Source organism: Andreesenia angusta (genome assembly GCF_001855385.1).
In the GTDB taxonomy this organism is placed as follows: domain Bacteria; phylum Bacillota; class Clostridia; order Tissierellales; family Gottschalkiaceae; genus Andreesenia; species Andreesenia angusta.
This window is the reverse complement of record NZ_MKIE01000003.1, coordinates 57672-173014: the sequence shown is the minus strand read 5'-3', so window position 1 is coordinate 173014 and position 115343 is coordinate 57672. Positions and strand designations below refer to the sequence as shown.

The 115343-nt window shown below is 42.9% G+C and carries 127 protein-coding genes, 3 tRNA genes, 1 other RNA gene and 1 other annotated feature (2 of these 132 cut by a window edge); of the genes, 9 read left to right on the top strand and 122 right to left on the bottom strand.

Features of this window, described 5'->3' with window-relative positions:
- Together EUAN_RS05385 and EUAN_RS05380 are read right to left on the bottom strand one after the other, a co-directional pair.
- On the bottom strand, positions 1–394 hold the 5' portion of the coding sequence (locus EUAN_RS05385) for a Crp/Fnr family transcriptional regulator (protein WP_071062494.1). It extends 290 nt beyond the left edge of the window; 394 of the gene's 684 nt are visible here — the first part of the coding sequence; the start codon lies at positions 392–394; its stop codon lies beyond the left edge, outside the window.
- On the bottom strand, positions 384–713 hold the full coding sequence (locus EUAN_RS05380; protein WP_071062491.1) for a nucleoside triphosphate pyrophosphohydrolase family protein: 330 nt from the start codon (positions 711–713) through the stop codon (positions 384–386). The genes EUAN_RS05385 and EUAN_RS05380 overlap by 11 nt, the downstream gene beginning before the upstream one ends.
- 128 nt (positions 714–841) lie before the next feature.
- Between EUAN_RS05380 and EUAN_RS05375 the strand changes: the two genes are divergently transcribed.
- Positions 842–1303 (top strand): phosphatidylglycerophosphatase A family protein, encoded by a 462-nt coding sequence (locus EUAN_RS05375; RefSeq protein WP_071062489.1) that lies wholly within the window; start codon positions 842–844, stop codon positions 1301–1303.
- Between the two features lie 45 nt (positions 1304–1348).
- Here EUAN_RS05375 and EUAN_RS05370 read toward each other — a convergent pair whose 3' ends face one another.
- From EUAN_RS05370 to EUAN_RS05290, 17 genes are all read right to left on the bottom strand, one after another.
- Positions 1349–2542 (bottom strand): acetylornithine transaminase, encoded by a 1194-nt coding sequence (locus EUAN_RS05370; RefSeq protein WP_071062487.1) that lies wholly within the window; start codon positions 2540–2542, stop codon positions 1349–1351.
- Positions 2543–2554: 12 nt separating this feature from the next.
- Complete coding sequence (gene argB, locus EUAN_RS05365) at positions 2555–3412, bottom strand: acetylglutamate kinase (RefSeq protein WP_071062486.1); 858 nt, start codon at positions 3410–3412, stop codon at positions 2555–2557.
- Between the two features lie 16 nt (positions 3413–3428).
- Positions 3429–4649, bottom strand: coding sequence for a bifunctional glutamate N-acetyltransferase/amino-acid acetyltransferase ArgJ (gene argJ, locus EUAN_RS05360; protein ID WP_071062483.1), 1221 nt, complete (start codon positions 4647–4649; stop codon positions 3429–3431).
- A gap of 24 nt (positions 4650–4673) precedes the next feature.
- Positions 4674–5717 carry an N-acetyl-gamma-glutamyl-phosphate reductase gene (argC, locus tag EUAN_RS05355; RefSeq protein ID WP_071062481.1) on the bottom strand — a complete coding sequence of 348 codons (1044 nt, stop codon included), beginning with the start codon at positions 5715–5717 and terminating at the stop codon, positions 4674–4676.
- Between the two features lie 247 nt (positions 5718–5964).
- Positions 5965–7617, bottom strand: a complete 1653-nt coding sequence (locus EUAN_RS05350) for a glutamine--tRNA ligase/YqeY domain fusion protein (RefSeq protein ID WP_071062479.1) — start codon at positions 7615–7617, stop codon at positions 5965–5967.
- Between the two features lie 57 nt (positions 7618–7674).
- Entirely contained in the window at positions 7675–11235 is a 3561-nt protein-coding gene (gene addA, locus EUAN_RS05345; protein WP_071062477.1) for a helicase-exonuclease AddAB subunit AddA, read from the bottom strand.
- Positions 11235–14591: a helicase-exonuclease AddAB subunit AddB gene (gene addB, locus EUAN_RS05340; RefSeq protein WP_071062475.1), complete on the bottom strand. Its 3357-nt coding sequence runs from the start codon at positions 14589–14591 to the stop codon at positions 11235–11237. Before addB ends, addA begins: the two co-directional genes overlap by 1 nt.
- A 52-nt stretch (positions 14592–14643) precedes the next feature.
- Complete coding sequence (locus EUAN_RS05335) at positions 14644–15030, bottom strand: adenine nucleotide alpha hydrolase family protein (RefSeq protein ID WP_071062474.1); 387 nt, start codon at positions 15028–15030, stop codon at positions 14644–14646.
- 131 nt (positions 15031–15161) lie between these two features.
- On the bottom strand, positions 15162–15353 hold the full coding sequence (locus tag EUAN_RS05330; protein ID WP_071062472.1) for a YwbE family protein: 192 nt from the start codon (positions 15351–15353) through the stop codon (positions 15162–15164).
- A gap of 79 nt (positions 15354–15432) precedes the next feature.
- A complete protein-coding gene (locus EUAN_RS05325) occupies positions 15433–15630 on the bottom strand; it encodes a cold-shock protein (protein WP_071062470.1) in 198 nt (65 codons plus the stop codon).
- 228 nt (positions 15631–15858) lie between these two features.
- Positions 15859–15955: transfer RNA gene (locus EUAN_RS05320), tRNA-Sec, on the bottom strand.
- An 89-nt stretch (positions 15956–16044) separates the two neighbouring features.
- Entirely contained in the window at positions 16045–17439 is a 1395-nt protein-coding gene (locus tag EUAN_RS05315) for a sensor histidine kinase (RefSeq protein WP_084655742.1), read from the bottom strand.
- A gap of 13 nt (positions 17440–17452) precedes the next feature.
- Entirely contained in the window at positions 17453–18148 is a 696-nt protein-coding gene (locus EUAN_RS05310; RefSeq protein WP_071062468.1) for a response regulator transcription factor, read from the bottom strand.
- Between the two features lie 16 nt (positions 18149–18164).
- Positions 18165–20078 carry a selenocysteine-specific translation elongation factor gene (gene selB / locus EUAN_RS05305; protein ID WP_071062466.1) on the bottom strand — a complete coding sequence of 638 codons (1914 nt, stop codon included), beginning with the start codon at positions 20076–20078 and terminating at the stop codon, positions 18165–18167.
- A 9-nt stretch (positions 20079–20087) separates the two neighbouring features.
- Complete coding sequence (selA, locus tag EUAN_RS05300; RefSeq protein ID WP_071062464.1) at positions 20088–21491, bottom strand: L-seryl-tRNA(Sec) selenium transferase; 1404 nt, start codon at positions 21489–21491, stop codon at positions 20088–20090.
- Between the two features lie 20 nt (positions 21492–21511).
- Positions 21512–22552, bottom strand: coding sequence for a selenide, water dikinase SelD (selD, locus tag EUAN_RS05295; protein WP_084655740.1), 1041 nt, complete (start codon positions 22550–22552; stop codon positions 21512–21514).
- A gap of 12 nt (positions 22553–22564) precedes the next feature.
- A complete protein-coding gene (locus EUAN_RS05290) occupies positions 22565–23209 on the bottom strand; it encodes a helix-hairpin-helix domain-containing protein (protein ID WP_071062460.1) in 645 nt (214 codons plus the stop codon).
- 151 nt (positions 23210–23360) lie between these two features.
- On the opposite strand from EUAN_RS05290, the gene EUAN_RS05285 reads away from it, so the two are divergent.
- The gene (locus EUAN_RS05285; protein WP_071062458.1) at positions 23361–24617 is read left to right on the top strand and encodes a D-alanyl-D-alanine carboxypeptidase family protein; all 1257 of its coding nucleotides are present in this window, start codon (positions 23361–23363) and stop codon (positions 24615–24617) included.
- Between the two features lie 29 nt (positions 24618–24646).
- Here the strand turns inward: EUAN_RS05285 and EUAN_RS05280 are convergent, their stop codons facing one another.
- From EUAN_RS05280 to EUAN_RS05105, 36 genes are all read right to left on the bottom strand, one after another.
- Complete coding sequence (locus EUAN_RS05280) at positions 24647–25024, bottom strand: RidA family protein (RefSeq protein ID WP_071062456.1); 378 nt, start codon at positions 25022–25024, stop codon at positions 24647–24649.
- A gap of 13 nt (positions 25025–25037) precedes the next feature.
- Positions 25038–25388 carry a ribosome silencing factor gene (gene rsfS, locus EUAN_RS05275; RefSeq protein WP_071062454.1) on the bottom strand — a complete coding sequence of 117 codons (351 nt, stop codon included), beginning with the start codon at positions 25386–25388 and terminating at the stop codon, positions 25038–25040.
- On the bottom strand, positions 25388–26344 hold the full coding sequence (locus tag EUAN_RS05270; RefSeq protein WP_071062451.1) for an LCP family protein: 957 nt from the start codon (positions 26342–26344) through the stop codon (positions 25388–25390). Before EUAN_RS05270 ends, rsfS begins: the two co-directional genes overlap by 1 nt.
- Positions 26341–26922: a bis(5'-nucleosyl)-tetraphosphatase (symmetrical) YqeK gene (gene yqeK / locus EUAN_RS05265; RefSeq protein ID WP_071062450.1), complete on the bottom strand. Its 582-nt coding sequence runs from the start codon at positions 26920–26922 to the stop codon at positions 26341–26343. Before yqeK ends, EUAN_RS05270 begins: the two co-directional genes overlap by 4 nt.
- On the bottom strand, positions 26919–27512 hold the full coding sequence (nadD, locus tag EUAN_RS05260) for a nicotinate-nucleotide adenylyltransferase (protein WP_071062448.1): 594 nt from the start codon (positions 27510–27512) through the stop codon (positions 26919–26921). The genes yqeK and nadD overlap by 4 nt, the downstream gene beginning before the upstream one ends.
- A 73-nt stretch (positions 27513–27585) precedes the next feature.
- A complete protein-coding gene (gene yhbY / locus EUAN_RS05255; protein WP_071062446.1) occupies positions 27586–27879 on the bottom strand; it encodes a ribosome assembly RNA-binding protein YhbY in 294 nt (97 codons plus the stop codon).
- Positions 27880–27893: 14 nt separating this feature from the next.
- Positions 27894–29174, bottom strand: coding sequence for a GTPase ObgE (obgE, locus tag EUAN_RS05250; RefSeq protein ID WP_071062444.1), 1281 nt, complete (start codon positions 29172–29174; stop codon positions 27894–27896).
- A gap of 82 nt (positions 29175–29256) precedes the next feature.
- Entirely contained in the window at positions 29257–29547 is a 291-nt protein-coding gene (gene rpmA, locus EUAN_RS05245; RefSeq protein ID WP_071062442.1) for a 50S ribosomal protein L27, read from the bottom strand.
- 1 nt (position 29548) lies between these two features.
- Positions 29549–29893 (bottom strand): ribosomal-processing cysteine protease Prp, encoded by a 345-nt coding sequence (locus EUAN_RS05240; RefSeq protein ID WP_071062440.1) that lies wholly within the window; start codon positions 29891–29893, stop codon positions 29549–29551.
- Between the two features lie 3 nt (positions 29894–29896).
- Positions 29897–30208: a 50S ribosomal protein L21 gene (gene rplU / locus EUAN_RS05235; RefSeq protein WP_071062438.1), complete on the bottom strand. Its 312-nt coding sequence runs from the start codon at positions 30206–30208 to the stop codon at positions 29897–29899.
- Positions 30209–30321: 113 nt separating this feature from the next.
- A complete protein-coding gene (locus tag EUAN_RS05230) occupies positions 30322–31836 on the bottom strand; it encodes an Rne/Rng family ribonuclease (RefSeq protein WP_071062436.1) in 1515 nt (504 codons plus the stop codon).
- Between the two features lie 12 nt (positions 31837–31848).
- On the bottom strand, positions 31849–32550 hold the full coding sequence (locus EUAN_RS05225) for a TIGR03936 family radical SAM-associated protein (protein ID WP_071062434.1): 702 nt from the start codon (positions 32548–32550) through the stop codon (positions 31849–31851).
- Entirely contained in the window at positions 32550–34388 is a 1839-nt protein-coding gene (locus EUAN_RS05220; RefSeq protein ID WP_071062432.1) for a TIGR03960 family B12-binding radical SAM protein, read from the bottom strand. The genes EUAN_RS05225 and EUAN_RS05220 overlap by 1 nt, the downstream gene beginning before the upstream one ends.
- Before the next feature lie 105 nt (positions 34389–34493).
- The gene (gene minE / locus EUAN_RS05215; RefSeq protein WP_071062430.1) at positions 34494–34775 is read right to left on the bottom strand and encodes a cell division topological specificity factor MinE; all 282 of its coding nucleotides are present in this window, start codon (positions 34773–34775) and stop codon (positions 34494–34496) included.
- Positions 34776–34788: 13 nt separating this feature from the next.
- Positions 34789–35586 carry a septum site-determining protein MinD gene (gene minD, locus EUAN_RS05210; RefSeq protein ID WP_071062428.1) on the bottom strand — a complete coding sequence of 266 codons (798 nt, stop codon included), beginning with the start codon at positions 35584–35586 and terminating at the stop codon, positions 34789–34791.
- Positions 35587–35598: 12 nt separating this feature from the next.
- Entirely contained in the window at positions 35599–36285 is a 687-nt protein-coding gene (gene minC, locus EUAN_RS05205) for a septum site-determining protein MinC (RefSeq protein ID WP_071062426.1), read from the bottom strand.
- A gap of 39 nt (positions 36286–36324) precedes the next feature.
- Positions 36325–39684, bottom strand: coding sequence for a penicillin-binding transpeptidase domain-containing protein (locus EUAN_RS05200; RefSeq protein WP_071062424.1), 3360 nt, complete (start codon positions 39682–39684; stop codon positions 36325–36327).
- Between the two features lie 15 nt (positions 39685–39699).
- Positions 39700–40203 carry a rod shape-determining protein MreD gene (gene mreD / locus EUAN_RS05195; protein ID WP_071062422.1) on the bottom strand — a complete coding sequence of 168 codons (504 nt, stop codon included), beginning with the start codon at positions 40201–40203 and terminating at the stop codon, positions 39700–39702.
- Between the two features lie 11 nt (positions 40204–40214).
- Positions 40215–41060 carry a rod shape-determining protein MreC gene (mreC, locus tag EUAN_RS05190; RefSeq protein WP_071062420.1) on the bottom strand — a complete coding sequence of 282 codons (846 nt, stop codon included), beginning with the start codon at positions 41058–41060 and terminating at the stop codon, positions 40215–40217.
- A gap of 21 nt (positions 41061–41081) precedes the next feature.
- Positions 41082–42113, bottom strand: a complete 1032-nt coding sequence (locus tag EUAN_RS05185; RefSeq protein ID WP_211266285.1) for a rod shape-determining protein — start codon at positions 42111–42113, stop codon at positions 41082–41084.
- Between the two features lie 25 nt (positions 42114–42138).
- On the bottom strand, positions 42139–42831 hold the full coding sequence (radC, locus tag EUAN_RS05180; protein WP_245674443.1) for a RadC family protein: 693 nt from the start codon (positions 42829–42831) through the stop codon (positions 42139–42141).
- A 22-nt stretch (positions 42832–42853) separates the two neighbouring features.
- Entirely contained in the window at positions 42854–43435 is a 582-nt protein-coding gene (locus EUAN_RS05175; RefSeq protein WP_245674453.1) for a Maf family protein, read from the bottom strand.
- 11 nt (positions 43436–43446) lie between these two features.
- Positions 43447–43962, bottom strand: coding sequence for a Gx transporter family protein (locus tag EUAN_RS05170; RefSeq protein WP_071062415.1), 516 nt, complete (start codon positions 43960–43962; stop codon positions 43447–43449).
- An 11-nt stretch (positions 43963–43973) separates the two neighbouring features.
- On the bottom strand, positions 43974–44351 hold the full coding sequence (locus EUAN_RS05165; RefSeq protein WP_071062414.1) for a NusG domain II-containing protein: 378 nt from the start codon (positions 44349–44351) through the stop codon (positions 43974–43976).
- Positions 44352–44488: 137 nt separating this feature from the next.
- On the bottom strand, positions 44489–45484 hold the full coding sequence (rnfB, locus tag EUAN_RS05160) for an RnfABCDGE type electron transport complex subunit B (protein ID WP_071062412.1): 996 nt from the start codon (positions 45482–45484) through the stop codon (positions 44489–44491).
- Positions 45485–45496: 12 nt separating this feature from the next.
- Positions 45497–46069 carry an electron transport complex subunit RsxA gene (gene rsxA / locus EUAN_RS05155; protein WP_071062410.1) on the bottom strand — a complete coding sequence of 191 codons (573 nt, stop codon included), beginning with the start codon at positions 46067–46069 and terminating at the stop codon, positions 45497–45499.
- 23 nt (positions 46070–46092) lie between these two features.
- On the bottom strand, positions 46093–46692 hold the full coding sequence (gene rsxE, locus EUAN_RS05150; protein ID WP_425388413.1) for an electron transport complex subunit RsxE: 600 nt from the start codon (positions 46690–46692) through the stop codon (positions 46093–46095).
- Positions 46693–46708: 16 nt separating this feature from the next.
- Complete coding sequence (locus tag EUAN_RS05145) at positions 46709–47284, bottom strand: RnfABCDGE type electron transport complex subunit G (protein ID WP_071062408.1); 576 nt, start codon at positions 47282–47284, stop codon at positions 46709–46711.
- A gap of 1 nt (position 47285) precedes the next feature.
- Positions 47286–48227, bottom strand: a complete 942-nt coding sequence (locus tag EUAN_RS05140; RefSeq protein ID WP_071062406.1) for an RnfABCDGE type electron transport complex subunit D — start codon at positions 48225–48227, stop codon at positions 47286–47288.
- An 11-nt stretch (positions 48228–48238) separates the two neighbouring features.
- Entirely contained in the window at positions 48239–49573 is a 1335-nt protein-coding gene (rsxC, locus tag EUAN_RS05135; protein WP_071062404.1) for an electron transport complex subunit RsxC, read from the bottom strand.
- A gap of 231 nt (positions 49574–49804) precedes the next feature.
- Positions 49805–49888, bottom strand: a tRNA-Leu gene (locus tag EUAN_RS05130).
- Between the two features lie 47 nt (positions 49889–49935).
- Complete coding sequence (locus EUAN_RS05125; RefSeq protein ID WP_071062402.1) at positions 49936–51648, bottom strand: ABC transporter substrate-binding protein; 1713 nt, start codon at positions 51646–51648, stop codon at positions 49936–49938.
- 9 nt (positions 51649–51657) lie between these two features.
- Positions 51658–52221, bottom strand: coding sequence for a lytic transglycosylase domain-containing protein (locus tag EUAN_RS05120; protein WP_211266283.1), 564 nt, complete (start codon positions 52219–52221; stop codon positions 51658–51660).
- Positions 52222–52235: 14 nt separating this feature from the next.
- Positions 52236–52841 (bottom strand): dephospho-CoA kinase, encoded by a 606-nt coding sequence (gene coaE, locus EUAN_RS05115; protein ID WP_071062400.1) that lies wholly within the window; start codon positions 52839–52841, stop codon positions 52236–52238.
- Positions 52828–55506 (bottom strand): DNA polymerase I, encoded by a 2679-nt coding sequence (gene polA, locus EUAN_RS05110; RefSeq protein WP_071062398.1) that lies wholly within the window; start codon positions 55504–55506, stop codon positions 52828–52830. The genes coaE and polA overlap by 14 nt, the downstream gene beginning before the upstream one ends.
- Positions 55507–55590: 84 nt before the next feature.
- Positions 55591–56541, bottom strand: coding sequence for a metal-dependent hydrolase (locus EUAN_RS05105; protein ID WP_071062396.1), 951 nt, complete (start codon positions 56539–56541; stop codon positions 55591–55593).
- A 180-nt stretch (positions 56542–56721) separates the two neighbouring features.
- Between EUAN_RS05105 and EUAN_RS05100 the strand changes: the two genes are divergently transcribed.
- A tRNA-Leu gene (locus EUAN_RS05100) sits at positions 56722–56803 on the top strand.
- Positions 56804–56975: 172 nt separating this feature from the next.
- Complete coding sequence (locus tag EUAN_RS05095; RefSeq protein ID WP_071062394.1) at positions 56976–57893, top strand: selenium metabolism-associated LysR family transcriptional regulator; 918 nt, start codon at positions 56976–56978, stop codon at positions 57891–57893.
- A gap of 40 nt (positions 57894–57933) precedes the next feature.
- On the opposite strand, the gene EUAN_RS05090 is transcribed toward EUAN_RS05095, so the two are convergent.
- From EUAN_RS05090 to lpdA, 8 genes are all read right to left on the bottom strand, one after another.
- Positions 57934–59331: an aminopeptidase gene (locus EUAN_RS05090; RefSeq protein WP_071062392.1), complete on the bottom strand. Its 1398-nt coding sequence runs from the start codon at positions 59329–59331 to the stop codon at positions 57934–57936.
- A 17-nt stretch (positions 59332–59348) separates the two neighbouring features.
- On the bottom strand, positions 59349–59996 hold the full coding sequence (locus tag EUAN_RS05085; protein WP_084655736.1) for a response regulator: 648 nt from the start codon (positions 59994–59996) through the stop codon (positions 59349–59351).
- Positions 59993–61168, bottom strand: coding sequence for a sensor histidine kinase (locus EUAN_RS05080; protein ID WP_071062390.1), 1176 nt, complete (start codon positions 61166–61168; stop codon positions 59993–59995). Before EUAN_RS05080 ends, EUAN_RS05085 begins: the two co-directional genes overlap by 4 nt.
- Before the next feature lie 37 nt (positions 61169–61205).
- Positions 61206–61661: a chemotaxis protein CheW gene (locus EUAN_RS05075; protein WP_071062388.1), complete on the bottom strand. Its 456-nt coding sequence runs from the start codon at positions 61659–61661 to the stop codon at positions 61206–61208.
- A 24-nt stretch (positions 61662–61685) separates the two neighbouring features.
- Complete coding sequence (locus EUAN_RS12180; RefSeq protein WP_084655734.1) at positions 61686–61856, bottom strand: DUF896 domain-containing protein; 171 nt, start codon at positions 61854–61856, stop codon at positions 61686–61688.
- A gap of 11 nt (positions 61857–61867) precedes the next feature.
- Positions 61868–62866, bottom strand: coding sequence for a LacI family DNA-binding transcriptional regulator (locus EUAN_RS05070; protein WP_071062387.1), 999 nt, complete (start codon positions 62864–62866; stop codon positions 61868–61870).
- Positions 62867–62888: 22 nt separating this feature from the next.
- Positions 62889–63782 carry a diacylglycerol/lipid kinase family protein gene (locus EUAN_RS05065; protein WP_071062385.1) on the bottom strand — a complete coding sequence of 298 codons (894 nt, stop codon included), beginning with the start codon at positions 63780–63782 and terminating at the stop codon, positions 62889–62891.
- Positions 63783–63930: 148 nt separating this feature from the next.
- A complete protein-coding gene (gene lpdA, locus EUAN_RS05060; RefSeq protein WP_071062383.1) occupies positions 63931–65307 on the bottom strand; it encodes a dihydrolipoyl dehydrogenase in 1377 nt (458 codons plus the stop codon).
- A gap of 217 nt (positions 65308–65524) precedes the next feature.
- Here lpdA and EUAN_RS05055 point away from each other — a divergent pair, with 217 nt between their 5' ends.
- On the top strand, positions 65525–66337 hold the full coding sequence (locus EUAN_RS05055) for a histidinol-phosphatase HisJ family protein (protein ID WP_071062381.1): 813 nt from the start codon (positions 65525–65527) through the stop codon (positions 66335–66337).
- 23 nt (positions 66338–66360) lie between these two features.
- Here the strand turns inward: EUAN_RS05055 and EUAN_RS05050 are convergent, their stop codons facing one another.
- Together EUAN_RS05050 and ssrS are read right to left on the bottom strand one after the other, a co-directional pair.
- Positions 66361–66693, bottom strand: a complete 333-nt coding sequence (locus EUAN_RS05050) for a hypothetical protein (protein ID WP_071062379.1) — start codon at positions 66691–66693, stop codon at positions 66361–66363.
- A gap of 93 nt (positions 66694–66786) precedes the next feature.
- A non-coding RNA gene (gene ssrS, locus EUAN_RS05045) (6S RNA) lies at positions 66787–66961 on the bottom strand.
- Positions 66962–67183: 222 nt separating this feature from the next.
- On the opposite strand from ssrS, the gene EUAN_RS12645 reads away from it, so the two are divergent.
- On the top strand, positions 67184–67405 hold the full coding sequence (locus tag EUAN_RS12645) for a hypothetical protein (protein ID WP_071062377.1): 222 nt from the start codon (positions 67184–67186) through the stop codon (positions 67403–67405).
- Positions 67406–68662, top strand: a complete 1257-nt coding sequence (gene uvsE / locus EUAN_RS05035) for a UV DNA damage repair endonuclease UvsE (protein WP_071062375.1) — start codon at positions 67406–67408, stop codon at positions 68660–68662.
- Positions 68663–68672: 10 nt separating this feature from the next.
- Here the strand turns inward: uvsE and corA are convergent, their stop codons facing one another.
- Together corA and leuS are read right to left on the bottom strand one after the other, a co-directional pair.
- Positions 68673–69728, bottom strand: coding sequence for a magnesium/cobalt transporter CorA (gene corA, locus EUAN_RS05030; protein ID WP_071062373.1), 1056 nt, complete (start codon positions 69726–69728; stop codon positions 68673–68675).
- Positions 69729–69784: 56 nt separating this feature from the next.
- On the bottom strand, positions 69785–72196 hold the full coding sequence (gene leuS / locus EUAN_RS05025) for a leucine--tRNA ligase (RefSeq protein ID WP_071062371.1): 2412 nt from the start codon (positions 72194–72196) through the stop codon (positions 69785–69787).
- A 48-nt stretch (positions 72197–72244) separates the two neighbouring features.
- Positions 72245–72453, bottom strand: a binding site (T-box leader).
- A gap of 162 nt (positions 72454–72615) precedes the next feature.
- Here leuS and EUAN_RS05020 point away from each other — a divergent pair.
- Positions 72616–73662, top strand: a complete 1047-nt coding sequence (locus tag EUAN_RS05020) for an FAD:protein FMN transferase (RefSeq protein ID WP_071062369.1) — start codon at positions 72616–72618, stop codon at positions 73660–73662.
- Positions 73663–74061: 399 nt separating this feature from the next.
- Here EUAN_RS05020 and EUAN_RS05015 read toward each other — a convergent pair whose 3' ends face one another.
- The 9 genes from EUAN_RS05015 to EUAN_RS04975 all read right to left on the bottom strand — a co-directional run bounded on the left by EUAN_RS05015 (position 74062) and on the right by EUAN_RS04975 (position 84053).
- Positions 74062–74571 carry a ferritin gene (locus EUAN_RS05015; RefSeq protein WP_071062367.1) on the bottom strand — a complete coding sequence of 170 codons (510 nt, stop codon included), beginning with the start codon at positions 74569–74571 and terminating at the stop codon, positions 74062–74064.
- Positions 74572–75000: 429 nt separating this feature from the next.
- The gene (locus EUAN_RS05010; protein ID WP_071062365.1) at positions 75001–77337 is read right to left on the bottom strand and encodes a xanthine dehydrogenase family protein molybdopterin-binding subunit; all 2337 of its coding nucleotides are present in this window, start codon (positions 77335–77337) and stop codon (positions 75001–75003) included.
- Between the two features lies 1 nt (position 77338).
- The gene (locus tag EUAN_RS05005) at positions 77339–77788 is read right to left on the bottom strand and encodes a (2Fe-2S)-binding protein (protein WP_071062363.1); all 450 of its coding nucleotides are present in this window, start codon (positions 77786–77788) and stop codon (positions 77339–77341) included.
- Entirely contained in the window at positions 77779–78585 is an 807-nt protein-coding gene (locus EUAN_RS05000) for an FAD binding domain-containing protein (protein WP_071062361.1), read from the bottom strand. The genes EUAN_RS05005 and EUAN_RS05000 overlap by 10 nt, the downstream gene beginning before the upstream one ends.
- Positions 78586–78884: 299 nt before the next feature.
- Positions 78885–79667, bottom strand: a complete 783-nt coding sequence (locus EUAN_RS04995) for a Na-translocating system protein MpsC family protein (protein WP_071062359.1) — start codon at positions 79665–79667, stop codon at positions 78885–78887.
- Entirely contained in the window at positions 79660–82116 is a 2457-nt protein-coding gene (locus EUAN_RS04990) for an ABC transporter substrate-binding protein (protein ID WP_071062357.1), read from the bottom strand. Before EUAN_RS04990 ends, EUAN_RS04995 begins: the two co-directional genes overlap by 8 nt.
- Positions 82117–82219: 103 nt before the next feature.
- The gene (locus EUAN_RS04985; protein ID WP_143000707.1) at positions 82220–82759 is read right to left on the bottom strand and encodes a hypothetical protein; all 540 of its coding nucleotides are present in this window, start codon (positions 82757–82759) and stop codon (positions 82220–82222) included.
- The gene (locus tag EUAN_RS04980; RefSeq protein WP_071062354.1) at positions 82689–83213 is read right to left on the bottom strand and encodes a rhodanese-like domain-containing protein; all 525 of its coding nucleotides are present in this window, start codon (positions 83211–83213) and stop codon (positions 82689–82691) included. The genes EUAN_RS04985 and EUAN_RS04980 overlap by 71 nt, the downstream gene beginning before the upstream one ends.
- 117 nt (positions 83214–83330) lie before the next feature.
- On the bottom strand, positions 83331–84053 hold the full coding sequence (locus EUAN_RS04975) for a TrmH family RNA methyltransferase (protein ID WP_084655730.1): 723 nt from the start codon (positions 84051–84053) through the stop codon (positions 83331–83333).
- A gap of 93 nt (positions 84054–84146) precedes the next feature.
- On the opposite strand from EUAN_RS04975, the gene EUAN_RS04970 reads away from it, so the two are divergent.
- Positions 84147–85244 (top strand): AI-2E family transporter, encoded by a 1098-nt coding sequence (locus EUAN_RS04970; RefSeq protein WP_071062352.1) that lies wholly within the window; start codon positions 84147–84149, stop codon positions 85242–85244.
- Positions 85245–85253: 9 nt separating this feature from the next.
- Here the strand turns inward: EUAN_RS04970 and EUAN_RS04965 are convergent, their stop codons facing one another.
- From EUAN_RS04965 to rpoB, 46 genes are all read right to left on the bottom strand, one after another.
- A complete protein-coding gene (locus EUAN_RS04965) occupies positions 85254–85871 on the bottom strand; it encodes a phosphatase PAP2 family protein (protein WP_071062349.1) in 618 nt (205 codons plus the stop codon).
- A gap of 61 nt (positions 85872–85932) precedes the next feature.
- Positions 85933–86325 (bottom strand): 30S ribosomal protein S9, encoded by a 393-nt coding sequence (rpsI, locus tag EUAN_RS04960; protein ID WP_071062347.1) that lies wholly within the window; start codon positions 86323–86325, stop codon positions 85933–85935.
- A gap of 21 nt (positions 86326–86346) precedes the next feature.
- Positions 86347–86775 carry a 50S ribosomal protein L13 gene (rplM, locus tag EUAN_RS04955; RefSeq protein WP_071062345.1) on the bottom strand — a complete coding sequence of 143 codons (429 nt, stop codon included), beginning with the start codon at positions 86773–86775 and terminating at the stop codon, positions 86347–86349.
- Between the two features lie 180 nt (positions 86776–86955).
- Positions 86956–87690 (bottom strand): tRNA pseudouridine(38-40) synthase TruA, encoded by a 735-nt coding sequence (gene truA, locus EUAN_RS04950; protein WP_071062343.1) that lies wholly within the window; start codon positions 87688–87690, stop codon positions 86956–86958.
- Positions 87687–88487, bottom strand: coding sequence for an energy-coupling factor transporter transmembrane component T family protein (locus EUAN_RS04945; protein ID WP_071062341.1), 801 nt, complete (start codon positions 88485–88487; stop codon positions 87687–87689). Before EUAN_RS04945 ends, truA begins: the two co-directional genes overlap by 4 nt.
- On the bottom strand, positions 88480–89346 hold the full coding sequence (locus EUAN_RS04940; RefSeq protein ID WP_071062339.1) for an energy-coupling factor transporter ATPase: 867 nt from the start codon (positions 89344–89346) through the stop codon (positions 88480–88482). The genes EUAN_RS04945 and EUAN_RS04940 overlap by 8 nt, the downstream gene beginning before the upstream one ends.
- Entirely contained in the window at positions 89343–90155 is an 813-nt protein-coding gene (locus EUAN_RS04935) for an energy-coupling factor transporter ATPase (RefSeq protein WP_084655768.1), read from the bottom strand. Before EUAN_RS04935 ends, EUAN_RS04940 begins: the two co-directional genes overlap by 4 nt.
- Before the next feature lie 79 nt (positions 90156–90234).
- Positions 90235–90576, bottom strand: a complete 342-nt coding sequence (gene rplQ, locus EUAN_RS04930; RefSeq protein WP_071062335.1) for a 50S ribosomal protein L17 — start codon at positions 90574–90576, stop codon at positions 90235–90237.
- A gap of 29 nt (positions 90577–90605) precedes the next feature.
- Positions 90606–91553, bottom strand: a complete 948-nt coding sequence (locus EUAN_RS04925) for a DNA-directed RNA polymerase subunit alpha (protein WP_071062333.1) — start codon at positions 91551–91553, stop codon at positions 90606–90608.
- A gap of 66 nt (positions 91554–91619) precedes the next feature.
- Positions 91620–92252, bottom strand: a complete 633-nt coding sequence (rpsD, locus tag EUAN_RS04920; protein WP_071062330.1) for a 30S ribosomal protein S4 — start codon at positions 92250–92252, stop codon at positions 91620–91622.
- Positions 92253–92279: 27 nt separating this feature from the next.
- Positions 92280–92675 carry a 30S ribosomal protein S11 gene (gene rpsK / locus EUAN_RS04915; protein ID WP_071062328.1) on the bottom strand — a complete coding sequence of 132 codons (396 nt, stop codon included), beginning with the start codon at positions 92673–92675 and terminating at the stop codon, positions 92280–92282.
- 21 nt (positions 92676–92696) lie between these two features.
- Positions 92697–93065 (bottom strand): 30S ribosomal protein S13, encoded by a 369-nt coding sequence (rpsM, locus tag EUAN_RS04910; protein WP_071062326.1) that lies wholly within the window; start codon positions 93063–93065, stop codon positions 92697–92699.
- Positions 93066–93134: 69 nt separating this feature from the next.
- Positions 93135–93248, bottom strand: coding sequence for a 50S ribosomal protein L36 (gene rpmJ, locus EUAN_RS04905; RefSeq protein WP_071062323.1), 114 nt, complete (start codon positions 93246–93248; stop codon positions 93135–93137).
- A gap of 19 nt (positions 93249–93267) precedes the next feature.
- On the bottom strand, positions 93268–93486 hold the full coding sequence (infA, locus tag EUAN_RS04900) for a translation initiation factor IF-1 (protein ID WP_071062321.1): 219 nt from the start codon (positions 93484–93486) through the stop codon (positions 93268–93270).
- A 34-nt stretch (positions 93487–93520) separates the two neighbouring features.
- Positions 93521–93790: a KOW domain-containing RNA-binding protein gene (locus EUAN_RS04895; RefSeq protein ID WP_071062319.1), complete on the bottom strand. Its 270-nt coding sequence runs from the start codon at positions 93788–93790 to the stop codon at positions 93521–93523.
- A gap of 18 nt (positions 93791–93808) precedes the next feature.
- Positions 93809–94555, bottom strand: a complete 747-nt coding sequence (gene map / locus EUAN_RS04890; protein WP_071062317.1) for a type I methionyl aminopeptidase — start codon at positions 94553–94555, stop codon at positions 93809–93811.
- Positions 94555–95205, bottom strand: a complete 651-nt coding sequence (locus EUAN_RS04885) for an adenylate kinase (protein WP_071062315.1) — start codon at positions 95203–95205, stop codon at positions 94555–94557. The genes map and EUAN_RS04885 overlap by 1 nt, the downstream gene beginning before the upstream one ends.
- Before the next feature lie 22 nt (positions 95206–95227).
- Positions 95228–96505 (bottom strand): preprotein translocase subunit SecY, encoded by a 1278-nt coding sequence (gene secY / locus EUAN_RS04880; RefSeq protein ID WP_071062313.1) that lies wholly within the window; start codon positions 96503–96505, stop codon positions 95228–95230.
- Between the two features lies 1 nt (position 96506).
- Positions 96507–96953 carry a 50S ribosomal protein L15 gene (gene rplO, locus EUAN_RS04875; RefSeq protein ID WP_071062311.1) on the bottom strand — a complete coding sequence of 149 codons (447 nt, stop codon included), beginning with the start codon at positions 96951–96953 and terminating at the stop codon, positions 96507–96509.
- 29 nt (positions 96954–96982) lie between these two features.
- Positions 96983–97159: a 50S ribosomal protein L30 gene (gene rpmD / locus EUAN_RS04870; RefSeq protein WP_071062309.1), complete on the bottom strand. Its 177-nt coding sequence runs from the start codon at positions 97157–97159 to the stop codon at positions 96983–96985.
- Between the two features lie 14 nt (positions 97160–97173).
- Positions 97174–97680 (bottom strand): 30S ribosomal protein S5, encoded by a 507-nt coding sequence (rpsE, locus tag EUAN_RS04865; RefSeq protein WP_071062307.1) that lies wholly within the window; start codon positions 97678–97680, stop codon positions 97174–97176.
- An 18-nt stretch (positions 97681–97698) separates the two neighbouring features.
- On the bottom strand, positions 97699–98061 hold the full coding sequence (rplR, locus tag EUAN_RS04860; RefSeq protein ID WP_071062305.1) for a 50S ribosomal protein L18: 363 nt from the start codon (positions 98059–98061) through the stop codon (positions 97699–97701).
- Positions 98062–98093: 32 nt separating this feature from the next.
- Positions 98094–98633, bottom strand: a complete 540-nt coding sequence (rplF, locus tag EUAN_RS04855) for a 50S ribosomal protein L6 (RefSeq protein ID WP_071062303.1) — start codon at positions 98631–98633, stop codon at positions 98094–98096.
- Positions 98634–98664: 31 nt separating this feature from the next.
- Positions 98665–99063: a 30S ribosomal protein S8 gene (gene rpsH / locus EUAN_RS04850; RefSeq protein ID WP_071062301.1), complete on the bottom strand. Its 399-nt coding sequence runs from the start codon at positions 99061–99063 to the stop codon at positions 98665–98667.
- 35 nt (positions 99064–99098) lie between these two features.
- Positions 99099–99284: a type Z 30S ribosomal protein S14 gene (locus tag EUAN_RS04845; protein ID WP_071062299.1), complete on the bottom strand. Its 186-nt coding sequence runs from the start codon at positions 99282–99284 to the stop codon at positions 99099–99101.
- A gap of 20 nt (positions 99285–99304) precedes the next feature.
- Complete coding sequence (rplE, locus tag EUAN_RS04840) at positions 99305–99847, bottom strand: 50S ribosomal protein L5 (RefSeq protein WP_071062297.1); 543 nt, start codon at positions 99845–99847, stop codon at positions 99305–99307.
- Positions 99848–99876: 29 nt separating this feature from the next.
- Positions 99877–100185 carry a 50S ribosomal protein L24 gene (gene rplX, locus EUAN_RS04835; RefSeq protein WP_071062295.1) on the bottom strand — a complete coding sequence of 103 codons (309 nt, stop codon included), beginning with the start codon at positions 100183–100185 and terminating at the stop codon, positions 99877–99879.
- Positions 100186–100200: 15 nt separating this feature from the next.
- Complete coding sequence (gene rplN / locus EUAN_RS04830; protein ID WP_071062293.1) at positions 100201–100569, bottom strand: 50S ribosomal protein L14; 369 nt, start codon at positions 100567–100569, stop codon at positions 100201–100203.
- Between the two features lie 29 nt (positions 100570–100598).
- Positions 100599–100853 carry a 30S ribosomal protein S17 gene (gene rpsQ / locus EUAN_RS04825; protein ID WP_071062291.1) on the bottom strand — a complete coding sequence of 85 codons (255 nt, stop codon included), beginning with the start codon at positions 100851–100853 and terminating at the stop codon, positions 100599–100601.
- Positions 100854–100880: 27 nt separating this feature from the next.
- Positions 100881–101084, bottom strand: coding sequence for a 50S ribosomal protein L29 (rpmC, locus tag EUAN_RS04820; RefSeq protein WP_071062289.1), 204 nt, complete (start codon positions 101082–101084; stop codon positions 100881–100883).
- Entirely contained in the window at positions 101074–101514 is a 441-nt protein-coding gene (gene rplP / locus EUAN_RS04815) for a 50S ribosomal protein L16 (RefSeq protein WP_071062287.1), read from the bottom strand. The genes rpmC and rplP overlap by 11 nt, the downstream gene beginning before the upstream one ends.
- A gap of 30 nt (positions 101515–101544) precedes the next feature.
- Positions 101545–102213 (bottom strand): 30S ribosomal protein S3, encoded by a 669-nt coding sequence (gene rpsC, locus EUAN_RS04810; RefSeq protein ID WP_071062285.1) that lies wholly within the window; start codon positions 102211–102213, stop codon positions 101545–101547.
- A gap of 19 nt (positions 102214–102232) precedes the next feature.
- Positions 102233–102565, bottom strand: coding sequence for a 50S ribosomal protein L22 (gene rplV / locus EUAN_RS04805; RefSeq protein WP_084655726.1), 333 nt, complete (start codon positions 102563–102565; stop codon positions 102233–102235).
- A gap of 18 nt (positions 102566–102583) precedes the next feature.
- Positions 102584–102868: a 30S ribosomal protein S19 gene (rpsS, locus tag EUAN_RS04800; RefSeq protein WP_071062281.1), complete on the bottom strand. Its 285-nt coding sequence runs from the start codon at positions 102866–102868 to the stop codon at positions 102584–102586.
- A 43-nt stretch (positions 102869–102911) separates the two neighbouring features.
- On the bottom strand, positions 102912–103742 hold the full coding sequence (rplB, locus tag EUAN_RS04795; protein WP_071062279.1) for a 50S ribosomal protein L2: 831 nt from the start codon (positions 103740–103742) through the stop codon (positions 102912–102914).
- 31 nt (positions 103743–103773) lie between these two features.
- Positions 103774–104064 (bottom strand): 50S ribosomal protein L23, encoded by a 291-nt coding sequence (rplW, locus tag EUAN_RS04790; protein ID WP_071062277.1) that lies wholly within the window; start codon positions 104062–104064, stop codon positions 103774–103776.
- Positions 104064–104687, bottom strand: a complete 624-nt coding sequence (rplD, locus tag EUAN_RS04785) for a 50S ribosomal protein L4 (RefSeq protein ID WP_071062275.1) — start codon at positions 104685–104687, stop codon at positions 104064–104066. Before rplD ends, rplW begins: the two co-directional genes overlap by 1 nt.
- 27 nt (positions 104688–104714) lie before the next feature.
- Entirely contained in the window at positions 104715–105344 is a 630-nt protein-coding gene (rplC, locus tag EUAN_RS04780) for a 50S ribosomal protein L3 (protein ID WP_071062273.1), read from the bottom strand.
- Between the two features lie 75 nt (positions 105345–105419).
- Positions 105420–105731 carry a 30S ribosomal protein S10 gene (gene rpsJ / locus EUAN_RS04775; protein WP_071062271.1) on the bottom strand — a complete coding sequence of 104 codons (312 nt, stop codon included), beginning with the start codon at positions 105729–105731 and terminating at the stop codon, positions 105420–105422.
- A 328-nt stretch (positions 105732–106059) separates the two neighbouring features.
- Positions 106060–107253: an elongation factor Tu gene (gene tuf, locus EUAN_RS04770; RefSeq protein ID WP_071062269.1), complete on the bottom strand. Its 1194-nt coding sequence runs from the start codon at positions 107251–107253 to the stop codon at positions 106060–106062.
- A gap of 73 nt (positions 107254–107326) precedes the next feature.
- Positions 107327–109393: an elongation factor G gene (gene fusA / locus EUAN_RS04765; protein WP_071062267.1), complete on the bottom strand. Its 2067-nt coding sequence runs from the start codon at positions 109391–109393 to the stop codon at positions 107327–107329.
- Positions 109394–109455: 62 nt separating this feature from the next.
- Positions 109456–109926: a 30S ribosomal protein S7 gene (gene rpsG, locus EUAN_RS04760; RefSeq protein ID WP_071062265.1), complete on the bottom strand. Its 471-nt coding sequence runs from the start codon at positions 109924–109926 to the stop codon at positions 109456–109458.
- A 146-nt stretch (positions 109927–110072) separates the two neighbouring features.
- Positions 110073–110489 (bottom strand): 30S ribosomal protein S12, encoded by a 417-nt coding sequence (gene rpsL / locus EUAN_RS04755; RefSeq protein ID WP_071062263.1) that lies wholly within the window; start codon positions 110487–110489, stop codon positions 110073–110075.
- A 25-nt stretch (positions 110490–110514) separates the two neighbouring features.
- Positions 110515–110757 carry a ribosomal L7Ae/L30e/S12e/Gadd45 family protein gene (locus EUAN_RS04750; protein WP_071062261.1) on the bottom strand — a complete coding sequence of 81 codons (243 nt, stop codon included), beginning with the start codon at positions 110755–110757 and terminating at the stop codon, positions 110515–110517.
- Positions 110758–110859: 102 nt separating this feature from the next.
- A complete protein-coding gene (gene rpoC, locus EUAN_RS04745) occupies positions 110860–114405 on the bottom strand; it encodes a DNA-directed RNA polymerase subunit beta' (RefSeq protein WP_071062259.1) in 3546 nt (1181 codons plus the stop codon).
- A 47-nt stretch (positions 114406–114452) separates the two neighbouring features.
- On the bottom strand, positions 114453–115343 hold the final stretch of the coding sequence (rpoB, locus tag EUAN_RS04740; protein WP_071062257.1) for a DNA-directed RNA polymerase subunit beta. It continues 2829 nt past the right edge of the window; the window shows 891 of its 3720 coding nt (coding positions 2830–3720); the start codon falls outside the window, past its right edge; its stop codon occupies positions 114453–114455.

Below are 115343 nucleotides of genomic sequence, written 5' to 3'. Positions count from 1 at the left end.
CACTCAGAACTTTTATTATCCCTAGTGCAAGCTTGGGGCTCTTCTCAACCACTTTCTCAAGCTCCACATTCTCGAGTATTATTATCTCTGAGTCCTCTATCGTCTTTACCGTCGCCGGGTAACTTATATCTGTAAAAAGCGTCACTTCCCCGAACATCTTGTTCTCGCCTTTGATGTCCAGGATTATCTCTTTTCCACTTACATCGGTCTTGTATATCTTCACTTTTCCAGACTTGACTACGAACATGGAGTCGCCGTGATTCCCCTCAGAGATCACAATACTGTTTTTCTTGTAAACTCTCTCTTTAAGTATGGATTCCACAGCTTCCAGTTCGCCTTCGTCAAGCGACTGGAATATCGGGATTCCCTTTATATAGTCGATTCTACTTCTCAACTCTCTCTTTGCTCCTCTCTTCGCTGAAGCCCTCCGGATACCTCTTTTTGAGCTTTTCTATATTGTGAGAGGCTATCTCCTCAAGCTCTATGCCTCTTACAGCGGCCAAATTGGCTATATACCATAGCACGTCCCCCAGTTCGTCTTTTAGCTTCTGATTGTCCATCTCGTGGCCGTGAAACACCACTTTCTTCACATAGTCGGTGACCTCTCCCGCTTCTCCTGAAAGCCCCATAGAGTAGTTTGCAAGCTTGTATCTCTCTTCGTTGTTGTCGTTGGCCGTCCTCTTTGCCAAGTTCTGATATTCTTTGAATTCCATCTCGTACCTCCACATCTCTTTTTCTTGTATTATACCATATTGTATTTTCCCTAATTCAGAATTTCTTATACACTTTATTCAGTTTTATTATATACTTAATACTATATGACAATTGAAAGGGTGATCTTTTGAGAGATTTAGTAATCCAGAAACTCAACGACAGAGGTGTCCGTCTAGAGGATATAGCCGAGATAGTGCACGACATTCAGAGAAACTATATAGAGCTGAGCGTAGAGGACTGCATAGACAGCATTATGGAAGTTCTAGACAAGAGAGAGGTGCAGTACGCCATACTCACCGGAATCCAGATAGATGAGCTTGCAGAAAAAGACTTGCTTGATGAGCCACTGCTCTCCATAATTAAGAGCGATGAGTCCCTCTACGGTATAGACGAGGTGCTGGCGGTGAGCATAGCCCATATCTACGGCTCTATAGGCTTTACCAACTTTGGATATCTGGACAAGACAAAGCCTGGTATAATAGCCACTGTGGACAGCCTTGACGGGACTGTGGGAACTTTCCTAGACGACATCATCTGCGCACTGGCCGCTGCGGCAGCCGCAAAACTGGCCCATAACGGCACAAAATAAAACATCGGACAGCTGAGAAATTCTCGGCCATCCGATGTTTTGCTTTTACTTGGAGTTTTCTGCTATCGCCTTTTCCATTATCTCAAGCGCCTTGTCTATTTCAGCTTCTCCTACCACTAGTGGCGGAACGAATCTTATCACGTTAGCTCCAGCTCCAACTAGCAGCAGTCCGTTCTCTATAGCTGAGGCAACTATGCCTTTTACCAGCTCAGGCTTTACAGCTATCCCCTGCATAAGCCCCATTCCTCTTACATCTTCCACTACACTGTACTTCTCTTTCAACGCCTCTAGGCCTTTTTTAAGCCTCTCTCCCAGCACCTTTACGTTCTCCATAAGCCCGTTCTCCAGCAGCTCATCAAGCACTGTAAGCGCAGCAGAGCAAGCAAGCGGATTTCCTCCGAAAGTCGAAGCGTGGTTTCCTGGCTCGAAAGCTGAGGCAATTCTATCTTTGGCCATCATAGCCCCCATAGGGATTCCTCCCGCAAGCCCTTTAGCCATGCAGATTATATCAGGCTCTACACCGTACATCTCGTATGCGAACAACTTTCCCGTTCTGCCTATTCCAGTCTGGACTTCGTCGAACACAAGCACTATGTCCTTCTCGTCGCAGATATCTCTTATGTTCTCAAGGAACTCCTGCTCAGCCGGGCATACTCCGCCCTCTCCCTGTATCGCCTCTACCACTATGGCGCAGGTCTTGTCTGTCACAGCACGCTTAAGGTCTTCTATACTGTTGTACTTTACATGGCTCACTCCTGGAAGAAGCGGTCCGAATCCCTTCTGGTACTTTGTCTGTCCTGTAGCCGTTACAGATCCGAAAGTCCTTCCATGGAAAGAGTTCTCCATAGTTATTATCTCGTATCTCTCCTCGCCGTGCTTCATATTCCCATACTTTCTGCTGAGCTTAAGCCCCGCCTCTATAGCCTCTGTTCCAGAGTTACAGAAGAACACCTTGTCGAAAGCACTGTTCTGCGTAAGCTTCTCGGCAAGAGCTATCGTAGGCTCTGTCCAGTAGAGGTTAGAGCAGTGGTGCAGCTTTCTAAACTGGGCCACTATATTCTCCTCCAGCTTCTTGTTGTTGTACCCTAGAGTGTTTACAGCTATTCCAGCTACAAAGTCCAGATACTCTTTTCCATCTGTATCGTATACGTAGCAGCCTTCCCCTCTGTCTAAAACTATCGGGAAAGATGCGTAAGTGTTCATTATCACGTTTTTGCCGCTTTCTATTATCTCTTTCATCTAAAAGGCCTCCTATTTAAACATAGTTCCTATTCCGTCTTGAGTGAAAATCTCTAGAAGCATGCTGTGCTCGACTCTTCCGTCTATTATATGGACAGTCTCAACTCCGCTCTCAACTGCATCTATGCAGCATTCCACTTTGGGTATCATGCCGCCTGAAATAATACCCTCTTCTATCTTGTCTTTGGCCTGCGCTACGCTCATAAGGCTTATAAGCGAGTCAGGGTTCTCCACATCTTCCATTACGCCTCGCACGTCTGTCACAAAGACCAGCTTCTGGGCCTTAAGCGCCGCCGCTATAGAGACAGCCGCATAGTCTGCGTTTATGTTGTACGTGTTTCCTTCAGAATCCCTTCCCACAGGTGCAACTACAGGTATCTGCCCTGAGTCTAGAAGCGAGTCTATAAGGCCGGTGTCCACATCCACTATACTTCCCACATAGCCCAGGTCAAGGCCATTTTTCATAAGCTTTTCGGCCCTAAGCGTCATTCCGTCTTTTCCACTTATACCTGTAGCTTTTAGCCCTAACTTCTGTATGTCGTTTACTATCTCTTTGTTTATCTTGCCTGAAAGCACCATCTCCACAACTTCCATCGTGTCTGAATCTGTGACTCTCAGCCCCTCTATAAATTTAGGCTCTATGCTCATCCTGTCGAGCATCTTGTTTATAAAAGGCCCTCCGCCGTGCACAAGCACTATATTCACCCCTATCAGCTTGAAAAGGGCTATGTCCTGCATCATCATCTCTTTTATTTTGCTGTCCACCATGGCGCTTCCGCCGTACTTCACCACTACTGTCTTTCCCCTGAAAGACTGGATATAAGGTATGGCCTCTATGAGCACCTTGGCTTTGTTTATATGCTGTTCCATCTCTGTCCTCCGTATCCTAAGTTCTGTAGTCTGCGTTTATCTTGACGTAGTCGTAGCTCAGGTCGCATCCCCATGCTGTCGCCTCTTCAGACCCCTCGCCAAGAGTTATCATCACGTCTATCTCGTGGGCCTTCAACACCTCTTTCGCCTCTTCTTCAGAGAACTCTATAGGCACTCCGTTCTTCATAAGGTCCACTCTTCCTCCGTCGCTCTTGAAGTAGATTGAGGTCTTGTTCATGTCGAACTCTATCTCTGTGTAGCCCATAGCAGCAACTATTCTGCCCCAGTTGGCGTCCTCTCCGAAGAAAGCTGTCTTCACAAGACTTGAGTTTATTATGGACTTGGCGAACACTCTGGCGTCGTCTTTTTTAGCTGTTCCCGATACAGTCACAGCCAAGAACTTGCCTGCGCCTTCTCCGTCTTTCACTATCTGCTTTGCAAGGTTCAGATTCACAAAGTGAAGCGCCTCTTTGAAAGCCACATAGTCCTCGTTTTCAGACTCTATCTTTTCGTTCTCAGCCATTCCGTTGGCCATCACTATCACAGTGTCGTTTGTGCTTGTGTCTCCGTCTACAGATATCATATTGTAAGAGTCAATTGTACTCTCTTTAAGCGCTTTTTTAAGCAGCTCCCCCGATATATTCACGTCTGTAGTTATATATCCAAGCATAGTCCCCATATTAGGGTGGATCATTCCAGACCCCTTGGCTATTCCGCCTATGCTGACAGTCTTTCCGTCTATAACTACCTCTACAGCCACCCATTTTGAGAAAGTGTCTGTAGTCATTATGGCCTCGGCAGCCAGAAGGCTGTCATCTTTTGTATCGCCTATATTCATGTGGTTTTCCTCTATCCCCTTGACTATCTTCTCCACTGGAAGAGGAACTCCTATCACGCCTGTCGAAGAGACTATTACTTCTCTCTTCTCTATTCCGTATGCATTCGCCACAGCTTCAGCCATAGCCTCGGCGTCTTTCATCCCTTGCTCTCCTGTGCATGCGTTGGCGTTTCCGCTATTTACAACTACAGCCTTCACTTTTCCTCCGCCAGCGACTATGTCCATGTCCCAAAGCACTGGAGCCGCTTTTACCGTGCTCTTAGTGAACACTCCCGCCACTTCGGCTGGAACTTCCGAGTATATCAAAGCCACGTCATTTCTCTTTTTTCTGACCCCTGCAAAAAAGCCAGTTGCCTTGAAGCCCTTTGCATTTGTAATTCCACCTGCCACTACGTTCATCTCTATCACCTTCTCTTATTTATTTTAACCTGGGAATATAGACACGTCTTCTAGCCCAGATTTCTCGTCTAATCCAAACATTATATTCATGTTCTGAACAGCCTGTCCAGCCGCTCCCTTTATCATATTGTCTATGGCACCTACTACTATGACTCTGTTTGTTCTCTCGTCCACCTTTATGCCTATGTCGCAGAAGTTAGATCCCTTGACCCACTTTGTCTCAGGGAATATACCCTCTTTTGTAAGCCTTACAAAGTGCTCGTCGCCGTAGTGCTTTTCGTATACGGCTTTTATCTCTTCGTAGCTCTTAGGGCTCTTCAGCTTTGCATATGCAGTCACAAGTATTCCCCTGTTCATAGGCACTAGATGCGGAGTGAAGTTAAGCACTATGTCTGAACCTGAAACCTCGCTAAGCTGCTCCTCTATCTCAGGAGTATGTCTGTGAGACGCTATTCCGTAAGCCTTGAAAGACTCGTTGCACTCTGTGTAGTGAGTCCCTATGTTTAGAGACCTTCCTGCGCCTGTAACGCCAGACTTTGCATCTATTATGATCGAGTCCTCCTCTACAAGCCCTTCCTTCAGAATCGGCGAAAGCGACAGTATGCTGCAAGTAGGATAGCATCCCGGGTTTGCAACTATTCTGGTCTTCTTGACTTCCTCTCTTTTAAGCTCGCATAGCCCGTATACAGCCTCTTTCAGAAGCTCAGGCGATCCGTGTTCAGTGTTGTACCAAGACTCGTACACTTCCTGGTCGCTTATCCTGTAGTCGGCTCCTATGTCTATGACTTTCGCTTTTTCAAGTATCTTCTCGTCTATCTCTTTGCTGGCTATTCCATGCGGAAGCGCCATAAATATCACATCCACCTCGTCGGCTATCTTCTCTATGTCCTGCTCGTGGCACTCCATGTCGAATACACCTCTGTAGTTTTCGTATATCTCGTCGTAGGATTTCCCCACATAGGATTTAGACGTTATATACTTGAGCTCCACGTCGCTGTGCTTTTCAAGTAGTCTTATCAGCTCAGTTCCCACGTATCCTGTAGCTCCAATAACTCCTGCCTTTATCATATCTATTCCTCCTGTCTATTCCCAATCCACTTCGTATATTTATACCCGTTTAAACCGGCTGTAAAATACTTTTGCATATTCAGATGTTAATTAATATTTATGCATTTTATGTAGTTCCAGCTCTGTATTGCCGGTATTTTATCTGTTTAAAGAAGAGTATATAGCAGTTTATGCATAATGTCAACATCACTTTGAATATTAATTCTATCAAAAAAGACATATACGAGATGTATATGCCTTTTAAAATCTATTTACTTATTTTAAACTTGCTCTTTATTGAAACTATTCTGTTAAAGACAGGCTTCTCTGAGTTTTCACTCTTAGGGTCTGTATTGAAATACCCATGTCTGAAGAACTGGAACTTGTCCTGGGGCTTCGCCCCCGCGACTTCCCCTTCTATATATCCGTTCATGATCTCAAGTGAATTCTCATTTATGTTCTCGAGGAAGTCTCCCTCCGCTTCGCTTTCATCTATAAGCGGCTCGTAAAGCCTGAACTCAGCTTCTGCTGCCGTGCTTGCGTCCACCCAGTGTATTGTGCTCTTGACTTTTCTTGCTGTAAACCCGCTTCCACTCTTGGTCTCCGGGTCGTATGTGCAGTGTATCTCTGTGACGTTTCCGTCTTCGTCTTTTACGAAGCTCTCACATTTCACAAAGTATGCATTCTTGAGCCTAACTTCATTTCCAGGGTAAAGCCTGTGGTACTTAGGCACAGGTTCCTCCATAAAGTCGTCTCTCTCTATATAAATCTCTCTTGAGAAAGGTATCTTTCTAGATCCAAGCGACTCGTTGTCCGAGTTGTTCTCAGCCTCTAGATACTCCACTTCTCCTTCAGGGTAGTTGGTTATGACTAGCTTAAGCGGATCCAGCACAGCCATCACCCTAGGAGCCTTTACTTTCAAATCTTCTCTTATGAAATGCTGCAACATCTGCTCGTCCACAAGGCTGTTGCTCTTTGAAACCCCTATCTCCCTACAGAAGCTCTTTATAGCGTCCGGAGTGTATCCCCTTCTTCTAAGCCCCGAGATAGTCGGAAGCCTAGGGTCGTCCCATCCGTCCACTATTCCGTTGTCCACAAGCTGCTTCAGCTTTCTCTTGCTCATAACAGTGTTGGTCACGTTCAGCCTTGCAAACTCTATCTGCCTAGGCACACTCTCCATCTCGCACTCTTTTACAAACCAGTCGTACACAGGTCTGTGGTCTTCAAACTCCAGTGTGCAAAGCGAGTGAGTTATGCCTTCTATGGCATCTTCTAGAGGGTGCGCATAGTCGTACATAGGGTAGATGCACCAAGCGTCGCCCGTATTGTGGTGATTTTGATGAAGTATCCTGTATATTACAGGATCCCTCATATTTATATTAGAAGAGCTCATATCTATCTTGGCTCTAAGCACTTTCTCCCCATCTTGGAATTCCCCGTTTCTCATTCTCTCAAATAGGTCCAAATTCTCCTCTACGCTTCTGTCCCTATATGGGCTGTTCTTGCCTGGCTCCTTAAGCGTGCCTCTGTACTCTCTTATCTCCTCGGCTGAAAGGTCGCATACAAAGGCCTTGCCCTTCTCTATGAGTAGCACAGCTCTCTTGTACATCTCTTCAAAGTAGTTTGAAGCGAAAAAGAGATTGTCCCACTCGTAGCCAAGCCACGCTACATCCTCTTTTATGGAGTTTACATACTCGTCTTCCTCTTTAGACGGGTTGGTGTCGTCAAACCTCAGGTTTGTAGTGCCTCCGAACTCGTCCGCCAGCTCAAAGTTCAAGACTATAGACTTGGCATGGCCTATGTGAAGGTATCCGTTTGGCTCAGGCGGAAACCTGGTTATTATTTCGCTGTGCTTCTTGCTCTCTAAATCCTCTATGACTATGTTTTTTATAAAATTTGATGGAACTTTTACTTCGCTCATTTACATTAACCTCCTACTCTTCTTCATCCCTATATTATATTACAATACAGGGCATTTTTAAACTTCTATCTCTTTTCCGAGGTGAAGGGAGTATATATAGCTGACTTTTACTCTTTTCTTGCTTATGGACTCCAGCGCCTCTCTGTAGAGGCCAAGCTGTCCCGAGTACCTCTTCGCAAGCTGCGATTCGCTTTCCACCTTGTCCGTCTTGTAGTCCACGATCACGTATTCCCCATCTTCTTCAAAGTAGCAGTCTATTATACCCTGTATATACAGCTCTCTCTCTTCCGTATTGGCGTATACGAAAGGCTGCTCCCTCTTGACGCTCTCTGACTTCAGAATCCTACTGTATATATCGGAACTCAAGAAGAGCTCCAGTCCGGCGATGTCCAAATTTTCAAGCTCTTCCTCTGTAAACTCGCCGTTTTCCGTTGACTCTTTCAGGTATTGCTCCAGCTCCTCACTGCTCCAGCTTCTGTCAAAAGGGATCTTTTCAAGCACTCTGTGGTTCAAAGTACCTCTGTCTGCGGCGCTAAGAGTCTTTTCCTCCGCCATAAAGCTTGGATACTCCACAAGCTCTGGTATTTTAAGCTCATATGATTTTCCAATCTCCAGATTCTTCAGATATGTCACGCTTACCTTGGAAGGTGTCTCTGTGGCCTCCTCGAAAGGGTAGCTCCAGCTGAACCTTCGCTCCACCTCTCGCCTCACATCCCCATCTCTGTCTCCTCTATAGCTCTCCAGCACTTTTTTCTTTTCCTTTTTTTCAAGGGCTTCCTGGCTCTGAATATTCAGTATCTCGGCTTTCTCTAGAAAGTTCACGGTCCATTCAGACTCGTCTTCAAGCAGAGGGATGCCCTCGGCTGAACAGCCTCCACGTGCGAGTATGTCCTTTCCGTCTGGATGCTTTGAAAGCGCCATGCAGACCCAGTCCAGAAGACAGCTGGCCTTCAGCAGAGTGTGGGTGTTTGTTCCCCTGGACCACTTTTCGCAGCTTTTTTCCAATCCGTTTACGGTTCCGTACATAAAGAGCTTGTCTTTGGCCCTTGTAAAGGCCACGTACAGTATTCTGAGCTCTTCAGAGAGGTTTTCAACTGAGAGCTTCTTTTTTATGGCCAGCTCTGGAAGCGAACTTCCGTACCTTCTGCTTTCAAGGTCCACGTACTTGGCCCCTATCCCCAAGTCCTTGTGGAGCAGCAGCTCGTCTCTTGTATCCGACTTGTTGAACTGTTTTCCAAGCCCTCCGCAGAACACCACCGGAAACTCAAGCCCCTTGCTCTTGTGTATGCTCATTATCCTGACTACATTTTCATTTTCGCCTATAGTCTTCGCCGTACCCATATCCCCGTTTATGTCTTTTAGCTTGTCGGAGAACCTTATAAAGTTGAACAGCCCGTTTATCGAAGCTTTCTCGAACTCGTCGGCCCTGTCCACCAGCATTCTAAGGTTGGCCTGTCTCTGGTCTCCGTTCACCATTCCCCCCACGTAGTTGTAGTAGCTTGTCTCGACTAGGAGTTTCCAGATGAATTCGTCCAGCTTGTAGTATCTGCTCTCTCTCTTCCACCTGTCCACTTTTGACTTGAAGTCCAGGAGCTTTTCCGAAAGTTCGTCGTCCACCTCTTCTATATACTTCTCCAAGGCCCTGTGGTAACTAGATGTCCTGTCGTGAAGCCTTATGGCTACAAGCTCCTCCACTTTGAACTTGCCTATGGGCGACCTCATAACGCTGAGCAACGGAAGGTCCTGCGCCCTGTTGTCTACAATCGAGAGCAAATTCAAGAACACCTTGACCTCCATAGCTTCGAAGTAGCCCGAGCTATCGTCTGTGTATATCGGTATCCCCTCTTTTACAAACACCTCTTCGTACACTCCGGCCCAGTTTTTCATGGTCCTCAGGAGTATGACCATGTCCTTGTAGTCTATATCTCTGTACTCACCTTTTTTAGCGTCGTAAGTCTTTTCTCCTGCTAGCGACTTTATCTTGTCTGCGATAAAATGGGCCTCCACTTCCGCTGTCTGCATGTCTTCAAGCTCCATATCAGTCTCGCTCAGTGCTCCGCCTTCTTCCGGCGCTTTTATCTTCTTGTCCACTATGTTAAGCTCTATGCTGTTGTCATATATATCCCCGTACTCGGCTCCCGTATAGAGGTACGCATCTTCCCCGTAGTCTATCTCCCCAAGCCTTTCCGACATAAGCTGCTTGAACAGAAAGTTGACCCCGTCTATGATCTGCTTTCTGCTTCTGAAGTTCCTGGAGAGGTCTACCCTACTGCTCTTGCTGTTCCCCTCTTTATCATACTCAAAGTACTTCTCTATAAAGAGAGTCGGGTCGGCCAGCCTAAACCTATATATACTCTGCTTGACGTCACCCACCAGAAAAAGGTTGTTTTCTCTACAAATCTTCTTGACTATGGTCTCCTGCACTATATTGCTGTCCTGGTACTCGTCCACGAATATATATTCATACTTGTCTCTTAAAGAGCTGCTGACCTCTTCCCTCTCCAGCAGTTCAAGTGTCATATGCTCTAGATCGTTGAAGTCGAGTATCCCTCGCTCTGATTTTTTCTCTCCGTACCTCTGAGTGAACTTTTCAACCAGCTTGGCCAAGCTGGATATGGCTGGGTACATTTCGATCATATCTCTTCTGTAGTCCTCTAAGTCTTTTTTGAGTATGCCATCTTTAAGCTTCCCGACTATGGCCTTGTACTCGTCTCTAAGCGCCTTCACCTCCTGCTTAAGCGATTCCTCGACCTCGTCTTTTTTCAGAGTTTTAAGCCTCGAGTGCGACAGCAGCATGATCTCCCTCTGAAGCGTTTCGAATCCGCCTTCCTCTAGCGCCCTCTTCAGAGACTTAAGCGATGCTATGTCCTCTATGACGGTCTGGCCGTATTTCTCAAACAGTATTTCGTCCTCTTCCGCAAGCATCTTGGCCTTTTCCAGTATCTTTGCGCACTCCTCCAGTTCCTCGCCTATCTCCTGCATAGAAGACTCCAGCCACTGGCTTTTCAGAAGCTCTTCTTTCGAGACGTTCAAGTTCTCGACTTTCTCGAAAAGCCATTTCAGCGGATACGGCTGACTCTGGATAAAGTAGTAGACTTTAAGTATAAGGCTCTCCAACTTGAGGTCACCCTTGTCCTCTGAGTAGGACTCCACGAGCTTTACAAAGTCCGGCTCTTCCTGGCCGTACTCGTCCTCTAGCAGCTCTTCTAGCGCTTCCTGCACTAGTATCTTAGTCTCTGTGGCGTCCGCTATCCTGAAATTAGGGTCCAAGTCCAGAAAGTGAAAGTTTTTTCTGAGCACATTTATACAAAAGGAGTGCACCGTAGTTATAGAGGCCCTGTTTAGAAGGGATATCTGCCTTCTTATATTCTCAGACTCCCCCTCTATCTCCAGCTTATCTACAAGCGCCCCCATTATACGCTCTCTCATCTCTCCGGCGGCGGCATTGGTGAAGGTGACTATCATAAGCCTGTCTATGTCGACGCCGTCTTCCACCACCATCCTTATTATCCTCTCCACCAGCACCGCCGTCTTTCCGGAGCCTGCTGCGGCCGAGACAAGCAAATTTTGCCCCCTGCTTTCTATGGCCTCTAGTTGATCATCTGTCCAGTTAGCCATTATTTCTCCCCCTTTACAGCTCTTATCTTTTCCATTACCCCGTCTTTGTCGAGCTTCCTTATTATCCTGTATTCGTTGTCGTCGTTCGAAGTGTCAAACTGGCATATGGAGTCGAATTCGCAGTATTTGCACGACACCATATCCCCGTTTTTGCAGGGCTCTATCTTGACCTTGCCTTTTATTATCTCTTCCCCCATCTTGGCTATAAGCTTGTGCATATGGCCTATTATCTCCGAAAACTCGTCTCTGTCAAATAGGGATGAGCTTTTGTAGAAGTCCCCGTCTTTTTTAAGCTTTACAGAGACTATGTCTGATTTAGAGCTTGACTCCACCTCTCTGTCCATAAGCTTTATCACGTCTATGTCCTTTATTATCATGCCGCTCATCTTGAGCTCCTTGGATATGGCTTCCTGTATTTCCTCTGAGTTTCCGCTCTCCGAGCCTACCATAGGGTCTTTTATCTTGAAGTAGAAAGCCCCTGCCGGATATAGCTCTTGCTTCACTAGATTCTGCCTGCTCTGAAGCACTGCGTCTAAGTAGACTACAAGCTGTATCTGAAGCCCATAAAACGCATCCGATATGTCGAATTTCCTCTCTCCCGACTTGTAGTCTATTACCTTTACGTAGGCGCAGTCACCGTCTTCAGCTATGTCCACCCTGTCTATCCTTCCTTCCAGTATTATCTGCTCTCCGCCTGGAAGCTCTATGACTATAGGCGGCACTTTGCCGTGCTCTCCAAAGGAGACCTCGTAGTTAAGAGGTTTGAACTCTCCGCTCTTCAGATGCTCTGTGGCTATCTTCACAGCTTTCTTGCTGACCCTCTTAAGCTTTTTCAGCAGATATCTGTACCTGTTCGAGGTGGTGAAGATTCCGTTTTGAAACTGCTCTGCCATTCCCTCTATTATGCTGTCTACTATATTCTCGGAGACTTCGTCGCTGACGTCTTTCCAGTCCAGCTTCTTCTCCTCTAGCACCTTTGAGTAGCTTTCTATAGACTGGTGGAACAGATTTCCGATATCAGGCGTTCTGACTTCGCATTTCCTTCTCTCAGACGGGGAGAGCCCGTAGTTCACAAAGTGGGAGAACGGGCATTTTATGAAGTTCTCTATCCTGGATATGCTTGTCTTCAGGGGAAGCGGGTATATCTCTCTGGCCCTTCCATGCTCCAGATAGTCCTGCTGATTGCTGTAGAACAGCGACTCCAGTATCTGCCCGGCCATCTCGCTGTACTCCTCGCTATCCCTGTACCAGGAGTAGATTTCAAGCCAGTTCTCGGAGATTTCAGCTCCGTCCACAAATTTCCTAAGCTCGTTCACCAAGTGTTTGACTGTGGAGACTGGCGTGGACACAATCTCCATCTCCTCTTTTCCGCCTCTGTCTAGCTCGCTCTCCACTTCAAGCTTTGGAAATACATTCTTCATCCTGTCCACCAGCGTCGAAGGCCTTAGCGCCTTGCCCTCGTTGTCTGAAAGGGCGTAGGTCATATAGAGTTTTTCTTTGGGCTTTGTCAGGCAGGAGTATATCAGGAATTTCTCGTCTTGCATCTTCTTTTCGCTGTCCAGCTTTATGTCCAGCCCAAGCTCCACTACTCCCAGTCGCTCGTCTTCGCTCAGAACCCCTGAGTCCGAGATTATGGAGGGAAGTATTCCGTCGTTCACCCCTATTACGAATATGGCCTTTATGTCCCTGCTCCTTGACCTCTCCAGATTTCCTATCATGACCTGGTCTAGTGAAGGAGGTATTATCCCCAACTCGTAGTTCATAAGCCCTGCTTCCAGGTTTTGCAGATAGTTTTTTGCAGTGGACTTCTTGCTACCCAGTATACTGTTCATCTGCTCCAGCACGTCCACAAGTATATTCCATATCTGCGCCGACTCGTTGGCCATATCCAGCCTGCCGTTCTCTTTCTGCTCCTCTATAAGAGCGTCCACCTTCCCTTTTGCACCTACTCCGATCAGATGGCTAAAGATAGCCCTGTTTATCTCCTCTATGCTTGTCTTTCTGTAGATGCTTTCCCTTAGATTCTCTACGCTCTCGATATATTTTCTCCTTATAAGCTCTATCCTCTCTATGTTCTCCACTGGTTTTTCAAAAGCTTTAAACCAGCGCTCGCTCTTTATGCCGAACTCCAGCACGTAGTTCTCCAGCAGCTCCACCTCTTCGCTGTCAAGGCATCCGAAACCTGTCTTGAGGGCCTTGAATACCTCGTCGTACCTGAAGTTCTTGACTATGGCGCTCAAAGTCGAGGTGACATACCTTATAAGCCCATGTCCTGTTATATCCCTTGTCTCGTCTAGAAAATACGGTATTTCGTACTCGGCAAAAACCCTCTTCAGTATGGACTGGTATATGTTCATATTGCTCGAAACCACCAGCATGTCCCGCCACCTCATACCATAGTCCCTCGCAAGTGAGCGTATCTCTCTGGCAATATTCTCTATCTCGCTATTTCTGTTTAGACCGGTCATTATCCTTATGTTTTCTACATCTTTGTTCCAAGCGCTGTAGGGATAGGAGTAGAGCTCTCTCTCTATATGCTCAAGCTCTGGTGCCTTCTCAACCACCTTCTCTAGCCAAATCGTATCGCTTTCAGCTCCCGACTCCAGTTCTATCTTCTTCAAAAAAGCGAGGGTACCTTCCACAGGGGCGAAGAGGTCGTAATCCCTTCCTCTTTTCGAGCCTGCAAGCGCCACAGTCAAAGCTGGCACTTTTTTAAGTATCTCCGATATCATGCTGTACTCCTGACCCGAGAAAGAGTTAAACCCGTCTATATATATTCTGGCTCCATCCAAAAATGAACTTTTCGATATCTCCTCTATAGCTATATTCAGTATGTCTCTGTCGTCTACATATACGCCCTCCATCTCTTTTGAAAAAGACTCGTATATAAGGGATAGATCCTCTAGCTTGCTCTTGAAGAGAGATTCCTCCAAAGCATCTAGCCTAGTCGCTATATCATCCGAGTATATGTTGTTTTGCTTGAAGTGGTTTAAAAGAGAGAGTATCTCGCTTAATACACCTTTCTTCCCGCCTTCTTTAAACACCTTTAGCTCCTGCGACTTGGAGTCTATGACCTTGTTCAAAAGCATGTACTTCCCTATTTCATCTATATGGTTCTGACTCGAATTGGATATAAGCCTGTAGGCAAGTCTCTTGAAGCTCAGGACTTCAGCCTTTATAAGCCCACTCAGCTTCATCTTGTTTATAAGCTCGTACTCGGCGTGAAGCGTGTACTGCTCAGGCACCAAGAGTATCACCTTTTCCACGCTTTCATCACCTATGTCGGAAGCTATTCGACTCATCAGCTCGTGGCTCTTTCCGGTAGAAGCTCTTCCCAGTATGTAGTTTATCTTCACAGCTATTCCCCTTTCTATACATAAAAAAGATAATGCATACGCATTATCCTCTCTATACTATAATATATTCTACATCTTTTAAATATTTTTTCAGCTTTTTTGCTATAGGGTGCGTATCCTCGTCTCCAGACTGAGGCGAAGCCCCAAGCACTATATGGGTAACTTTCTCGTCTTTAGCGAAGTCGGCCATGGCCTTTATCACATCTTCCGCCCTTATGACCATCAGGTCCGCTCCCGCTCTCTTAGACACCTGAAATAGATATTCAAGCGCATCTGCTTCATCCACTTTGTCTAAGAAGTTCTGATTTTCGTTTACAACGTTTATCACATGGAGCTGTCCGTCTTTCCCCTTTTTCGTATAGCCGCTCATTATAAGTCTTTCACAGGTTTTCTGCTGAGTGACACATACCATTACGTTTTTTTCTTTGCCTTTATCCATTTAGAACTCCCCTCGCAAAACATTCATTGCATATTTTCAAATACATTAAGTCTATACCCAAACTTGAGTCTAATATTTATAATATTATATTAAATTATGCAACAAAAATATATTTTGAAGAGCGGCATCCCCTAAATTACCTCTTTAACTCTGCCTACAATTCCGCTTTCCAGCATGACTTTTATGCCGTGAGGATGGTTTGGGGATTTTGTAAGCAGCTTTGACACTACTCCCTCTGTCAGCTTCCCCGACCTCTGGTCCTGCTTTTGGACTACTCTCACTTTCGAGCCCACTTTTATATTGCTTCTGCTTTTCCCTTCCAACAACACTTCCCCCTTGATCAAAAATCAAAAAACCCTTTAAAGATTTCTCTTTAAAGGGTTGATTTCTATCGAATATTTACTATAATACTTCGATGCTCTCAGCTTGAGGACCTTTAGCTCCTTGAACTAGGTCAAAGCTAACTGCTTGTCCTTCTTCTAGAGTTTTGAATCCGTCTTTGTTTATTTGTGAAAAGTGAGCGAATACATCTACTCCGTCTTCTCCTGTTATAAATCCAAATCCTTTTTCTGAGTTAAACCATTTTACTGTACCATTCATGTTGTAGTACCTCCAAAATTTTATTTTTGTAATTCTTTAAAAAATGTTAGTCATAAAATTTCTGAAGATACAAATAGTCTAAATCAGAAACTACTGAAATATGAAGTAATATTTTCCATTGAATTAACCTTGTATCTCATTATAACACAGCTTTCATTTAATTGCACCATTTATTTAAAGTTTTTTATTTAAATAAAAAAAGCGACCCTCTAAGTCGCTATTTCACTATGGCGGGAGTATGTGAGAATCGAACTCACCTAAGACGCTCTTAACGCCTCACGCTGGTTTTGAAGACCAGAGAGCCCACCAGGACTCATCTACCCCCAAACTATATATGTTCTACGAGAACAAATATAATTTTAACACATCTATAGAATTTGTCAATACTTGAAGCGAAATTTAGACCGGCTGTCTCTAAACCACATATGGAAGCCTTATCTTTATAGTCGTACCTTCGCCCAGCTTGCTCTCAACTTCTATCTTTCCACCGTGGAGGCTGACTATCTGGTTGGCTATCGAAAGCCCAAGCCCCGATCCTCCAGTAGCTCTTGCCCTGGCCTTGTCCACCCTGTAGAACCTGTCGAATATATGAGGCAAGCTCTCCTCCGGAATTCCTATTCCGTTGTCTGATATCTCTACAACTACACTGTCGTACTCGCTGTAGAGCTTAAGCTCCACCGTGCCGCCTCTGTCTGTGTACTTTATGGCGTTTGATATTATATTTATCAAAGTCTGCTTTATCCTGTCTGGATCAAACTTAAACTCCAGCTCCTCTGCAACGCTTAACCTGAAGTCTATGTCTTTCTCTGCCGCAAGGTGAGTCATATTGGAATGCACTTTCTCGGCTATGGCCTTTAAGTTGGCCATCTCAAAGTCTATCTTCATCTCTGTTATCTCAAGCTCCATAAGCGTAAGCAAGTCGTTAACTATATTGGTGAGTCTGTCCGACTCTGAGGATATGTCCTCCATAAACTCCTTGCATATGTCTATATTCATATTTTCGTCATGAACCATGGTCTCCGAGAGAAGCTTTATTGTACTCAAAGGAGTCTTGAGTTCATGAGAGACATAGGCTATAAAGTCCTTTCTATGCGAGTCCGCTTCCTTGAGCTTATGCGTCATGGAGTTGAATGTCTCGGCCAGGTCGTTGAACTCGTCGTTTGTATTTATCTCTATCTTGTAGTCTAGATCGCCTTCCGATATCCTGAGTATCGCCTCTGAAAAGCTGTCCAGCGGCCGCAAGACATATCCGGTAAATCCAAACTTGACTATGGCCATTATAGCTATTCCAACTAGAGAGACTATCACAAGCCCCTTGTCCAGGTAATTTATGCTGTCGTATATATCCCCTATAGAAGACACCACGTATACAACTCCTATCACATCCCTAGCCGACATTATAGGGTAGGCTATATTCATTATCTCCTGGTCCAAGGTGTTTATCTCAAATTCACTTTCCCCCAGAAAGGCCCTTTTGACTATATAGTCGTCTTTTGTATTCCCTATGGACATGCCATTTGAACTTCCCACTATTATGTTGTCCCTATCCAGCAAAAATATATCTGAATCTGAGTCCCTTCCATAGAGTGTGAGTATGCTGTTTATCTGGTCTCTGTACTTGTCGATTTCGCCCGTGGCCATGTAGTACCTAAGGCTTCCGGCGATAGACTCAAGTCTCAGGTCGAAAGTTTCTCTTCTCTCTTTTATATAGTTCTCTCTGACTATCCCACTTATAGCTATATTCATAAAAATCAAGAGTATAACCAGCATGGATAGGTACATCGTTATGAGCTTCCACCTCACGCTCATAAATGATTTCTGCTTACTCGTGTTGTACGCCCTTAAAATAATAGCCAACACCCCACTTCGTCAGTATATACTCGGCCTGACTGGAGTTTTTCTCTATCTTCTCCCTAAGCCTTCTTATGTGGACATCTACAGTCCTCAGATCCCCAAAGTACTCATACCCCCATATCACCTCTAGGAGCTCTTCTCTCGTAAAGACCTTGCCTGGATTCGAAGCCAATAGCAGCAGCAGGTCGAACTCCTTGGCTGTCAGGTTGACTTCTTTGCCTGAAACTGTGACCTTCCTTCCAAGTGTATTTATCGTAAAGTCCTCAACCTTTATCTCTTGGTTTATTATATTCGTGTCTTTCTTGGTCATCCTTCTCAGTATGGCCTTTATCCTGACCTTCAGCTCGAGTATGTTGAACGGCTTTGTCATGTAGTCGTCTGCACCGTGCTCAAGCCCGAGTATCTTGTCTATGTCTTCGTTTTTAGCCGTAAGCATTATTATAGGCACTTCCGACCTCTCCCTTATCCTCTGGCAGACTTCAAGGCCGTCTATCTCTGGCAGCATTATGTCCAGTATGACTAGGTCGTACTCCTTCTCGGCCTCTTTCTCAAGCGCGTCTATCCCATCGTAAGCCACTTCCACTTCGTAGCCGTCCTGCTCTAAGCTGTACTTAAGTCCCTTGACTAAAATCGGTTCATCATCTACTATCAGAATCTTCTGCATAGGAACACCTCTCTCATTAAACTAAAACTCTCTTGTCTCCTTCTCGCTTTGTAACCTTTAAATCGTCTAGCGTCTCTACCACCGAGAGTGCAACCTTTCTATTGGTGTCTAGAAGATCTCTTATCTCTCCTACAGCCACTTCCCCGTTCTGCTTTAAGTAGTCGACTATTTTAGTCTTGGCTTCTTCAAAGCAAGCTGTGTCGAGTATCACCTCGTCTTTTAGCTTCCTCAGAATATCGTTTTCAAAGAGCGACTCAAAAACCTGATCCACTATCAGCTTTTTATGCTTTTTCAGCAGTTCTTTTGTCACATCTTCTCTCTTCAGGTTTCCAAACCTATTCTGGGCATAAGCACTCTCTATATATTCCTTTATATCCTTGTATTCGCCGCTGTAATCAACTTCGAACTCTAAAAGTGAAACTTTGTCATTCAGATCTCTGAGTACCTGCTCGTCTACAAGCTTGGCTATAAAGAGATCGCCCACTCTCTGCTTAGCTCCCTTCAAGTACTTACTCCTGACCTCTTCTTTGGAAATCCCAGCCCTGAGTGGGTATTTCTTGTGGTATGCATCTATATCCTTTGCTATTCTGTCTCTCATCTCGTCAAAGTAAGACCTGCTTACGACATGCCTTTCTTTGGATAGGTCAAATGCCACCACGCTGCCTTTCTCCACTAGCTCTTCCACCATCTTCTCCAGCTTGTCCTCTGGACTTGTAGTAGCTGTAGAGAGCTCTTTTATGCTCGGGAACTCTGAGCTCTTAGACCTTATTATATCTCCGAATATCTCCAGCGGATCACCCTTCTCCTTTAGCTTAAGCTCCTCTATAGTGCTGTCTTCAAATCGCTTCTTCTTGCTTGGATTGGGGTCTAGCACGATTCCTCCGCCTATTGTCATCATAGGAGAGTAGAATCTCAGTATAAACCTGTCTCCACGCTTCGCCACTATTGGCTCTTCAAGCCTAAGCTGGGCGTAGCACTCGTCTCCCGGAGTCAAGTTCTCCACATCTAGAAGTACCACTCTGCACAGCACTTCACTTGAGCCGATGTAAAGCCTCACTCTTGTTCTATTCTCTATTATCCTCTGTGCATCAGCCAGAAGCCTCAGCTTTACGTCGAGCATCATGCTAGGCTCCATAGATCCCTTTGGCGCTATTACATCTCCTCTGTCTATCTCGCTCTTCTTTGGTCCGACCACGTTTATAGCCACCCTCTGTCCAGCATATGCCTCTTCTTCACTCTCCCCGTGAACCTGTATAGACCTTATCCTGCCCGGGAGCTCCTTTGGGAACACCTCTACTTCGTCTCCGACCTTGAACTTTCCGGCTATAAGCGTGCCTGTTACTACTGTCCCGAATCCCGATATAGTAAACACCCTGTCCACCGGAAGCCTAGGAGTGTCGTATATGTCCCTGTCTTCAACAGTTTCAGTTATCTCGTCTATCTTTGAAACCAGCTCTGATATTCCTGTCTTCTCTGTCGAGGAAACCGGTATCATCTCGGCGTCTTCCAGGAAGGTGTCCTGCACTCCTTCTCTTATGTCTTCCATCACAAGCTCGAGCCACTCTTCGTCCACAGAGTCCATCTTGGTCACGGCTATTATCCCCTTCTTGATTCCAAGCAGGTTCAGTATGTCAAGATGCTCCTTTGTCTGAGGCATTATTCCCTCGTCTGCGGCAACTACGAGCACTACAATGTCTATGCCTGTTATACCTGCAAGCATGTTCTTTATGAACTTTTCATGCCCTGGAACATCTACTATCCCAGCTCTTCTTCCGCTTGGAAGGTCGAAGTAGGTAAATCCCAGCTCTATGGATATACCTCTCTCCACTTCCTCTTTCAGCCTATCTGTGGCCCTTCCTGTTATGGCCTTTATAAGTGTGCTCTTCCCGTGGTCTATATGACCAGCCGTTCCAACTATTATATTCTTCATGCTTTCCTCCTACAGTCTCTCTATGGCCTTCTCTAGACCCCTGGATATCAGATCTACTTCATCGTCTCTTACAGTTCTCATATCCATGTAAATGCTGTCTTTGTACAGCCTTGTGATTATAGGCGTTTCCAACTGTCTAAGCCCCTTCTCAAGTTTACCTATGTTCAATGACTCCGAATTCAGCTTCAGGGCCTTGGTAGGTATCCTCTCGAGCGGCATGGAGCCTCCTCCAACTTGAGAGTATTCGTCTACAATCTCCACTTTTACACCGTGTGCATCTATACCGTCGACTTTCTCCATAAGCGCCTTGGCTCTAGACTCTATCTCTCCTATGTCCTGAGTAAGCAACTTTAGTGTCGGGATATTTGACACAGCTCTTTCCTCTGAAAGATACATCTTCATAGTCCCCTCAAGCGCCGCTATAGTGAACTTGTCTATCCTGAAAGCTCTGTTCAGGGGATGCTTCTTCATTATCTTTATATACTCGGACTTGCCCACTATTATGCCTGCCTGAGGGCCTCCTAGCAGTTTGTCTCCGCTGAATGTGATCACGTCTACCCCTGCGTCTACAGAGTCCTGCACAGTTGGCTCATACTCAAGGCCGTACTTGCTGAAGTCTATAAGCACTCCGCTTCCCAAATCCTCTATTACAGGTATGGAAGCTTCGTTTCCTAGAGCCACTATCTCTTCTAGCGAAAGGCTTTCGGTGAATCCAACTATCCTGTAGTTGCTGGTGTGGACTTTCAGAAGCGCCCCTGTATTTTCAGTCACAGCGCGTCTGTAGTCCTCTATATGAGTCTTGTTGGTGGCTCCAACGTCTACAAGAGTAGCCCCGCTCTGCTCCATAACCTCGGGAATTCTGAAAGACCCGCCTATCTCTACCAGCTCTCCTCTAGAGGTTATGACTTCCTTGCCCTTTGCCATAGCCGAAAGAACCAGTACTACAGCTGCGGCATTGTTGTTTACGACTAGCGCATCTTCCGCACCTGTTATCCTCTTTATCATGTCCACTAGATGGCTGTATCTAGATCCTCGCTCTCCTGTCTCTAAGTCAAATTCCAAGTTAGAGTAGTTAGTCGCAAGGTCATAGACATTGTCCATGACCTCTTTGCTTATAAGCGACCTTCCTAGATTGGTGTGTATGACAACTCCTGTTGCGTTCACAGTCCTCTTGAACTTGTTCTCGAACTTGCCCTCAGTCCTTGAGACTATGGAGTCCGATAGTGCAGCTATTCGTCTCTCTAGAGACTCCATGTCTGTAGTCTTGGATATGCTCTTTCTTATCCCGTCCAGTTCCTCTCTTATAGACTCCATTACAAGGTTTCTAGAAGTCTTCTCTATAAGCTTCTTTATATCCTCTATTTCAAGCACAGCGTCCACTTTAGGTATCTTGCTGTAGATATTCTCTCCCATCAAATCAGCTCCTCAAGATATTATTCAACTATGATGACCTTTTCCGACTTCTCTACGACTTCTCCCACAACTGCATAGGCCGTCTCGCTGCCCTCTAGCTCTGCAAGTAGCGACTCCACCTTGTCTCTGTCTAGAGATATAAGCAGTCCTCCTGAAGTCTGAGGGTCGAAGAGTATGTCCTTTGTATGTCTCTCTATATCAGCTTTAAACTCCACCTTGTCTCCTATAAACCTCTCGTTTGCGTAAGTTCCCTCCGGTACAAGCCCCATCTTGGCAAACTCTTCTGCTCCACGAAGTATCGGTATACTTCCCGCATTCAGCTTTATTGTGACTCCGCTTCCCTCTGCCATCTCAAGCGAATGGCCTAAGAGCCCGAATCCAGTCACATCTGTACATGAATTGGCTCCTACTTTCATCATGGCGTCTTTGGCAAACTTGTTCAGCGTCACCATATTCTTTACCGCCTCGTTGTATACGTCCTCTTCCGCAAACTGGGCTTTTATGGCAGTATTCACTATCCCCACTCCTACTGGCTTTGTGATCACAAGCACGTCGCCTACTTTTGCAGTGCTGTTCGGAAGCACGTCTTTAGGGTGCACAAAGCCTGTGGCGCAAAGCCCGTACTTAGGCTCATCGTCCTCTACTGTATGGCCTCCTATCAGAATAGCTCCAGCTTCTCTTATCTTGTCGTGCCCGCCTTTCAGTATCTCGGCCATCACATCAGGCGAAAGGCAGCTTGGGAAGCATATTATATTCATTGCAAGCGCCGGCTCCCCTCCCATGGCGTACACGTCGCTTAGAGAGTTTGTAGCGGCTATCTGGCCGTAGGTATAAGGGTCGTCTACCACAGGCGTGAAGAAGTCCACTGTCTGTATCATAGCTCTGTCTTCATCTAGCTTATAGACGGCCGCATCGTCCGAAGTCTCTATCCCCACAAGTAAATTTTCATCTCTATCTGCTTTTGGTAACTGGCACAAAACTTGCGCCAAGGTATCAGGACCTATTTTGGCCGCTCAACCTGCGCTCTTAGTCAGTTCTGTAAGTCTCTTTTGTTTTCCCATCTATAACTCCTCCTAGTTTACAGTTATATTGTCTTTTATGGCTTCAAATTTCTTCTCGCCTATTCCCGATACGTCCATTATATCTTCAACCGCCTTAAATGGGCTGGACGCTCTGTGGTCTACTATCTTCCGAGCTGTAACCTCCCCTATCCCCGGGAGGGATTTAAGCTCTTCCTCTGATGCCTTATTTATATTTACCTTTTCATTTCCACCGCTCGTTGTCCCGGCTGTAGCTTCGGTTTCTCCTAATGGCTGCGTCGTCAGCTCTTCCCCAGCGTAGGGTATGTGTATCATTTCCTCGTCTTGGACCTTCTTGGCCAGATTCACCATATTGAAGTCGGCCCCTTCCTCTGGACCCCCTGCGAGTTCTACAACATCCGCCAGCCTTGTCCCTTCCTCCACTACAAGTATTCCAGGGTACTTTACTGCTCCTTTTACATATACCACAAACTCTGTCGTCTCATCTTTTCTGGCTTCTTCAGTTTCACCTTGACTTGAAAGCTCGTCCGAGCTGTGTTTCTCGGAAAACTCTATTTCCCTGAAATGAGTATCTTCAGCCTTTTCTTCCATGTCTAGAGCTTTGAAACTAAGAATAAAAATCAATAAAGCTCCAACTATAAGTATAGCGATTTGTTGCTTTTTTGTAAAGCTAGGCATCCCGTCCCCTCCTCAAAGTAATAAACTAAAATATTGACCCTGACTTCAATATACTCTGCATTTACAGAAAATCCTCTAAATATATTTTCAGCAAGACTATTCTATTCCTGTCCATTTTTTTATATACTATAGTATTGTAGGAGGTGATTATTTGAAAAAAATATCTAAAATAATCTTGATAATATCTATTTTTCTTGCAGCTGCTGGTTCATATGCCTCTGGCGAAGACTTGGAGCTGAAAGCAGAGTCTGCTATCTTGATAGATGGAAGCACCGGTCAGGTTCTATACTCTAAAGACGAGGACAAGTCCATGTACCCTGCAAGCACTACTAAAATCATGACTCTGATACTTGCGCTTGAGCACTCCGACTTGAACGAGAAGGTTACAGTGGACTCCAAGACTCCTTTCGAAGTCGAAGGCTCTCATATAGCTCTAGAGCCAGGTGAAGTTCTGACTATGGAGCAGCTTTTAAATGCACTCATGCTTGAATCTGCAAACGATGCTGCCTTGGTCATAGCCAAGCACATATCTGGATCTGTAGAGGAGTTTGGAGCACTTATGACTTCAAAGGCAAAAGAGATAGGGGCCAGCAATACGGTCTTCGTAAATCCGAATGGACTCCCCGACGCGAACCATGTCACCACAGCTCACGACCTTGCATTGATTGCAAAGTATGGAATGGAGAATAGCCAGTTTAGACAATTCGTATCTAGAACCAACAGCGTAATTCCTCCGACCAACGCAAAGGAAGAGCAGAGATACCTAAACAACAGCAACAAGCTGCTCTACAGCGGAAGGATGATAGATGTAAACGGAAAGCAAGTTCCCATAATGTACGAGGGTGTAACCGGCATAAAAACAGGATATACCGATGATGCACAGCACTGCCTTGTGGCGTCTGCCAGCAGAAACGGAACCGAATACATAAGCGTTGTACTTAAGACAGACAAGCAGAATCTATATGTGGATACCCACAAGCTTTTAGACTACGGCTTTGAAAACTTCCAAGAGCAGAAGATAGCAAGCAAGGGAGAGATTGCCGAAAATCTGAGCTGGAACAACAGGCTTTTGAAAGGATCTGTTGTAGAGGATGTCTACTGTAAACTGCCAGCCAACGCGACTGCCCGCATTGAAAAGAATATCTCCCTCTCCCCTAAGCTGTCTACACCAATCAGACCAGGGGACACTATCGGCGAAGTCGTCTACAGCTACGACGGAAAGCTTCTAGCTTCTAGCAAAATAGTCTCAAACGAAAGCCTAGAAGCTGATAAACCAGCGTCTGAGCGCAGTATGTTCTTTGTACTCTTGGGTACTGGAGCTTTGGTCACGCTGATCTTGATTAGAATAATATATGTATACAGAAAGAGAAAAAAGAGACGTAAATCTAAAGCCAGTGCAAAAAAATAAGGGGTGCCCACAGGGCATCCCTTTATTTTTTAAAGTAAGGCTATCGCTTCTATCTCTACATTTCCGTCTTTAGGCAGTCTCGCAACTTCCACGCAAGATCTGGCCGGCTTGTGGTCGCTGAAGTACTCACCATAGACCTCGTTCACCATGGCAAAGTCGTTCATGTCTTTTACAAACACAGTCGTCTTCACAACCTTGTCCAGCGAAGTTCCAGCTTCCTCTAGTATTGCAACTAGGTTGTCTAGAGCTCTCTTTGTCTCTACTTTTATGTCTCCACTCAGTATCTCTCCTGTCTCTGGGTCCATACCCAGCTGTCCAGACGTGTAGATCATATTCGATATCTTTATCGCCTGAGAATAAGGCCCTATTGCTCCAGGTGCCTTCTTTGTAGCTACTGCTTGTAACATTGCAATTCCCCCTCTATATTATATCTTCTATTTCAATAGACTCAGCGTCTACCCAAAGCTTCTCTAGATTGTAGAATTCTCTCTCTTCTCTGTGGAACACATGGACTATTATATCTCCATAGTCTAGCAGCACCCATCTTCCTGTCTGATGCCCCTCTTTGTTTAAAGGTTCAAGCCCTATTTCCGACATCCTGTCCTCTATCTCATCGGCTATTGCAACAGCCTGTCTTTCATTGTTTCCGCTCGCAACTACAAAGTAGTCTGCAATCGAGCTTAGTCCTGCTATGTTGAGTACGTTTATGTCAAAAGCCTTCTTGTCCTGTGCCGCATTTACTATTAATTTAACCTCTTTTGTCAATTCCACTAGTATATCTCCTCCTGGTTTTCTTCATTTTCTCCATCTTGTAAATCTTCTATGCTGACTACCTCTCTATTGTAAAACAGCCTGTCCATAAGTGTCGAGGACGCATCCTCGTCTATCAGAAAGTATGAAACTTCGTCTATCATGTCCGGCTCCCCAGGCAATGTAGCCATTTGAATGTTCTCTGTATTTATATTCTTCATGTCCATGACGTAAGACAGCATTGTAGTCAGAGGAATATTCGTGTCTATATTGTCTGTTCCCGCTTTTATCATAGATGGCAGCTTTATTATATTTTTCGGAGACATAGCCTTGTCTATTGCGCTCTTTATAAAGTCTTGCTGGGCTTCTATTCTTCCAAGGTCTTGATTCGAGTATCCCTTTCTAAACCTTAAGAACTGCATTGCCTTGTCTCCATCTAGAGTCTGAAGTCCTTCCTCTATGTCTATTTCAAGGGGAGGATCTGCATAAGGGTCATTGTAGTACATGTCCATAGGCACATCTACTTCAACTCCGCCTAAACTGTCTACAACTTCGTTCACAAGATTGTAGTCAACACGGACATAGTGCTTTATGTTCATATCCAGCAAATTGTTCACAGCTCTGACAGTAAGCTCCGGGCCTCCATAGGCATGAGCATGGTTTAGCTTGTCTCTGCCATGTCCAGGGATAAGAGTCCTTGTATCTCTTGGGATAGACAGCACAGCTATCTTTCCGGTGTCTGGAACATACCTACAAAGCATTATGGTGTCGGTCCTCTGCTTTTCAGCCGACTCCTTGTCTGGCGCGTCTACACCCATCACCAGAAATGTCAGTTCGTCTTTAGGCTCTTCTATATCATTTAGCTCAACAGACCCAACTTTAGGCATCAGCTTTTCAGATATCAAGTAGACTCCCCCGCCTATTACTACAGAAAAAATTACAAGCCAAGAAAAAAACACTCTTAAAAATCTCTTCATTTTTTCACTCCCAATTTTGTCAATCTAGCCAGTATATAGTTCCTAGATCTCACTGTGTCCTCGTGCAGTATCTGCCCATTTGAGACAACATGGACAATCGTATTCTCAAGCGCGCAGAGCATCGCCCTGTCGAGGTCTTCATAAGAGATCTTCCTCATTTCTTCAACTCCTGGGAAATCCCTTCCTGGCTCTATATAATCTGCAAGATAAACTATTTTTTCTAGATTCGTCATGTTCGGTCTCCCTGTAGTATGATATCTGACAGCATTCAGTATATCACTATCACTTATTGAGTACCTTCTCTCCGCTACCATCCTACTTGCAACCGCATGATACAGTGCACCATTCTTTTTTAAATTTTCTTCTAAGATTATATCAGAACTACAGTCTAGTTTCAATAATTCATATATCCTCTTGGACTTGCCCAGATCATGAAGAAGCGCTGCAACTGCTGCCTTTTCTCTGTCTTCTCCATATCTTTCAGCCAGCCTTATAGCCTCATTCATGACGCCTAAAGTATGATTATACCTTGATTCGCTCAAGTAGCACTCTGCATCTCGCTTAATACGATCTATCATATCCCAGCTCCCATGTAAATTTTTTTATCATATATATATTTTTCCACCCCGGAACTCACCAAATACTTTATATTTTTCCCTTCTAAGACTCTACTCCTTATATTGGTAGAGTCTACCGGTATCTCCAGAGTGTTGAGTATCTCCACTTTTCCCCTGTACTCTTCTGGAATGTCTATATCCGATGTCTTGAATCCCGGTCTTCCTATAGCTATGAAGTTGCAGAGTTCCATAAGCTCGCTGTAGCTTTTCCACTTTGGAAGGTCGTAGAGAGAATCGCTTCCGAATATAAAGTGGTATTCATTCTGAGGGTCTTTTTCTTTAAGACGCTTTATGGTGTCTATTGTGTATATGTGACTGTCGCCATGCATCTCTATGTCCGAAATCTCGAAATTAGGATTGTCTGCTATGGCTATTTCGACCATCTCAAATCTCAAATGCTTATCTGTCACACTCTCCTTGTGTGGCGGATTGCCATTGGGTACAAATATTATCTTGTCTAGATGGAAGTGACATCTTATTTCCTCTGCTACGAATAGATGTCCTATATGTATAGGATCGAACGTGCCTCCCATTATCCCATATCGCTTCATATAAATCCCCCTAAAATGTTTATCCTTATATTATACCATAGTATTCCGTAAAAAAATAAGAGCTTTTCAGCCCTTATCTTGGAAGTTGTATCTTCTGATTTTCTTCAGACCTTCTGTATATCACTATCTTGCTGCCCATGCTCTGAACATACTCCGCCCCTAACTGCTCGCAGACTTCCACTGCAACTTCTTTCGCATCTAGTCCTGCGTTGTTGAGTATGCTTATCTTTATAAGTTCTCTAGCTTCAAGCAGATCATCTATTTGATCTAGCACAGTCTCGCTCACTCCGCCTTTCCCTATCTGCATTATAGGGTTCATGGTGTTTGCAAGCGACTTCAGATAGCTACGCTGTTTTCCCTTTATCAAGCTCGATCCTCCTCCTAATCAAAAAACTCAAATTCATATCCGCAGATATTGACTATGTCTTCTTCCTGTATTCCAAGCTCTTTTAGCTCCTCTATGATGCCTTTCTTCCTGATTACCTCCTGGAAGTTTCTAAGAGAATCCAAGTCGTCTAGATTCGTAGAGTCCATAAGCTTCTGTATAGGATATCCGTCTACATAGTATATATCTCCCTCTTTAGTGACTCTAACCTCACTGTCTTTTTCACTTAAGCTGTAGACTTTCTCTATGTCCACTTCTTCGTAAAGCGGCTCCGGCTCTCCAGCTTCATTTACCTTCTCGAGAATCTTGTACTCAAGTTCCCTTATGCCTTTTGCCGTTGCAGCTGATATCGGCAGTATTTCGTACCCATACTTCTCTACTTCCGCTTTCAGCTTTTCATATCCATCTTCAGCTCCAGGTATGTCCATCTTGTTGGCCACCACAAGCTGAGGCTTGTCTGCAAGCTTTGCGCTGTACTTTTCAAGCTCTTCGTTTATCTTGTGGAAGTCCTCCACAGGGTCTCTTCCGTCTTGAGACGAGACGTCCACCATATGGACTAGAATCCTGGTTCTCTCTATATGCCTTAAGAACTCGTGCCCAAGCCCCACTCCTGCATGCGCTCCCTCTATAAGCCCTGGTATGTCGGCTATGACGAAGCTGTCCCCGTCATCTACCTGTACTACACCTAGGTTAGGCGTAAGCGTGGTAAAGTGGTAATTTGCAATCTTAGGCTTAGCATCTGTTATTATAGAGAGCAGTGTCGACTTTCCTACATTTGGGAACCCTATGAGCCCCACGTCTGCCAGTAGCTTCAGCTCAAGCACTACAGCGCGTTCCTCGCCCTTTGTTCCACCTTCTGCAAATCTAGGGGCCTGTCTTACGGAGTTGGCGAACTTGGCATTTCCCTTTCCGCCTCTTCCTCCTCTGGCTATTACAGCTCTCTGGCCATGCTCTAGAAGATCAGCTACCACTATGCCTGACTCCTCGTCTTTTACTATAGTTCCTGGCGGAACCTTCAGCACAAGATCTTCTCCTGCTTTTCCGTACTGCTTCTTGTTTCTTCCGTCTTCTCCAGACTCGGCTTTGTACGTCTTCTTGTACTTGAAGTCCATAAGAGTCTTCAGTCCCTCGTCGACTTCAAGTATTACGCTCCCGCCGTTTCCGCCGTCTCCGCCCGCTGGTCCTCCAGATGGCTCGTATTTTTCTCTTCTAAAGGCCACGGCTCCATGCCCGCCGTTTCCTGCCTTTAGATGGATTTTGGCTATATCTATAAACATCTTTATCATCCTATCTTGTTTTCGAATCTATCTTTATATTAAAAAAAGCCTACTTATATCAAAATAAATAGGCTCCTCTTGTTTACGATAATGCTTCTTTAGCGTAGACACTTACTTGTTTCTTGTCTCTACCTTTTCTCTCGAATTTAACTATACCGTCTATCTTAGCGAAAAGAGTGTCGTCTCCACCTCTACCTACGTTCTCACCTGGGTGTATCTTAGTTCCTCTTTGTCTAACTAGGATTCCTCCTGCTAGTATAGCCTGTCCGTCCGCTCTCTTAACTCCAAGTCTCTTCGACTCACTGTCACGACCGTTCTTAGAACTACCTACTCCCTTTTTAGTAGCAAATAATTGTAAGTTTAACTTTAACATTCTAGTCCACCTCCCTGTACTTGAGAGTTATGAAGTCCGGATACTGTTCTGCTACGCTCTCTAGACCTACGGTCATAGATCCCAGGACTATGTTGGCCTTCTCTCTGGCTTCCGCCTCGATATCTCCACTCAGCATAGCTCTTATATATCCATCTTCTAATTCAAACTCTATATCCTTCTCTCTTATCTCACATACTCTGTTCAGTGACAGAAGAGCCGTCTGCGTAAGCACCGAAATCGCGGCGCAGACTATGTCTTCGCCATGCTCTCCGTACCCCGAGTGTCCCTCTGCTACGTAACCGACTATGTTATGCTCTGTATCTCTGAATAAAACTACTTCAGTCATGAATTATCCGTTGATTTTAGATATTTTTAGCTTAGTGTAAGGCTGACGATGACCTTGCTTTTTTCTGTAGTCTTTCTTAGCCTTGAACTTGAAAACTATTATCTTCTTAGCTTTACCTTGGTCTTCTATAGTAGCGCTTACTTTCGCTCCTTCAACATAAGGCTTTCCAACTTTAACGTCTCCGTCGTTAGACACTAGAAGAACGTTTGAAAGATCTATACTGTCTCCTTGAGCTCCCTCAAGCTTTTCAACATAGATAACATCTCCTTCAGCAACTCTGTACTGCTTTCCACCTGTTTCAACTACTGCGTACATTCAATGCACCTCCTCAATCCAGTCTCGCTGACTTTTGGTACCTTTCGGTTTCAAAACCTCAGTCAAGCGGCTCTACCTACAATATAGGATTTTATCAATTTATACGGCTCTTGTCAAGAGTTTGAGCCATATTTCTCGGCTATAAATGCGTTCACAAAGTCAAGAGAGCCCATTCTGACTACCTTCAACTCGTCAAAAAATATATCCCTGTTTTCCTTCAGCGTTATCTCTATGTTGAAGTTCTCTTTGAGCACGCCTTCGAAGTCGTGCTTCTTTTCCTTTATATATTCATTCACAAGCGGGTTTATCTCGAAGACTATGGCCTCCACATTGGTGTTCCTGTACGCCCTCTTGACTTCGTTCTGTATATTTGTCACCACAACTTCCTCGGAGTTTATCTTTCCGTTTCCATCGCAGTAAGGGCAGTTTCTGAGAAGCCTCGATGTAAGCCTGCTGCTCGACTTCTTTCTGGTCATCTCCACAAGCCCGAGCCTCGTCATACCCAGCACATTTGTCTTGGTCCTGTCTTTTTTAAGCGCCTCTTCAAGTGCCCTTATAACGGATTCCTCATTTCGCTTGTCTTTCATATCTATGAAGTCTATTATTATTATTCCGCCTATATTCCTAAGCCTTATCTGCTTGGCTATTTCCACAGCGGCCTCTATGTTCATCTGGACCACTGTGTCGTCTAGATCTCTGCCTCCTATGAATTTCCCCGTGTTCACGTCTATGGAAGTCAGCGCCTCTGTCTCATCTATGACTATATAGCCTCCGTTTTCAAGCCTAACAACCCTGTTTATGGCATTCCTTATCATCTTCTCCACGCCCAAGAATCCGAATATGTCGTGGCTTTCGTCAAAGTACTCCACCTTTTGCTCGTACTCCGGAGATATCAGCCTTGTTATCTCCTTTATCTCCTCGTACTTATCCTTGTCGTTTACGACTATCTTGTCCACGCTTGAGTCTATATAGTCTCTGGCCATCCTCTGTATTATGTCCAGCTCTCTGTAGAGAAGGCTTGGAGGTCTTTTCAGTTTGCTCTCGGTGTTCAGCTTTTCAAAGGTGTTCACAAGAAAGTTTATATCCGACTCCAGATCTTCTTTTGATATTCCGCCGCTCGCAGTCCTGATTATGCATCCCATGCCCTTTGGAAGAATCTCTTCCGCAAGATGCTTAAGCCTCGACCTCTCTTCATCGGAGCTTATCTTTCTAGAGACACCTATATAGCTGTTGAAAGGCATGAGCACCACATACCTGCCTGGCACGCTCAAGTACCTTGTAATCCTGGCCCCTTTGCTTTCAAAGGGCTCCTTTACAATCTGAACTACTATTTCTTCGCCTCTTTTGACTACATCGGCTATAGACAGCTCTTCAACTTTCTTTTTTCCCATCTTCAGTAGTTCTACAGGGATTGCATCCTTGAGGTAGAGAAAGGCGTTCTTTTGAAGCCCTATATCCACAAAGGCCGCCTCCATTCCCGGAAGCACATTTACCACCCTGCCTTTGTATATGTTCCCGCTCAGCTTCTTGTCGTCTTCCCTCTCCACGTATAGTTCAGCTAGTTCGTCATTTTCTATTATAGCTATTCTGTTTTCCTTTATCCCTATGTCTACGATGATCTTGTTCATTTCATTCTCCTTCTAGATAGGTGTGACTATTTTTCCGTCTCGTTCCACGAACAAGTCCACCCTATGAACTTTCACAGATTCCAGATCCAAGTCCATATCTGCATACTCCACCAGTTTAGCCACCACTACCTCAGGTTTTAGATTGCCGTTACTCCCAGTCTTCAGAAACATATTCATCATGATCTCGCCGTTCTCTACAGTCATAAGGTCAACTCTCTTTATATTGGGTCTTATGTTGACCTCTCTAGTAGTCACTTTGTTTTTCTTCTTTTTTTCCTTGTGCTCTATCACTTCTTCCAACTTCAAGAAGCTGTCCAATTTTTTCTGCACTTCTTCCAAAATGTACTCGGAGTTAGGCACTACCTTTACTACATACTGTCCCCACTCTATAAGCGACATTATGGACTCTTTTCCCTCTCGCTCTGCGACCTTCACTATCTTTATGTCTTCTGAGAGGTTCTCGTTTAGCTTTTCCAAAAGCGCTTCCGAAGATATATCTGAATCTAATTCCACGTCCATGTATTCCCCGTCGCTCGACGTCCCAAGGGCAAGCGCAGTGGCAAAGCTCATCTTAGGCTGCGGATTGAACCCCTCTGTATGCCTTAACATTATTCCAGCTCTTCTGAAAGTCCTCTGAAAAAACCTCATAAGGTCTAGATGCGATATATATATCATATTGCCCCTTTTTATGAATTTAAGTCTCATATTCTTCATTAACAAACCCCACCTGTAAAAGTATTGTTTACACCGCAGCCCGTACATCCAAGCCTACAGTCTTTTGTAAGTTCCGCCATCTTGCTCTTCTCATTTTCTTTTATGAGGTACTCTTTAGTCACCCCGGTGTTTATAAAGTCCCAAGGGAACAGTTCTTCATAGTCTCTTTCTCTGTTGGCGTAGAAATGAGGGTCTATTCCAAGCGATTCGAAAGACTCCATCCACTTTTCGTAGTTGAAGTGCTCGCTCCATCCGTCGAATCTGCATCCTCTCTTGTGGGCCTCTATCAAGACTTCTCCTATCTTCCTGTCTCCCCTAGCTATTACAGCCTCTAGAAAGCTCAGTTTGCTGTCGTGACTGTTGTAGTTGACTTTGCTGTCTCTTATGCTTTTCCTGAGCATAAGCGTCTTTCTATCGAACTCCTCAACCGTGTCTTGAGGGAACCACTGATAAGGTGTAAACGGCTTAGGTACAAAACACGAAGTGCTCGCTGTGACTTTGAGATTACCCTTTCTCTCTTCTCTCGGTATTGCAAAAAACTCATCTTTTACTTTATATGCCAGCTCCTTTATACCCATAACGTCTTCGTCTGTCTCTGTAGGAAGGCCTATCATAAAGTAAAGCTTAACCGTAGACCAGCCTCTTCTGAAGGCGTTTCTAGTGGACTCTATAAGGTCGCTCTCCTGTATGCCCTTGTTTATCACGTCTCTGAGCCTCTGGCTGCCGGCCTCTGGTGCGAAAGTGAGCCCCGTCTTTCTGACTTTCTGTATCTCCTCTATCATCTCTATAGGGAATTTGTCCAGTCTAAGTGAAGGAAGTGATAAGGCTATCTTCTTGTCTTTGTACTCGTCCATCATCCTAGAGACTAGCCCCTCTATGTCGGAGTAGTCGCTTGTGCTAAGCGAAGCCAGCGACACCTCGTCGTATCCTGTGTTTTGGAGCAATGTCCTGGAATGATTCATTATAGTCTCCACACTTCTCTCTCTTATAGGCCTGTATATTGTACCAGCCTGACAGAATCTGCAGCCTCTGGTACAGCCTCTGAATATCTCCACCATGGCCCTGTCGTGTACAGACTCTATATAAGGCACTACAAATCTATCTGGGAAATATGCACTATCCAGGTCCTCCACTATTCTCTTTGTAACAGTCTTAGGAAATTCTTCACTTATAGGCTCGAAGGACTTAAGCGTTCCATCTTCGTTGTACTCGGCTTCGTAGAACTTAGGCACATATATCCCCTCTACTTGCGCTATCCTCTTCAAATAAGCCTCTCTTGTGTACTCGCCCTTTTTCATCTCTCTGTATATATCCAGGATTTCAAGGTTCACCTCTTCCCCTTCACCTATTACGAAGAAGTCCACTATATTGGCTAGAGGCTCAGGGTTGTAGGCACAAGGCCCTCCTGCCACTACAAGAGGGTCGCCTTCGCCTCTCTCGCTCCATCTAAGCGGTATATTGGAGAGTTCAAGCATATTCAGTATGTTGGTGTAGCTCATCTCGTACTGCAGCGTGAATCCAACAAAGTCAAACTTTGAAAGCGGATCTCCGCTCTCCAGTCCGTAAAGCGGTATGCTGTGCTCTCTCATCTTCGCTTCCATATCTATCCACGGTGCATATGCCCTCTCGCACGCTACGTCTTCAACCGTGTTAATCAAGTTGTAGAGTATATGCGATCCAAGGTGAGACATCCCAACTTCGTATACATCGGGAAATCCCATCACAAATCTTATAGTATTTTCATTTATATCTTTTTTTATCGAGTTTATCTCTCCCCCGACATATCTACTGGGTTTTTCTACTTCTAAAAGTATTCTCTCTATATTCTCGTTTTTCATCGAATTACCTTCCCTTTCTATAGCTCTCTGAAATTATTTTATCACTTTTCAGCTCTATTTAATACAGCAAAAGACCAAAAGAATAGAGCGCGGAATGTCCGCACTCTACTTTGAATTGTCTTCCTTTATTTTAACTATCGGAATATTGGCCACTAACGCAGATATTGGAGCGCTGTCTATGTCTCTCTTAGTTCTGCTGAATTTCAGATCCATTCCCTCTCCATCTATCTCCATATACTTTGAAACAGCTTCTATTATGTCGTGCTTTATGTTCTCTAGAAGTATTGGGGAGACATTGTTTCTGTCGTGTATAAGTACCAGTTTCAGCCTTTCTTTGGCTACATTCTTGCTTTTTTTCTCTTTGCTAAAAAACTTGAAAATCTCCAAAACAACACCCCCTCTACTTCTTATTGAAGAACAGCTTCTTGAATTTATCTATAAACCCTTCTTCTACGTCTAGGTTCATAAGTGGGACTTCTTCTCCCATAACCCTCTTCACTATGTTTCTGTATGCCTTTCCAGCCATGGAGTTAGAGTCTAGGACCGCTGGCTCCCCCTTGTTGCTAGATATAACTATAAACTCGTCGTCTGGAACGACACCTATAAGGTCTATAGCCAATATCTCTATCATGTCATCTATGTTCATCATGTCGCCACGGTTTACCATGTCCTGCTTAATTCTGTTGACTATCAGTTTTGGATTTTCCAACCCATTTGCCTCCAAGAGCCCTATTATCCTGTCGGCGTCTCTCACGGCTGAAACTTCCGGCGTAGTCACAACTATAGCTCTGTCAGCCCCAGATATGGCGTTCTGGAATCCTTGCTCTATTCCAGCAGGACAGTCCACTATTACGTAGTCCACCATCTCCTTTAGCTCTCCAACTAGGGATTTCATCTGTTCTGGATTTATAGCTGTCTTGTCTTTTGTCTGAGCTGCCGGGAGCAGAAACAGGTTCTCATGTCTCTTGTCTTTTATAAGCCCTTGCTTGAGCTTGCAGTTTCCTTCGACCACGTCGACTATATCGTAGACTATTCTGTTCTCAAGCCCCATGACCACATCCAGGTTTCTAAGCCCTATATCCGCATCCAGTATTGCCACTGACTTTCCTTCTATCGCAAGTCCTGTGCCTATGTTAGCTGTGGTTGTCGTCTTTCCAACGCCACCCTTTCCTGAAGTGATAACTATAACCTCTCCCATCTTTTTTCCTCCCTATTTTCTTGAATTTCTCTTTAAATAAGATTCTATTACTATCATTCCATCTTGAATCTTGGCTATTTCAGGCCATTCCGGCTTATCTACTTCTTCGTCCGGCTTCCTAGAGATCACGTCGGCTATTTGAAGCTGAGTAGGCTCCAGGCTAAAAGCCGCCACAAGAGCTTCCTTGTCCCCGTCGCTTCCAGCCCTTGCTATTCCCTTAAGCGCTCCCAGCACAATTATATTTCCACTGGCTGAAAGTACTCCACCTGGATTTACATCGCCTAGCACCACTATATTGCCACTGTACTCTATAAGCTGCCCTGACCTGACAGTCGCCTCTATGAACTTGGTTTTTCCTTCTTTTGAATTTGCTTTCAACATGTTCTCCACAAAGCTGCCTTTCTCTATCTTCTTGGACTTCTCGGCCCTAGACTTTCTTCTGTTTTTCTTGATTTCAACCTCTGAGCTGTCTAGAACTACCATTCCGTATTTGTTTACCAGTATATCCTCTATGCTCTTTAAACTATCAAAGTCGAGCTCTTCTCCTGATATTTCCTTTACTTTTGCTCCTCTGAAGAAATCCCTTGATTCATTTAACTTATTCTCTATCTCTGTTATTATACCACTCATCTCGCCCTTTTTGATAGATATAATTATCCCATCGCTATTCCCTCTAAAGTTGACCAGCTTGTTGTTCATAACAATTCCTCCAGTAATTAAAAAATAATTGGCAAGAGTTTATCTTGCCAATTTATTGTCTATGTCGAAGCTTTCGCTCTGGCTTTCTTTCCCGAGCTTAAGGTATTCAGCTATTATCTCTCTAGCCACAGGAGTAGAGTATCCTCCCTCTCCACCTTGGGAGATCATAACGGCCACAGCTATCCTAGAGGCATCTGGATTCCCCTCTTCATACGGCGCATATGCTGTAGTCCAAGAGTAGTTGTCGTATCCTCCACCAGTCAGTGGATTTACGCCTCCCTTTTGAGCGGTTCCCGTCTTGGCCGCCACTTTAACTGGGAAGTTTCCGAATATACCTCTAACTAGTCCAACAGTAGTTCCTTGGTACATACCTTTTCCAGCTTCCTCAAGAGAGGACATGTCCTTTAGATTCACTTTCTCAGAGACTCGCTCTGGAGAGTGTGTTGTCTTGGTGCTGTCATAGCTGTCTATCTTGTCTACAACGCTGACCTTGTTTCTAGTCCCTCCATTTGCCAAAGTGGCTATATAGTTTGCCATCTGAATAGGCGTATAGCTGTTCTCACCTTGTCCAATAGAGATATTCATATCATCGGCTTCACTCCACTGAGATTGGTTTAGGTAAGTGTATTTTATAGTATCTCCCAGGTCCTCTTTCTTGCCCTGAAGAACTTTCTCTCCGTCTATCCCCATCTTCTGGAGTCTCTTCACGACTTCTGCCTTTGAAAGTGGTTTCTCGTACTCAGCCCAAGACACTATTTCGTTTACTATCTTTATCTTGTCCTCGCTTGTGAACTTCTTGCCCTCTGCATAGTACGACTCTATCTCTCCGTTTAGGAAGTTTCTGAGAAGTGCTTTTGTAGACTCGGTCTTTGTCCCAGAGCTTGGAACACCTCTAGATACTTCGCCTGGAATCTCAACTCCAGTCTTGTCACCTAGCCCGAACTCTTTTGCGACTTTCATTATCTCGTCAACTCCAGCTTTTCCTGCCAGCTTTTCCCCTGTCTTAGGTATCCTTCCAAGGGCAACTGAGTAGAAGTAGTAGTTGCATGACTCTGCTAGCGCATGATAAAGATCTGTAGATCCATGGCTTCCTTTCCTCGAGTTCCATATCCAGCATCCGAACTGCGTATCCCCAAGCTCAACTACACCGTAGTCGTAGATAGTCTTGTTAGGAGATATCCCCACTTCCATTGCAGCCATTCCAGTGATCATCTTGAAAGTAGATCCAGGCTGGACTGCCGTCTGGATGGCCGTGTTGTAGAGCGGCCTAGCCGCCAGTGGATCATCTTCGTCTTCCGGCATAAGGCTCTCCCAGTCGTCTCCCGATATCCCGGTTGCAAAGAGATTCGGATCATATGAAGGGTAGTTGGCCATGGCCAGTACCTCGCCTGTCTTTGTGTCTATTGCGACTGCCGACCCAGAAGTGGCGAATCTAAAGGCTTTTGCATAGTTGTAGTTGCCCCATTCTGACTCGAAGACTCCACCTCTTTGAATCTGATTAAGGGCTCTCTCAAGCGACTCTTCCGTCACCTTCTGAAGCTCTGCGTCTATAGTAAGGTAGAGAGTGTCACCCGGAACTGTATCCTTTTCGTCTATGGAGCTTATTACATTTCCCATAGAGTCGACTTCTACCCTTCTGCTTCCATCTTCACCTTTCAAGTAGTCCTCATACTTCTGCTCTACACCTGTCTTGCCTATGAGGTATCCCGGAAGATATCCTCTTTCCTTTATATACTTGTTGACTTCATCTTCTTGAGCTATCTTGCCCATATATCCAAGTATGTGAGCCGCCGTAGTTCCCTGCGGATAGTACCTTATAGGCTCCATAGAAACCCTTACACCGAATAGCCCTGACTTATTCTCCTCTATCTGCGCTACAACCCTGTCATTTACGTTGTACGCTATGTTTATAGGATAGTAGCCCTGATATCCCAAGTTCTTGAACTCGTCTAGTATGATCATCATATTTCTAGCTTCGTAATCTGTTACTTCTTCTGATATCTCATTTTTCTTCCTTATCTCTTCGAAGACACTTTCAGCGTCAGCGCCTTCCTTCAGTCCATACCTTTTAAACCAAGCTATCCTGTCAGCCTGTGGAGAGTACTCCCATTCTGATATGGATATCCTAGGGTTTACATAGTTAAGCATGACCTTTTGAGAGAAAGTCTTTACTTTTTCATCTGTCACAAAGTCTGCAATCGTGTCTTCCACCTCTGCAATCTTTATAAGTGCGCTTGCCGGAGCAGTGTTCTTGTCTATATCGTATTTCGCGAAGAGTTCATCTCTGTCCTTCTCGTCTTTCACTTCGTACTTGAGCTCTTTTTTCTCCTCGTCTATCACGACTTTAAACGGCATGTCTACATTCTTTTCCTTTAACATGCTTATCATCACTTCAGCCGGAGCGCTCAAATACTCTTTCTCGCCATCAGTTCGCTCTACAAACACACTCTCTAGCAGCTCCTGAATTCCATTTGTCTCTCTGAGTATGTTTACAAAGTCCTCTTTGGCATCAGACTCCATCGTCACGCTCTGAAACTGGGAAGAGAGCTCTTCTTTTATAGACTTGTACTGATCGTCATATATCAAGCTAAACTCCTCTATTTCAATATCCTCTAGCAACCCTCTCGGGGCCATGTAGTCGTATACCATTTTTCTCGACATAGGGTCATTTATCAGCTTTACTGCAAACTGTTTCTGGTTCTTAGACCCTATCAGCTGGTAAACGTCGCTGGTGGCATTAGAGCCTCCGCTCAGTCCATTCTCTGACTTCCAGCTCGAAACATCTTCCTGTGTATAGTAAAACTGGATTCCCGAACTGTAGTCTACGTCTATAGGCATAGAGCCTCCGCCTTCAGATTCCAGTAGATTAAGGGCTTTCTTGGCCATATAGAAGTCCGAAACCCCACCGTCGTCGCTGTAGTCCATGCTAAGCATCAATATGCTTGAGATGAGGTTCCCCGATACAATTCTCTCTGCCACTTCTTCTGTAGCGGAGTTCCCGCTTTCAGAAGCAAGCGCTCCGTTTTTAAATTTAAAGTCGTTCATAAGTATAGGGAGTTCATCTTTATAGCTTATCCCCTCTTCGCCCAGTATGTGTATCAGATTTAAAAGAGTCTTATTTCTGGCCTCGTTGTCTGACGACTCTATCTCGTCTTTTACTACTTGGACTGTAAAGCTAGGTTTGTTTCCAGCTAGCAGCTTCCCGTTTCTATCCCTGATTTCTCCTCTAGGAGCAGTTATAGGTATCTCCTTGAATTTCCTTGTCTCCGCAAGCTGCCTGTACTCCTCACCATCTACCACTGTAAGCTTTGCCATTCTCAACCCCAGCCCTGTAAGTACGGCCGCCAAGATGAGAATCACAACATTATGTCTATCTTTAAATCTCTCAAAAAAACTCATAGTGCTCCACCTCTTCTAAAGTCCCCTCGTAAACTTAACAGATGGCTCTTTGTAACTGCTAAGCATTGCCTTGTATATAAACACCGTTATAGCTCCATTGTATATCAGTTCCTTTATCATATCCCCTAAAATCAGGTCTATAAAGCTGACCTCTATCTTCAAGAAATAGAGGAAAAAAAACTGGACAAAGTACATGAATACAGTCGCAGACAGTGTCAGCACAAAAGGCAAGAACAGATTTTCTTTAAACACTTTTTGATCCAAACTACCCACTAGGAGCCCTACAGAAAAAAGCCCCAGCGTGTTAATTCCAATCACTCCGCTAAACATTACATCCTGAAGCAGCCCAGATACAAGCCCTGCCACAGCTCCTGACCTTTTGCCCGCTATAAGCGAGAGTGCTACAACTATTATAAGCGACGTATTTGGCACTGTTGAGCCTATGCTTAAGTTGTTCAAAACAGTGACTTGGAGTATGAAATTGACTAGTATTATAACTGCAATTTTTATTGGATTCAATCAATTCACTCCTATTCCCTTTTTCCTGTAACTACAAATACCTCATGGAGTTTGCTGAAGTTTATTCCAGTTTCCACCTTTATATGAGTAAGCAGATCGTTAGCATTCTTCTTTACTTCGCTGACTTCCCCTATATAAATGCCTTCCTGATACACTCCGCCCATGCCAGAAGTTATAAGCCTGTCGCCTTTTGTCACAGTTGTTTCGGTGTCGAACATATAGCCCTCAAGGCCTCCGTCTAAGTTACCTTTTACGATTCCCCCGTCTCTGTTTCTGACTACACTGAAGCTGACGTTGTTGCTCACATCTACTATGGATGTGACCTTCGACCAGTCTTCTCCTACTTCTGTTATATTCCCTACAAGTCCTTCTGTGACCAGTTCGTTGTCTATCTCAACTCCCAGTATAACTGGGTCTCCCTTTTTCAGCCCGTCCTTCGAGCCTTTGTTTATTGTAAACTTTTCAAACCAGTTCCCAGGATCCTTCGCAGTAACCTTGGCCACTGTAAACTCATAGCTTGAGTTCTGGCTGAGCTCGTACTCGCTTTTCAGAAAGTCTGTTTTTCCGACTATCTCCTCGTACTCCAAAACGGAGTCCTTCAGCTTTATATTTTCCTCTCTGAGGGCTTTGTTTTCCTCTCTGAGTGTAAATATATCTCCTATTGAACCCGCCCCTGAAGTTATCTTGCTCTTTATGCCGTAGAAAAAGCCAGTGACAGGACTCAGCACTCCTCCAACTGCATCCTCACCACCAGTCATGTTTTCTTTTCTAGATGCAGTAGTGACTATAGTCCCCAGTATTACCAGGAACACAAGCCCTATTCCAATTCTAGCCTTGTTTTTTTTAAAGAAGTTCATTTTATCCACCAACTCGAAGTATTAGTTTATTTTTCTTGAATTTTTCGCAACTCTCCTAAGTATGTCTATATCTTCTAGCGACTTTCCTGTCCCTATCGCCACGCAGTCCTTAGGATCTTCAGCTACGCTTACGTCTATTCCCGTCTCCTTGTTTATAACTCTTCCTAGACCGTCTAGCAGTGCTCCTCCTCCAGCGAGCACAATACCTCTCTCCATTATATCTGAAGAAAGCTCTGGCGGTGTCTTTTCAAGCGTAGTCTTTATCGACTCCACTATTTGACTTATGCTGTCTTTCATGGCCTTGTATATCTCTTCAGATGTCACCTTTATAGTCTTCGGAAGACCTGAAAGCAGATCTCTACCCCTGACTTCCATAGACTTGCTCTTGTTGCTCTGATTTATATCAGCCGTCCCTATGTTTATCTTTATCTCTTCGGCAGTTCTCTCACCTATCATAAGGTTGTATTCCCTCTTCACATAGTTGACTATAGAGGAGTCAAGTTCATCTCCGGCTATCCTTACCGACTTGCTTGTGACTATCCCTCCTAGCGATATAACCGCCACTTCGGTAGTTCCTCCTCCTATGTCCACTATCATTATTCCAACCGGCTCCTGCACAGGAAGGCCTGCTCCTATGGCCGCTGCCATAGGCTCCTCTATAAGATAGGCCTCTCTCGCTCCAGCCTGCATAGCCGCCTCTTCTACAGCTCTCTTCTCAACCTCTGTGACTCCTGAAGGAACACACACAACTATTCTAGGCCTAAAAAGCGAGCTCTTGCCTCTAGCTTTCTTTATAAAGTGTCTAAGCATTGTCTGAGTCACGTCAAAGTCTGCTATTACTCCGTCCGAAAGCGGTCTTATAGCCACTATGTTCCCAGGAGTTCTACCTATCATGTTTTTGGCGTCCTCTCCTACAGCCAGTACCTCTTTAGTCTGTGTATTTATAGCTACAACTGAAGGCTCGTTTATAACTATACCTTTCCCTTTTACGTAAACCAGTATATTCGCAGTACCTAAGTCGATACCCATATTCTTTGAAAATGAATTAAACATATTAAATCCCATTCCTCTCTGTCTTTTAAATTATACGTTGCTCCTTAAAGCTGAAATACTCATTTTTCCCCACTATTATATGGTCTAGCACTTTTATCCCCATAAGTTCTCCGCACTCCACCAGCCTCTTTGTAATGGATATATCCTCTTTGCTGGGGTTTGTGCTCCCGCTAGGGTGATTGTGTGCAAGTATTATAGATGCGCTGCTTCTTCTAACAGCATTCTTGAAAACCTCTCTTGGGTGAACAATGGCTGAATTCAAGCTTCCTACCGAGACGTTGTGAACCTCTATTATCTGATTCTTGTTGTCCAGCATCACTATGTTGAAATGCTCCTTTTTCAGATCACCCATATATCTCATAAGGTAGTTCGAGACATCTGTAGGAGAATTTATCTTGTGCCTGATTTCCTCTGAAATAAGCACCCTTTTACCAAGCTCTACAGCCGCCAATACTCCAGATGCTTTGCTGGGTCCTATCCCTTTTATCTTGCTAAGTTCTTCTACAGATATGTCGACTAGGGCGTTTATACCGCTGCTGTAGCTTGAAAGCAGCTCCCTTGAGATCTCCAGAGCAGAAGCATGTCTAGACCCTGTCTTTAAAATTATGGCCAGCAATTCGACATTTGAAAGCGACCCTGCTCCATGCTTTATGAGCTTCTCTCTAGGTCTTTCATCCTCAGGCATTGACTTTATGGTATACCTGATTCCTCTATCCAAACGACTCTCCTCCCCGATATCGCTATAGTAGTTCTACTTCAAAACACCTAAGCATTTTTTCAAGCAAAGCCACTGGAAGTCCCACCACATTAGAGTGCGATCCTGATATCCAGTCCACAAGTATTTCGCCTATTCCCTGCACAGCGTATGAGCCTGCTTTGTCCAAGTACTCACCGCTGTCTAAGTATTTGTCTATCTTCTCTTTGCTCAGTTCCTTGAACTTGACTTTTGTCACGTCATAGTCTACAAGCTTTTGACCTTTCTCGCCCCAGACCATGGCCACTCCTGTCACCACAATATGCTCTCTACCGCTTAGCAGCTGAAGCATCTTGAAGGCTTCCTCTCTGTCACTGGGCTTGCCCAGCATTCCATCGCAGTACACCACAGTGTCCGCTCCTATCACCAAGCTATCGGCTTCTCTTTCAGCTATGTCCAAAGCTTTCTCTAGCGCAATGGCCATCGCTGAAGCCATAGGACTCTCAGAATTTTCGAAACTCTCCGAAATCCCGCTTGGAACTACATCAAAATCCAAATTGAACCTGCTCATTATTTCAACTCTTCTAGGCGACGCCGAAGCCAAGATCAATCTCTTCAAACAAACCACTTCCATCTTCTCTATATTTTATTCCTGCTGTAGACATTCCTGACATACTTCTCGAAGTATGAAGCCGTAACGCCTATAGCATAGCCTGTGAACAGGCTTATGATCGCCAGTACCGGATAGTATGTGAAGACCTTCAAGTTCCCAATCAGAATGGACGCCATGCCCACCTGCACCAAATTGTGCATAAGAGCTCCAAATATGCTGACTCCCACAAGGCTGAACTTGCTCCCCATAAATTGATATATGCATATCATAACTGCAGTGCTAGCTATAGCCGAGGGAAGGCTGTAGATTATTCCCGACATATTCCCGGTGCCTACTGCTATCATAAAGCTCTTTAAGATGGCTATCACAATCGCCTCTCTGTGCCCTATGGCCACTATAGCCGAAAGCTGAATTACATTAGAAAGCCCTAGTTTCGCTCCAGGAACTCTTATTGGAAGGGGTATCCCATTTTCTATTATGCCGAGCACTATCCCCATCGAAGTTAGAAGAGCCAATGCTACCATTTTCTTTGTACGGTTCATATCAACACACCCTAGTGGCTTATATAGTCTATTTCACTTTCCAGATCTGCACTCTTTATCTCAACTAAAGTCCTGTTCGGTAGACATACGTTTATCTCCCCTACTTCGCTTATGGCTGATTCCTTTACACAAATTTGGTCTTTGCAGTCTGCATCTATCATCTTAACTTTTCCATCTTTTATCATGAGCTCGTTATGCCCATATTTTGAGTCTATGACAGTGGTGATTTCAGTGCTTTCATCAAACACTATCTCTTTGTACGGTTTCCCGTCAACTTCTATATAGACGTATTTAGAGTCTCCGCTTTCTATGCTGTTCTTGCTTAGATACATCCCAGCTAAACTGAGCACTACCACGACTGCTATCAGTATTCTATCGTAATTTGTCATAGGCCTCTCCTCTTGTTTCTTTTAGACACAATTACTCACTTTTTTAGTTTATCACTTCACTATTTTATTTACAAGCTATATATTGTTGACAATGGGTTGCGAAAAAGTTAAAGCCTGGACTTCCGCCCAGGCCTGTTTTATTTCTTATTTGAAGTTCTGTTTTTCATATCTATTGCATCGAAAGGACATTTGTTTGCACATACGCTACATCCTATGCAGTTTTCTTGATTTACTACATGCGCCTCTTCTCTGTATCCGTCTATAGTGTATGTCGGGCAGTGCTGGGCACATACCGTACATCCCACGCATTTGTCAGGGTTTATCTCAGCCACTTTTCTGACTTCGAAATTAGCCCATATCGCCTTTGTCGGACATACCTCTGCACATACCATACAGTTTGTACACTTGTCATAGTTTATATATGCCAAGTTGTTTTTAAACTCCATAGCTCCGAAAGGACACGCCTTAACACACATCTGGCAGCTTATACAGCCTACAGAGCAGCTGTCTTTTACAGCCTTTCCTTTGTCGTTGCTGTTACAGTCAACCACGACTTCCTGGCTATAAGGCACCATGTCTATTACCATCTTAGGGCAGACCTCTATACACTTTCCACAAGCAGTACACTTGTCCCTGTCTATCTCAGCTATTCCGTCCACCATCCTGATCGCATCGAAAGGACAGACCTTTTCACAAGTTCCAAATCCAAGACATCCATAAGAACAAGACTTGTTTCCACCAGAAACTAGCGCCGCAGCTCTACAGTCATGTATTCCTTCATACTTGAACTTTTCTTTTGCATTGCAGCTAGTTCCGTTGCATATAACTCTTGCAACTTGCTTTTCGCTAGCTCCTGCAGCCGATCCCATTATATCGGCTATTGCACTTGCTGATTCATCTCCTCCTACTGGACATGCATTCACAGGTGCTTCACCATTTGCTATAGCCTCTGCAAGTCCATCACAGCCTGGAAATCCACATGCTCCACAGTTTGCTCCAGGAAGAGCATTTCTAACTTTTTCAATTTTTTCATCTACCGGCACATGAAACGCCTTAGCCGCGAGTGCAAGTCCTACCCCGAATGCAGCTCCAAGTGCTCCAAGTGCTCCTACTGCTACTATTATTCCATTCATCTGTCATACCTCCTAGACAAGTCCAGCGAAGCCTAAGAACGCTATAGACATAAGTCCCGCTGATATCAAAGCTATAGGAAATCCCTCTAGCGACTCTGGTATATCTGCCAATTCAAGCCTCTCTCTTATACCCGCAAACAGAACTATAGCAAGAGTAAATCCTAGAGCTGCAGCAAACGAGTTTACAACTGTTTGAACTAGAGTGTATTCGCTTTGTATGTTAAGCAGCGAAACTCCAAGTACCGCACAGTTAGTAGTTATAAGTGGAAGGAAAACACCTAGCGACTTGTAAAGCGCAGGACTCGCCTTCTTTATAAACATCTCAACGGCTTGTACTAGAGAAGCTATAACCAGTATAAAGAATATTGTCTGGAGATACTCAAGCTCAAAAGGAATAAGTATTGCTTTTTGAACTATATATGTCACCGTTCCAGCTATCGTCATTACAAAAGTAACGGCCATACCCATTCCAAAAGCTGTCTCTATTTTTTTCGAAACTCCAAGGAATGGACATATCCCTAGAAATTTAGACAGTACAAAGTTATTTACGAGTATGGAACTCACTATTATCCCGAACAAACTCATCTATTTCGCCTCCTCCGTTTATTTTACGCTTTCTTTCTTTTATTAATCAGATTTATAACACCTATTATAAGCCCTAGTGCAAAGAAAGCTCCAGGAGGTAGTATCATTATAAGCGCAGGCTTATAAGCTGCTCCCAGTATATTGATTCCGAATACGCTTCCTGCTCCTAAGAGCTCTCTTATTATACCGAGTATAGTAAGCGCTATTGTAAAACCAAGCCCCATGCCTATTCCATCAACTGCTGAATTTGCCACTGAATTTTTGAAAGCAAATGCCTCAGCCCTTCCAAGTATTATACAGTTAACAACTATAAGTGGGATGAATATCCCCAGCGTCTTGTCTAGCTCTGGTAAAAATGCCTTAAGCAACATGCCTATTATAGTAACAAAAGTAGCTATTATAACTACGAACGAAGGAATTCTTATCTTATCTGGTACGACTTTCTTCGTAGCAGATATCGCAACATTCGATCCTATCAAAACAGCTGTAGTTGCAAGCCCCATGGCAAGTCCATTGATAGCTCCTGTCGTAACTGCAAGTGTAGGACACATTCCTATAAGCTGCACAAAAGTCGGGTTCTCAGCTAAAAGCCCATTCTTGAAAATTGTCATTTTTTTACTCAAACCATTCACCTCCAGTTTACTCGTTCATCAACTTGCTAGCTTCTACTGCCAAGTTAACACCCTTAGTTACTGCCTTTGAAGTTATAGTCGCTCCAGTCAAAGCCTGTATTTGGCTGTCTCCTGCTCCGCTTTTCACAACTTCCAGCTCAGTCTCAATGCTCTTGCCAGCAAATTGATCTTGGAAAGGCGCCTCAGCTGCAAGTGTTCCAAGTCCAGGTGTCTCAGTGTTCTTTACAACCTTCATCCCAGTTATACTTCCATCTGTGGACACTCCTGTAACTACTTCTATAGGACCAGCATATCCACCTGTGGAAGTTTTGACTACGTATCCAACTGTGCTCTTACTTCCATCTAGTGCCTCATATATCTCCAGTATTTCAGGATTTTTCTTCATTATTTCATCTAACTTCGCTTGGTCTACAGCTTCAAAAGTTTCAGCCTCAGAAAGTACAGATTTTCTAGCTTCATTACTTGCCTGAGCTTCCAACTCAGCTATCTTTCCCTCTGTGTTCGCATTGGCGAATGCAAGTATCCCGGCTGCTATAGCTGTTATTAGAAACAAAATCACTCCTAGTTTTACTGTCTCTTTCAACTTACTTCACCTCCCCAAATAACTTTGGACTAGTGTATTTCTCTATTATAGGAGCCGCTAAGTTCATAAGTAATATAGAGTATGAAACTCCTTCAGGATATCCACCGTAAAGCCTTATCACCGATGTGATAACCCCTGCTCCTATTCCAAATATTATCTGACCTTTAACTGTTATAGGCGACGAAGAGTAGTCTGTAGCCATGAAGAAAGCTCCTATCATAAGTCCTCCCGTAAACAGGTGGTATAGCATATTCGTAAAGTCTCCACCACTAGCCACAAGTGTTATAACAGCTACTGTAGCTATATAAGTGAAAGGTATTCTCCAGCTTATAACTCTTCTGTAGAAGAGGTAAGCCGCTCCTATTAAAAGCAGTAGTGCTGAAGTCTCTCCTAGACATCCTCCTATATTCCCCACAAATGCATCCATAAGAGAAGGTAGCTCTCCTGTAGCTTCACTTCCTGGCTTAAGCAGGGCAAGTGGAGTAACAGTTGCAACTGCGTCCGCTCCCGGAGCGCTCCAAGTCGTCATTATCACAGGCCAAGAAGCCATAAGCATTGCCCTTCCCGCAAGCGCTGGGTTTATAAAGTTCTGTCCAAGTCCTCCGAAAGCCTGCTTCGCTATACCTATCGCAAATGCAGATCCTACAGCTGCGATCCACCAAGGCGCCGCAGGCGGAATGTTCATGGCTAAAAGCAGTCCTGTAAGTGCTGCACTGCAGTCTTTTATAGTTATAGTTTTTTTAGTCAACTTCTGTATAATTGCCTCTGTCGCCACCGCCGCTATTACAGACACCATAATTAGTTTAAAAGCTGGCAGCCCGAAGAAGTATATGCTTCCCATTGTAGCTGGAAGCAATGCTATTATTACGTCGAGCATGACTCTAGATACTGTGTCTTTAGTGCCTATGTGAGGCGAAGACGTAAGCAGTAATCTCTCTTGCATTTTTATCCCTCCTATTTACTTTCTCTCTTCTGTTTGTCAGAAAGTGCTTTTTTAGCAACTCTAATAGAGTGAACTAGAGGTCTTCTTGCTGGACATACGTATGAGCAAGTTCCACACTCTATACAGCTCCATATATGGTATTTCTCAGTCTCGTCAAATCTCTCTCTAGAAGTAAGCTTTTCAAGCGCTGTAGGCTGAAGATTTACCGGACAGGCATATACACATCTTCCACATCTCATACATGGATCCATAGGAGGAGCTGACACTTCTTTTTCGGAAAGCAGCAGTATTCCAGACGTGCCTTTAACAACTGGGACATTGTCTGTAAATTGTGCATTACCCATCATAGGTCCTCCCATGACTATCTTCCCTAGGCCTTCCTTGTATCCTCCACATTGCTCCACAACTTCTTTGAACGACGTACCTATCTTGACCATCAGGTTTTTAGGTGTTACAACAGCATCTCCTGTTATAGTCACGACTCTCTCTACAAGAGGCATTCCTGTCTTTATGGCTTTCGCTATGGCGTCTGCTGTGCCGACATTGTTGACTATTACTCCGACATCCATAGGAAGTCCTCCAGCTGGGACCTGTCTCTTAGTTGCCGCGTCTATAAGCCTTTTTTCGTCACCTTGAGGGTACTTCGTCTCAAGCGAAACTATCTCTATCTCCGGCTCATTTGCAGAGGCTTTCATCATAGCCTCTATAGCATCAGGCTTGTTGTCCTCGATGCCTATATATCCTTTTTTTACTCCGACTGCCTTCATTATGGCCTTCAGTCCGTAAACTATGCTTTCGCTTTCTTCCACCATCAGTCTGTGGTCAGCTGTAAGATAAGGCTCACACTCTGCTCCATTTAGTATGACGGTGTCTATCTTTTTATCCGGCGGGGGTGAGAGTTTTACATGAGTGGGAAAGCTTGCCCCTCCTTGCCCTGTTATTCCGGCTTCTTTTACTATCTCGACTATCTCCTCTGGAGAAAGGTCCTCCAAGTTGCCTTTAGGCTTTACTTCTTCACTCACTTCATTTTTGCCATCTGATTCTATGACAACAGCCTTTGTCTTGTTTCCGAGTGGCGAATCGATTTCCTCTATTTTCTTCACAACTCCTGAAACACTTGAATGTACTGGCGCAGAAACGAAGGATTTTGACTCTCCTATTTTTTGACCAACCTTCACGGCTTCTCCTATTTTAACTATAGGATCGCAAGGCGCTCCTATATGCTGGCTTAAAGGAATCACAACAACCTCAGGTACTATGCAAGGTTCTATGCTTGCTTTCTTTGAAAGCTCCTTTGAATAGGGAGGATGTATTCCACCTTTAAAGGTCAAATTACTCAACTTCATACCATCTCACCTCTTAGTTTTTTTAATTTTTTGGCCCCAAAAAATTTTTGCTAATTCTTTTTTCTAATTCTTAATATAGTTTTAATAACTCTTTTAATAATATATCAAAAAAAGAATAATTATTCTACTTTTTAAATTACTTTTAGCTAATTTTTTTACTTATGTCCGAAACTCTTCATAGGTAAAAAAAAATCGATACAGATGCACTTCTGTATCGATCTAAAAGTATTATGGTGCGGATGATGGGACTTGAACCCATACGTCTACTGACACACGCCCCTCAAACGTGCCTGTCTGCCATTCCAGCACATCCGCTCTTGACTTTATAGTTGCATTTTACACCATATAAACCATAAAGTCAATTATTTTTGCTCTTTATTCTGAAATTCTTTTGGCACAAACCAGTTCTCTATTCCACTGTAGACGTCCATGTAGTTAGGGGCGAACTCCCCTGATATCTTTTTGTAATTTATAATCGCTGCATTTGTATACAGTATGGAGACATAGGGTTTCTCTTCAGCCAGACTGTTCTGTATCTCCATGTAGAGCTGCTTTTTCGCCTCTCTGCTGTTTGCACGATTTGCTTCATCCATGAGCTTGTCCAGCTCTGGGTCGCTGTAGCCTATAAAGTTTCCGCCTTCTGAACTCTGTGAGTGAAAGGCGAACGAAAGGTCTGGAAGGTAGGACATCTCCCAACCCATTACAGCTAAGTCATAGTTCCCAGACATCAGCTTCGACTCAAACCTAGACCAGTCAGCTTCCCTTTCCTCTTCGGTCTCGTAACTTCCAGCCTCTTCTTCATAGTCTTCCTCTACATCTATCCCTATTTTCCTAAGACTTTCGGCTATCGACTTAGCCGTGTCTATTCTGGCCTGACTTGTAGGGGGTGCTAGAATTGTGAAGCTTATATTTTCTCCGTCTTCATTCTCCAGCAGCCCGTCGTTATCTCTGTCCTGATATCCCATGCTCTTCAGTATCTCCTGCGACTTTTCCACACTGTACTTTTCGCTTTCCTTGACATCGCTTTTCAAGCTGAGCCAAGACGAAGGATTTACCGGACTGTCCACGATCTCCCCATATCCCAAGTAGATATTTTTCAAAATCTGCTCTCTATTTATCCCATAAGACACAGCTTCTCTCATAGACTTGCCTTCTTCTCCCTGGAAATAGTCTTTCCCGAAATTGAATGCTAAAAACTCATACCTATTTGATGGAAAAGAGTTTATGTGAACCTTGTCATTTTGGGCAAAGGACTCCCACTCCAAGTAGTCTAAATCTGAAACAGCGTGCACTATTCCGGCTTCAAAGGAAGTCTTGGCAAGCTCTTCATCTGCAAGTATCTTGCCCTTCACCGTCTCTATGTTGGGCTTGCTCGACCAGTATTCAACATTCCTCTGAAGCTGCACTTCCTTGAGACTGTCTACTGCCTCTACTTTATACGGACCCGTTCCAACTGCGTTGTAGTCTTCAGACTCAAGCGCCTTGCTCTCATCGCCTAGAGCGGCTTTAGAGACTATAGGAAAAGTCAGGTATTCAGGGGCGTCGCTAAACGAATCCCTGAAAACTATCTCCACCTCTCTGTTCGACTTTGTATTGACTTCTGATATCCGACCTACGTCGTACAAACCGCCCTCAAGATAAAGCGGAGACAATTTCTCCAGCTGCTCCGGATCAGACGTTGCGCTTTTCAACACTTCGACTGTAAACTTCACGTCTTCAGATGTCAGCGGAGACCCGTCATGAAACTTCAAATTCTCTTTAAGCACTATATTTATAGACCTTGCGCCGTCTCCCATGGTGTAGCTTTCAGCCAGACAAGGAGCTACGTCTAGGTTTTTCTCCGTGCTGAAAAGCCCTTCGAATATAAGCCTATCAAAGTAGTAGTTGCTCTGGCTTTTTCTCATAAAAGGATTTAGTGTTTCAAATCCTGTGAGGGGTAGTGTTATCTCCCCTCCTTCGGCTACTTCGTATTCCGTCTTTTCGCCCGCTTTTCCTCCGTTTTCACTCTTGCTGCACCCTGAAACGACTGCAATTGTCATAAAAATCAAAACTAAATACGCAGTTATCTTCCTCATAGCTCTAAACTACTCCCCTTCATATATATCTCGGTAGACACTCTGTGCCTTCATAACTCGCTCTACGTAGTCGCTCGTCTCCTTGAATGGAATTTCCGACAGGTTTTCGCCGTCTTGACTGTATCTGCCGTCGGAAAGCCACTTCTTCACATTGCCCCTCCCTCCATTGTAGGCGGCTACAGCCGTTTCCACATTTCCGCCGAACTCGTCTACTAGATTCTTCATATACCAGCTGCCCATCTTTATATTAATCTCATGGTCGTACAAGTCTTCTTCTCTAAAATCCTCTAGTCCCATCTTCTCCGCTATCCACCACCCTGTCTCAGGCATTATCTGCATTAGGCCTATAGCCCCTTTTCTTGAAACTGCATCCGACTTGAATTTGCTCTCTACTTTTATTATTCCAAATACAAGGCTGGACTCCAAGCCATATTCCTCTGAATACTCAAGCACAGAATCTTCATACTCCAGCGGATAAAACTGCTCAAGTATTCTGTCTCTCTGCATAAAAGCGACTATGCAAAACAGCACCAGGAGCGAAATAGCTCTTCTGACTCCTCTACTCAATCTCAAATAAACTCCTCCATTTAGCTTTGTCTTAAAAACAGCTCTATCTGGCTGTATACCTCTTCTTCATTGCCAAGGTTGCAGATTATCTTGTCTGCGTACTTTATTTTTTCATCTGTTGGAATCTGAGCGTCTACTCTTTTGACTGCAGACTGATAGTCTATGCCGTCCCGTTTCATAACGCGCTCTATTTGAAGCTCCCTGTCGCTGTAGACAAACCAGACTTCATCTATCCTTATCCCTGACTTTTCTATCTCTTCTCTTACTTCATACAGCAGGGGTATATCCAAGAACAGGATATTTTTGTCTGAAGACAGGCTTATGAACTCCTTTGCCTCTTCAAATATATGCCTATGCGTTATCCTATTTAAAGTTGAAAGCTTTTTCCTGTCTTTAAACACTATCTCAGCAAGCTTTTTTCTGTCAACTTCACCTTCAGAGTCGAGAACCCCTTCCCCAAACTTCTCCAGAATTTCAGAGTAAGCCTGCTTGTCTCTCCTATATATATTTCTAGAGATGTTGTCAAAGTCTATCACCGTATAGCCTTTTTTCAAAAGGTACTTGCTCACTAGAGACTTCCCTGTCCCTATTCCCCCAGTTATGCCCACTAGCTTATTTTGTTTCATACCAGTTGTCTCCCACCTCCATATCCACTTTCAAAGGCACTCCAAGCTTGACTGCATTTTCCATAGTCTCCGAAAGGAGCTTTTTGACATCTTCCACCTCGTCTACATGCGCCTCCACTATGAGTTCGTCATGTACTTGAAGTATGAGCCTTGACTTCATGTTCTTTTCTTTCAGCTTTCTGTAGACCTCTATCATAGCTACCTTTATTATGTCTGCTGCACTTCCCTGGATAGGGGTGTTCATAGCTATCCGCTCTCCGAATCCTCGTATATTGAAGTTTCTAGAGCTAAGCTCCGGTATATATCGCCTTCTGTTTAGTATCGTCTCTACATAACCCTTTTTCTTTCCACTTTTGACTATGCTGTCCATGTACTCCTTTACCTTTGGATAGTTTTTGAAGTAGTTGTCTATATACTCCTTCGCTTCCTTCCTAGGGATATTCAGGTCTCTCGAGAGCCCGTAGTCGCTTATGCCATAGACTATCCCAAAATTCACAGCCTTGGCCTTCCCTCTGAGTTCAGATGTAACGCTCCCTAGTGGAACTCCAAACACCTCGGATGCAGTCTTGCTGTGTATATCTGTATTCTCGAAAAACGCCTCTTTGAGCTTCTCGTCGTCAGATATATGCGCAAGTACCCTGAGCTCTATCTGGGAGTAGTCTGCGTCTACAAGCTTGTACTCTGGCGACTTGCTTGTAAACAGCTTCCTTATCTTTCTTCCCTCTTCAGTTCTTATAGGTATGTTCTGAAGATTTGGCTCTGTGCTGCTTATTCTCCCCGTGCTTGTTATCGTCTGGTTGAAGTTAGAGTGGACTTTATGGGTTCTGCTGTCTACAACTGACTCCATGCCATCTATATAGGTAGACTTAAGCTTTGAAAGCTGCCTGTAGTCCAGTATCTTGGACACTATCTCGTGCTCTCCCTTGAGTTTTTCCAGAACCTCTGCATTGGTGGAGTAGCCCGTCTTAGTCTTCTTCCCAGGTGTCAGTCCAAGCTTTTCAAACAGTATTTCACTCAGCTGCTTAGGGGAGTTTATGTTGAACTCTCCTTCCGCCATCTCATATATCTCGGAAACCAGCTTTTCAAGCTTTCCATCCAAGTCGACTCTCAGCCTCTCAAGCTCCTCTATATCCACCTTAAAGCCCCTATACTGCATATCTCCAAGCACTGTGGCGAGCGGAAGCTCCACTTCATAAAACAACTCGTCCATCTCTCGCTCTGATATCGTTGACTCTATCTTGCTCCTCGTATCGGATATGACCTTGATCTCTTTTACAAAGAACTCTGCCCGCTCCTCTAGCTCTATATCCTTTAAAGATTTCTTGTTTTTGCCTGTTCCGACCAAGTCTTTTATCTCCAGTATGTCCTCGTTCAAGTACTCCCTAGAGATGCCCTTGGCCGAGTACGACCCCTCCGAAGGGTCTATAAGGTACATGCCTATTATGGCATCATAGCTTATCCCCTCTAGGTTTACTCCATGCATCAAGCAGCTTATAACTTCTTCCTTTATGTCGTATCCGTACTTATCTATGTCCTTGGACTCCGCCACAGGCTTGAAACTCTCGAAAAAGCTGGTTTCGTCAAGCTCGCCTTCAACCAAGTCGACATAGAAGTATGACTTATCATCAGACACTAGGCTAATTCCCAAGATCTCTTTTTTACCACCCACTTCTTCATATGCAAATTTAAAGTAAAATCCTTTTTTCAAAGAATCTAGGCATCCTTTAAGCTCTTTTTTCCCTGAGATAATTTTAAATTCCACTTTTTCAGCCAAGGCCATAACCTCCTCGGCACTTGACTTCCCACCTATCTTCTCTAGGAGAGACCTGAATTCCAGCTTGTCGTACATCTCGGAGAGCTCCTCTAAGTTCGGCTCTGAAAGCTTCAGCTCGTCTAGCTCAGTCTCTACTGGCACATTTCTGACTATTCTAGCCAGCATCTTGCTCATGTAAGCCTGATTTCTGTAGAGCTCTAGCTTGTTTTTGAGGCTTCCCTTCTTCATATTCTCTATCTCGCTGTAGAGGTTCTCTACAGACCCGTATTCCTTTAAAAGCTTTATGCCTGTCTTCGGACCCACTCCAGGCACTCCTGGGATATTGTCTGAACTGTCACCCATAAGCCCCTTTAGGTCTATCAGCTGCTCCGGTGTAAGTTCATATTCATCGGCCACCTTTTCTACGTTGTATACTTCAGTATCGCTTATGCCCTTTTTCGTAAGCACAACGCAAGTGTTCTCGTCGACTAGCTGAAGATAGTCCCTGTCCCCAGACACAAGCACTACTTCGTACCCTTCGCGCTCCCCCAGACTAGCCATAGTTCCAGCTATATCGTCTGCTTCGAAGCCCTCTATCTCCAGCTTCTTCACATTCATATAACCCAGTATCTCCTTTAGGAGAGGAAACTGAAGCGAAAGCTCATCCGGCATCTTGGCCCTTCCGGCCTTGTAGTCCTCGTACTCTTTATGTCTGAAAGTCAATCCTTTCTTGTCAAAGACTATCCCTATATGAGTCGGCCTGTACTCTTCCACCACCTTGTAGTACATATTCAGAAAGCCGTACACAGCGTTTGTAACTATCCCTTCTTTTGTCTTTAACGGTGGCAGTGCATAAAACGCTCTATGTATCAGGCTGTTTCCATCTATAATCATCAACTTTTTGCTCGCCAAAAAATCATCTCCTTAGTATGTCTAGTATTTAGTATATAGCAAAAAAACTTTTCGGTAAATAAAAAAGACCCTTAAAAAGAGTCTTTAGCTTGCGCTTTCCACCACTATCTGCCTATCGTATTTGTACGGTCTAAATACCGACTTTTTTAAATTTGCTTCCCTGTCGTATACAAAAGTTGCATGGTGCATGAAGTTGTTTTTCATATAGTACCTAAGGTCTATGAATTGAAGCTCTACTTCGTCATTGTGCCTGTGTATCTTCACATGGTTTATCGAAGACGTGAATTCGTCGAAGTACTTCCCTAGCTCAGTGCCATAAGCTTTTTCTATAAGCTCGCTGTCCTCTTTTCCCAGCTTTTCTATCTCCACTATCTTGCCATTCAAAGAGTTTATCCTGCCTACAACCCTATTCTCGCCTTTTTCAAGCACAAAGTCCCATTTGAAGAAGTTGGTCAAGTTGGGCATCACATGTAGCTTGTCTTTGGCTCCAAGTCCGTACTCAGATGCCACTGAAGCCGAAGCCTCTCTCTTTGTAAAGTATCTATATGCAATGTAGATCGAAAGCCCTCCAAGAGCTATCACAAACTTGTATCCCCTGTCTACATTCAGAACGAACAGCCCTATGGACATAATGGTTACAAACGGATCATAGAGCATGAGAAGACTTGCAGAGTACCTCTTGTTTTTGAAAGGCAGCGTCGGCCTAACTCCGTAAGAATTCAAAGCGTCAAAGAAAGTATGAGAAGCCGTTCCCATCAGCGTCGAAAGGAATATATCTAGAAACGAATACCCTGGAAAAATCATGGTCAGTATAAGGCTTATCCCAAGCGAAAGCCCTATTATAGCCGGAAATGAGTGTGTAAGTCCTCTGTGGTGCTTCAAGTACTTGTAGTCGCCCCAGTATTTAGCTATTATATCTATGTCAGGAGACATCGCCCCCACTATAGCTCCTATAGTAACTGGACTAGCCAAACTCGTTTCCCCGCTCAGTGCCGCAATTCCTAAGCCTATAACTCCATGAGTCAATGGATCCATCTACTTATCACCTCTTGTATTATTTGTTATATAGATTATATCACATTCAGAGTGTTTTTGACAGATATTAAGGTGTATTTTTAACACATGCGCCTTGTTTATTGTTAATGTATTTGATATATCAACACTATTGACATCTTGGATTAAATATGTTAAACTGATTTTGTTAGTGATCTTTTTGCCCAAGTGGCGGAATGGCAGACGCGCTCGACTCAAAATCGAGTGGGAAACCGTGCGAGTTCGACTCTCGCCTTGGGCACCAACTTGACCTCGATTTGTTCGAGGTCTTTTTTATTACTATGTTTTTTCTATATCTGCCTTATTCTTTATAGATTTATTCTATAGATGCACTACAAGCCATCTATTGATACGGCCGTAACTTTGATATATACTTTTGTTTGTACATTAATACTTACTTTTAAGGTGGTGATAAATTGGATTTTAGACAATTAGAGACTTTTGTTATGGTTGTGAAGTTAAAGAGCTTTTCTAAGGCAGCTCAAAAGCTATACCTTACACAGCCCACCGTTACAAGCCACATTCAGTCCCTAGAGGAAGAGCTAGGAACAATTTTACTAAATAGGTTCGGAAAGCAAGTCACTACCACAGGTGCAGGTAATTTACTATACGACTATGCCCTTGAGATGATTCATATGAAGAATATGGCACAGTTTGACTTAAGCGCCTATAACGGCAAAATCCAGGGTCATTTGAGCATCAGCGCAAGTTCCATACCAAGGCACTATATGCTCCCTGAACTCTTGAAGAAATTCATATCTGAATATCCAGATATAAGCTTCTCTGTCACAGAGAGAGACTCCAAAAAAGTCGTAGAAAATATTCTATGCGGAGACACAGATTTCGGCCTAATAGGTGCAAAGTTTTCAAACCAGTATCTAGACTATATAGAGATACTCGAAGATAGATTGTGCATAATCGCTCCTAACAACAGCGATTTCCCTTGGGAAAACGACAGCTTTATAGACAAGGACTTTTTGCTGTCCCAAAAACTCCTTCTTCGTGAAAAGGGATCTGGAACTAGACGAATTGTCGAGTCTACTTTTCTAAACAAAGAACTTGACCGTGACTCTCTAAACCTCATTTCCTACGTGGAGGACGCTGAAGCCATAAAGAAATTTGTAGAGGCCGGAATAGGAGTCAGCTTCATGTCTGAAAAAGCTGTAAAGCGAGAAGTGGAGCTAGGTCTGCTGAAGCGATACTACCTTGAGAACTTGGAGTTCAAGAGAGATTTCTACTTTGTGTACCACAACAGGCGTGAGCTCTCACCTCTGAGCAAGCGTTTCAGGGACTTTATACTGGAAAAAAGCGGTATCTGCCAGAAAACCGAATAGAATAAGAGTGAAAAGCAAAAGAGAGGGTCTCCCCTCTCTTTTAGTTTTCCAGAAAAGCCTTGTATCCTCTCTTGGCCATGTATATATCAGCTTTGTGAGATATCTCAAACGGAGCATGAACACTTAAAAGCGAGACTCCGCAGTCTACAACTTCCATGCCGTATTTGGCAAGCATATATGCCACCGTTCCTCCGCCGCCTTGGTCCACCTTTCCAAGCTCTCCTATCTGCCAAATCACATTGTGTCTATCCAGAGCTTGCCTTATATCCGAAAGGTATTCAGCGTTGGCGTCATTGGTTTCAGATTTTCCCCTTACTCCCGTATACTTCACTAGCGCCATTCCCTTTCCCATAAAAGGAGCATTTTTCTTGTCCAGCACATCTGGGAAGTTAGGGTCGAAAGCGGCCACCGTGTCCGCCGAAAGAGCCCTAGACCTTGAAAGTGCTCGCTTTAGCTTTATCTCGCTGTAGCTTTCGTCCAGCTTGTTCATTATTTCAGCCAGAGCCAGCTCAAAGAATACAGACTCCATACCAGTATTCCCCACGCTTCCAATCTCCTCTTTGTCCATGTAGATCGATACAGCCGTTCTTTCAGGGCTTTCAACCTCCAGTATGGCCTCAAGCGAAGAGTAGACGCAGACTCTGTCGTCCTGTCCATAACCCGCTATCATGCTCCTGTCCAGCCCTACATCTCTAGACCTGCCAGCAGGGACTATCTGGAGCTCGGAAGTTGTAAAGTCCAATTCAGATATTCCGTACTTTTCGTTCAGGATTGAAAGTATCTGACTCTTGACTCTGTTTTCTTCTACGCCTGAAAGTCCATTGCTTCCCACCAGCACATTCAGACCTTCCCCAGTTATCGCCTCAGAAAGCTTCTTGTCCATCTGGTCTTTTGCAAGATGAGGGAGCAAGTCTGTTATGAAGAACACTGGATCGTCTTCCGACTTCCCTATTTGGACATTCACTTTCTCACCTGTCTTTGTGAAAACTACACCGTGCAGCTCAAGCGGTATAGTCGCCCACTGGTACTTCTTTATTCCGCCGTAGTAGTGTGTCTTGAAAAAGCCAAGCCCTTCTTCCTCGTAGAGCGGAAATGGCTTCAAGTCTATCCTTGGCGAGTCCAAGTGTGAAGCCACTATGTTGACTCCGTTTTCCATAGCCTCGCTGCCTATTACAAACAACACAACAGACTTGTCTCTGTTGTTTGCATAGACTTTATCCCCAGGCATTAGCTTTCCGTCTCCAGAAAGCGCTTCGTCCATGGAGATGAATCCCGCTGCCCTTGCTCTCTCTATTATCTCTTCTGTACACTCTCTCTCAGTCTTTCCGCTGTCTAAAAACTCCTTGTATCTTTCTCCCAGCTCAAACACTTCTGTTTTCTCTTCTTCACTTATTGTATCCCATACATAGCCCCAACTATGCAAAAGCTTTTCTTCCAAGTCGCTCCACCCCTCTCTTAGAGTTTCTTCAAGTTATTTCTAAATGCGAATATAGTGGCCTGAACTCTGTCATTTACCTCTATCTTTTTGAATATATTAGATATATGGTTTTTAACAGTCTTTTCACTTATGAAAAGCCTTTCTGCTATAGCCCTGTTGTTCAGTCCTTCAGCTATCAATATCAGTACTTCGTACTCCCTCTTTGTAAGAGAAGTTATCATATCTTCACTTTTGTCGTTCGACTCCGTCCTGCACTCAATAGACTTAAGCAGAGAAGGCTGTATAAACTTTTCTCCGGCGTACACCCTTCTTATTCCATCCACAAGTGTATCCGAGTCAGAGTCTTTCAGCAGATATCCATTCGCCCCTATCTTCATGGTTTCGTACACATATTCCCTGTCGTCGTGGATAGTCAGCATCATGACTTTCGACTTGATCCCCTTGTCTCTTAAAGCCCTCAGCGTCTCTATGCCGTTCATATTGGGCATGTTTATGTCCATGAGTATTATATCAGGCTCTTTCATACTTAGCTTCTCCAGCGCTTCTTTTCCGTCTGCGGCCTGATCTACCACCACTATGTCGTCTTCTAGTTCAATCAGCTTTTTAAGTCCTTCCCTCATAAGTGAATGGTCGTCTACTATAAGTACCTCTATCTTTTTATTCAATTCAATCTTCCTTCCTCTATAACTGGTATTGAAATCTTAATCACCGTACCCATGTTTTCCCTTGAATCAAGTGAAAACTTTCCTTCTAAGACCTCTATCCGCTCTTTCATCCCGATAATTCCAAACCCGCAGCTCTTGCTCTCGGCCTTCTCCTTGTAGTGGGTCTCAGAGAATCCGACTCCATCGTCCTCTATCTTTATAAAGATGTTCTTCTTTGCATTCTCCATCAAACTGAAATCTATAGACACGTTCTTTGCATTTGCATGCTTTTTTATATTGTTGAGCGCTTCCTGTACTACCCTGTAGATCGCCGTCTCTATGCCGCTGTTCAGCCCTTCTATACCTTCTGAGTACTGAAGCTGTATATTTAGGTCGCTGTCCGCCTTGAAACCCTCTATGTACTTCTCTATAGTGGGTATCAGTCCCAGGTCGTCTAGCGACATAGGTCTAAGGTCGTATATTATCTTTCTTATATTGTTCAAAGTGACCTTTACGTCCTTTTTAAGCTCTCTTATCTCGCTCTTTGCATCCTCCATATCCTTGTCTATTACCTTTTCGCAGTACTCGGCTCTAAGCATCACATTGGCCAAGTCTTGGGCCGGTCCGTCATGAATATCCCTAGATATCCTCTTCCGCTCTTCTTCCTGAGCCTCTATGACCTTTATTCCAAACATCTGCATCTTGTTTATGTCTTCTATAGTTTCATTGAAGTCTTTTTTATTCCCCTCTATATATTCCGCTATTTTGGCAAGCTTGTCTATGGTCTTTTCGCCCTTATCTATATTGTGGAGCATCTTCTTAAGCCCAAGCTCCAACTCCTGTCTTCTCTTTATATAGAGCCTCTCTTCCTGCCTCTTTATCTCGAGCCTAGACCTCAAGCTGTGCGTGTACTCGTATGCATCTTTTATGTCAGCTTCGTTGAATCGCTTAAAGTCGTTGCTCACCTCGGCCAACCTTTTCCTGCTACGTTTCTCCTCTATGGCAAGTGTATCTACCTCTTCTATAGTCAAGAGCAGCTTCTGCTGTATATCGGAAAGCTCCATCACTTTTCTCGCATAGTCATCTTTAAGGTCGATTACCATGCTTTTTATCTCTTCTTTTCCAGACTCCATAACTTCAAGCGTGGTGTTAAATAAATTCTCTATGGCCTTGTTCAAATCCTTGTTGCTCAAATACAACACCTGCCTTTTAAGTTAAAATCCTGCTGGCTTAAGCATCTATTCCCTTTAATTCTTCTCGCTCCCCCTCTGTCAGTATCTTCCCCAGGTCTATCAATATGATAAGTCTGTCTTCTTTTTTCCCCACTCCATCTATATATTCACGCTCTACGCTTGAAACTATGCTTGGTGCAGGATCTATCTCGCTTTCGTCTAGCTTTATAGTCTGTGAAGCCTCATCCACTATAAACCCTACCTGTCTATCACCTATATTTATGACTATTATCCTGGTGTTTCCATCTTCAACCCTTTTACTTATGTTGAAGCGCTTCTTGAGGCATATGATAGGCGTTACATTTCCCCTGTAGTTTATTATCCCCTCTATAAAGTCAGGAGTGTTCGGAACTTTTATGCTCTCTTTGTAGGGGATTATCTCTCTCACATTCATTATTCCTATTCCGTATTCCTCGTTGTCTAGTCTAAAAACCACATATTGTTTTTCAGCCATATTCTTCCCTCCTAATGCGTTCTATTAATCTACTATCTCTATGTTTTCAAGCTGGCTCTTTAAGTTTTTTCTAAAAGCTAGAATATACTCTGCTCTCAGCCTTTTCTGCTCATTTTTTTCGTCTTCTGTCAGCTGTCCTGACTTTGATTTTCTAGACAGTTCGTTTATCCTGTCTATCTTGGCTTTTGAAATCAAATAAACACCTCCTATTTTGGCTTTGAGGAACTTTGCCTCTTCTGTATCTGGAACGGCAGTATCATCTTGTTTTCCTCAGACTTCTCTCCCTTTAGCTCCTTTATTATTCTCCTTATAGACACGGCCCCTATATCGTAGTACGGAACCTTTATGGTCGTAAGGGTAGGTCTGTAGATCGAAGCTATAAGTATGTCTCCAAACCCAGTTACCGATATTTCCTCTGGAACTTTTATCCCGTTGTCGTAGAGGTAGCCCAGTACACCTATTGCAGCTTCATCGTACCCGCAGAATATAGCTGTCGCTGACTTGCTCTCGACTATGTTTCTGGCTGCTTCATATCCATTTTCCATGCTTATGCCCTCTGTATAGTATACTGATTCCTTAAGCTCATTTTCTCGCATCGCCTTGCTGTACCCCTCTAGCTTCGGCTTTTCAAGAGAGCTGTCCTCTTTGTTGTTTGAAACATATGCTATGTCCCTGTGTCCAAGGTTTATAAGGTAGCTTGTCATCTCGTAGGCCGCTTCGCAGTTGTCCACCATTACAGTTGCATACCTGTCGTCATAGTAGTACCTGTTCAAGTATACAAACGGCCTCTTGAAGCTCTTGGTGTAAGTCTCTATCTCTTCATTTATGTTGTTCGATATCAGTATTATACCCTCGACCTGCTTCGTGTTCAGCAGCTGCATATACCTTATCTCGGCGTCTTTGTCTCCAAAAGTGCTGCACAGAAGTATGTCGTAGTCGTACATCTTGCCTATTTCCTCTATCCCTCTGACTATTTCAGCTATATAGGAGTCTCCTAGGTCTGTAACTATAACCCCTATCAAGTAAGACTTCTTGGTGACTAGCGTTCTGGCTATCTCATTCGGCTTGTATCCTAGCTCCTCTATAGTCTCCATCACCTTTTTCTTTACTTCCGGACTCACAGGTTTGGAGTCATTTACAACCCTAGATACTGTGGAAATGGACACTCCTGCTTTCTTTGCTACGTCTTTTATAGTTGCAACCATCAATTTCACTCCTTTTAAACTATTAAGGTATGAAAACCTTGAAAACTCTTGGCTCTACTTCTATCTTTATGGGAAGTTTCCCTCCAAACTCTCCGTCTATATCTATCACTATCTCTTCATCTTCTAGAGATGATATCGAGAGACATTTTGTCTTGAAGTACCTTACCTTTGGATTATCTATATGTTCCCCTTTTATAAGCTCTATAAACAGCGTTATAAGGTCCTGCACCTCTGTCTTTCCTATTATGACGCAGTCTAGAAACCCGTCCTCTATGTCGGCATACGGAGCAAGCTTCTTGAATCCACCGATGCTAGAGCTGTTAGTAATCAGAAAAAGAGACACCTCTTCTTCGGACGTATACTCCTCGCTCTCTATTCTCACTTTCGAGACGTTCTTCACTTGCCTCGGCATCTCCTTCATTCCCTCGACATAGTATGCCGCTCTTCCAAAAATGCTTTTCGACTCCGGTGGAACTGTGTGGGCAACGCTTGTAAGCACCCCTCCGGCTGCCACATTGACAAAGTACTTGTCGTTCATCTTTCCGAGGTCTACGCTTATTATATTTTCCTTTTCAATCATCTCGCAGAAAGACTCAGGAGCGTTTGGAATGTTTAAATAGTTTGCAAAGTCGTTTACAGTCCCGGCCGGAAGTATGGCCACAGGCAATTTCCTGTCTGACTTGGCTATTCCGCTTGCGACTTCATTTACAGTCCCGTCTCCTCCGCACGCTATTATCATGTCCCAGTCACCTTCGCAGGTTCTAATGGTTTCATGCATAGCGTCATACTTTTTTTCCGTGCAGTACTTCCCCACTATGTAGCCCTTGTCTAAGAGTATGTTAGCTATCGAGTCCAGTCGCTTTTGGACTATGTTTCTTCCGGATGAAGGATTGTTTATTATTCTAACCTTTTTCATATATATTCACCTTTATAGTATAGAATTTTTACTCCTTTATCTTATGATTATATAACAAATACAGAGTTTTTAGTAATATATTCTACATTAAAATAGCTATCCCAGTAAATTATGCATGGGATAGCTATGATTTTAAAGCTATTGATTTTTAGTTCTTTTTCTGAAGGTGTATGCACATATCAATACTGTCTGCACATGCCTCCATAAACGCCTCTGAGAAAGTAGGGTGTGCATGAACTGTCTCTGCAACGTGATCTGCTGTAACTCCATTCTCCATTAGAGCAGCTGCCTCGTTTATCATCTCAGCCGCGTTCACCCCTAGTATATGGACTCCTAGTATCTTCTTGTCGTCTTTGTTTATCACTACTTTTATAAATCCATGAGTCTCTCCTGAAGCAAGCGCTCTTCCGTTTGCTCCAAATGGGAACGCCCCTACTGCCACGTTCTCGTACTTGTCGTTGGCCTGCTCTTCAGTAAGCCCAACAGATGATGCCTCTGGAAGAGTGTAGATAGCTGAAGGGTTGTTTGTAGGGTCGTACTCTACATTTCCACCAAGCGCATTTTCCACTGCGATCTCAGCCATCTTAGACGCCGAGTGCGCAAGCATGCATCTACAGTTTATATCTCCAGGAGCGTATATTCCCTCTACGCTTGTCTCCATCTTGTCGTTTACAACTATAGCGCCTCTGTCCATCTCGAACTCTATATCTCCAACTCCGTCAAGGTCTGGCACTCTTCCTATAGCTATAAGCACAAGGTCTGCTTCAACAGGCTCTTTGTCTTTTATGTGTAGAAGCACAGAGTCGCCCTTGTCCTCTATCTTCTCTAGTCTGCTCTCTGTGAGTATGTTGACACCTTTTTTCTGCATTATCTTAGCTAGCTCCACGCTAACCCTTCTGTCCATAGCAGGCACTATATAGCCTGAAGACTGCACTATTGTGACTTCTGATCCGTAGGCGTTGAATATAGTAGCCACCTCTGTTCCTATAACTCCTCCTCCGACTATTGCAAGTCTCTTTGGAAGCTCTTGAAGGTCCAGTATTTCGTCGCTTGTAAGCACTTTTGGCCCGTCTATTCCAGGTATGTTTATTCTGCTCACCTTAGATCCACCGGCAAGTACTATCTTCTTTCCTTCTATAGTCTCTCCATCGTCTATCTTTACCTTCTTGTCTGCCGTTATACGGCCTACTCCGCTGTACATATCCACGCCGTGGCTCTTTAGAAGCCCTGCTATTCCAGCTGTAAGCTTTCTAACCACCCTGTTTTTGTAGCTTACAATCTTCTTCATGTCAAGCGTGAAGTCGTCGCTTCCAAGTACTATACCTCTATCTTTAGCATGTTTTATATGCTCTATTATCTCTGCGTTTTTAACATAAGTCTTCGTAGGGATACATCCTCTGTTAAGGCATGTGCCACCATAGTTGTCTTTTTCAACTATAGCTACCTTAGCCCCCATCTGTGCTGCCTTTATAGCTCCTACATATCCTGCTGGTCCTCCACCTATAACTATTACATCATATTGCATGTATATTTCCTCCTTTATATGTTTATGTAGTGTTTGTTAATTATCAGTCAATCTACAATCATTATATTACATTTCAAAATATTATTCCACACCAAATAGTTTATTTAATATAGTTTTAATATATAATTATTTCACTCGTCATTCACATCTATTATTGACTTTACTCGGCTTTGCTTTTCTAGTAAAATATAACCAACATAAGTTAGGAGTGATTTGAATGCAAGACTACCACGTGCATAGCTCTTTTTCAGGAGACTGTGCATACACAATGGAAGAGATGGTTCTGGCAGCCATCGCCAAGAATATAGAAGCCATCTCTTTTACAGACCACGTTGACTACGACTATGGAGACCCCAAGTACAGCGACCTCTTTATATTCAACACCGACGACTACTTAAACGAAGTCAATCGCCTGAGATCACTTTACGGCGACAGGATAGATCTGCTTTCCGGAGTGGAGATGGGCATGCAGCCACACCTTGTACCTACGGTTGAGGACATGTTCCCTTTCGAAAAATTCGACTTTACCATAATGTCTATCCACACTTCAAAGCGAAAAGACCTGCATGAAGGTGCTTTCTTCCAGGACAAGTCACCTTTCCAGGCCTATATAGACTACTACGAGGAGCTGCTTTACTGCGTGGAACATTTCAACAACTACGATGTAATCGGCCATATAAACCTCATAGACAGGTACTCTAAGTTTTTAAGCGACGAAGTCTCTTTTTTAAAGTATTCGGACTTGCTAGCAGAGATATTCAAGCTGCTCATAGCCCGCGGGAAGGGGATAGAGGTAAATACCTCTGGGTTCAGATACGGTATGGGCTCTTTTCTTCCTAACCTAGACATCTTAAAGCTTTACAAGTCGCTTGGCGGAGAGATACTTGTATTCGGCTCTGATTCGCACCATCCAGATGATATAGCTTCAGAGTACAATTCGGTTCTGAGCGCTCTCAAGAGTCTAGACTACAAGTATATATCTGTCTTTAAAGACGGAAACTTTGACTTTAAAAAACTGCAGCGCATTTAAGACGCTGCAGTTTTTTTCACTTCCTACTTCACTTCGGGCACTTCTTTTTCCCACTCTTCCACTATTTCATCGTATTCGTCCTGCATTACAAGCACTATCTTCCCAACTACTCTACAGTTCAGGCACTTGTCATTTTTAAATCCCTGCTCTGTGCAGATGTCTAAATCGCTTTGATTACAACCGTAGTTTCCGCACTCTGTGCATAGGTACACTGGGTTCTTGCAAGGATGCGCTTGCTTGTCTCCACGACAGCTGGCCATATTCTTCTTTTCCTCTTCTGTAAGTTCAGCCTCTCTTTTTCTGGCGTTTATTTTACTCTTAAGTGCATTTTTGTTGTGTGGAAAAACTCTTGGCATGACAATCACTCCTTTTATCTTATTGGAGATTTTATACCCCTGTAGTTTGAAAATAAGCAAATAAAAATACCTTAGTCTTTGACTAAGGTATTTTTATTTCCCGACATGCCGGTCACTCCTCTAATTCACACCCGCAGTTCTCGCAGGTGGGTATCTTGCCACACACTTTTGACTTCCCCGGAGGGCGTGTCATCTGAGTGTAGACTTCAGATTCCCATATTACATATGTCGGTTGAATTATAAAAGCTTCCAAACATCTCAGGAACTGTTTAGTTGTTAAGTCGATTATACTATCAAAGTCTCTACTTTGAAAATTTAATATTCATCTGTTTTAAAGCCTATGTTTTATTTTTCTCTTCTAATTTCCGTCAAAGTTCTATATTCTAAGTATATTAACGTTTTCCTAATTTGACTTTTGTGCTTTTTTCCTATTAAATTTAGTCCACATATATAAAAAAGCGAGGTGTAATGCAGTTTTACTGCAAAAATTATGAAGATAAATAAACCGTTTTTACTAAACTACATCAAGACTCTCCTGCTGTCTGTTACAGCAGTGGTATTTATCATGAAATTCCTGCTAGACGAAGCTCTCCCAAGTCCAGGAAGAATGGTTATCTACTTGATTGTAATTTCAGTCCTCATATTAATAGGGCATTTGATCCGCGAAAAAAGAAAGCAGATCCAGTCTGGCAACAAGAGTGGGAGAGCTTAATTGAGCATCGGATATGCCTGCCTTGTATACGGTGTCTCGGGATTCAAACTCAAGTCTTGCAGGCTTTCAAATTCAGATGAGAAAAATCTTATCGAAATAACAAATCATAACCTTGAAGTACTTTCGAAAATGCTTATATACAACGCTTCAAATAGTATAAAGCTCTTTAGGATAAGCTCAGATATAATTCCGCTAGCTTCTCACCCCGAAGTGGATTTCAACTGGAGAGATATATTCAGTGCAGAGCTCAAAAGCTTGGGAGAACTCATAATCTCAAGTGGAATAAGAGTCTCTATGCACCCCGGCCAGTATACAGTCATAAACTCAAACAGCCCGGAAGTTGTATCCAAGTCTGTTCTGGATTTAAACTACCACTGTGAATTCCTTGACTCTTTGGGACTAAACAGCACCCATAAGATGGTGCTCCACATAGGCGGCGTCTACGGCGACAAGGCTTCGGCCATAGAGCGCTTTAAGTCGTCCTACGCTTCCCTGAGTTCAAATGTTAAGTCCAGGCTCATAATAGAAAACGACGAGAGATCTTACAGTATATCGGATGTGCTCTCTATCGGCAAGGAGCTTGGAATACCGGTGGTCTTCGACAATCTCCATCACAGACTCAATCCTCCTGAAGAAGATAGATCAGAGGATGAGTGGATATATGAAGCCGGTCTTACCTGGAAGAGCGAAGACGGCCCGCAGAAGATGCACTATTCTCAACAGAAAGTTGGTGGAAAGTCAGGTTCCCACTCTCAGTCAATAGAAGTCTCGGAGTTTCTGGACTTCTATAGCTCTTTAAGAGAGCCTGTGCCAGATATAATGCTTGAAGTCAAGGACAAGAACATCTCTGCTATTAAGTGTTCAAACTGTGTATCTAGTCTAGATATTCATATGCTTCAGTCCGAGTGGGCGCGTTACAAATACCTTGTGCTCTATCACTCGCATAATCGCTATTTATCTATTCGCGCCATGTTCAGGGAGTGCAGTGTTTCTGCTCTGACCATGTACAGGGAAATAGACTCCGCACTGCGCGAAGAGCCTGTGCTCGGAAGCATGGTGAACGCATTCTCTCATGTCTGGGGCTATTTCAAAGATATCTGTAGCGAAAAAGAGCGGGACACTTTCAAGAGCAATATCGAATCGCTTGAAGCGGGCAGTCTTGATCCTTCTAAGTTTAAGAAATTCCTTTTTAAGCTTTCAAAAAAATACAATTCAGAGTACCTTCTGGAGAGCTATTTTTTTTACGACGTTTTATAGTCAATGAAGACTAAAGCCATCTCTTGTTTTTAAAGTACCTGTACATGAAGATCATAAGCGCTATATTTATTATCCAAAACACTGGATATGCATGCTTTATTCCAAGCTCGGGGAACTCTTTGAAGTTCATCCCATATACTCCAGCTAGGAATGTGGAGGGTATGAACATTATGGATATGACGGTGAGCGTCTGCATTATGCTGTTCATCTTGTTGCTGGTATTCGAGAGGTATATGTCAAACAGCCCCAGTATAGACTCCCTGTATATAGAAGTGTAGTCCATTATTTGGGAAATATTCCCCTTTAAATCTCTCAAGTACTCCTTTGTGCTGTTCTCTATAAGCCCTTCCTCTCTTATCATTCCGTGGATTACGTCTTCTAGCGGCCATATAGACGCCCTTAAAAGCAGCAGCTCTTTTCTTATCCTGTACACCTCTTCCAAGTTCATGCTCTCTTCTCCGCTTATTATGGCCTCCTCTATCTGCTCTATCTGCTCCTCTACGTCGCTGACTATCAGAAAGTAGTTGTCAACTAACAAGTCCATTATGTAGTAGAGCGCATAGTCAGTGCCGAAGCGCCTCAAGCTGTGCTTTGAGTTTTTCAGCTTTTCCTTTGCATAGTTTATAACTTCGGAGTCAGAGTCTCTAAATATAACTATAGTTCTGTCTTTTACGACAAAGGAGAGCTGCTCCTGCACTATCCTTATATTCTCCTTGTCTAAGTAGAGGTTTTTCATTATGAGGAAAAGGTAGTCCTTCTGGAGCTCCAGCCTTGGCCTTTCGCCCATATGCATTATGTCCTCTAAAAGCAGATCGTCTAGGCCTAGTATAGCTCCTATCCTCTGCATCTCATCTTTGTTGTTGAGTCCTTTCACGTCTATAAACCTGTAGCCGCTGTAGTCCTTGAACTCCTCTATCTTTTTTTTAAATGATATCTCGTCTGTCTCTGGGCTGTACAGCAGTACGTCCACTTGGACCTCTTCGCTCGATATGTCCCCAGTGTAGACCAGTTCTCCCGGCTTGTTTCTCCACTTCTGCTTTCCCCTCTTTATCTGAGTCTTTGCCACAATATCCACCTCCAGCTATAAAAACAGACTGCCGAAATCTCGGCAGCCTATATATCCTACTTCACAACTATATTGTATATCTTTCCAGGTACATATATCTCTTTAACTACACTCTTGTCACCTATGGCTCCAGATATCTTTTCGTCATCAAAAGCCTTCTCATGTGCCTCTTCTGCCGAGGCATCTTTTGAAATGCTTATGATCCCCTTCACCTTTCCGTTTACCTGTACAGCTATCTCTATCACGTCATCCACCGTCTTTTCCTCGTCCCACAGAGGCCAAGGCGACTCGTTCAGCATGTTTTCAAAGCCAGCTAGCTCCCAAAGCTCCTCTGTTATATGAGGCGCCGCCGGATTGAGAAGTGAAAGGAAAGTTCTGTATTCAGCCTTGTTTATCTTTCCAACGCTGTTTATCTCGTTTATAAGTCCCATAAGAGCTGCTATCCCAGTGTTGAACTTCATGTTCTCAAAGTCTTCACTCACCTTTTTTATGGTCTTGTGCATTGAAGATTCAAGCTCAGAAGAGTACTCCTCTCCGTCCACCAGGATTTCCTGAAGTCTCCACACCCTATCTAGGAATCTTCTGCATCCACGCACTCCATTTTCAGACCAAGAGACACTCTTTTCAAAGTCCCCTATAAACATCTCGTACACTCTAAGCGTGTCGGCTCCGAACTCCTCCACAACCTCGTCTGGATTCACAACATTCCCTCTAGACTTAGACATCTTCTCGTTGTTCTCTCCAAGTATCATGCCGTGAGACGTTCTCTTCTGGTAAGGCTCTGCCGTAGGAACTATACCGCAGTCGTACAGGAATTTATGCCAGAACCTAGAGTATAGAAGGTGAAGCGTAGTGTGCTCCATTCCGCCGTTGTACCAGTCTACAGGTATCCAGTAGTCCAGATTCTCCTTGCTCGCAAGCTCCTTGTCGTTTGCAGGGTCTATATATCTCAGGAAATACCAAGATGATCCTGCCCATTGTGGCATAGTGTCTGTCTCTCTTTTCGCCGCTCCCTTGCACTTAGGACATTCCGTATTCACCCAGTCCGTTATATTGGCAAGCGGTGACTCCCCGTTGTCTGTAGGCTCATAGCTCTCAACCTCTGGAAGCGTAAGCGGAAGCTCCTCCTCCGGCACTGGAACCCATCCACAAGATTCACAGTACACCATAGGTATAGGCTCTCCCCAGTACCTCTGTCTTGAGAATACCCAGTCTCTCAGCTTGTAGTTTGTAGTCCTCTCTCCTATTCCCTGAGCTTCAAGATGCTCCGCTATCTTCACCTTTGCATCCTCTACTGAGAGTCCGTCTATTATGCCTGAGTTTATCATAGTTCCGTTCTCTATATCTGTAAAAGCTTCGCTTTGCACGTCTCCGCCTGCTACAACCTCCACTATAGGCAGCTCGAATTTCTTTGCAAACTCCCAGTCTCTAGTGTCGTGGCCAGGCACAGCCATTATTGCCCCTGTTCCATAGCTCATAAGCACGTAGTCTGAAACCCAGACCGGTATCTCTTTGCCGCTCACAGGGTTTATAGCTTTTATTCCCTCTAGCGCCACACCTGTCTTGTCTTTAGCCATCTCTGTTCTCTCGAAGTCGGACTTCTTCGATGCGAACTCCCTGTACTCCTCGATAGCGTCCATGTTTTCTATCTTTTCTTTCAGCTTGTCTATAACAGGGTGCTCAGGAGATATGACCATATAAGTCACACCGTATAGCGTATCTGGTCTAGTTGTATAGACTCTCAATGCCTCTTCAAATCCGTTTAGCTTGAAGTCTACTTCCATACCTTCAGACTTTCCTATCCAGTTTTTCTGCTGTATCTTTACCCTCTGTATATAGTCAACCAAGTCAAGGTCTTTTATAAGCCTCTCCGCATACTCAGTTATCTTGAGCATCCACTGGTTCTTTATCTTTCTAGAGACCTCTGTGCCACATCTCTCGCAAGCGCCGTTTACAACTTCCTCGTTTGAAAGTCCCACCTTACAGTCAGGACACCAGTTTATAGACGCCTCTTTCTTGTAAGCCAAGCCCTTCTCGTAGAGCTTTAGGAATATCCACTGTGTCCACTTGTAGTACTCAGGATCTGTGGTGTTTATCTCCCTTGACCAGTCGAAAGAAAGACCAAGCGACTTAAGCTGGCTCTTGAATCTCGCCACGTTCTGCTCTGTCACAAGCTTTGGATGTATCTTGTTCTTTATAGCGTAGTTTTCAGTCGGAAGCCCGAATGCGTCCCATCCCATTGGATACAGCACGTTGTAGCCTTCCATCCTTCTCTTTCTAGAGACTATGTCAAGTGCAGTGTAAGGTCTAGGATGCCCTACATGAAGGCCTTGCCCCGATGGATATGGGAACTCAACAAGTGCATAGAACTTAGGCTTAGACTTTTCTTCCGAGGCGTGAAAAGTTCCCTTTTCATCCCAGATATCTTGCCATTTTTTTTCAATGTTTTTTGGATTATATTCTCTCAATTCATTCACTCCTCAGTGTTTTCTACAAAAATAAAACCCCTTCATTCTCATAGAGACGAAGAGATTCGCGGTACCACCCTATTTGACAGCTCTTGCCGTCCTCTTGAAAGACTGTAACGCGCCTTAAACGATCAGAACTATTGTATTCATCCTGATAGCTCGGGAATGAGTTCAGCTTTCCTCAATACTGTTTCGCACCGTCCAACAGCTCTCTACAAAATGAGGTTAAGCCTAGTGTTTTCCGTCACAGCTTTTGTATCTTAACTAAGTTTTAGTTTATCAGATTTCTACCTATAAATCAACGTAGAATAGAGTTTAAGAGAGCATATAAAAGTTATTTTCGACCTATCCAGCCATAAATATATCGTCTAATATGCAAATCTAGTGTATACTATTATCGTATAGAAAGGAGTATATCTATGAACAGAAAGAGAATAACCACAGTGATAATACTGGCACTTATAGCGTTTTCGATATACCGAGCCCAAAGTGTAAGCAGCAAAAGCAGTTCAGTAAATAAGACAAGCTACCTCATGGGGACTATAGTGAATCTAACTATATACGACCCTCTGGAAGACAATCTGTTTTCAGAGTCTTTCGACATAATAGAGGATATAGAGTCGAAGATGAGCTTGAACATAGATGACAGCGAAGTCAATAGCATAAACAAAAATCCTGGCGTCCCGGTGCCTGTGTCTGATGAAACTATAGACGTTATAGAGCGAGGCCTCTACTACTCCGAGGTTTCCGGCGGCAAGTTCGACATAACCTCCGGAAGCCTAGTAAAGCTTTGGGATATAGGCGGGGAAAACGCCAAGGTTCCGTCCGAAGAAGAAATAGCAGCTGTGCTTCCAAGTATAGACTACAAGAGCGTCAAAGTAGACAGGACTGAAAATACAGTGACACTTTTAAAGCCTGGGACCACGCTAGACCTGGGTGGAATAGCCAAAGGCTATGCAGCTGACGCTGTGTCTGAGTACCTTAAATCCAAGGGCGTAAAAAAAGCTATAGTGGATATAGGTGGGAACCTGTTTCTTATAGGCACAAATGAGGAAGATGAGCTCTGGAAAGTAGGCATAAAAAATCCCTTCTCTGAAAGCAGAAACGACTATATAGGCATAGTCGAATCCTCCGAGTCTTCAGTTGTGACTTCTGGTGTCTACGAGAGGTTCCTTGAGTCAGATGGTGTCAAATACCACCATATACTAGACCCAGACACTGGCTACCCTTCTGACAACGAGATTATGGGAGTTTCTATAATCTGTGACAAGTCGATAGACGCAGATGGGCTCTCGACATCTGTGTTTCTGCTTGGTCTAGAAGACGGCATAGACCTTGTAGAGGGCCTAGATGGAGTCGAGGCCATATTCATAACAAAGTCAAAGGAAGTCTATCTCACTAGCGGGATAAGCGATGCATTCGAACTGAAAAACAGCGAGTTCAAAATCATAAAAAGAGGCTCTTAAACTACAGAGCCTCTTTTGTTTAACTGGTTATGACCAAATCGTCTCCCCATTCGTATTCCTCAAATCCGATATTTATGACTTTCACGCTTCTACATATATCACTACCAAGTATTACATTTGCACCTTCTATTTCGTACACATCGTCTTCCGGTTTGGGATCGTCCAGAGCCCATTCATATATGTTGCCGGCTCACATCTTTCGCCTAGCGTAAAACCTTACGTTCTTTCCACTGAGCTCTTCCCTTATAAACTCTTTTGCCCTATCTGAAATATTGAATTTCATCTTCATCACCTCATTGTATAATTCAAATATATGAATATCTTATATTTATTATATACCCAAAAGTGTTTTTTGAAAACAAAAAAGACTCATATTTTATGAGTCTTTTTTTATTAAGTCTATTCAGCTGCAGGAGGCGTGAAAGTTCTAGCTCCCAGCTCTGCATCCATCATGTACAGCGCATGTGAGTTGTCTGAAATTCTCTCCAGCTTTGTTATCTTATCTTTCATTCCTGATTCCTCTTCGACCTGCTCGTCTATGAACCACTTCAGGAAGCTCACTGTAGCGTGCTCTCTCTCTTCCATGGCTATGTCCATAAGGTTGTATATTCTCTTAGTCACTATCTGCTCGTGGTGAAGCGCTACCTTGAACACATCCACAGCTGATTCAAACTCGTTTTGAACTCCGTCTATCGAAGCTATAGTAACTCTTCCATCCATTTCATTTATATAGTCATAGAACTTGCGAGCATGGAACCTCTCCTCTTCTGCCTGAACCATGAAGAAGTTGGCGAACCCGTCCAGTCCTTCGTTAGAGAAGTAAGCGGCCATCCCTAAGTAGTAATGTGCTGAAAGATATTCAAAGTTAAGTTGTTCGTTTAATGCTTCTAGTAGTTTTTGTGATACCATTTTTCATTCCTCCTCTTTCTTTATCTAATTAACTTTATACCCAAGCCTATCCTGTTTAATCCTTTTGTCTCATAAAAAATAAAAAACAGAGATAGATCCAATGGATCTACCTCTCTTCTTCTATTTTCCTAAAAGCTCTTTCACCTTGCAACCCTTGTACTTCATATACGCCTTCCACTTTAATTCGTGAACGAACGTCTTAAAGCAGATTTCTTCTCTATAAAGTAAACATCCTCTTCTTATTTCATATCTTTTACTAGACATGTGGACACTGACTCTCCTTTAATCTTCATAACTTGTATACCTGTATACCATAGCTAATTATATTTCCAAAGATTATATTTGTAAAGAGTTTTCTATCTGCTTTAACCACTGTTTTTCTACGTTGTAAGGCTTTATCGCAATTAAACTCTCTTTATCGTGTTCTACTTACTTGTTCTTCTTCTCTTTAAGCGCCTTTAGCACCTTCTCAGGAGTCATTGGAAGATCTGTCAGCCATATTCCTGTAGCGTTGTATATAGCGTCTTGTATAGCTGGAGGAGTTGGGTTAAGAACTATCTCTCCTATAGACTTCGCTCCGTATGGTCCTGTAGGCTCATAAGTGTCTGTGAACTCTACAACTAGGTTAGTCTTTATGTCGTCTCTACTTGGTATCTTGTACTCCATCAGACTGTCTGTAGTCATTCTTCCTCTACTGTCGTAGCTTATCTTCTCTATAAGCGCTAGACCTAGACCCTGTATAAGTCCACCCTCTGTCTGCACTTTTGCAAGCTTAGGGTTTATAGGAGTTCCACAGTCTACCACTCCTACCATGTTAGGAACTTCAACTATTCCAGTCTCAGTGTCTACCTCAACCTCTACGAAACATGCCATATAAGGACTCGCAGCCTTGTAAGGAACATAAGATCCTGTAACCTCTATCTGGTGCTGGAACTTACCGTAAGTAAGCTTAGTTCCCATGTGCTCAAGGTCAAGTACCTCTCCGCTCTTCTTGTCTGTGAACTTGTCTCCGTCAAACTCAAGCGAGTCTACATCAGTCTCAAGAAGTCTTGCCGCCTGCTTGAAAAGCTCTTCTCTTGCAAGCTTACCTGCATTTATAACTGCATTTCCAGTAACGTAAGTCGTACTAGATGCGTATGCTCCAACGTCGAACGGTGTAAGGTCTGTGTCAGAAGAGAATACTCTTATTCTGTCTTCAGATATTCCTATAGCGTCTGCAGCTATCTGTTTAAGGATAGTGTCACTACCTGTTCCTATGTCGGTAGCTCCTAGCAGAAGCGTGAAGAATCCATTCTCCTGGAATCTTATAGTTGCCGATGCAGAGTCTATATTAGGTATTCCCGATCCCTGCATAGAAAGAGCCATTCCAACTCCTCTTACTTTGCTAGATGAAACTTCCTTCTTAGGGAACTTCTCGTCCCATCCTATAAGCTCCTTACCTCTCTTAACCGCTTGCTCAAGTCCACAGCTCTCTGCAGTCTGAAGCTCTGAAAGGTCGTCGAACACTGTAGAAAGGTTGAATCCTACTGAAGTCTCGCCTTCCTTAAGCATGTTCTTCTCTCTTATAACAGCTGGGTCCATGTCTAGCTCATGTGCTAACTTGTTCACTATAGACTCTGTAGCGAATATTCCCTGAGTAACTCCGAACCCTCTAAACGCTCCTGCTGTAGGAAGGTTAGTGTACGCAGTGTATCCGTGGAATCTGTAGGCATCAGCCTTGTTGTAAAGAGGTATAGTCTTGTATCCAGCTGGAGCTAGAGTAGTCTTAGAGTGCTCTCCGTAAGCTCCCTGGTCTGAAAGCACTTCCATATCTATAGCTCTTATAGTACCGTCTTTCATAGCACCTATCTTAGTGTCTATTCTCATTCTGTGTCTAGTAGTTCCACATATAGTGTTCTCTACTCTACTGAAAATCATCTTTGCAGGCTTTCCAGTTCTCATAGTTACAGCAGCTGGATAAAACTCTGCCTGAAGGTTCTGCTTCGCACCGAATCCTCCACCTATACGAGGCTTTATAACTCTTACCTGATCTGGTGTCATTCCCAGTGACCTAGCTACAGTTCTTCTTACGTGGAAAGGAACCTGTGTAGAAGAAACTATTACAAGTCTTCCATGCATGTCCTTGTAAGTGTAAGATCTGTGAGTCTCCATCATCGCATGCTCTTGCGCTTGGTTGTAAGTAGTGTTTTCTATTACAACGTCACACTCTGCGAATATCTCGTCTATTCCCTTATCTCCTTTTGACCAGTCGTACTCGTATTCACAAGCTACGTTTCTGTCAAAGTTAGGATGTATTATGGCATTAGGCTTGTAGTTCTTGTGGTCTGGGTGGATTACAGAAGGATGGTCTATGGCCTTTTCAAAGTCTATTACAGGCTCGAATACTTCATAGTCTACCTTTATCATCTTCATAGCTTTTTCAGCAGTCTCTTCGTCTACAGCTGCAACTATGGCAACACTATCTCCTACATATCTTACATACTCATCTAGGATGTAAGAGTCATATGAAGCTGGCTCTGGAAAAGAAGCTCCTGATCTTGTGAAAGGTATCCTTGGGATGTCCTTCCAAGTAAGCACACACTCCACTCCAGGCACTTTAAGCGCTCTGCTTACATCTATGTCCTTCATCTTCGCAAAAGCATGTGGACTTCTCAGTATCTTTACAATAAGAGCGTCTTTTGGAGCCAAGTCGTCTGTATAGACTGGCTTACCAGTTACTAGTCCCATACCATCTATTTTAGAAATCGGTTTATTAACTGCTTTCATATTATTCTACCCCCATTAACTTCTTTATAGCTCTCAGCTGTCCAACGTATCCAGTACATCTGCATAGGTTGTTTGTAAGGTAATTTCTTATGTCATCTTCTGTAGGGTTTTCTATCTCTTTCTTCATTCCTATTATAGTCATAACAAGACCTGGGCTACAGTATCCGCATTGGTCAACTCCCTCTTCTACAAGGAACGATCCCACTTCTGCCGCTTCAGCTTGAACACCTTCTATAGTAGTTATCTTCTTTCCTTCAGCTCTTACAGCTAGGTAAGAACATGAAAGCACTGGCTTGTCGTCTATCAGTATAGTACACAGTCCGCAGTTTCCAGTCTCACAACCCTTTTTAACCCCTAGATAACCATTTTCTCTCAGTACTTCAACTAAGAACTCATGAGGTTTTACATCTAACGTTTTATCTGATCCATTTATGTTTAACTTTATTTGCATGAAGACACCTCCAAAACAGCTCTCTTGATCAATACTTTACATACATCTTCTCTATATTCTGCTGTTCCTCTAGTATTCGTTCCAAATACAAGCTCTTCTGCAGCAAGTTCTCCTGCTTTTATAGCCACTTCTTCTGTAACTTCTCCTGCTGAATTCAAGTAGTCCATAGCTTTTAGAGCCAGTGCCGCTCTTCTAGGTCTTGCTCCAACAGTTACATTGTACTTTCCGTCTATCTTCGCCACTACAGTGACTAGCATAGCGTAGTCTCCTCTAGAGATTCTGATAGTCTGGTTTGAAGCACAAACCTCTTTAGCCTTAGGAATTACAACTTTTTCAAGTACGTCTCTTCTGAACCCATCTTCTGCTAGGTATTCCTTTAGTGATATCTCTCCAGTCGAGTGGAAGCAAACTTTAGCGTCAACAGCTAGAAGCGCAGGTATCACGTCTGAGAATCCGTATTTCTGGTATACAGTTCCACCTACAGTTGCTATGTTTCTAAGCTGAACTCCTACTATGTCTTTAAGCGACTGCTTGAACACATCCCCGTAATGTGCATTTAGTGCGCTATCAGTCTCTAATGATCTCAGTGACGTCATAGCCCCTATTTCAAAGCTGTCATCTGTCTCTTTTATATAGTCTAGCTCTAGATCAGATAGATCAACTGCCAGTCCTATCCTTCTGTCTCCCATTCTCACATAAAGCCCGCCACCTATAATTCTAGCAGGTTTCTTAGTCTTTAAAAGCTCGCTAGCCTCATCTAGACTCTTTGGTCTTACGTAATCGCCAAAAGTTATCATATGATCCCTCCATACTCCGTATTATTGTAAAATAAATCCTCATACAAGACTCTTATCACTTCCAGAATGCCTCTTTTTCATCTGAAAACGTTGTCTCGCTTAAATAAAAAAGGGCAACACAAAGACATATGCTTCGTGCTGACCTCTCTAAGCTTGGTTGTAAAACCATCTTCAGTATTTGCCAACTAAAAATAATATCTAGTTTTAATCTTTCCAAATCGGCTTACTCTCGTATCCGCTTCGGCAGGATTATAAATTTCTATAGCTTGATTATATCAAATAGCCCTGTCCTTTACAAGTTATACAAAAGAGAATTTTATATAATCCACATTTTTTTTAGAGTTAGGCTCTGCCTCTATCATCCTGACATTCAAGTCTGTAGACTCTTGTATCATCTTTTCAAACTCTCTCTTCAGCTCTGAGTAGAATATCTTTCTGTTGTAGTCTACAAGCGAGTGATTCTTGTTGCTTTTGACTATGCTGCTCTCAAAAGCTGTGAGCGTTTCCTCTGCTTCCACGTTTATGTCCTTCCCCTGTATAAACACCCTTATATTTTTAGGTCCTTTGCCGGTGTATTTTTTTATAAAAAAAGCTACCTTGCTCTTTATCTCGTCCTCTAGCTCTTTTTTCTCGTCTCTGTTCAGTATATACTTGTCTTCAATTATGACTTTTCCTGTTTTCTGCTTCATTATATGAAGTGCCAGCTCGTTCATAGCTTCTAGCAGCTTGTTAGTGTCTACAGGCTTTACTATATACTTCACTATTCCAAGGTCCACAGCCTCGAGTATAGTCTCGCTATCTGAAAGAGCCGAATTTATTATGACTCCACCATCATAGCCGTTTTCTCTAGCCTCTTTAAGCATTTCAAGCCCTGTCTTCCCAGGCATTTTCAAGTCTGTCACGACCATGTCTGGGTTGTATTTTTTCAAAAGCTCGAGGCCTTCCACCCCGTCTTTTCCCACAATCAGTCGTCCTACTCTTCGCTTCAAGTATTTCGAAAGTTCTAGCCTTGCAATCTCTTCGTCTTCCACGAATAGCAATGTTATATTTGAAAGTATATTTTCCTCTTCTTTCCTATTCATCGTCACTGTCCTCGCTTTCTTTGGGAATTCTTATCTTGGTCATAAGACCGTTTTTAGTATTTTCACAGTTCACCTTTCCATTCAGGTTGTTCTCTATTATGGTCTTGGTGATATACAGTCCAAGCCCCGTACCCTTCTTACCAGGCTTAGTTGTGAAGTACATCTCAAACACCTTATCTATTATATCCTCGTCTATTCCGCCTGCATTGTCCTCTATCTCGCAGACTAGGTCGCTACCTTTCTCGTACACCCTTATCTCTATTCTCTTGTCAGGGCTGTCCACATCTGCAAGTGCATCCGCCGAGTTGCTTATGACGTTAAAGAGTGCCTGTGAATAATGATTGTTATATCCATACGCACTTAGATTTCTGTCGCAATCCGAGAACATGACACTTATATCGTTGAATCTGAACTTCTCGTCTAGCAAGTAGAGTATCGAATTTATACTTTCACATGGTGAAAACTTCTCTTTCTCGCTCGCTGGATTGAAGAAGTACCTGAAGTCGTCTATAGTGTTGGACATCTGATTTATAAGCCTTCTAGACCTCTCTATACATGTGTCGAAGTACTCCTGCTCCAACTCTGCGTGTACAAAGGCATCCTCTAGGTTTGAAAGCACCAGCGCCAAGCTGTTGAGTGGCTGCCTCCACTGGTGAGCTATGTTCCCTATCATCTCCCCCATGGCTGCAAGCTTTGCCTGGTGTATTATGAGCACTTCCTTCTTTCTGTTCTCGTCTAATTCGTTTTTAAACATCTTTTCAAGCTCTAGATTTATCTCCTCTAGCTTTGAAAGCATCTTTGTCTTGTCGTCTATTTTTTTCGTCTCAAAGTCTATCGGGACGTTTATCTCGGCCGCTACCTCGTTCACTATATCTCTGAATCTAGCTTCGGCCCTGTCTACGGACTCTTCCATCATTTTTTTTGTAGTTATGTCAGCTACCATATTGAGATATATCTTTTCATCTGTTTCGCTGTCATCCATCGCCACCATAAACAGATTCCCCCAAAGATATCCCCCGTCTTTCTTTGTATACTTCTGCTCCACCTCGTACTCCGTCAATTCGCCATCTATCAGCTTGTTTATAAGCTCATTTGGCACTTCATTCTCCTCCGGGCTTATTATGGTCTTCATAGACCTGCCTACCAGCTCGCCTTCATCGTAGCCAGTCATTTCAAGCCACTTCTTATTGCACTGCACTATCTCCCCTGTTCGTCTTGTAAGCACTATGCCTATTATGGAGCTGTTGAAGAGTATTTCATATCTATCTCTCTCTTTTTTCAGCCTCTTCTCAGCCTCTTCTCTTTCAGCTATCTCTATTTCCAAGTCGGTGTTTTTAGAGCTCAAGTTTATAAAGAAAATTACTACAGAAAACAGAAACCCCACCATTATAAACTGTATAAATTGATTTAGCGAGTCTTTTTCCTGTCCTCTGGCTATCTCCTCATAGTTGAATATGGTTTTCTCCGCATTGAATTCATTTTTTATTATTCCGAACTGATACAGGGTACTGCCCATTTCATCCCATCTATAAGGATTTATATTCCCTATTTCAACCACAGGATAAAGCATAAGATCTCTTATTTTTTCAGATTGAAACTCATTGTACTCCCTGAAATCCGACTTGCTCTTATGCTCTGGATTGTCGTAGTTTTCCAATATTATATCTATAGTTTTTTCTGGATTTTCAAGCGCATACTTCCATCCCTTTATGCTAGCTCGTCTAAACTTTTCAACCAGCTCAGGGTCTTCTGTCGCAAGCTTCTTGGTCGTGAAAAGAGAGTCACCATAGAAGTCTATGCCGTAGTCTATCGCTCTTATCTCCTTTAGTTTCACTCCCTCTTTGTAGGCGTAGTAATCTATCACGCCCCCTGTATAGCCTGGTATCAAATCGTACTTTCCTGTAGTCAGGTCTTCTAGCTCGAACACCGAATACTTGTCTATAAGAGGTATTCTGTTCAAGTTCACACCTTCTACTCTCAGCATGGATTTGAACTCTATGCTGAGCAAATCCTCTTCTCTGATCCCCACCTTTTTATCAGCTAGATTGGCCAGATTGCTGTACTCTTCTGTGTCTAACATATAGTATCTGACAGGACTCTTTTGAAAAAACGACGATACAAGCATAAGCTCTTCTCTTTCATCATTGGCCAGTATTATGTCCGAAGATCCCACTCCGAACTCGGCTCTGCCCTTTATCACCTCGTCTGGGGCAAACTGAGTCTGGCCTTCTCCTCCGCTTCCCGATCTGATTTCCACATCCAGACCTTCGTCTTCGTAGTAGCCTAGCTCTTTTGCCGCGTAGTAACCTGCAAATTGAAACTGATGGTTCCATCTTAGCTGCAGCACAACCTCTCTATTCGAGGTGCTCTCTGTCTCTCCCCAGGCTGCACCTGATCCCAAAGCTAAGAGAATTAAAACTATTGATATAATCCTAAAGTTCTTGATCACCTTCTAAAACTCCCTCTGTGCTTTATTCCTAACCCTTATTTTATCATATATAATAAAAAAAGTTCCTAAAAATATAGGAACTTTTTTTATTATATATGATCCTCTACGGCTTTATCTCTATCGATATTCCATCGGCAAGAGAGCCCTTCATGGATATTACGCTGAGTATTATATCCTCCTTGACAAACTTGTATTTATCGTCCTGATACTTTTCAAATCCCTCGGACTCTATAATCTCGTAGGCTTTTTCCAGTGATATTCCAGGATGCATCCCATATATGCTTGTTTCAGGATTCTTAGTTGTGATCCGTCTGACTTCATCCGTGTCGATGTTGAATCCTATGTTTAGATTTTCTTCTATATATCCATACTCATATCCATTTATACACATTGCTTTTTCACCTTTGACTCCTACAGCCTTTTCTACTTCTTCCTCTTCCATGTAGAGCTTTACTCCCATAACGTCTACCTTGGGGTTGACTTCCTTTTCTACAAAGGAATTACCCAGTGCAGAGCATCCAGCAGTTGCCAGCACCGTAGCTAAAGCCATAAAAGACAGTGCTTTGAAAAATCTACTTTTCAACTTCATATCCAGCTTCTTGCCAAGCCACTCCTCCGCCTGGAACTCTGTATACTTCCTCAAATCCAGCTTCTTTAGCCAGCACTGCTCCTACATCACTTCTAGCACATCCAACAAACCCGCAGTATACAACTACAGTTTTGCTTTTATCTGATCCGAGTAGTTTTATAAAAGCTTCTTTCTGCTCGTCAGTTGCATCAGCCATTCCAGTCTTAGGAAGCTCTGCATTCACTGCTCCTGGGATATGCCCTTTCGAAAAGTTGTCTGATGGCATAGTGTCTATTATCACCATATCTTTATTGTCCTCTACCCATTTGTTTAGTTCTTCTGTAGAAACAGTCTTGTATCCACCTTTGACAGTGTCATCCATGTACTTTATGGTAGCCTTCTCTATAGCCACTTCACTTCCATCTGGAGCTGTTCCCACTTTTGACACTGTGCTGTCCTCTCCGCAACCTGTAAATACAAGTGCTGAAAGCGCTAGAACACCTATTATTGAAGCTATCCTTCTTTTCATATTAAAACCCTCCCTATAATTTTTAAATTCCTAGTAAATTATAGGGTTTGAATTGTATTTGGTCAAATCAGATTCTTCTATCAACTTCTAGTTTTAAATAATTTCTTTAAATAGTAGTTATCTGTTGAATTCATATAGCGCTATACCCACTGCTATAGATAGGTTTAGCGAATCTATAAGGCTGCTCTGCTCTATCTTTATGCTTTTGCCTAATCCGCTGAAGTAGCTTTCATCCAGCCCGCTTCCCTCGTTTCCGAACACAAGGGAATACGGCTCCGACTTTATCTCCTTTGCATCCGCCAGTGTGTAGTCTGCGTTTAACATAAAAGTGTATATATTGTTTTCTGGAAATGCATCTTGATAGTCCTCGAAAGAGTCGAAGTACTCACATCTTATTTTGAAGATAGCTCCCATAGATGACCTCACCACCTTGGGGTCGAATATATCTACTCCAGGCCTTATTATGGCCAGGTCTTGCACCTTGAAGCCAAGGGCTGTCCTTATTATAGTGCCCATGTTCCCCATATCGCTTGGATTTACAAGCACCAAGTGATTTCCAGGCACTATATGCTCAGTGTACTTTCTGAACACCCCTACAGTGTAGTTGTTCTCTTTCTTGCTTATGCGATTTATGGCCTTGTCGGCTATTTCCACCGCTATGCCTTCTCGCCTGCACTTTTCTATTATCTTCTGGACTCCTTCATTCTCCAATCCCTTTTCCATAACCATTATCTTTATTACGTCTTCTGGCCTATTCTCCAGCAGCTCCATAGTCGGGAACACTCCAAAGCTGTATCCATATTCAAAGTTTTTCTTATATGGTTTTATCTGCACTGTCATTTCTCCACCTCTTTTTATTTAATTAAAGCTTAATTAATCTAAATACCAGTTTTAATGATATAATTGTATTAACGAAAACATAGGAGATCCAATATGATTAGAAGAAAACTAAACTACTTTAGCTTAACCGTTGTTTTACTGCTGTTTCTTATTTTAGTAAAAGACCTTCATCAATCAGATTTTTTCGCAACAGTATCCAAGATACTGATGCCATTTGTATATGGATTTATAATAGCTTATATACTAAATCCAATTATACATTATTTAGAGATGCGATTGAATTTTAAAAAAAGTATTTCTATCTTGATTGTCTACTCGGCACTTTTGCTTGGGCTTTATCTGTTCTTCACAAAAGCTTCTCCCAAGCTACTGATGAGCATAAACAACCTTCTCTTAGACCTTCCAAAGTCACTCAGACTTCTGGTTTCAGGCCTTCGAGAGAATTTACTTGGCAACATGGATAATCCTCTTTTAGACAAGCTACTTTTGTCTATGTTGTTTCAGCTCGATGTCTTTTTAGAGAAGGGACTATCTTTCACCTCTCTAAATATAGAGAAGCTACTGTCCTTGGCTTTCGGTATTACAGGGCTTATAACCAATCTAGTGATCGGCCTTGTGATATCCATTTACATGATAAAAGACAAGTACAGATTTGCCTCTCTTGGAAAGAAACTTCTTTACGCCTTTCTTGAAGGAGATGAGGCAACTAGCATAGTCAATTTTCTCACTGACTTGAACAATGTGTTCTCTAGGTTTATAGTCGGCAAGATAATCGACTCTGCCATTATGGCTGTTCTGTTCTTTGTGCCCATAAAGCTTATGGGAGCAGACTTCGTACTTCTGATGAGCACCATATTCGGAGTCACAAACATAGTCCCTTACTTTGGGCCTCTAGTTGGAATCATTGCAGTCTCTGTAATATCTATCGTCTATATGCCAGATCTGGCCATTCAAATATCCATCTTGGCCATACTGCTACAGCAGTTCGACGGACTGTACTTAGGCCCTAAAATTCTGGGTGGCAAGGTTGGGCTTTCGACTTTCTGGACCATGACCACCATATTGATCTCAGGTGGGCTCTTCGGAATAATGGGAATGCTCCTGGCCGTGCCTGCCGCCTCTGTGATCAGAAAGCTGCTCAACAAGACAATTGAATACAGGCTTGAACATAAAAAAATAAAGATTCGCTGAGGCGGATCTTTATTTCTTTTTAAACTCCATATTTATAGACAGCAGAAAGACTATTGCGCCACCTAAATACCCTGCCAATATGTCTGTAGGCCAATGCACTCCGAGATACATCCTGCTCCATCCCACCAAAAGTGCAACGACTATACTTGCTGCATAGTACTTCTTCTTCGCTCTTCTATTCCGCTTTGAGGCTATATAGGCCAGCGTAAGCCCTACCCCCATCGCAGCCATTGAGTGTCCGCTTGGAAAGCTATACCCCGAAACCTCTATCCTGGAGAAGTCTAACGGTCTTACTCGCTCGTAGAATAGCTTAAAAGCCTGATTGAACGCTGTATTCAAAAGCGCAGATGTGGCGTATAGCTTGAAGTCCAAATAGTTTTTCCTGTCTGCAGCTTTGAATAGAAGGTAAACTCCTATCAAGACATAGCCTGCTGCCGAACCTGCTATACCCAAAGATCTGGCTATAGTAAAGGCCACTTTGCTGTCTCCGCTTTGGACATACCCCAGTATAGATTTGTCAAAGCTATCTAGATAGCCTGTCCTTCCCGTAACAAGGCCCAGTGCTATAAAAAGCACAATAAGCAACATCCCAATCTCTCTGTACTTTACTCTTTCTCTTATCTTCATTTTTGTCCTCCAGCAGATATTCCGTATAAAAAAAACACTGGATATCCAGTGTTTTTTGTAATTATCTCTTTGAGAATTGAGGCGCTCTTCTTGCTTTTTTAAGACCGTATTTCTTTCTCTCAACCATTCTAGCATCTCTAGTAAGGAAGCCTGCTGCCTTAAGCGTTGGTCTTAACTCAGCGTCTGCCTTTAGTAGAGCTCTTGAAAGTCCGTGTCTTATAGCTCCAGCTTGTCCAGTGAATCCTCCACCTTTTACTGTAACTATTACGTCGTACTTGTCTAGGTTCTCAGTTATAGTAAGCGGCTCTTTTGCCACTACTCTTAGAGTCTCGTAGTCAAAGTACTCCTCTAAGCTTCTCTTGTTTACTGTTATATTTCCTGATCCAGGTAGTAGTCTTACTCTAGCTACCGATGTCTTTCTTCTTCCAGTTCCGTAATATTGAACTTTAGCCATTATTATTCCTCCCTTCCTGAACTATGCTTCGTAAACTTCAGGCTTTTGAGCTTCGTGGTTGTGCTCGCTTCCACGATAAACCTTCAATTTCTTGAACATTTGTCTTCCTAAGCTGTTCTTAGGAAGCATTCCCTTAACTGCTAGTGATATGATCTTCTCTGGGTTCTTGTCCATAAGTACGTCATATCTAACCTCTCTAAGTCCTCCAGCGTATCCTGTGTGGTACTTGTAGTACTTCTGCTCCAGTTTCTTTCCAGTTAAAACTATGTTCTCAGCATTTATAACTATAACATAATCTCCTGTGTCAACATGAGGAGTGTATATCGGTTTACGCTTACCTCTTAATATAGATGCGATCTCTGTTGAAAGTCTTCCTAGAGTCTTTCCACTAGCATCTATCACATACCATTTTCTTTCTATTTCCTGTGGTTTTGCATTATAGCTCTTCATTGTTTTCCCTCCTTATATAGATTCGATCAAAGCCTGCACCTATATGTAGCTGTGCAAGGCGCGAATGTTTTGCACTTTTAGTTATGATCAAAAATCCGGGGCCTGTGGATTTTCTTTTCCTAACATACTAAACCATTTTAATACATCCATCCTAGTGTGTCAAGTGTTCTCCTGATACTTTTAATAAAAAACTTTCAAAAGGTAAAGCCCTTCGGCTGGAGCAGTATGTCCAGAAAGATGCCTGTCCTTGCACTCTATAAGACCTGGGATGCTGTCTGGACTTCGCTTTCCATGCCCTACCTCTACGAGTGTTCCGGCAATTATTCTCACCATATTGTGAAGAAATCCATTGCCCTCTATCTCAAACTCTATAAAGTTACCGTCTTTTCTTATTCTAGTGGAGTACACAGTCCTTATGTTCTTCTGTTTATTGCTTCTGTTGGCCACAAAAGAAGAGTAGTCTTGACGCCCTACAAAATGCTTAATCGCTTTTTTCATAGATTTAAAGTCAAGCTCATGCTTAACTTGGTAGGCGTAGTTTCTGTATATAGGGCTTCTGACATCTTCGTTCAAGAATACATATCTGTAAGTCTTTCTGTGGGCGCTAAACCTTGAGTGGAAGCTCCTTGCAACCTCCTCCGAAGCTTTGACAGATACGTCGTCAGGAAGTCTATCGTTTACAGCGTAGAGAAATTTTTCGCCCGGGATAGTGCAGCCTGTCAAAAAATTGGCCACCTGCCCGTAGGCGTGGACTCCTGTATCAGTTCTCCCTGAGGCAATAAGCTTTACCTCTTCGCCTGTAGTCCGCTTTATAGCTTTCTCTAACTCTCCTTCGACAGTTCTCTGGTCAGACTGCTTCTGCCAGCCGTTGAAACGGGATCCATCGTACTCTATAGTCAGCTTTATGTTTCTCATATAAAATACCTCATAGCTATTATTAAAATAAAGTATACAACTGCAAATGCAAATGCTATATAGTCTGTCTTCACAAGCACAAGCTCTCTCATTCTTGTCCTGTTTTCTCCTCCTCTATAGCATCTTGACTCCATGGCCATCGAAAGCTCGTCTGCCCTTCTGAAAGCGCTTATAAAGAGCGGAACAAGCAGTGGAATCAGATTTTTAGCCCTTCTTACTACATTTCCACTTTCAAAGTCGGCTCCCCTTGCCATCTGGGCTTTCATTATCTTGTCAGCCTCTTCTAAAAGCGTAGGTATAAACCTGAGAGCTATGGTCATCATCATAGCAAGCTCATGCGCCGGCACTCCTATCCTCTTGAATGGATTCAGCAGCTTCTCTATCCCATCTGTAAGCGCTATAGGAGATGTAGTGAGCGTAAGCAGTGTCGTGCCTACTACGAGCAGCACAAGCCTTATGGCCATAAACCCTGCTTGCACGAGCCCCTCTCTAGTAGCTGTAAGCGGCCCTAGCCTGTAGAGCACTTCGCCTTTAGTCATAAATACGTTTATAAAGAAAGTTATAGCTATAAGAACTGATATTGGCTTTAAGCCCTTTAAGATATACTTAAATGGAATCCTAGATATAGCTATCACTGCAAGCAATAATATTGCCGAAGGTGCATACGCTATAAATCGATTTACAAAAAAGAGCGAGATTATAAAGATAAACACGGACATTATCTTTATTCTTGGGTCCATTCTGTGGACGAGTGTCTCTCCTGGGAAGTACTGTCCTATAGTGATATTCTTAATCATAGGTCTTCCCTCCCATGACTCTCAGTATCTCCTGCTTTGCTTCCGCTATGGTGTATATCTCGTCGTCTATACCGCTGTACTTGGCCTTAAGCGCTCTCATAAAGTAAGTTATCTGTGGGACAGCCAATCCGTAGCTTTCCACCTGCTCCACGTTTCTGAAAACCTCTCTAGGAGTTCCGTCAAGCTTTATCTCTCCGTCGTTCATCAGTATTATCCTGTCCACAAGCTCTGCTATGTCCTCCATGCTGTGTGATACAAGCACTATGGTTATATCAGGCTTTAGAGTTCTAAGCTCAACTATCTTCTCCAGTATCTCGTCTCTCCCCCTAGGGTCAAGTCCTGCTGTAGGCTCGTCCAGTATAAGCACTTCAGGCTCCATAGCCAGTACACCTGCTATAGCAACTCTTCGCTTCTGTCCTCCGCTCAAGTCGAAAGGCGATTTTTCCCTGTACTTTTCAAAGTCCAGCCCCACAGACTCCATGGCGCTAGCGACTCTTCTAGATATCTCTTCCTCTGAAAGCCCAAGGTTTATAGGTCCAAAAGCTATGTCCTTGTATATGGTCTCCTCGAAAAGCTGATGCTCAGGGTATTGAAATACAAGTCCCACCTTCTGCCTGATCGACTTCAATTTCACACTCCCATCAGTTATGCATTCGCCGTTCACAGCTATCCTTCCAGCGCTTGGCTTAAGCAGACCATTTATATGCTGTATAAGCGTGGACTTCCCTGAGCCTGTATGCCCTATAAGCCCTAAAAAACTCCCCTTCTCTATCACAAGGTTTATGTTCTTTAAGGCTTTTTTGACGAAGGGAGTCCCCTCTCCGTATATATACTCTAGGTTTTCTATAACTATGCTCATATGCGGTCCACCAACTCTTCTATTCTAAGCACTTTTGGGTCTATGTCCAGTCCTGCTTTCACAAGTTCAAAGGCAAGCTCTGTCACCTGTGGCACATCCAGCCCAAGGCCTCTTATTTTCTCCACATCTCCAAATACTTCTATCGGAGTGCCCTCCATAGCTATCTTGCCTGACTCCATCACGACTATTCTGTCTGCGTCTATGGCCTCGTCCATATAGTGGGTTATATGGATTATAGTCTTTCCCTCTTCTCTGTTCAGCTTCTTCACTATATCTATGACCTCTCTTCTTCCTGAGGGGTCTAGCATAGCTGTAGGCTCATCCAGTATTATGCAGTCTGGCTTCATAGCAATAACTCCTGCTATGGCAACTCTCTGCTTCTGTCCACCTGAAAGCATATGTGGGGCATTCTTTCTGTACTCGTACATGTCAACGGACTTCAGAGATTCGTCCACTCTTCTTCTGATTTCAGAGGACTCTATGCCCTGATTTTCAGGCCCGAATGCCACATCTTCTTCCACCACTGTAGCCACAAGCTGGTTGTCAGGATTTTGGAAGACCATTCCAGCTGTCTGCCTTATCTCCCATATCGTATTCTCGTCAGCTGTGTCCATGCCATTCACTTTTATACTTCCCTCTCTGGGCACTAGAATCCCATTTATCAATTTCGCCAGAGTAGACTTGCCTGAGCCGTTGTGACCTAGCACAACCAGAAACTCTCCTCTTCTCACCTTGAGGCTTAAGTCGTCTAGTACAAGCTGCTCTCTGTCTTTAGAGTATCCATGACTCACGTTTTCTATTTCAACTATGTAGTCCAAATCCTCAGCTCTCCTTATTCTAAACTAGCAAAAGGGACTAAGTTGTTCAACTTAATCCCTTGTAGATATCTTAAACTAGCTCTAGTATTCCCATCTCTGCAGCGTCGCCTCTACGAGGTCCCATTTTCAAGATTCTAGTGTATCCACCGTTTCTCTCTGCATACTTAGGAGCTATTTCATCAAATAAGTTTTTAACTACTGTCTCGTCATATACATAAGCTAGTACTTGACGTCTTGCATGTAGATCTCCTCTCTTAGCAAGAGTTATCATCTTTTCAGCCATTCTCTTTGTCTCTTTGGCTCTAGTCACTGTAGTTGTTATCTTTCCGTTCTTCAGTAGGCTAGTAACCTGGTTTCTAAGCATAGCGTCTCTGTGGTCTGTACGACGTCCAAGTTTTCTTAGTTTTGCCATAATGCATCCCTCCTCTTCTAAAGAAAGTACTATTCTTCAGTTTTTCTTAAACCTAATTCTAATTCTGCAAGCTTGTGTTGAACCTCTTCAAGGGATTTTTTTCCAAGATTTCTGACTTTCATCATATCATCTTCACTTCTCTGAGTAAGTTCTTCTACTGTATTTATACCTGCTCTCTTCAAGCAGTTATAAGATCTAACTGAAAGATCTAGTTCTTCGATAGTCATTTCAAGGACTTTTTCTTTCTTGTCCTCTTCTTTTTCTACCATTATCTCCACGTCGTTCACATGGTCCGTAAGACCTATAAACAAGTTCAGATGCTCATTGAGCACTTTCGCTCCTAGCGAAGTAGCTTCATCTGGCTTTATAGATCCATCAGTCCACACTTCTAACGTAAGCTTGTCATAATCAGTAAACTGTCCTACTCTAGTGTCTTCAACGGTAAAGTTGACCTTTTTAACTGGAGTAAATATCGAGTCTATAGGAAGAACCCCTATAGGCTGATCTTCTTTTTTGTTCTTCTCAGCTGGAGTATATCCTCTTCCCCTAACCATCTCTAGCTCCATAAACAGCTCAGCATCATCTTCTAGCGTAGCTATGTGAAGATCCTTGTTTAGGATTTCTACATCTGGTCCGGTCACGATATCTCCGGCTTTTATTTCCTTAGGCCCTTTTGCATCTATCACCAACATAACAGGTTCATCTGTGTAAGCTTTGGCAGCTATACCTTTTATGTTCAGTATTATCTCTGATACATCTTCATATACACCTGGTACAGTTGAGAATTCATGCAAAACTCCCTGAATTTTAATAGAAGAAACCGCTGCTCCTGGAAGAGACGACAGTAGTATTCTTCTAAGAGAGTTTCCCAGTGTCGTTCCATATCCTCGCTCTAGAGGTTCAACCACAAACTTACTGTAGGTTCCATCCTCATTTGTTTCAACTATATCTATTCTTGGTTTTTCTATCTCTATCATTATACTCAACCCTCCTTGGTAACCATATTTTTTATTACGAGGGTACTAATCCTACGATATCTCGCTCTACTTGTTCTTAGAGTAAAGCTCGACTATAAGGTGCTCTTCTATTGGAAGATCTATATCTTCTCTTGTAGACTCAGCAACTATTTTACCGCTTAGGTTCTCCATGTCAGATTCTACCCATGAAGGAGTATTTCCTTGACTGTTCTCTTGTATATGCTTGAACTTAGGAGACTTCTTGCTCTTTTCCTTAACTTCTATAACATCTCCAACGCTAGTCAGGTAAGAAGGTATATCTACTTTCTTTCCATTCACTAGGAAATGTCCGTGAACTACAAGCTGTCTAGCTTCTATTCTTGAAGAAGCAAGTCCCATTCTGAAAACTACGTTGTCTAGTCTTGACTCTAGTACTTTAAGTAGGTTTTCACCTGTTATTCCCTGCATCTTATCTGCCATTAGGAAATACTTAAGCATAGGCTTTTCAAGTATTCCGTAGTATCTACGCACTTTCTGCTTTTCTCTTAACTGTACTCCGTACTCAGAAAGTTTCTTAGTTCTAGCTTGTCCATGTTGCCCTGGAGCATAGTTTCTAGTGTTCATTGGACATTTATCTGTATAACATTTATCACTCTTTAAGTATAGCTTTTGTCCCTCTCTACGACAAAGTCTACATACTGGTCCCGTATATCTTGCCATCCTTTTTCTGCACCTCCTGTTTTTCTATTAAACTCTTCTACGCTTTGGCGGTCTACAACCGTTATGTGGTATTGGAGTATTGTCTTTTATTAGGCTCACTTCTAGTCCTGAAGCCTGTAGCGATCTTATAGCCGCTTCTCTACCTGATCCAGGTCCCTTTACATATACCTCTACGCTCTTTAGTCCGTGCTCCATAGCTTTCTTAGCAGCTTCTTCAGCAGCCATCTGAGCAGCGAAAGGAGTAGATTTTCTAGATCCTCTGAATCCTAGTTGTCCTGCACTCGCCCATGAAATTACATTTCCTTTTGTATCAGTCAAAGTAACCATAGTGTTATTAAAAGTAGACTGTATATGAGCTTGTCCTCTTTCTATATTCTTACGCTCTCTTCTCTTAACACGTGTCTTAACACCTTTTTTAGCCAATCAAATTCCCTCCTTTATAACTTATTTCTTTTTACCCTTGCTTACTAATCTCTTAGGACCTTTTCTAGTTCTTGCGTTGTTCTTAGTGTTCTGTCCTCTAACTGGTAGTCCTCTTCTATGTCTGTATCCTCTAAGACTTCCTATCTCTCTTAGTCTCTTTATGTTTAAGGCAACCTCTCTTCTCAAGTCTCCCTCAACCATATAAGTGTCTATTACGCTTCTTAAATCATTAACTTCAGTCTCAGTTAAATCCCTTACTCTAGTCATCGGGCTGATACCTGTTTTTTCTAGTATCTCGTTTGATCTAGTTCTTCCTATACCGTATATATAAGTAAGTCCTATCTCTACCCTCTTCTCTCTAGGTAAGTCTACGCCAGCAATTCTAGCCATTAAGTTGCACCTCCTGCTTATTTCTTAATAAATATTTATTTTAACAGCCGCGTTTAAACGAATTAAAATTTATCCTTGTTTCTGCTTATGTCTTGGGTTCTCACAGATAACCATTACTTTACCTTTTCTCTTGATAACCTGACATTTTTCACATATCTTTTTTACTGATGGTCTTACCTTCATCGTAAACCCTCCTTACGTCCTACTTGTTACGCCAAGTTATCCTGCCCCTAGTTAGATCGTAGGGAGATAACTCTATTGTAACTTTATCACCTGGTAAAATTCTGATGAAGTTCATTCTTAATTTCCCAGATATATGTGCTAATATTTCATGACCATTTTCAAGCTTTACTTTAAACATAGTGTTTGGAAGAGCTTCAACTACGGTCCCTTCTACCTCTATAACATCTTTTTTAGACATCAGGTAATCGAACCTCCCGTTCTTCTTGTCCCTCTCAAGATTTGAAAGGAGCCAAAGATTTTTTTATAAAAAAATCATCCAAGCTTTCTTGCTTCAACTTTTCTATTATATCATTAATTTTAGAATTATAAACCATTAAATGTTTAATTTTTTTCTTTTTAGGGTTGTTTATTTTTCTAGTATCTCCGTCCACCAGAAGAACGTAGTCTCCTGATACAATTTCAAGCACTAGATATATCTTACCCTTATCTCTGCCTTGTTTAGACTTGACAATCTGTCCTATCTCCACTTCTGCAGTTGTCATAGAACTTCACCTCTCCTCCTATAGGGCAGTCAATATTTCCGGACCGTCTGAAGTTATAGCTATAGTGTGCTCATAGTGGGCTGAGTTTTTCTTATCCAGTGTAACTACAGTCCAGTTGTCACTTAATACCTTAACTTTTCTAGTCCCTATATTCACCATAGGTTCTATTGCTAGTACCATTCCCTCTTGAAGTCTTGGCCCTTTTCCAGCGGGTCCAAAGTTAGGAATAGGTGGCTCTTCGTGCATGTTTCGGCCGATGCCATGTCCTACGTAATCCGTAACTACAGAAAATCCGTTTTCCTCGACATAAGTCTGTATAGCATGTGATATATCAGAAAGTCTATAGCCCAGTTTTGCAAACTCCATTCCCCTATAGAATGACTCTTTTGTCACGTCTATAAGCTTTTGATTTTCTTCGGATATATCTCCTACAGGATAAGTTTTCGCCGAATCTCCATAGTATCCATCCACTATTGAACCTATATCAATGCTTATTATGTCGCCTTCCTTTAACTCTCTCATGCTAGGTATTCCATGAACCACCTCTTCATTTATAGATGCACATATGGTTCCTGGAAAGCCTCCATATCCTTTAAAACCCGGAATGGCATTCTTGCTTCTTATGAAGTTTTCGGCCAGTGTGTCTAACTCTTTTGTAGTTATCCCAGGCTTTATAACTTCTTTGAGAAAGGCATGAGTCTCTGCTACAACTCTTCCTGCCTCTCTCATTATCTCTATTTCCCTCTTGCTTTTCAGTATGATCATTACTTAACGCTCCCTAGTGTGTCGACTATATCAGAGAACACTTTGTCAATGCTCTGCCTTCCATCTATATCGGCGAGTATGCCCTTCTCCTTGTAATAGTCTATAAGCGGTTGCGTCTGATCTATATATACTTCGATTCTCTTAGTAACTGTTTCTTCGTTGTCGTCGTCTCTCTGGTAGAGCTCTCCGCCGCATACATCGCATACGCCTTCAGCTTTAGTTGGGTTGAATTTTATATGGTAAGTTGCTCCGCAATCCTTGCATATCCTTCTTCCAACAGCTCTCTCTATCAGCTCTTCTTTTGAAACGTCTATATTTATAACTTTATCAAGCTTAATCTCCATACTCTCAAGTTCAGAATTCAACGAATCAGCTTGAGCAACTGTCCTTGGGAATCCATCAAGCAAAAATCCTTCCGAGCAGTCTGACTCTGTAAGTCTGTCTTTTACGATCTCAACTACAAGCTCATCTGGAACTAGTAGACCTTTGTCCATATAGTCTTTTGCCTTTTTCCCTAGCTCAGTTCCCTCTTTGATGTTCTTTCTGAAAATATCTCCTGTAGATATGTGAGGTATCTTGTACTTTTCCACTATTCCTGCCGCCTGCGTTCCTTTTCCGGCTCCAGGTGGCCCTAGCAATACTAGTCTCAATCAAATCATCTCCTAGGAGTTTCTATTTTAAAAACCCTTTGTAATGTCTCATCAACATCTGAGTTTCTAACTGCTTCATAGTCTCTAAGACAACTCCTACAACTATCAGAACTGCAGTGCCTCCAAATTGTATTCCAAGCCCTAGTATAGACTCAACTATAACTGGAACTGTGGCTATTATCGCAAGCACTATAGCTCCTAAGAATGTTATCTTAGAAAGTATCTTTCCTAAATAGTCAGACGTTGGCTTTCCTGGTCTTATCCCTGGAATAAATCCACCGTTCTGCTTCAAGTTATTGGCATATTCTATAGGATTAAATTGAATTGCCGTATAGAAGTAAGTAAAGAACAGTATCAATATGACGTTCAGTATAGAGTATATCCAAGTTCCAAGTGTTCCTCCAAGTGTAAGGTACTTTGTGACGAAGTCTGCGAATCCGCCTTTAAAGAACAATGCCACTATCTGCGGGAACTGAAGTAGCGACGTAGAGAATATTACTGGAATAACCCCTGCCATCAGCACTTTTATTGGAATATGGGTGCTCTGTCCACCGTACATCTTTCTGCCTACAACTCTCTTTGCGTACTGAACTGGAATCTTTCTCTGACCTTCCTGGATTATTATAACTCCCACTATTATCAGTAGTGCTATAACAAGGAATGCCACTATAGAAACTATTCCCGCCGCCCCTGCCTTATACAGCTCAAAAAGTCTCGCTGCACCTGATGGGGCTCCAGAAACTATTCCTATAAAGATTATAAGTGAGATACCATTTCCCACTCCCTTTTCAGTAATCTGTCCTCCAAGCCATACAAGGAAGCAAGTACCCGCAGTCAACGTTATGACTACAACTGCAACCGACATAAAGCTTCTGTCCATTATCGCTTGGTTGAAAAATCCTAAACTCAATCCTACAGCTTGAACTACCGCCAACACTATAGTCAAGTATTTAGTGTACTTACTGATTTTCTTCCTTCCAACGTCGCCTTCTTTTGCAAGCGACTCAAGACTCGGAATAGCAACTGTCAACAACTGAAGTATTATTGAAGCTGTGATATATGGGTATATATTTAGTGCAAAGACTGTGAAGTTCTTGAAAGCTCCCCCAGACATAAGGTCCAGAAAGCTCAGAAGTCCTCCGGCTTGACTAGTGTCAAACATCTGTGCTATTACCCCTGTATCAACTCCAGGAACAGGAACGCTAGCTCCTATCCTGAATACTAAGATCATCAACAGTGTGTATATCATCTTGCCCTTTAGTTCGGGCACTTTCCAAGCGTCTCTAAGAGTTGATAGCAATTTAAATCACCTCTACTTTTCCCCCGTTTGCTTCTATCTTCTCCACTGCTGTCTTGCTGAATTTAGTTGCTTTAACAGTTAGTTTTTTGTTTAGCTCTCCGTTTCCAAGAACCTTTACTCCGTCAAGAACTTTCTTTATAACTCCAGCCTCTATAAGAGTAACTGGTGTTACTTCCATTCCGTCTTCGAATCTTTCGTTAAGTTCATCTATATTAACTATAGCATACTCTTTAGCGAATACGTTTTTGAATCCTCTCTTAGGTAGTCTTCTGTAAAGAGGCATCTGACCTCCCTCGAATCCTGGTCTTACTCCACCGCCTGAACGAGAATTTTGACCTTTCTGTCCTCTACCAGATGTTTTACCCTGTCCTGATGCAGTACCTCTACCTAATCTCTTAGTTTTCTTACTTCCGCCACCAGCGTTTGGTCTTAACTCATGTAATTTCATACTTACACCTCCTCTGTTATATAGTAGAATTACTCTACAACTTCTACCATGTGCTTAACTTTTTCTATCATACCTCTTATTTGAGGAGTATCCTGCTTCTCAACTATTTGACCGATCTTTCTCAGTCCAAGAGCTTCAACAGTTCTCTTCTGATTTTCTATTCTACCTATTTTACTCTTAACGAGTTTTATTTTAATCATAGCCAAGGTATTCACCCCTCCTAACCTAGTAACTCTTCTACGGTTTTTCCTCTTAGTTTAGCCACTTCTTCAGCTCTCTTAAGTTGACTTAGAGCGTCCATAGTCGCGTTTATCATGTTTCTAGGATTGTTTGTTCCTAATGACTTACCTCTTAGGTCCCTTATTCCAGCAAGCTCTATTACCGCACGGACAGGTCCTCCAGCTATAACTCCAGTACCCTCTGCAGCAGGCTTAAGCAGAACGCTTCCAGCTCCAAAATGTCCTAGTGTCTCATGAGGTATAGTAGTTCCAACAGTTGGAACTGTTATTATATGCTTCTTAGCGTCTTGTATAGCTTTTCTTATAGCTTCAGGTACTTCTTGTGCCTTAGCCATTCCTACTCCTACATGACCGTTCTCGTCTCCAACAACAACAAGTGCGCTGAATCTAAAGTTTCTACCACCTTTAACAACTTTAGTTACACGATTTATGCTAACTACTGTTTCTTTTAAGTCTAGTTGATTTACATCAATACGTCCACGACTCATCAAATTCCCTCCTTCTTTTTAGAATTTCAGTCCGTTTTCTCTTGCTCCATCTGCAAGCTCTTTTATTCTTCCATGATAAAGGTATCCACCTCTGTCAAATACTACGTTCTCGATTCCTTGCTCTTTAGCTTTCTCTGCAACTAGCTTTCCAACTTCTCTTGCAGCCGCTTTGTTTCCAGTTGAATCTAGCTTGTCTTTAAGCTCTAGGCTTGAAGCTGAAACTAGAGTTTTGCCGGCTAAGTCATCTATAACCTGTGCATATATATGATTAAGACTTCTGTAAACATTTAATCTTGGTCTCTCAGGAGTTCCTTTAATGTTTTGTCTTATTCTCTGTTGTCTCTTTTGTCTCTTGATGTTGCTACTAACTTTCTTAAGCACCAGTTATCACTCCCTTCTTTTTCGTCTATCTATTACTTACCTGTTTTTCCTTCTTTACGTCTTATACGCTCACCAGCGTACTTAACTCCCTTACCTTTATAAGGCTCAGGTCTTCTCCAGTCTCTTATGACTGCAGCGTAGTTTCCAACAGCTTGCTTGTCTATTCCGCTTACTATTATCTGGTTGTTGTTAGGAACTTCTACTTCTATTCCAGCTGGATCTTCCATCTCTACTGGATGAGAGAATCCTAGACTTAGAACTAGTTTCTTTCCTTGCTTTTGTGCACGATAACCTACTCCTACTATTTCTAGAGTCTTAGAGTATCCTTCACTTACTCCTACTACCATGTTGTCTATCAAAGTTCTAGACAGTCCATGTAGTGATCTGTGCTCTTTTCTGTCACTTGGACGCGCCACTGTCACTTGGTTATCTTCTACATTTATAATCATAGCTTTATCTATCTGTTGCTCTAAAGTTCCCTTAGGTCCTTTAACGACAACTTTGTTTTCAGAATCAACTTTAACCTCTACTCCACTTGGGATAGTTATAGGCTTTAATCCTATCCTTGACACTACAAACACCTCCTATTCTTGCGAATCCGTATTACCATACGTAGCAGATTACTTCTCCGCCAACTTTTTCTTTTCTAGCTACTTTATCTGTCACTATTCCGTTTGACGTCGATAGTATAGCTATTCCAAGACCACCTAGAACTCTAGGTATCTCGTCACTCTTAACGTACACTCTAAGTCCTGGCTTAGATATTCTCTTTAGTCCTGTTATTATCTTCTCTTTGTCAGCACCGTACTTTAACTGAACTCTTATTATACCTTGCTTTCCGTCCTCTATAACGTCATATCCCTTTACAAACCCTTCTTCTAATAGAATGTTTGCTAGTGATTTTTTTATATTAGAAGCTGGAATATCCACCGTCTCATGTTTAGCATTATTGCTGTTTCTAATTCTTGTAAGCATATCTGCAATTGGATCTGTCATAACCATTACAGTCTACCTCCTTCCATATCTTAAATATATATCTACCAACTTGCTTTTCTAACTCCAGGAATTTCTCCTTTGTATGCTAATTCTCTAAAGCATATACGGCAAACTCCGAATTTTCTTAAGTATGCATGAGGTCTTCCACAGATTTTACATCTGCTGTATTCTCTACTACTATACTTTTGCTTTTTCTGCTGTTTATTGACCATCGCTTTTCTAGCCATTAGAACTTTCCCTCCTTACTCTACTTTTTAAAAGGCATTCCCATAAGACCTAAAAACTCTCTAGCTTCTTCATCTGTTTTAGCTGTAGTTACAACTATGATATCTAAGCCTTTTATTGTATCTACTTTATCATAATCTATTTCAGGGAAAATCAATTGCTCTTTTATTCCTAGTGCATAGTTTCCTCTTCCGTCAAACGCAGTGTTAGAAACTCCTCTGAAGTCTCTTACCCTTGGAAGAGCTATGTTCATAAGTTTGTCAAAGAACTCGTACATCTTCTCTCCTCTTAGAGTAACTTTCGCACCTATAGGCATTCCTTCACGAAGCTTGAAGTTAGCTATAGAGTTCTTCGCTCTTGTAGTAACTGGCTTTTGTCCAGCTATCATTCCCATCTCTAGTAGTGCTGATTCTAGTATCTTTGGGTTTTCTCTAGCTTCTCCAAGTCCCATGTTTAAAACTATTTTCTCTACTTTAGGTACTTCCATTATATTGCTATATTGAAATTTTTCCATAAGTGCTGGAACTACTTCCTTCATATATTTCTCTTTTAAACGTGCAGTCATTAATGCAACCTCCTTTCAATTCCGAGTAATTAGCCCAGGATTTCTCCGCTTTTCTTGCTAACTCTAACTTTCTTTCCGTTTTCCATCTTGTATCCGACTCTTACTCCCTGCTTGTCTTTCTCAGAGTATATCATCACGTTCGATGCGTCTATGCTGGCTTCTTTTTCAATTCTTCCACCTTGCTGCATGTTAGGAGTTGGCTTCTGGTGCTTAATCACCATGTTTACACCCTCTACAATAACTCTTCCAGCCTTAGGCATAGCGGCTACTACTTCTCCGATCTTACCTTTATCTTTTCCTGCAATTACAACGACCTTGTCACCTTTTTTTATTTTCATTATCTACACCTCCTCTTATAATACTTCAGGTGCTAGTGATATAATTTTCATGAAGTTACCGTCTCTTAGCTCTCTAGTTATAGGCCCGAATATACGAGTTCCTACTGGAGATCTGTCTTCTTTGATTATAACAGCGGCATTTTCATCAAATTTTATATAGCTTCCGTCATTTCTTCTAAGTCCCTTTTTCGTTCTAACAACAACAGCTTTTACTACATCACCTTTCTTAACAACTCCTCCTGGTGTTGCACTTTTAACTGCAGCTACTACTACATCTCCTACATTGGCGTACTTTCTCTTTGATCCACCTAGTACTCTTATAACAAGAAGCTCCTTAGCTCCCGAGTTGTCTCCAACTTTTAAACGTGTTTCGTTTTGAACCATCTCTTTTACCTCCTTTCGATTTCAAGGATTTATTTAGCTTTCTCTACTATGCCAACTAATCTCCATCTCTTATCTTTGCTTAGCGGTCTTGTTTCCATTATTTTTACGATATCGCCTGTTTGGCACTCGTTGTTTTCGTCATGTGCTTTGAACTTCGTAGTCTTCTTAACTGATTTTCCATAAAGAGGATGTGATACGAACGTCTCAACGGCAACAACGATTGTCTTGTCCATCTTGTCGCTCACTACACGACCCTGTCTTAATTTTCTGTTACCTCTTTCCATTTAGCTTAGCCTCCCTTCAGACAACTTTTAAGCGTTTATTTCCTTAAGCTCTATTTCTCTCATTATTGTGTTTACACGAGCTATATCTTTTCTTACTGTCCTAATTCTCATAGGGTTATCCAGTTGACCTGTAGCTAATTGAAATCTTAAGTTAAATAATTCTGCTTTTAATTCTGTTAATTTCTCGCCTAATTCTTTCGAATTCATTTGGCGTACATCATTAGCTTTCATTAGCTTCACCACCCTTTTCTTGTTCTTCACGTGTTATAAACTTGCATTTTATAGGAAGTTTATGAGCCGCAAGTCTCATCGCCTCTCTAGCAACTTCCTCTGCTACACCGCTCATCTCAAACATTACTCTTCCAGGCTTAACAACAGCTACCCAGTACTCTGGTGATCCTTTTCCAGATCCCATACGTGTCTCAGCTGGCTTTTGTGTTACTGGCTTATCAGGGAATACCTTGATCCAGATTTTTCCCCCTCTTTTTATATATCTAGTCATCGCTCTTCTGGCTGACTCTATCTGGTTTGAAGTAATCCACGCTGGCTCAAGTGCTTGTAGCGCGAAATCACCGTAAGTTACTTTATTTCCACGAGTAGCCTTTCCAGTCATTCTTCCTCTGTGAACTCTACGACGTTTAACTCTTTTAGGCATCAACATAAGTGATTCCTCCTTTCTTCAATGATGAAATTATTTGATTTCCTCTTTTTCTTCTTTTACTACTTTTGCAGTAGGAAGAACTTCACCTTTGTAAATCCATACTTTTACACCGATTTTTCCATAAGTTGTATCTGCTTCTGCGAATCCGTAATCTATATCAGCTCTTATAGTCTGTAGAGGTATAGTTCCTTCGCTATATCCTTCAGTTCTAGCCATATCAGCTCCACCAAGTCTTCCAGACACAGCTGTCTTTATACCCTTGATTCCCATTCTCATACTTCTCTGTATAGACTGCTTCATAGCTCTTCTGAAAGAAACCCTTCTCTCAAGCTGTGAAGCTATGCTTTCAGCTACAAGTTGAGCGTCCGCTTCTGGCTTCTTGATTTCTTCTACGTTTACAGTTACGTTCTTTCCGATCATTTTCTCTAGATCTTTTCTAGTCTGCTCTACGCCTGCTCCACCTTTTCCTATTACCATTCCTGGCTTAGAAGTGTTTATCGTAACTTTGACTCTGTTAGCAGCTCTCTCTATCTCGATTCTAGATATTCCAGCTATGAATAATTTCTTTTTTAAGTGTTTACGGATCTTGTTGTCTTCTACCAAGTACTCTGCAAAATTTTTCTTATCTGCATACCATCTTGAGTCCCAGTCTTTTATAACTCCAACTCTAAGTCCGTGTGGATTAACTTTTTGACCCACTACTAATCCCTCCTTTAGTCTACTTTTCTGTAACTACTACTCCTACATGGCTCGTTCTCTTTAATATAGGATACGCTCTACCTTGTGATCTAGGTCTCCATCTTTTAAGTGTTGGTCCTTGGTTTCCGAATGCTTCAGAAACGTATAGGTTCTCTCTGTCCATGTCATTGTTGTTCTCTGCGTTTGCAACTGCCGACTTAAGAACTTTCTCTAATACTTCAGCGCCTCTCTTTGGAGTAAACTTAAGTATAGCTAGCGCTTCGTCTACTTGCTTTCCTCTGATCTCAGCAGCTACTAAATTTATCTTTCTTGGTGCTATACGCACATACTTAGCAATAGCTTTAGCTTCCACTAGAATTCCCTCCTTCATCTATCTTAGTGATGTTGTTCTCTCCGTTTGTCCTGCATGTCCTTTGAAGGTTCTTGTAGGAGCAAATTCTCCTAACTTGTGTCCTACCATGTCCTCTGTTACGTATACTGGCACGTGCTTTCTCCCATCATGAACTGCTATAGTGTGTCCTATCATCTGTGGGAATATAGTTGAACGACGAGACCAAGTCTTTATAACTTTCTTGTCATTTTTCTCATTTAACTCTTCCACCTTTTTCATTAAGTGGTCGTCACAAAATGGTCCTTTTTTTAAAGATCTACCCATTTTCGTTCCTCCTTTCAGAAAGATTTAAGCTGTTAGTTTAAATCTATTTCTTTCTACCTCTAACGATATATTTATCTGATTTCTTGTTTTTCTTACGAGTCTTGAATCCAAGAGCTGGTTTACCCCAAGGTGTAACTGGACTTGGTCTACCGATTCCAGTTCTTCCCTCTCCTCCTCCGTGTGGATGGTCGCAAGGGTTCATAACACTACCTCTAACTGTAGGTCTGAAACCTAGGTGTCTGCTTCTTCCCGCTTTACCTATCTTTATAAGCTCGTGATCTGAGTTTCCTACTTGTCCAAGTGTAGCTCTACACTCTATTCTTATAAGTCTGAACTCTCCTGATGGAAGTCTAAGCTGTGCATAGTTTCCTTCTTTCGCCATTAGCTGTGCAGAGTTACCTGCAGATCTTGCAAGCTGTCCACCTTTTCCAGCCTTAAGCTCTATATTGTGTACAGTTGAACCAACTGGTATGTTCTTAAGTGGAAGTGCATTTCCTACTTTTATATCAGCGTTTACTCCAGACTCTATAACGTCTCCTACTTTAAGTCCTTGAGGAGCTATTATATATCTCTTTTCTCCGTCTGCGTAGTTTATAAGAGCTATATTAGCTGTTCTGTTTGGATCGTACTCTATACTAGCAACTTTTCCAGGTATACCGTCTTTAGTTCTCTTGAAATCTATTATTCTATACTTTCTCTTCGCTCCACCACCTCTGTGGCGTACTGTTATTCTACCATGAGCATTTCTTCCTGAGTTCTTTGAAAGGCTAACTGTTAGCGATTTTTCTGGTTCTGTCTTAGTTATCTCTTCAAATGTAGAGACAGTCATCTGTCTAACTCCAGGAGAAGTTGGTCTAAACTTTTTAATACCCATTTAATTCCCTCCTCTTAACTCTGTGTATTGATTACATTCCTTCGAAGAATTCTATTCCTTTGCTGTCTGCTGCAAGCGTAACTATTGCTTTCTTCCAGCTAGCTCTTCTTCCTACATTAGCGCCCATTCTCTTAAGCTTGCCCTTCATATTCATAGTGTTTACTTTTTCTACTTTAACACCGAATATCTTCTCTAATGCATTCTTTATCTCTGTCTTGTTCGCGCTTTTATCTACTACAAAAGTGTATTTACCTTCGCTCATATCACTCATGCTCTTTTCCGTTACTAATGGCTTTCTGATTATATCATGTGGACTACGCATTATGCATACACCTCCTCCACTTTTTTAACTGCTTCTTTAGTTATTATAAACGAGTCATACTTAAGTATGTCATAAACGTTCAGTGTATTTACAGTAGCTGTTTGAACTCCAGCTATGTTGCCTGAAGACTTTATAACATTTTCGTTGTTCTCTGCTGTAACAACAAGTGCTTTTTTAGCTGCCTTTACGTTGCTAAGTAGTGCTACCATGTCCTTAGTCTTAGGTGCCGCTAGGTTTAGTTCGTCTAGAACTATTATCTCGCTGTTTTGAACCTTTGAGCTAAGTGCTGACTTCATAGCTAGTCTCTTAACTTTCTTTGGAACGCTGTAGCTGTAATCTCTTGGTTTTGGAGCGAATATAACTCCACCACCCTTCCAATGTGGTGCTCTTATGCTTCCCGCACGAGCTCTACCTGTTCCTTTTTGTCTCCAAGGCTTCTTTCCTCCACCTCTGACCTCTGCTCTAGTCTTAGCTGATTGAGTTCCTTGTCTCTTGTTTGCTAGTTGATTCTTAACTACTTCATATAGTACGTGTTGGTTAACTTCTACTCCAAACACTGCTTCGCTTAACTCTATATCTCCAACTTCTTGGCCTGATACGTTGTATATTGCTACTTTAGGCATTTAAATTCCTCCTTTCTTCCGTTCGTCCTATTTGCTCTTAACTGTTTCTTTTATAGTTAATAGTCCGCCTTTTGGTCCTGGTACTGCACCTTTAACTAGTATATAGTTTTTCTCAGCATCTACTCTAACTACTTCAAGATTTTGAACAGTTACATTCTCGTTACCCATGTGTCCTGGAAGGTTTCTTCCCTTCATAACTCTTCCTGGATAAGTTGCAGCACTAAGTGCTCCTACTCCTCTGTGGTATTTAGAACCGTGAGCCATAGGTCCTCTACTTTGGTTATGTCTCTTTATAGATCCTTGGAATCCCTTACCTTTTGAAGTACCTGATATATCTACCTTGTCTCCTTCAGTAAATATGTCAGCCTTAAGCTCTTGTCCTACTTCGTAAGCTTCCACGTCAGCCACTCTTACTTCTCTTATATATCTCTTAGCGTCTGTTCCTGCCTTCGCAAAGTGTCCTTTTAATGGTTTGTTTACTTTCTTTTCTGCTTTTTCACCATATCCTACTTGTATTGCGCTGTACCCGTCAACTTCCTCTGTTTTTTTCTGAATCACATTAACTGGTCCTGCTTCTAATACTGTTACCGGTATAACATCCCCATTCTCAAGGAATATCTGAGTCATACCTATCTTTTTTCCTAATATGCTTTTCATTTTTACACCTCCTGTTTTCTTACAGCGGATTACACTGTTTGTGCAATCATACTAAGCAGAGTGTGTCTCTACTTACTATAATTTAATCTCTATATCTACTCCAGCTGGTAGGTTGAGTTTCATCAACGAGTCAACTGTCTTAGATGTAGGATTTAGAATGTCGATTAGTCTCTTGTGAGTTCTTTGCTCGAACTGCTCTCTAGAGTCTTTGTACTTGTGTACTGCTCTTATTATAGTTATTATTTGCTTCTCAGTTGGTAGCGGTATCGGTCCCGATACGTCTGCTCCAGTTCTCTTTGCAGTTTCCACTATCTTTTGAGCTGAAGAATCTAGTAGCTCATGATCATAAGCTTTTAATCTTATTCTGATTTTTTGTTTGTTTGCCATTTTTTAAATTACCCTCCTTTTATCGCATGTCTTTTGCATGCAACAAGGACTGCCGATACACTCACCCAAGCGTGTTGTGTGTACCACAATATGCAGTCGGTTGTCGCCCGATTCTGCTGCCGGACATTCTCAACAAAAATTACCTTAATAGTATATTAAGCAACCTCTTGTCTCATCGCATGTCAACCACATACCATAATATCTTATAGTATTTCCGTTTGAATTTCAAGCTTTTTTGCAAAACTTTTTTTGTTTTTCAAAACAAAAGAGTCAAGAGAGAGTTTGACTTCTCTTTGACTCTTTTAAATTCAAACTGTATTCAGTTCAATTAAGCTATTACGTCAGTAACAACTCCTGCTCCAACTGTTCTTCCACCTTCTCTGATCGCGAACTTAAGTCCTTTTTCCATCGCTATCGGTGTGATTAGCTCGATCTCAAATGTTGCGTTGTCTCCTGGCATTACCATCTCTACGCCTTCCTCAAGCTTGATCGATCCTGTTACGTCTGTTGTTCTGAAGTAGAACTGTGGTCTGTATCCGTCGAAGAATGGTGTGTGTCTTCCTCCCTCTTCTTTTGTAAGTACGTATACTTCACCTAGGAACTTTGTATGTGGTGTTATGCTTCCTGGCTTAGCTAGTACTTGTCCTCTCTCTATCTCGTCTCTCTGTACTCCTCTTAGTAGGGCTCCTATGTTGTCTCCAGCTTGTGCCTCGTCTAGTAGCTTTCTGAACATCTCTATTCCTGTACATACTACTGTTCTTGACTCGTCTGCTAGTCCTACTATCTCTATGTTGTCTTGTACGTGTAGTACTCCTCTTTCAACTCTTCCTGTCGCAACTGTTCCTCTTCCTGTGATAGAGAATACGTCCTCTACTGGCATTAGGAAGTCTAGGTCTGTAGCTCTCTCTGGTGTTGGGATTGTCTCGTCTACTGCTGCCATTAGTTCAAGTATCTTCTCTCCCCATGGGCCTTCTGGATCTTCTATCGCCTTAAGCGCTGATCCTACTATTATTGGTGTGTTGTCTCCGTCAAACTCGTACTCGTTTAGTAGCTCTCTTACTTCCATCTCTACTAGCTCGATTAGCTCTTCGTCGTCTACCATGTCTGCTTTGTTTAGGAATACTACTAGCTTAGGTACTCCTACCTGTCTTGATAGAAGGATATGCTCTCTTGTCTGTGGCATCGGTCCGTCCGCTGCCGAACATACTAGGATCGCTCCGTCCATCTGTGCTGCTCCTGTGATCATGTTCTTTACGTAGTCAGCATGCCCTGGGCAGTCCACGTGCGCGTAGTGTCTGTTCTCTGTCTCGTACTCTACGTGAGATGTGTTTATTGTGATTCCTCTTTCTCTTTCCTCTGGTGCCTTGTCTATATTGTCGTATGAAACTCCTTCTCCTGTTCCGTACTTCTTGTTAAGAACCATTGTGATTGCCGCTGTAAGTGTTGTCTTACCGTGGTCTACGTGTCCTATTGTTCCTATGTTTACGTGTGGCTTATTTCTTTCAAATTTTGCTTTTCCCATTCTTCTTTTCCTCCTCTTAACTTGAATAGTTATATATACTTTAGCCCACAGACGTGAGCTAAAGTGAATTTATCTATTTTTTCTCTATTTTCTCAGCTATGCTGTTAGGAACCGCTTCATAGTGGTCGAATTCCATCGCATATTGTCCACGTCCCTGAGTGTTTGAACGAAGGTCTGTAGCGTATCCGAACATCTCTGACAGTGGCACGAATGCGTTTACTATCTGAGCTCCTGATCTTGACTCCATTCCCTCTACCCTACCTCTTCTCGAGTTAAGGTCTCCTATTACGTCTCCCATGTACTCCTCTGGGATAGTAACTTCAACCTTCATGTAAGGCTCAAGTATAACTGGGCTCGCCTTCTTCATAGCATCCTTGAACGCCATAGATCCAGCTATCTTAAACGCCATCTCCGAAGAGTCGACATCGTGGTAAGATCCATCGTATAGCTCTACCTTGAAGTCTAGAACTGGATATCCAGCTATAACTCCACTTTCAGCAGCTTCCTTTATACCGTTGTCTACTGAAGGTATATATTCTCTAGGTATAGCTCCTCCAGTAACAGCGTTAACGAACTCGTAACCTGCTCCTGGCTCTTGTGGGAACATTCTGATCTTAACATGTCCGTACTGTCCACGTCCACCAGACTGTCTTGCGTACTTACAGTCAACTTCCACATTCTTAGTGATTGTCTCTTTGTAAGCAACTTGTGGATTTCCTACGTTAGCTTCCACGTTGAACTCTCTAAGAAGTCTATCTACGATAACCTCTAGGTGAAGCTCTCCCATTCCAGCTATTATAGTCTGTCCAGTTTCTTGATCTGTGTAAGTTCTGAAAGTTGGGTCTTCCTCTGCAAGCTTTGCAAGTCCCATACCCATCTTGTCTTGTCCAGCTTTAGTCTTAGGCTCTATAGCTATAGATATAACTGGCTCTGGGAACTCCATAGACTCAAGTATTATAGGTGCTGACTCCGCACAAAGAGTGTCTCCAGTAGTAGTGTCTTTAAGACCTACTGCTGCTGCGATGTCTCCAGAGTAAACTGTAGATATCTCTTCTCTCTTGTTGGCGTGCATCTGTAGGATACGTCCTACTCTCTCTTTTTTACCTTTAGTAGAGTTAAGTACGTATGATCCTGAATCTAGTGTTCCAGAGTAAACTCTGAAGAATCCTAGTTTTCCTACATAAGGGTCTGTCATTATCTTGAAAGCTAGTGCTGCGAAAGGTGCTTCGTCAGAAGATTCTCTAACGTCTTTTTCTTCGCTTCCTGGCTTAGTTCCCTCTACTGGAGGTATGTCTAGTGGAGATGGCATGTACTCAACTACAGCGTCTAGTAGCGCCTGAACTCCCTTGTTCTTGTAAGCTGATCCACAAAGTACTGGTACTATCGAAAGAGCTATTGTAGCCTTTCTTATAGCAGTCTTAAGTTCAGCATTGCTTATTTCTTCACCTTCAAGGTATTTCTCCATAAGCTCTTCATCTTGCTCTGCAACTGCTTCAAGAAGCTTTTCTCTATACTCTTCAGCCTTGTCTTTAAGTTCAGCAGGTATTTCTGTTACTTCTACCTCTTGTCCTAGGTCGTCTTTGAATATAGTTGCGTTCATCTCTATAAGGTCTACAAAACCTATATGCTCACTCTCTTCTCCAACTGGAAGTTGAACTGGCACAGCGTTTGCTCTAAGTCTATCTACCATAGTTTGAATAGAGTTTAGGAAGTTAGCTCCTGTAGCGTCCATCTTGTTTATGAAGGCTATTCTAGGTACTCCGTACTTGTCTGCCTGTCTCCAAACTGTCTCAGATTGAGGCTGAACCCCACTCTTAGCATCGAAAACAGCAACTGTACCGTCAAGCACACGAAGTGATCTCTCAACCTCGACTGTAAAGTCCACGTGTCCTGGTGTATCTATTATGTTGATTCTGTGGTTTTTCCACTGTGCAGTTGTAGCTGCTGAAGTTATTGTTATTCCTCTTTCTTGCTCTTGCTCCATCCAGTCCATCTGAGATGCTCCCTCATGGGTCTCACCTATCTTGTGGGTTCTTCCTGTATAGAACAGTATTCTCTCTGTAGTAGTAGTCTTACCAGCATCTATATGAGCCATGATACCGATATTTCTAGTTTTTTCTAATGAAAATTCTCTAGCCACAGTAGTCCTCCTCTCGAAATTGCCTTCTATTTAAAAAGCGTAATTTAGGAACTAGCCCTAAATTACCATCTGTAATGTGCAAACGCCTTGTTGGCTTCTGCCATTTTGTGTGTTTCTTCTTTTTTCTTAACACTAGCTCCTGAATCGTTAGCTGCATCCATGATTTCCTTAGCTAGTCTCTCTACCATGGTCTTCTCGCCTCTTTTTCTTGTGTATCCCACAAGCCATCTAAGTCCTATTGTCTGTCTTCTCTCTGGTCTAACTTCTATAGGCACCTGATAGTTAGCTCCTCCAACACGTCTTGCCTTTACTTCTAGTACTGGCATTATGTTGTTTAAAGCCTTGTAAAACACCTCTAGGGCGTCTTCTCCTGTTTGCTCCTTAACGTAGTCAAATGCACCATAGACTATTTTTTGAGCTTTACCTTTTTTACCATCTAGCATTACTTGATTTATCAATTTAGTTATAACTCTGTCCTTGTATATAGGATCTGGCATAACTTCTCTTTTAGAAACATGTCCTTTTCTTGGCACGCTACTTCCCTCCTTAATTAAAAAATTAAATCATAGGTACTCGACTTATACCTTTTGTCGTAGTGCTGTTTATATCTATATATAAACAGTTTTATCTGTCATATATTTATACGACAGATAAGACTGTACACTCCGAACGTTTTGTATTAGTTACTCTTTGGCTTCTTAGTACCGTATTTTGATCTTGACTGCATTCTCTTATCTACACCAGCTGTGTCTAGAGTTCCTCTTACTATATGGTATCTAACTCCTGGTAAGTCTTTAACTCTTCCACCTCTTATAAGCACAACACTGTGCTCCTGTAGGTTATGTCCTATTCCAGGAATGTAAGCAGAAACCTCTAATCCGTTAGTCAATCTAACCCTTGCTATTTTTCTAAGCGCCGAGTTAGGTTTCTTAGGTGTTACTGTCTTAACAGCAGTACAAACCCCTCTCTTCTGTGGAGAGTTAGTTTTAGTGTACTTCTTCTTTAAAGTGTTGTAGTTAACTCCTAAGTGTGCAGATTTAGATTTGTAAGTTACCTTTTCTCTACCTTTTCTTACTAATTGGCTGATAGTTGGCATCAAAGCACCTCCTTCCAAATTTTTGTTATTTCAATAAAGCAGCGGATGCCGCTTTAACGTCAATCCCACAAGTTTTACCCAGTTCCACCATAGTAGATACGTATTTGATTTTCACTTCTCTATCTTTACATATCGCCACGAGTTCACTGATGACCTTTTCTTCTGTGTCCTTAGCCAGTAGTACTAGCTCAGCTTTCCCAGAAGAAACAGCTCTTTTTACTTGCTTTGTTCCAACTACTATATCTTTGTCTTTGAAGCCCTGTAACATAAAGTATTCCTCCCTACATATCTAGAAGATTGCACATGTGCAATCCCCTAGTATCTTTTAAGAGTTGAATATACTTTTTTTACACACTAGAGAATTATATCACTAGTTAAGTTCAGTGTCAACCGATATATCGTCTGTGTTTTCTAATTCTTCTGACTCTAGAAGTTCTTCTTCCTCAGTGTTTAGAGCTATATTCTTGTACCTCTTCATGCCTGTTCCAGCCGGAATCAGTTTACCTAAGAGGACATTCTCTTTAAGGCCTATTAGCTTGTCTGTCTTGCCCTTTATTGCAGCTTCCGTCAAGACTCTAGTAGTCTCCTGGAAAGATGCAGCCGAAAGGAACGACTCTGTGGCAAGAGATGCCTTAGTTATACCTAGAAGCGCTCTCTCCGCTGTAGCAGGCTCTTCACCAGCTTCTAGCGCTTTTCTGTTCGCTTCCTCAAACTCAAATACATTTACAAGACTTCCTGAAAGTAGACTAGTGTCTCCAGAGTCTTCTATCTTGACCTTGTTCAACATCTGTCTAACTATTACTTCGACGTGCTTGTCGTTTATGTCAACCCCTTGAAGTCTGTAAACTCTCTGAACCTCTTTTACTATATAGCTCTGGACTCCAAGTATGCCCTTAACTCTTAGGATATCGTGTGGGTTTACAGATCCCTCTGTGATCTCATCTCCAGCTTCTATAAAGTCTCCTTCTTGAACCTTGATTCTAGATCCATAGACTATACTGTAGACTTTAGATTCACCGTCTTCTCCAGTGACTATAACCTCTCTCTTTCTCTTGCTCTCTTTTATAGAGACCTTACCGTCTATATCGGATATTACAGCAAGACCCTTAGGTTTTCTAGCCTCAAAAAGCTCCTCAACCCTTGGAAGACCTTGTGTTATATCGGCTCCAGCAACTCCACCAGTGTGGAAAGTTCTCATGGTAAGCTGTGTTCCTGGCTCACCTATGGACTGTGCTGCTATTATTCCAACAGCTTCTCCTATGTTTACAGAGCTTCCTGTTGCAAGGTTTCTTCCATAGCATTTAGCACATACTCCATGTCTAGTTTTACACTTGAATACGTTTCTGATATGAACCTCTTCTATTCCAGCAGCTATTATCTTGTCAGCTATATCTTCAGTTATAAGCTCATTTTTCTTGATAATGATTTCTCCTGTTTCAGGATTCAATACGTCTTCAAAGCTGTATCTTCCCTCTATTCTGTCCCATAGAGACTCTATAACTTCTTTTCCATCTTTGAAAGCTCTTGCAAGAGTTCCCTCTTCTGTTCCACAGCACTCTTCTCTGACTATAACGTCCTGGCTTACGTCTACAAGTCTTCTAGTCAAGTAACCAGAGTCTGCAGTTCTAAGCGCAGTGTCGGCAAGTCCTTTACGAGATCCGTGAGTTGAAGTAAAGAACTCTAGAACTGTAAGCCCTTCACGGAAGTTAGCCCTTATAGGCTGCTCTACAGTCATACCAGAGGCATTCGCCATAAGACCCCTCATACCGCCAAGCTGTCTTATCTGGTTCTTACTTCCCCTCGCTCCTGAATGAGCCATGATGAATATATTGTTAAGGCTGTCTAGGTTGTTCATTAGCACATCTGTAACTTTATCTGTAGTCTTAGTCCAGACGTCTATTACCCTCTCATATCTCTCATCGTTAGATATAAGACCTCTTCTATATGCCTTCTCGTATTTGTCTACAAGCTCTTCTGCTTCTTTTATAAGTGCTGGCTTCTCGTCTGGAACAACTATGTCCTCTATACTTACAGTCACGGCTCCTTTAGTCGAGAATTTGAACCCTTTTTCCTTTATCTTGTCCAGTACTTCTGCTGTTATAGTGTTTCCATGCCTTCTGTAGCACTTGTCCACTATTTTGCCTAGCATTTTCTTGTCCACAAGTGTGTCTACCTCTAGAGAGTATTTGTCTTTCTCTCTGTCTACAAATCCAAGATCTTGAGGAATAGATTCGTTGAATATAAACCTTCCAACAGTACTCTCCACAAGTTTCGTCTCACCATCTGCAAACTTGATTCTGACTTTTACCCTTGCATGAAGTGAAACAGCCTTGTTCTGGTAGGCCATAAGCATCTCTTCAAAGTCTTTGAACATCATTCCTTCGCCCTTGACTCCACTCTGCTCTACAGTCAGGTAGTAGCTTCCTAGTACCATATCCTGAGTAGGTGTAGTTATCGGCCTTCCGTCTTTCGGAGCCAGTATGTTGTTCGAAGAAAGCATTAGGAACCTAGCCTCTGCCTGCGCCTCTGTTGAAAGTGGAACGTGTACAGCCATTTGGTCACCATCGAAGTCAGCATTGTAAGCAGTACATACAAGTGGATGCAGCTTTATAGCCTTTCCTTCAACTAGTATAGGCTCGAATGCCTGTATTCCAAGTCTGTGAAGCGTAGGTGCACGGTTAAGAAGTACAGGATGCTCTCTTATGACTTCTTCTAGCACATCCCAAACCATAGGCTTGACTTTCTCCACCATTCTCTTGGCGCTCTTTATATTGTGTGCATGACCGTCTTTTACAAGTCTCTTCATTACGAAAGGCTTGAAAAGCTCTAGCGCCATAGTCTTTGGAAGTCCACATTGGTAGAACTTAAGCTCTGGTCCTACGACTATAACAGAACGTCCTGAGTAGTCAACCCTTTTACCAAGCAGGTTCTGTCTGAATCTTCCTTGCTTTCCTTTTAGCATGTCAGAAAGCGACTTGAGCGGCCTGTTTCCAGGTCCAGTTACAGGTCTTCCTCTTCTTCCATTGTCTATAAGGGCATCTACAGCCTCTTGAAGCATTCTCTTTTCGTTTCTGACGATTATGTCAGGAGCTCCAAGGTCTAGAAGCCTCTTAAGTCTGTTGTTTCTGTTTATTACCCTTCTGTAAAGGTCATTCAGGTCAGACGTCGCAAATCTTCCTCCGTCTAGTTGTACCATAGGTCTAAGATCCGGCGGAATTACAGGTATGGCATCCATAACCATCCACTCCGGCTTATTTCCCGAGGCCTTGAAAGCCTCTACAACTTCCAGCCTTCTGACTATTCTTATCTTTTTCTGACCTGAGCTGTCTTTAAGCTGAAGCTTTAGGTCTTTAGATTCCTTCTCGAGGTCTATATTCGCCAGAAGCTCTCTTACAGCCTCCGCTCCCATAGACGCCTTGAAGGCATTTCCGTACTTCTCATAAGCTTCCCTGTACTCTCTCTCTGTCATTATATCTTTTTCCGAAAGAGGTGTGTTCCCAGGGTCTGTAACTATATAGGACGCAAAGTAAAGCACTTTCTCCAGTATCCTAGGAGACATATTGAGTATCAGACCCATTCTACTAGGTATACCTTTAAAGTACCATATATGAGATACAGGGGCAGCCAGCTCTATATGCCCCATTCTCTCTCTTCTCACTTTAGATTTTGTGACTTCAACTCCACATCTGTCACATACTACACCCTTATATCTAACTCTTTTATACTTTCCACAGTGACACTCCCAGTCCTTAGTAGGCCCAAATATCTTTTCACAGAAAAGTCCTTCTTTTTCAGGCTTTAGCGTTCTGTAGTTTATAGTTTCCGGTTTCTTTACCTCTCCATTAGACCACTGTCTTATCTTCTCTGGAGAAGCCAATCCTATTTTAATTGAATCAAAATTTTCTAATTCAAACAAGGGGCTCTCTCTCCCTTCTATAATATAGTTTGTAATTTAAAGACATTTTATTCGAAGTCTTCTTCAAACAGATCGTCCTTAAGTATACTCTCTCCATCTATATCTTCATCTTCAATATCCAGTTCTTCTTCTAGATCTTCTTCAGACTCTATAGTCGAAGTGCTTGCAAGCTCTTCTTTTTCACTTTCGTGGTAGTTCTTCATTCCCTCAGGCTCTAGCTCTACCGAAAGCTCTTCTATTTCATCATCAACTAGCTCTTTGAATTCTATCTCTTTTTCTCCATCAGAAAGAACCTTTATGTCAAGTGCAAGACTCTGAAGCTCTTTTATAAGAACCTTAAATGACTCAGGTATGCCTGGCTCAGGTATGCTCTCGCCTTTGACTATTGATTCGTAAGTCTTTACACGTCCGACTACGTCGTCCGACTTAACTGTCAATATCTCCTGAAGTGTATGAGCAGCACCATAAGCCTCTAGTGCCCAAACCTCCATCTCTCCGAATCTCTGTCCACCAAACTGAGCTTTTCCTCCAAGTGGCTGCTGAGTTACAAGAGAGTAAGGTCCTGTAGATCTAGCGTGTATCTTGTCGTCTACAAGGTGGTGAAGCTTAAGCATGTACATGTAACCCACTGTAACAGGGTTATCGAACGACTCTCCGCTTCTACCGTCTCTAAGGTCTATCTTTCCGCTTTCAGGAAGCCCTACATCTTTAAGGGCGTCTTTTATGTCGTCCTCGTTTGCCCCGTCAAATACAGGCGTAGCTACCATCCATCCGGCTTTCTTAGCCGCAAGTCCTAAGTGGACCTCCAGCACCTGTCCGATATTCATACGCGAAGGAACTCCCAGCGGGTTAAGCACTACGTCAAGCGGCTGTCCATCTGGAAGGAACGGCATGTCTTCCTCTGGAAGTATCCTAGAGATGACACCCTTGTTTCCGTG

Coding starts and splice junctions, on each gene's coding strand:
- EUAN_RS05380 (WP_071062491.1), bottom strand. CDS start 713: ATGGAATTCAAAGAATATCAGAACTTGGCAAAGAGGACGGCCAACGAC.
- EUAN_RS05370 (WP_071062487.1), bottom strand. CDS start 2,542: ATGAAAGAGATAATAGAAAGCGGCAAAAACGTGATAATGAACACTTAC.
- argB (WP_071062486.1), bottom strand. CDS start 3,412: ATGGAACAGCATATAAACAAAGCCAAGGTGCTCATAGAGGCCATACCT.
- argJ (WP_071062483.1), bottom strand. CDS start 4,649: ATGAACGTAGTGGCAGGTGGAATTACAAATGCAAAGGGCTTCAAGGCA.
- argC (WP_071062481.1), bottom strand. CDS start 5,717: ATGATAAAGGCAGGAGTTATTGGAGCTACAGGATACGTGGGAACTGAG.
- EUAN_RS05350 (WP_071062479.1), bottom strand. CDS start 7,617: ATGAGCGAAGTAAAAGTTCCATCAAATTTTATAAAAAACATAGTCATA.
- addA (WP_071062477.1), bottom strand. CDS start 11,235: ATGGCTAACTGGACAGATGATCAACTAGAGGCCATAGAAAGCAGGGGG.
- EUAN_RS05335 (WP_071062474.1), bottom strand. CDS start 15,030: ATGGATAAAGGCAAAGAAAAAAACGTAATGGTATGTGTCACTCAGCAG.
- EUAN_RS05325 (WP_071062470.1), bottom strand. CDS start 15,630: ATGAATGGTACAGTAAAATGGTTTAACTCAGAAAAAGGATTTGGATTT.
- EUAN_RS05315 (WP_084655742.1), bottom strand. CDS start 17,439: ATGAGCGTGAGGTGGAAGCTCATAACGATGTACCTATCCATGCTGGTT.
- EUAN_RS05310 (WP_071062468.1), bottom strand. CDS start 18,148: ATGCAGAAGATTCTGATAGTAGATGATGAACCGATTTTAGTCAAGGGA.
- selB (WP_071062466.1), bottom strand. CDS start 20,078: ATGAAGAATATAATAGTTGGAACGGCTGGTCATATAGACCACGGGAAG.
- selA (WP_071062464.1), bottom strand. CDS start 21,491: ATGGGAGAGAATATCTACAGCAAGATACCTAAAGTGGACGCTGTGCTT.
- EUAN_RS05290 (WP_071062460.1), bottom strand. CDS start 23,209: ATGCCTAGCTTTACAAAAAAGCAACAAATCGCTATACTTATAGTTGGA.
- EUAN_RS05280 (WP_071062456.1), bottom strand. CDS start 25,024: ATGTTACAAGCAGTAGCTACAAAGAAGGCACCTGGAGCAATAGGGCCT.
- EUAN_RS05270 (WP_071062451.1), bottom strand. CDS start 26,344: ATGAAGAGATTTTTAAGAGTGTTTTTTTCTTGGCTTGTAATTTTTTCT.
- yqeK (WP_071062450.1), bottom strand. CDS start 26,922: ATGATAGATCGTATTAAGCGAGATGCAGAGTGCTACTTGAGCGAATCA.
- nadD (WP_071062448.1), bottom strand. CDS start 27,512: ATGAAGCGATATGGGATAATGGGAGGCACGTTCGATCCTATACATATA.
- obgE (WP_071062444.1), bottom strand. CDS start 29,174: ATGTTTATAGATATAGCCAAAATCCATCTAAAGGCAGGAAACGGCGGG.
- rpmA (WP_071062442.1), bottom strand. CDS start 29,547: ATGTTAAAGTTAAACTTACAATTATTTGCTACTAAAAAGGGAGTAGGT.
- EUAN_RS05240 (WP_071062440.1), bottom strand. CDS start 29,893: ATGACTGAAGTAGTTTTATTCAGAGATACAGAGCATAACATAGTCGGT.
- rplU (WP_071062438.1), bottom strand. CDS start 30,208: ATGTACGCAGTAGTTGAAACAGGTGGAAAGCAGTACAGAGTTGCTGAA.
- EUAN_RS05230 (WP_071062436.1), bottom strand. CDS start 31,836: ATGAACAAGATCATCGTAGACATAGGGATAAAGGAAAACAGAATAGCT.
- EUAN_RS05225 (WP_071062434.1), bottom strand. CDS start 32,550: ATGAAGAATATGAGACTTAAATTCATAAAAAGGGGCAATATGATATAT.
- EUAN_RS05220 (WP_071062432.1), bottom strand. CDS start 34,388: ATGAAAAACGAGAATATAGAGAGAATACTTTTAGAAGTAGAAAAACCC.
- minD (WP_071062428.1), bottom strand. CDS start 35,586: ATGGGAGAGGTTATAGTTATCACTTCAGGAAAGGGTGGCGTTGGAAAG.
- minC (WP_071062426.1), bottom strand. CDS start 36,285: ATGAACAACAAGCTGGTCAACTTTAGAGGGAATAGCGATGGGATAATT.
- EUAN_RS05200 (WP_071062424.1), bottom strand. CDS start 39,684: ATGAGTTTTTTTGAGAGATTTAAAGATAGACATAATGTTGTGATTCTC.
- mreC (WP_071062420.1), bottom strand. CDS start 41,060: ATGAACTTCTTTAAAAAAAACAAGGCTAGAATTGGAATAGGGCTTGTG.
- EUAN_RS05185 (WP_211266285.1), bottom strand. CDS start 42,113: ATGTTTAATTCATTTTCAAAGAATATGGGTATCGACTTAGGTACTGCG.
- EUAN_RS05170 (WP_071062415.1), bottom strand. CDS start 43,962: ATGAACCGTACAAAGAAAATGGTAGCATTGGCTCTTCTAACTTCGATG.
- EUAN_RS05165 (WP_071062414.1), bottom strand. CDS start 44,351: ATGACAAATTACGATAGAATACTGATAGCAGTCGTGGTAGTGCTCAGT.
- rnfB (WP_071062412.1), bottom strand. CDS start 45,484: ATGAATGGAATAATAGTAGCAGTAGGAGCACTTGGAGCACTTGGAGCT.
- rsxA (WP_071062410.1), bottom strand. CDS start 46,069: ATGAGTTTGTTCGGGATAATAGTGAGTTCCATACTCGTAAATAACTTT.
- EUAN_RS05140 (WP_071062406.1), bottom strand. CDS start 48,227: ATGCAAGAGAGATTACTGCTTACGTCTTCGCCTCACATAGGCACTAAA.
- rsxC (WP_071062404.1), bottom strand. CDS start 49,573: ATGAAGTTGAGTAATTTGACCTTTAAAGGTGGAATACATCCTCCCTAT.
- EUAN_RS05125 (WP_071062402.1), bottom strand. CDS start 51,648: ATGAGGAAGATAACTGCGTATTTAGTTTTGATTTTTATGACAATTGCA.
- coaE (WP_071062400.1), bottom strand. CDS start 52,841: ATGAAACAAAATAAGCTAGTGGGCATAACTGGGGGAATAGGGACAGGG.
- EUAN_RS05105 (WP_071062396.1), bottom strand. CDS start 56,541: ATGGATCCATTGACTCATGGAGTTATAGGCTTAGGAATTGCGGCACTG.
- EUAN_RS05075 (WP_071062388.1), bottom strand. CDS start 61,661: ATGGCTGAAAAACAATATGTGGTTTTTAGACTAGACAACGAGGAATAC.
- EUAN_RS05070 (WP_071062387.1), bottom strand. CDS start 62,866: ATGGTTGCAACTATAAAAGACGTAGCAAAGAAAGCAGGAGTGTCCATT.
- EUAN_RS05065 (WP_071062385.1), bottom strand. CDS start 63,782: ATGAAAAAGGTTAGAATAATAAACAATCCTTCATCCGGAAGAAACATA.
- lpdA (WP_071062383.1), bottom strand. CDS start 65,307: ATGCAATATGATGTAATAGTTATAGGTGGAGGACCAGCAGGATATGTA.
- EUAN_RS05055 (WP_071062381.1), top strand. CDS start 65,525: ATGCAAGACTACCACGTGCATAGCTCTTTTTCAGGAGACTGTGCATAC.
- EUAN_RS05050 (WP_071062379.1), bottom strand. CDS start 66,693: ATGCCAAGAGTTTTTCCACACAACAAAAATGCACTTAAGAGTAAAATA.
- EUAN_RS12645 (WP_071062377.1), top strand. CDS start 67,184: ATGAAGATAAATAAACCGTTTTTACTAAACTACATCAAGACTCTCCTG.
- EUAN_RS05020 (WP_071062369.1), top strand. CDS start 72,616: ATGAACAGAAAGAGAATAACCACAGTGATAATACTGGCACTTATAGCG.
- EUAN_RS05015 (WP_071062367.1), bottom strand. CDS start 74,571: ATGGTATCACAAAAACTACTAGAAGCATTAAACGAACAACTTAACTTT.
- EUAN_RS05010 (WP_071062365.1), bottom strand. CDS start 77,337: ATGAAAGCAGTTAATAAACCGATTTCTAAAATAGATGGTATGGGACTA.
- EUAN_RS05005 (WP_071062363.1), bottom strand. CDS start 77,788: ATGCAAATAAAGTTAAACATAAATGGATCAGATAAAACGTTAGATGTA.
- EUAN_RS05000 (WP_071062361.1), bottom strand. CDS start 78,585: ATGATAACTTTTGGCGATTACGTAAGACCAAAGAGTCTAGATGAGGCT.
- EUAN_RS04995 (WP_071062359.1), bottom strand. CDS start 79,667: ATGAATAGGAAAGAAGAGGAAAATATACTTTCAAATATAACATTGCTA.
- EUAN_RS04980 (WP_071062354.1), bottom strand. CDS start 83,213: ATGAAAAGAAGGATAGCTTCAATAATAGGTGTTCTAGCGCTTTCAGCA.
- EUAN_RS04975 (WP_084655730.1), bottom strand. CDS start 84,053: ATGACAGTGCAGATAAAACCATATAAGAAAAACTTTGAATATGGATAC.
- EUAN_RS04970 (WP_071062352.1), top strand. CDS start 84,147: ATGATTAGAAGAAAACTAAACTACTTTAGCTTAACCGTTGTTTTACTG.
- EUAN_RS04965 (WP_071062349.1), bottom strand. CDS start 85,871: ATGAAGATAAGAGAAAGAGTAAAGTACAGAGAGATTGGGATGTTGCTT.
- rpsI (WP_071062347.1), bottom strand. CDS start 86,325: ATGGCTAAAGTTCAATATTACGGAACTGGAAGAAGAAAGACATCGGTA.
- rplM (WP_071062345.1), bottom strand. CDS start 86,775: ATGAAGAGCTATAATGCAAAACCACAGGAAATAGAAAGAAAATGGTAT.
- truA (WP_071062343.1), bottom strand. CDS start 87,690: ATGAGAAACATAAAGCTGACTATAGAGTACGATGGATCCCGTTTCAAC.
- EUAN_RS04945 (WP_071062341.1), bottom strand. CDS start 88,487: ATGATTAAGAATATCACTATAGGACAGTACTTCCCAGGAGAGACACTC.
- EUAN_RS04940 (WP_071062339.1), bottom strand. CDS start 89,346: ATGAGCATAGTTATAGAAAACCTAGAGTATATATACGGAGAGGGGACT.
- rplQ (WP_071062335.1), bottom strand. CDS start 90,576: ATGGCAAAACTAAGAAAACTTGGACGTCGTACAGACCACAGAGACGCT.
- EUAN_RS04925 (WP_071062333.1), bottom strand. CDS start 91,553: ATGATAGAGATAGAAAAACCAAGAATAGATATAGTTGAAACAAATGAG.
- rpsD (WP_071062330.1), bottom strand. CDS start 92,252: ATGGCAAGATATACGGGACCAGTATGTAGACTTTGTCGTAGAGAGGGA.
- rpsM (WP_071062326.1), bottom strand. CDS start 93,065: ATGGCTAGAATTGCTGGCGTAGACTTACCTAGAGAGAAGAGGGTAGAG.
- rpmJ (WP_071062323.1), bottom strand. CDS start 93,248: ATGAAGGTAAGACCATCAGTAAAAAAGATATGTGAAAAATGTCAGGTT.
- infA (WP_071062321.1), bottom strand. CDS start 93,486: ATGTCTAAAAAAGATGTTATAGAGGTAGAAGGGACCGTAGTTGAAGCT.
- EUAN_RS04895 (WP_071062319.1), bottom strand. CDS start 93,790: ATGACAACTGCAGAAGTGGAGATAGGACAGATTGTCAAGTCTAAACAA.
- map (WP_071062317.1), bottom strand. CDS start 94,555: ATGATCATACTGAAAAGCAAGAGGGAAATAGAGATAATGAGAGAGGCA.
- rplO (WP_071062311.1), bottom strand. CDS start 96,953: ATGAAATTACATGAGTTAAGACCAAACGCTGGTGGCGGAAGTAAGAAA.
- rpsE (WP_071062307.1), bottom strand. CDS start 97,680: ATGAGTCGTGGACGTATTGATGTAAATCAACTAGACTTAAAAGAAACA.
- rpsH (WP_071062301.1), bottom strand. CDS start 99,063: ATGGTTATGACAGATCCAATTGCAGATATGCTTACAAGAATTAGAAAC.
- EUAN_RS04845 (WP_071062299.1), bottom strand. CDS start 99,284: ATGGCTAGAAAAGCGATGGTCAATAAACAGCAGAAAAAGCAAAAGTAT.
- rplE (WP_071062297.1), bottom strand. CDS start 99,847: ATGACTGCACGTTTAAAAGAGAAATATATGAAGGAAGTAGTTCCAGCA.
- rplX (WP_071062295.1), bottom strand. CDS start 100,185: ATGAAAATAAAAAAAGGTGACAAGGTCGTTGTAATTGCAGGAAAAGAT.
- rplN (WP_071062293.1), bottom strand. CDS start 100,569: ATGGTTCAAAACGAAACACGTTTAAAAGTTGGAGACAACTCGGGAGCT.
- rpsQ (WP_071062291.1), bottom strand. CDS start 100,853: ATGGAAAGAGGTAACAGAAAATTAAGACAGGGTCGTGTAGTGAGCGAC.
- rpmC (WP_071062289.1), bottom strand. CDS start 101,084: ATGAAAGCTAATGATGTACGCCAAATGAATTCGAAAGAATTAGGCGAG.
- rplP (WP_071062287.1), bottom strand. CDS start 101,514: ATGTTGATGCCTAAAAGAGTTAAACGTCGTAGAGTTCACAGAGGAAGA.
- rpsS (WP_071062281.1), bottom strand. CDS start 102,868: ATGGGTAGATCTTTAAAAAAAGGACCATTTTGTGACGACCACTTAATG.
- rplB (WP_071062279.1), bottom strand. CDS start 103,742: ATGGGTATTAAAAAGTTTAGACCAACTTCTCCTGGAGTTAGACAGATG.
- rplW (WP_071062277.1), bottom strand. CDS start 104,064: ATGCGTAGTCCACATGATATAATCAGAAAGCCATTAGTAACGGAAAAG.
- rplD (WP_071062275.1), bottom strand. CDS start 104,687: ATGCCTAAAGTAGCAATATACAACGTATCAGGCCAAGAAGTTGGAGAT.
- rplC (WP_071062273.1), bottom strand. CDS start 105,344: ATGAAAAGCATATTAGGAAAAAAGATAGGTATGACTCAGATATTCCTT.
- rpsJ (WP_071062271.1), bottom strand. CDS start 105,731: ATGGCAAACAAACAAAAAATCAGAATAAGATTAAAAGCTTATGATCAT.
- tuf (WP_071062269.1), bottom strand. CDS start 107,253: ATGGGAAAAGCAAAATTTGAAAGAAATAAGCCACACGTAAACATAGGA.
- rpsL (WP_071062263.1), bottom strand. CDS start 110,489: ATGCCAACTATCAGCCAATTAGTAAGAAAAGGTAGAGAAAAGGTAACT.
- EUAN_RS04750 (WP_071062261.1), bottom strand. CDS start 110,757: ATGTTACAGGGCTTCAAAGACAAAGATATAGTAGTTGGAACAAAGCAA.